The organism is Maribellus mangrovi (genome assembly GCF_037646455.1).
Taxonomy (GTDB): Bacteria; Bacteroidota; Bacteroidia; order Bacteroidales; family Prolixibacteraceae; genus Draconibacterium; species Draconibacterium mangrovi_A.
The window spans coordinates 692,059-807,401 of sequence record NZ_JBBIXN010000001.1 but is presented as its reverse complement, the minus strand read 5'-3'; the positions used below and the strand labels follow the sequence as shown (position 1 = coordinate 807,401).

The following is a 115,343-nucleotide window of genomic DNA, read 5'->3' as shown; positions in this document are numbered from 1 at the left end:
AAGGTATTTCGGATGAATGAAAACATTTGTATGGAAATTAAGGATAATGGCATTGGAATTCCACCCGAAAAACAAGAGACTATTTTCGACCGTTTCTACCAGGTTGACGGTGATACTACACGCAAAGAAGGCGGCGCCGGAATTGGATTGGCGATAACACACGAATTGGTGCAACTGTTGGATGGTACAATTGAAGTAAAAAGCAATACAGGCGTGGGCACTGTTTTTACAGTGAATTTGCCTTATATTCCGGTAAGCGGAAATTCTGCGATCCTTACCGATTTTGAGAATGAAACTGCTTTGGAAGAAAACAATTTCGAAACGGATGATTTCGATTCAAATCAATCAAAAAGAAATCAACGACTGCTGATTATTGAAGATAATCCCGATGTGGTTGGCTACATGAAAGCCTGTTATCAGAATCATTTCTCCATTCATGTGGCAAAAGACGGAAAAGAAGGTTTTAAATTGGCAACAGAAGAAATCCCGGATATCGTTATCAGCGATGTGATGATGCCCGAAATGGATGGTTTTGAATTGTGCATAAGACTAAAAGAAGACATTCGAACCAGTCATATTCCAATCATTTTGCTTACTGCAAAAGCAGATATCCCGTCAAGAATTGAAGGTTTGGAAAAGGGTGCCGACGCATATATTGTAAAACCATTTAACCAGCGCGAGTTGTTGGTGCGAATGCAAAAACTGCTGGAACTGCGCAGAAAGCTCTTCCGCAGGTACAGCAACGGAAACAGCCTGGAGTTTTCCAGTGATCCGGTACTCCAAAAAGAAGACGTGTTTATTCAAAAGTTGAATGCGGTTATCCTAAAATATCTTGGAGATGATTTCTTTAATATACAGGTTCTCTGCAACGAAATGGCCATGAGCAGAGCGCAACTTTACCGTAAATTCAGTGCGCTTACCAATATTTCTGCCGCAAAATACATTCGTACGCTACGCATGAAAAAAGCCAAGGAGCTTTTGCAAACCACATCGTTGAACATCACCGAAGTGGGTTACGAAGTGGGCATGAAAAGTGTATCCGTTTTCAGCAAAGTATTTAAAGAAGAGTTTGGCTACAGTCCTACCGATTTTGTGCATCAAAGTTTAAAAACCAATGAGGTAATTGAGAACTAAATAAAGTTCATTCTCACCCATATTTATTTTCCAGGTAGCTTGTCAACCATACAAATGAACAACGTCATTCCGAATTTATTTCGGAATCTTATTTTATCTGAGATGCTGAAATGAATTCAGCATGACGTATAAATATGGTTTGACACGCTGCTTTTCCATTTGGGATGAATAGACAAAACTCAGGGAAAATCCGACAATTCCAAATCGTGCGTTCGTCCTAATTTTGACAGTAATAATCAATGTTTAACCTTAAAAATTAAAATCATGAAACGTGTATTTTTTTTATTGATCGGAATCCTGATTATGTGTGTAGCTTGTCAGGATGATTTTGTTGAACCAGAAAACGCACCAATTAACAAAAGTGCAAAGTATGAAAAAACCAAAACCCACCACGTTAAAGGCTGGACCCAGGTAATTCCCGATGAAGCAGCAGGAAGGTTTCAATGCGAAACATTTGGCCCTCCGTTTGACATGTGTGCTGCCGGTTGGATGGCCGGACATTTGAACATTATTGGAAAGATCATTCAGGAAGAAAGCACCTATCAAAAACTGTATTGCGAACTGCAACTGATAGCAGGAGAACCTGTAGTTTACAATGAAGTAAGTACTGAATTGCAGTTGGCAACCGGCGAGAAAGTAAATGTGTTGGGATTTGTATCGATCAACACGGTAACAGGAGCGGTAAGCGGACATGCTGATTTTGTTGGCGGCACCGGCCGTTTTGACGGTATTACCGGCACATTGCAGGTTGTAAATGGCGTGGTATTACCCGAAGGAGGATTGTACTGGGATACGGAAGGCGAAATTACGCTGATGATCAAAGATTGAATGCGTAACTAATAAAGTGTTCCGGGAAATCATGTCAAGTATTGGGAAAATTCCACAACTTTCCGGGAATTTCAAATAAGCCAAACGGCCGGCATTGGATTAACTTCGTAAGCAGTTAACCAATAAAATCAATAGCAATGAAAACCAAAATTTTACTGGCAGTGCTGGCGTCGGTAATTTTCTTCGCAGCCTGTGAAAAAGATTATCTGGCTGATGATAATGATCCGGTTCCCAACCCAAAAGCAGCCGTAATAGGCGAGGGAACGATCGTTTCAGAAATGATGCATGTGAATGCGCTGGAAGGAAACTTGTTGGGCGATCCGGCCGACCGGATGATCCGTATTTATTTGCCAAAAAGTTACTATGCTTGCCCGGAGAAACATTTCCCGGTGATTTATTTTTTGCACGGTACTCCTGCATGGGGAGGTATGTTAATGGACCCGGAGCCATTCGAATATTTTTACCAGATGGCACAGTTACAGGCTCGTGTTGATTTTCCCTCGGATGGATTTCTCGATTGGGTAAACGACCTGATCGACAACAAGGGGATGAAAGAGGTAATCATCGTTATGCCCGATGCCAAAACGAAGTATGGCCCGAGTCTCTATTTAAATTCTCCGGTTCAGGGGAATTATGAAGATTACATCTCCGATGAACTGGTTGCTTACATCGATGGAAACTACCGCACCATTCCTCATTTTAACTGGCGCGCCATCAGTGGTCATTGTGCAGGAGCCTATGGAGCGTTGAATGCGGCGATGAAACATCCCAAGACCTTCCGTTATGTCGGTGTTTTGTCTCCGTCTCATTTTCCGGCTCCTTTGGTTTCGATGATTGCCGGATTCATGCCGGTAGAAGATCAGATGTGGGGAATGGAGGGACCGGTCGACTATTATCCTTGGGCTCCGTTTAAATTTGCCAATAATTCAGCTTATGCATTGGCACAGGCGTGGTTGCCGAATCCAGATCAGCCATTTTTTTGCGACCTCCCTTTTGAATACTTGGATGGTCAGCCTGTGATCATTCCCGAACTAATGGAAAAATGGGATGCCCAAAACCTGATGGCCTTGGTTCAGCAAAACCGAATTGGATTGAAACAGCTAAAAACCGTGTATTTTGATTGTGGCACAAACGATGACCTGGGAATGTATCAATCGAATGTAATGCTGAATGAGCAACTTGATGCCATGCATGTCAGGCATCAGTTCGAGAATTATTCCAATCCGGGAACCCACATCAGCAATTTGTATGAGCGACTTGGAAAAGTGTGGATAATGCTTTCGAATGATTTTCCCGAATACGACGATTAGTTCCCGAATTTGTTGATCGTGAAACACGCATCAATTTTAAGAACAGGAAGGCCGGCGGCTTTCCTGTTTTTTCTGCATATATAGCGAGAATTTTTAAGCAGGATATCAATTTATTCTCAGTACTCACCCTGATTGTGCCTTCGACACAATCGTCCCTCTCGTTGAAAAGAGAGGGAATGAGGGAGAGTTATTGCCTTGGTTGAGTGCTTTTGTAGTTAGTCGAAAACACTAATGTTTTAACTTAATCTGCCATATTCTGCAATTCCTGTTTTCTTCGAAATTCATTTGGAGTACATCCGTTCATTTCCTTGAACTTCCGGTTAAAATTCGAAAGGTTGCCAAAGCCTACCCGGTAGCATATTTCCGAAATACTAACATCCTCCTGTTGCAGCAATTTGCAGGCCTGCCCGATTCGGTATTCTGTAAGGAAATTCACATAGGTTTTTCGCGTGCGGGTTTTAAAGTAGCGGCAAAAAGAGTTCACCGTCATGTTCGAAACATCGGCAACTTCTTCCAGACTTATCGGCCGGTGAAATTCATTCAAAGTAAAACGGAACACGGCATCCAGTCGTTTTTCATCGGTCTCATTCATCTTATTGTAGGTTCCCTCGGTAGCCAGAATGTTTTCGTTTTCCGATTTCGAAAGCCGGGAAAGAAGTTCCAAAACTAAAATCATCCGTGTTACTTCTTTTTCTGATGAAATGGCCTCAATAAGTTTTGCTTCTTCCGGATGAAATGCCGCCTGATAATAGATAGCACGCCCCGCTTTGCGTATATATTCTTTCAGCGATCTGGTTTCCGGCAGGTTCCAAAATGATTCACCAAATACTTCAGTTTCAAAATAAATGGAGATGGCATGTGCAATCAGATCACTGTTGTTCCGGTAGTACTCGGGGTCGTTTCGAAGCGCGTGCGGAAGACCTGATCCAAAAACAAATATATCGCCGGGTTGAAAGCTGATGATTTGATTTCCCGCGACAACATTCCCTGTGCTTTTTTTTATCAAAGTGATTTGAAATTCCACATGCTGGTGCAAAATATCGTAGAGATGAGCAAGTAATTCATTCTGCACCCAAACCGACTGATCAACAGGTTTGGCAATTTTAAATGGAAGAATTTTCATAGTTGCAAGGGATTCATATCATAAATACATAATAGGTAATATTCCTTTAAAATGTTCTGAATTCAATAACATGGATAAGATAGTATTAGTTCAGGGTAAGATTAAGATATTTATGTCTTTTATTGTGTTTTAGTTTTGTAGTAAAGATTTAAAAGTCTTTTACTTCGAACAATTTGAATTAATAATTATAAAAAATAAAGATCATGAATTTTGAATGGAAAGGGATTTTTCCGGCAGTAACGACCAAGTTTACTGCAAACGATGAGTTGGATTTTGAGGCCTTTGATGTCAATCTGGAAGCACAGATCGAAGCCGGAGTAGATGGAATTATTTTGGGCGGTTCGCTTGGTGAAGCAAGTACGCTGGTTCAGGATGAAAAGGATGCACTGCTAAAGCACGTGAAAGGCGCCGCGAACGGACGTGTTCCTGTACTGATGAACGTTGCCGAGGCATCGACAAAACTGGGCGTTGAAGCTGCTTTACGTGCCCGCGATAACGGCGCCGATGGTTTGATGTTGTTGCCGCCGATGCGTTATACTTCTGATGACCGCGAAACGGTTACTTTTTTGCGTGAAGTTGCCACAGCCACTGAATTGCCTATTATTTTATATAATAACCCGGCCGATTACAAGATCTGGATCTCACCGGATATGTTCCGTCAGTTGGAGGACCTTCCAACCATTCAGGCGGTAAAAGAGTCGACTCGCGACATTTCAAATGTTACCCGAATGAAAAATGAATTTGGCGATCGCTTTGCCGTACTCACCGGAGTGGATACACTGGGAATGGAAAGCTTACTGATGGGTGCTGATGGTTGGGTGGCCGGACTGGTTTGTGCCTTCCCAAAAGAGACTGTAGCCATTTACCGACTGATTAAAGCCGGAAGAATTGCTGAAGCACTCGAAATTTATCGCTGGTTCCTGCCGGTGTTGGAACTCGATGTTTCAACAAAACTGGTTCAGAATATTAAACTGGCAGAAAGCATGACCGGAATTGGTAACGAGATTGTACGTGCTCCCCGCTTGCCTCTGGTTGGAGAAGAACGAGAGCGTGTGTTGTCAATTTTGAATAAAGCCCTTGAAGTTCGTCCGGAACTACCGGATTATTTGAACCTGGAAAAAGTGTTGATATGATCCACGGGAAAAACAATATAGGTAAGAGTTTATCAGCAAAAGGAGAGTTAAGTTTTCAGACATTTAGTCCGCTGACGTTGGAGCAGTTGCCCGAAAAATTTGTTCAGGCAACAAGCGAAGAATTAGAAGACGCTGTGCAAAAAGCAGTGAGTGCTTATGCCGTTTACAAAAGGAAACCGGGGAAAGAACGTGCCGTATTTTTACGTGCCGTTGCCGATGAAATCGAGGCAGTTGGTCCCGAATTGATTGAGCGTGCCTGTGCAGAAAGTGGTTTGCCTGAAGGTAGAATTACAGGTGAACGCGGTCGTACAACAAACCAGTTGCGCATGTTTGCCAAAGTTTTGGAAGATGGCGATTGGGTAGAGGCTTCCATCGATCCGGCTATGCCCGACAGAAAACCGTTGCCTCGAGCCGATATCCGTAAAATGTTGCAGCCGGTTGGTCCTGTTGTGGTGTTTACGGCCAGCAACTTTCCGCTGGCATTTTCAACGGCAGGAGGTGATACCGCCTCGGCGTTGGCAGCCGGAAATCCGGTGATCGTAAAATCGCACCCTTACCACGCCGGAACCAACGAACTGGTTTCGGGAGCTATTGTGAAAGCGGCACAAAAAACAGGAATGCCCGACGGTGTGTTTTCATCGCTCAATGCAACCGATTTTTCAATTGGTCAGGGGCTGGTGATGCACCCAAAGGTTAAATCAGTTGCTTTTACCGGTTCATTTAACGGCGGAAAAAGTTTGTATGATCTGGCTCAAAAACGCGATGAACCAATTCCTGTTTTTGCTGAAATGGGAAGCGTAAATCCGGTGTTGTTACTACCCGGGAAAATCAAACAAAACACGGCCGGACTTGGAGCGACTATCGCTTCTTCAATCAACCTTGGAGCTGGACAGTTTTGTACAAATCCGGGTGTGCTGGTAGCTGTAAAAGGAGGAGAAACAGAAGCGTTTAAAAGCGAACTGGCAGCAAATGTAGCAAAACTGATGCCTGAAAAAATGCTGCATAAAAACATCATCAGCAACTTCGAGCAGAAAACAAAGAGCTTTTTCGAAAACGGGATCGTTACTAAACTCGCCGAATCGGAAAATGAACCGGCCCAATTAACCGGAAAACCGATTGTTGCGGTGGTAAAGGGAAGCGATTTTGTAAAAAATCCTGATTTGGCTGAAGAAATATTCGGGCCGTTTTCATTGCTCATTGAGTGCGATGGTAAAGCAGAACTCGAATCAGTTATGGGGGCTTTCGAAGGCCAGCTTACTGCTTCTGTTTTTTGTACTGCTGACGATGTGGAAACGTATTCGCCGGCCATCGAAATCCTTCAGGAAGTTGTGGGGCGATTGATTTTTAATGGTGTTCCAACCGGCGTTGAAGTGGGCTATTCCATGCAGCACGGTGGACCGTTCCCGGCTTCCACCGACGGACGTTTTACCTCGGTGGGTGTTGATGCCATCAAGCGTTTTGTGCGCCCTGTAGCATTTCAGGATGCGCCGGATGCTTATTTGCCCGACGAATTAAAAGACGCCAATCCACTTGAAATCTGGCGTCGTGTGGATGGAAAATTAACAAAAGATGTGATTAATTAATATTAAAAAATGGCTGCCAAAACCTTTTTTTGTGTTGATGCGCACACTTGCGGAAATCCCGTGAGAGTGGTGGCCGGCGGTGGTCCCGTTTTAAAAGGGAAAGATATGTTCGAACGCCGCCTGCATTTTTTGAAGGAGTATGACTGGATCAGGAAAGGATTGATGTTTGAGCCTCGCGGGCACGATATGATGTCGGGAAGCATCATTTTTCCTCCGGTCGATCCGGCAAATGACATGGGAATTTTGTTTATCGAAACCAGTGGCTGTTTGCCCATGTGTGGTCACGGTACTATCGGAACTGTAACGGTTGCTATTGAACAGGGGCTGGTAACACCCAAAACTCCGGGAGAGTTGATGGTGGAAGTTCCGGCGGGCCTGATTAAAGTGGAGTACCAAATGACCGGTAAAAAAGTGAGTTCGGTGAAACTAACGAATGTGGCTTCCTACCTGGCTGGCGAAAACCTTGAAATAGAATCGCCGCATCTTGGCAAACTCACTTTCGATGTGGCCTATGGCGGAAACTTTTATGCCATCATCGATCCGCAGGAAACTTTTAAAGGCATGGAACATTATTCTGCGGATGAACTGATTGCGATAAGTCGTCCACTGCGAAAGCTGATCAACGAGAAATATACCTTTCACCATCCTGAGAATAACGAGATTCAGGGCGTAACACACATCGAATGGACAGGTGCAACTATTTCGCCTGAAGCTGATGGAAGAAATGCGGTTTTCTACGGCGATAAAGCGATTGACCGCTCACCTTGCGGAACCGGAACATCGGCGCGAATGGCACAGCTGGCAGCACACGGAAAGTTACATCAGGGCGATAAGTTTTTGCACGAAAGCATTATCGGCAGCAAGTTTCTTGGGCGTGTTGAAGGCACAACAAAAGTGGGGGAGCACAAAGCCATTATTCCAAGTATCGAAGGTTGGGCAAAGATCATTTCATTCAATAATATTTTTATCGATGATGAGGATGATCCCTACGCCCACGGTTTCCAGGTATTATAACCTTTATTGATTTCAATACTATGAGCAAAGTAGTTCTTGTTGGAGGTGGAGTAGTAGGTCTGTTTTCTGCCTGGTATTTGCAGAAAAAAGGCTTCCAGGTAACCGTGATTGACCGGGACGATTTTACCGATGGATGCTCGCATTTTAATGCAGGACTGATTGTTCCAAGTCACGTAGTTCCGCTGGCTTCACCGGGTATGTTGCGAAAAGGCATTAAAAACCTGTTCAAATCAAAATCAGCTGTTGGCTTTCGTCTTGCACCCGAAAAAGATCTGTTACGCTGGTACCTGAAATTTACTTCTGTTGCAAACGCACGTCACGTAAATCAGTCAATCAATGTATTGCGTGATTTGAGTTTACTGAGCAAAGACCTTTTTACTGATCTTAAGGTGAGCGGGGAACTTGATTTCCCTCTCTGGCAAAACGGTTTGCTAATGTTGTATCAGGCTGAAAAAGCAGGTGAAGACTTGCGTGAAGAAGCCGAAATTGCTAAAGATGCCGGTTTGGATGTTAAGGAATTGTCGCAGGCTGATGTCCGGAAACTGGAACCTAATACTCAGGCTAACTTGGCCGGTGGATTTCACTATCACTGTGATAATCATTTAAATCCTTCGGTTTTGATGAAAGCACTTTATGCTTCGCTTGAAAAAAAAGGCGTTCAGTTTGTGAAAAATTGTACGGTAACCGCTATTCAAACGTCGAAGAAAAAAGCAACTGCACTGGAAACCAATAAAGGTAATTTCGAATTTGATGAATTGGTGATCACTGCCGGAATGTGGAGTTCGCAATTGCTGAAAAAACTGAAGGTTAAAATTGATGTGCAGCCCGGCAAAGGCTACAGTTTTATGACGAATGAATCCGGCATAAATTATCCGGCCCTTTTAGCCGATGCGAATGTTGCTGTTACACCTCTCGGAAGCGGATTGACGCAATTTGCAGGGGGGATGGAAATCGCTTATTCTGGATACAAGATTACACCTTCGCGTGTTCAGAATATCATTAACGGCGTCAATTCTGTTTATTATCTGAAGAATGAAATTTATGTGGAGGAAAGCGAAATCTGGCAGGGACACCGCCCCTGTTCGTTTGATGGATTGCCTTATATCGGCAGGATTCCGGAGTTTCAAAATATCCATGTTGGAACCGGACATTCGATGATGGGGGTGACACTTGGACCGGTAACCGGTTTACTGCTTAGTGAATCCATTGCCGGAGAAAAAACAAGTCTGGATTTAAATCCTTTCAGGGTTGGACGATAAAGGAAAGTTCTTCGTGTTTCTCGGTTTTGCTTTCTATTTTTGAGGAACAACAAAAACGATCATGATGAAATTTTCTTTTTTACTGCTTATTCCCGCGCTTCTGCTTGGATGTCAAAATAATCCTATTTCTGTACAAGCCGAATTTATCGGGCTGGAAACCAACTCGGAGGCCAGTCTTCGTGGTTTGTTTGTAGTTGATGAGAATGTGATATGGGCAAGCGGGTCGGGAGGTACTGTTTTGCTCTCCACCGATTCAGGAGAGAGTTGGAAGGAGATGAAAGTTCCGGGCGCCGGGAAAAATGATTTCAGAAGCATAAATGCACAGGATGAAGATCATGCCATCGTTTTTGGAATTGCCGGACCTGATTTTGGCTATTCTACCACTAACGGAGGCAAAAGCTGGGAAGTGGTTTATCGCGACACAACTGCAGGATTGTTCTTCAATTCATTAAAATTTGCTGATGATGTCCACGGTCTTGCAGTTAGCGATCCGATCGACGGGAAGTTTTTTGTGATAAGAACAGAAGATGGCGGCGACAGTTGGCAAAGAGTTGAATCGCTGCCTCCGGTTGAAGAAGGTGAAGCGAATTTTGCTGCTTCAAATACCTGCATCGAATTTTTACCTTCGGGGAAAGCGTGGATTGGCAGTGGCGGAAAAGCTGCCCGGGTTTTTTATTCCGAAGATTTTGGTAAAACATGGAATGTCGCCAAAACACCTATGATCCGCGGAACAGCCTCGTCAGGAATATTTTCGGTGGCTTTTCAGAATGATAAAGCCGGAGCTGTTGTGGGTGGCAATTATGATCAACCCGAAGTAAATACAAACATTGCAGCATATACCGTTGACGGAGGTAAGAATTGGTTATCGGCTGAGACTATGCCAGCAGAATACCGATCATGTGTTCAACCTGTAAAATCGGGCAGGTATTCGTTTTTGTTTGCTATTGGTAAAACCGGGTGCGATGTTTCAGTGGATGGTGGACAAAATTGGAAATTTATTTCCGAAGTCGGTTACTATACTTTCCGGGCAGTTCCGGGGCAGTTAACAGGTTTTGCTGCCGGAAGCGACGGTCGTATTGCAAGAGTGGAATTTCAATAAAAAAAAAACGGGCTACAATCCTGTACCCCGTTTCTGTTCTATCTTATTTTTAATTTATTCTTCCCACGGAACAAGTGCCGACTTGTAATAATCGATTCCCAAAGCTTCGAAACGTTTGCCGTGTTTCGCCAAACGAGTTTTGTATTCGTCCCAGTTTCTTTCGGCAGGTGCAGTCCAGCCAATTTCAGCATAACCGGGCAGGCGCGGGAAAACCAGGTACTCTGCTTCGTCGATATTTGAAACGGTTTCTGACCAAAGCGGAGCTTCAATTCCAATAATATTATCTTTTGTAACTCCTTCAACCAAAGTTGCCGGATCCCAGTTGTAACCATGATCCACTTCAATGTAACCGGCCCAGTGTAAGCCAAACTGCGAGGTTGAATCGTACTGCATATCGAGGTAAGCTCGGGCTGCAGGCGACATAAGTACTTTGGCACCTTCTTCAATGCCCATTGTAGTGTTTTCAACATCTGACCAAAACTGGACTGTGACATCATCAATCAGTTCTGCATTGGCAATCTCGTCCCAACCGATTACTTTCTTTCCGTATTTCTCCACAATTTTTTGTACACGGTTTACAAAATACACGTAATCGTCGTGTTTGGTTACATGCGATTCGTCGCCACCAATATGAATGTACGGACCGGGAGTGATTGCAGACAGTTCCCTGATTACATCATCCACAAACTGGTAAGTAACTTCTTTATCGGTACAAAGTGTACTGAAGCCAACTTCAATTCCGGTATACAGTTCGCGGGCCTTCCCGTCGCAGTTAAGTTCGGCATACGATGCGAGTGCTGCATTAGTGTGTCCCGGCATATCAATTTCAGGAATGATAATGATCTGACGATCAGCAGCATATTGAACCAGTTCCTTGTATTGTTCCTGGGTGTAAAATCCACCTTCTCCACCGCCAACTTCGGTTTGTGCACCTATCTCAGTAAGCTTTGGCCAAGATTTAATTTCAATCCGCCAACCCTGATCGTCCGACAAATGCAGGTGAAGTGCGTTCATTTTGTACATGGCCAGAAAATCGATGTATTGTTTCACTTCTTCTACACTAAAAAAATGACGGGCAACATCGAGCATGGCACCACGGTAGGCATATTCAGGAGCATCCTTAATTATTCCAGTGGGGAAATATAAAGGTTGGCTTTTATCTGCATTTACGGGTGCTGTTTGCATCAACGTTTGAATGCCATAAAAACATCCGGCAGCATCGGCTCCTGTTATAGTTATAAGCTTTTTATCAATTTTTAATTCGTATCCTTCCTCGCCAATGTTTTTTGTTTTGTCAATGGTTAAATAGATTCCTTTTGAAGGAATTTTATCCGTAAGTTCGGATGTTAGCGAATGTCCTCTTACACTTTGAATGCTGGAAATAAGCTGTAAGGCAATGTCCTGTAATTCATTATTATTCTCGTTGATATAGATTTTTTCCAGCCCCTTTAACGTAAAGGCATCATCACCGGCTGCAATACTCACAGGTTTTGGGATAAATGCGGTTTTTGTAAGGTTGGTTTCAATTTTTTCAGAGCATGCCTGAAGAAGCATCAGTAAACCAATTACAATGGTTAGAACGACTATTTTTTTCATGAATTAGCTTTTAATAATATTTAATGGATGCGTAAATATAGAGAATAAATAAACTATTAAGGAGGTAGACATTTTAATTCGTTTCGCTTACTCTGAAGGCAGAAAAATTGCTGATTTGCGGTTGTCCATCCGACTCTTCTATTACCAGTCTTAATTTATTGCAACTTACGGGATCAAAATGTTGTATCCGTTTGTGCCCGATTGCAGTTCCGCCACAAATTGTTTCCCATTTACCTTGAGTTTTCACCTCAATTCGGTATTTCCGTACACGTTCACCCAATTCAATATTTTCTTGAATAATTACATGGTTCACTTCCTGTTCAGCATCTAAATCCAACTCCAGTTTATTTTCTGCTCCCGAAGTTTTTGCAAGTGGTTTAGCGAATCTTCTTTCGATTTCATCGCCCCATTCTTTCAGGCGCTGAACATCAGGCTCAGGAAGCAAACCGTCAGGATCGGGAGTAAGTCCCATAATAAGTGTTGAATTACGCCCGACCGAACCGTAATACATGTTCATCAGATTTTTCAATGGAAAAATGTGTTCTTCGTCGCCGGGTTCCCAAAACCACTCGTGGCGACCGTTGTAGCCTCTTAAAGGCGCATCGCTCATCGCAGGCACCCAGTATTCTCCTTCAGGATCACCGGTTTTTAGCAGTTGAAAATTGTTAACACTTATCGCTTGATGAGCTGATTCTCCTGAACCTGTTGTTGGATATGGAAAAGTAGACCAGCATGGATAACTTACCGTTCCCGATTCAGAGCCTCCCCAGCGTGCTTCGGCGAGTTGTTTGTTGTGGTAAAAAAGACAGTTGGGCTGGTATTGCTGAACAATGGGTAGTACATCAGGTGCACCGTTTGCCGGATGATCGGCGCCGCCGTCAAACCAGATTTCGAACAATTCGCCATAGTTGGTACAAAGTTCTTTTACCATACCTTCTACCATGTGGTTGTAATATTTCTGGCGCTGATCGCGGAAATCACCAGTACCATTCACTTTAAAGTCGTGAACACCAAAAAATGAGTTCCAGCGAATGCCTAAATAAATGCCGGGTTTGATACCATATTTCCTGCACGAATTTACAAAGTCGCGTACAATGTCAGCTTTACCATCCTGAAATTTCAGGGCTTTCATACAGTACGGATTAACCTCAGACTGGTAAAGTGCGAAACCCGTTTCGTGAGTTGCAGTAAGAATAGCAAATTTAAAGCCGGCATCAGCAATGCTTTTTATCCACTGGTCGGTATCGAGTTTTTTGGGATTGAAGATCTGGTAATCCATAACTGGATCAATCCGGTTGTTTCCCTGCCCGTATTTCTCGCCATCAAAAACGTGAAGATCGTAATGAAACACTGCACCTAGTTCGGCCTCCTGCCAGGCCAATTGTCTTTTGTTTGGAAGCGGACGTTCTTTTTCTTCTACAGGAATAAAAACAATGTAAGCGTCATCACCCTGTTTAACCGCCAGCGAAAGCACTTGTGGTTCGTCATCCTCAACATAAACAAAAGGACGTTCCAGACGGTCGGGTTTCATTTTACCTTCCGGCGTTTGCAAGGTTTTGTCCATGAGGACAAATTCCGTTGCCTTTTCCCAGTTCGTTCCATCCCCCGAACTCACCATACCGATAAACGAATTGGCATGAAACACACCATAATAGTAATCACGTTTAGCATCGTACCAAAGCGACATATCTTCAGTGTCGAGGTAATCGATTACCGGTTTTTCCATCATTTTAAAAGGTCCGGTGGGGGAATCTGAAATAGCAATCGCCTGGTTTCGGATAAAACGTGTTTCGTTCGGTTTATCGCCTTTAACAATCAGGTAGTATTTTCCGTCTTTTCCTTGAGTAATGGCCGGATTCACGGTAAGCGTTGTGATTGGCCCGGATGGCTCGATAAGCGGATGATCCAATCGTTCCCATGGACCATTGAGCGAAGCCGCAATAGCCACACCGGTTCGTTGATTGGGTCGCAGGTATTTTTTCCAGCTGGGATGAATATAACCAACCTTTGCGATTTCAATCAATTCTTCCTCCGTATAATCCTGATCGCCCAGGTTTGTGGAAACATAGTAGAGGTAATATTTGTCGCCAAACTTTTTGATTTTGGGATTGTGAAAAGTTATTGCATCCCAGTGTCCTTTGCCGTGGCTTTGTATTACTGTTTCCTTGTATGTCCACGGACCGCCTGGTGAATCGGCAGTGGCATGGGCGACTTCAGAATGCGTCAGCCAACTCAGAAATCCGTATTTTTTAGGCCAGCGCGAATAGAACAGATGATATTTGCCGTCGTCTCCTTTGATGATTGATGAACACCAATTATAATAATCTGCCGATTTGAAAACATTGTCCTCGGAAAGCGTTTCTGTCAGTCGATCCTTGAAAAACAACTGATCGTATTTGGACTGAGCTATAACGATTCCTGCACAAAGCATCAGCAATAGAAAAAGGAATTTCTTCATTTTGAGTGAAAATTATTTGATGCCAATGATAGTGAATACTGCCTTAACAGAGCATGAAAACAATCATGGCCGGCAACTATTTGTACCCAAACTACCTGATCAGCTTATAGGCTTTTACCTGATTTTTAAAGAAAGTTGGTACATAAAGAATCTGGTCTTTAGTGCTGTAGGCAGCATCAGCTGTATTTTCTCCCTGTTCCTGAGTGTCGAGCAAGGTAGTAACTTCACCATCGTTATCAACATAAAAAATAGTCCCCGACCAGGCGGTCGTGATGTAACTTCCATCGCCAAGACCACAAATGGCATCACCGTCACCCATATTTCCCGAAATTACTTTAGGTTCCATGGTGTTCCACGGAATGGCCATGAATTCCGAGCTTGCACTTGTTATGAGCATCATCCGGTCTTTTTCCCAGAACAATCCGTTAAAGCGTTCGTCTCCTTTACCCTCGTACACGATCGATAAAATCCCCTTTTCGAGTTTATAGATTTTGCTGGTTCCAGAGGCCGAAACATAAACGTTTCCGTCATCACCAACAGCAACATCATTCAGTTGTGCATCATCCGTGGCCGGATATCGGGCACTTATCATTCCCGACTCCACATCGATTTCAACTAATTCGTCAATGTTGGCAGCAAAAAGCTTGTTCCCAAGTAGTCCCATTCCTTTCGGGGCACTCATATCTTCCACCCATTTTAACTCCAGAATATTTCCCTCTTTGTCCATTTTCGAGATAAAACCATTGCCGTCTTTTTCCCAGGGATTCATATTTACGTTCGACACATAAAGTATATCATTATTGGGATCGATCAGAACCGATTCCGGAGTTCTCAGCAGCGTGTCCGATTCCCAAAGTAATTCCAATTTTGGAGATGTGGAAGCCGTTGCAGCTTTCTCTTTAGCTTGTTTTGGTTTGCTGTTGCAGGAAGCTAAAATCAGGATCGCGAGAATATAAAATGCACCTTTCATTTCAGTATAATTTTGTTTTGAGTAATAAATGTACTACACCTGAGATGAAAAATCAAGTAGCAAGAGAGTGTTTAAGTAGAGAATGCTTTCGGTTTAAAGTGAACTTTCCTGATTTTCCCACTCCACCGGCTCGGGATGAATAGTAGTAGTGTAACCAAATTCCCGATCGATCACCTCCTCTATTTTCGTGCAAATTTCGTGGGCTTTTTCAAGCGATGTGCTTGGCGGAAGTTTAATATGACAAATCATTTCGGTATGGTGCCCATAATTATGCAGGTGAATCTGATGAATATGAAGCGGTTGATCAAAATTCTTTTGTGCTGTTTCGCGAATCGAAAGCAAAAGTTCATCCGACGGACTTTCACCCAACAGCGATTTGATTTCCTTTGAAAGGATCTCGTAACTAGCATAAGCAATCATTATGGCCACGATAATTCCCAGAACAGCATCGGTAAACCAAAAGTACCTGCCCAGCGCGATACCCACCAAAATAACAACCGATGAAAGGGCATCGGTTCGGTGATGCCAGCCATCGGCTTTAAGAATCGAAGAGTTGGTGCGTCGGTAAGCCCAGAATGCATATTGAGCCAGTGCTTCCTTTACTACAATTGAAACAATAACCGCTATCCATGCGAGGGTGCCAAATACAGTTTGCTCGCGGCTGGAAAACTTATCGATCGAACTCAGAATAAAATCGAAGGCTACAATGGCCAGCAATACCCCAATAATTATCGCGGCAATATGTTCGGCACGACCGTGACCAAAGGGGTGATCGGCATCGGCAGGTTTACGCGAGATTTTGCCTCCAATCAGAACAATCACAGACGAAACGGAGTCGGTAAGTGTGTGCCAGGCATCTGCTATCAGTGCAATGGATCCGGTGACTACACCAGCCCAGTATTTCAGGGCAAATAATGCCAGGTTGGCAATAATCGATATCCAGCCTTCTCGGCGAATGTATATACTTTTACGATCCATGAATAAAGGAGTAAAAATCAAAAATACCAAAAAAGCTGAAACCGTGAAACGATTAAAGTTTCCCCATTAAATCGTTCAGTTGCATTTTGTAATTCCTCCCCACAGAAAGTTTCTTTTTATTGATTTCAACAAAGCCTGGACCGACCGATTCAATCTTTTGTATGGAAACAATGAAGCTGCGGTGAATTTGAATAAAATGATCGGTAGGAAGCACTTCGGCCAGGTGACTGATCCGTTCTTTGGAAACGATTTTTTGGTCGGCAGTGTAAGTAATTACATAATCGCCAAGACTTTCGATGTAGAGAATATCGGCTAGGTTTACCTTGTAGTGTTTTTTGTCGGCCTTCAAGAAAATAAAATCCCGCTCCTGATTGGAGGTAGAATTCTCCTGATTGGGCGGTGTTGGTTTATCCTGTATCAGAAAATGCTGAATGGCTTTAGCAAAGCGTTCGAAAGAAATGGGCTTTAATAAGTAATCCACCACATGCAACTCGAAAGCATCAACGGCATAATCGCGGTAGGCGGTGGTAAAAATTACCTTCGGCGGGTGGGTAAGTGTTCGAACAAAATCAACGCCGGTGAGCTGGGGCATCTGGATATCGCAAAACATAAGATCGATTTTTTCTTTCGATAGCACCGTTATGGCTTCCAGGGCATTATTGCACTCGGCCACCACCTCAAAATCCTTAAATGAGGCCAGGTGATTCCGGATCACCCGGATGGCAATCGGTTCATCATCGATGATCAGACAGCGGTACATCTTATTCCTCCAGTTTAAGCATTAAATTTACAGAAAAAGTTTCATCCTTTTCTTCCACTTCCAGCATGTATTTGCCGGGATACAGCAAATCGAGACGGCGTTGCACATTGGCCATCCCAATACCTCCCGATTTGTCTTCGCCTTTTTTTACCATTGGATTCCGAGAATTTTCAATCTGAAAGGACAAGTTCTTTCCGGAAAGAGAAAGCTTGATTTGTACAAAGGCAATTCCGGGAAAATGACTGACCCCGTGCTTAAAAGCGTTTTCAATATAAGGCAGCAAAATCAGCGGGGCTATTTTGAGCTTTCCGGTGTCTTCCGGAAATTCAGCATTTAATTCCAGTTTTTGGGAATAACGTATTTTCTCTATTTCGATGTAATTCTTCAGGTTATTTAAATCTTCTGAAAGAGGAACCTGAGGAGCATCGCACCGGTAAAGTATATAATCGAGAATTTCTGACAACTGCAGCACCAGTTTGGGTGCTTCGTCCGATTTCTCGAGGGTGAGTCCGTAAAGGTTGTTTAAGGTATTGAACAGAAAATGCGGATGAACCTGGGCTTTCAACAGTTTAAGTTCAGCTTCTTTTAGTTTAAGTTTTGTGGTCAGCTGTGCTTTTTCCAGTTCATTTTTTTCCTGTTGCATATAAAAAGCGCGTTTCACCTGCTTGATGGCGATGGCAAGAAATACGATAAAGTTCAGCGAGATCACTTGCAATTCAGGATGAAGAACGGCCGGTTCGAGCGAGGCTTCTGTGTTCAGAATATTTATTAAAGCATAAAAAACAATAAGAAAAGAAAGCCAGGTGGAACCCAGTATGGTGAACAGGCTAAAATAGGTAAACCTGAAATATTTCTGATTTGAGAGGTACTTCGGGATTAGCAAGTAGTTGAAAAGGTACGTTTCGAAGATGGCAACGGGCAGCAGTCCAAGCGTAAAAATGAGCGAAACCTTTGGAAATTCGCTGTTCAATCGGAACACGAAATAATAAAAGTAACCAACGATCAGCCAAAAAAACACGTGCAAAGTGATTCTTGATTTTTGAGATTTGCTGAGCATCAATATAATATGTTGAAGTTTTTCCGACATTTACAATAAAAACTGAAAATTAAGGATGAATTTTATGAAACGGAAATTCAATCGTTAAAAGGTTAAAAATTGTGGCTGAACAACCAAAAGTTGGCGTAAACGGTAATTCGCTTCTGAAATGTAACCGAACCGTGGTTTTGTGTTGTTCAACGATTAAAGTACGATGGAATGGGATATCGGGCGTAGCTTGCAGTAAGAACTTTAAAAACAAAAGAAATGATTGAATTGGATGAAGCACAAACAGGATTTGGATACATGATGGCAGCCTACAGATACGGCGGACCATTTATGCATCTGATAACAATTTTAGGACTTCTGGCACTTGGAATCACCGTTTGGAAGGTCGTTGAAATTGTTGGGAAAAAAGACATGAACACACGCTTGCTCGACCTGATAAAAATGTCGGGATCATTGGCACTGGCCATTGGTTTTTTATCGCAAGTTGTTGGAATTGTTCAGGCGCTTGAGGCCATAAGAGCTGCCGCCGATGTATCGCCGCAAATTGTAATGCGGGGAGCCATCGTAAGTTTTTACGCTCCCATCTGGGGATTGATCATATTCGTTTTCTCCATGCTTTTTTATTACGTACTGAAGGTCGTAATCAAAGCCAAAAAGCCGGAAAATAATTAAACAGTGTAAAAAAATCCCGGATCCAGGTTGGATTCCGGGATTTGCATTTGGGAAATAATTTTTTTGCTGAAATAGTATTCAAGCTATAGCATAACACCAATAAGTTGCATAAATGTATTCCAGTCCCAATAGTCTTTGTTCCATATAATTTTTCCGTCTTCAATTTCCATAACTGAAGCTCCCAGCATCTCGAAATATTTATCGGTAGGCGGAATTCCCATGTACGGCCAACCCACTGTATTTGTTGCTTTCCAAATCCACACTACTGCAGCATATTGTTCGTTGGCTACAACTGAAACAATATCAAACTGGGAGTCGGGTACTCCGCTGACTGTTCCATTAATATACATTGCAAGGTCGACTTTATTGGTAAAAGTGCGGCCCGATGTTACTTCGGTGTACACAAAATCATCTGCAAACAACGAATTGAGCATGTCGGCATCATGGGCATTAAATGCATCTATAAAGGCTTCGGCAATTGCTTCATTCTGAGTTGCCAGTTCAGATTCATTACCATGGCTGCAACCCACATTTGAAATCATACCATCCATGTGCATGTACATCGAAGTAATGTTCATAGGATCGTCGGCATAGCCTGTAAATTCGGCAGTTCCACCGGCTTGACTAAATCTGCCGGTACCACCATTAAAATCAATGTGGCCGCTTATTTCATTATCAAGAATACTAAAAGATCCTGACAGGATATATTTCAGCAGATCTCCGTTAGCCGCACAAACGGCACCAAACATTTCCCACGAAATGGTCCAGGTTTGTTCATCCATTTCAACCGATATGGTGTACCAGGTACTTTCATCAATATCCAGTTTTCCCAAATGAGAAATCGTGCCGGATAAAGTTCCAAATACAGGAATACCATTTAACGATTCGGTGACATGAGATTGAGCATCGCCTTTAATTGGAACCATTTTTAGTTGGGCAGATTTAAGTTCGTTGTCGATTTCCGATTTGGGGAGTAGTGAGTTGTTTACGTCGCAACCTGTAAATACCAGACTAAGAATAAACATGAATAGAAATATGAGATTTTTCATAACATAAAATTTAAAGGGTTATAAATAAGTTGTTTCCAACTAATTTATGTTAAAGGTGGGAGCACAGCATTGGTATTTTTCTCAAATGTTTTGGAATTTGTATCAGGGGAGATTTTCAGGTTTTATTTTTATTGACTTCGCTCGGAGAACAACCAAATTCTTCGTGGAATACAGCACTAAAATGAGAAAGGTTTTTAAATCCGGTGGCGAATGCCGCTTCGGTAACGTTTATTCCTTCTGATGCCAATAGTTGTTTTGCTTTCTGAAGTCGATACGAACGGACATATTTTCCAACAGAAGTGTTGGTAAGGGCTTTAAATTTCCGGTACAACTGTGGGCGGCTCATGTTAAATGCCAAACAAATATCGGGTACGCCAAAATCTTCGTTTTCAATATTTTTTTCGAGCAGAGCGTTCAGTTTCCCCATAAACTTTAATTCCTGTCGGTATTCCTGTTTTCCGTCCGGGACAACCTGAGCGACTCCGAGCTTTAACTGCATTTTCCGGCGGATTTCAAGCAGGTTATGCAGTTTTAAAACTAATTCCTGTTTGTTAAAAGGTTTTACAAGGTAATGATCGGCACCAATTTCCAGACCCGATATTTTTGAGTCAAAATCGCCGCGTGCAGTCAGAACAATTACAGGAATATGATCAGTACGAATATCACTTTTTAAATGATCTATCATCTCAAAACCATCCATTTCAGGCATCATTACATCGGTTAAAATAAGGTCCGGGATATGTGAAATTGCCTTCTCCAGTCCTTGTTTTCCATTCAGAGCCAGTTCGAGTTGGTAGTTGCTTTCCAAAACCGAAACCAAATATTCCAACACATCTTCATTGTCCTCCACAATTAAGAGTAAAGGTTTATCAGGTTGATAATTTTGAAGTTTTTCAACTGCACTTTCTTTGTGAATAAAAGTGACAAGTTGCTCATCGACACTTTTAATGTTCGAAAATCCATCATCCTCGGCGATGGATGCTGTCTTTTTTATGGGAAGACTTACTGTAAAAATCGAGCCTTTGCCGGGATCACTGCTAACCGTAATTTTTCCTTTCATTAATTCAACTAACTCGTGTGTAACTGCCAGCCCAAGACCGGTTCCCGGAGTTTGGGAATCATTTTCCCTTACCCGATAAAATCGATCGAAAATATGAGGTAGTTCTTTTTCTGGAATTCCACATCCGGTATCGGTTACCAGGATCAGAACGCAAGGCCCGTCGTCGGTTCTTTTTTCTGAAACAGAAACGGAAATACTTCCTCCCGGTTTAGTGAATTTAATGGCATTTGAAAGCAGATTGGCTAAGACTTCCATCAATTTCTCAGGATCGTAATCAGTGAAAATATTTTCATCGATCGATTGAATTTTTAATTCAACTCTATTTGTTTCGGCAAGACTCTCGAACTGTGAGGTTATGTATTGAATGTATTTTCCAATGTTACCGTGAATTTCATTCAATTGAATACCTTTCGCCTGAATCTTTGAGATATCAAGCATTTGTTTTATAAGCCGAAGCAGAATGTTACTTTGGATTTTAATTTTTTGTGCTTCGTTTTTGTTTTGATTGCCGGGCCTTTCAGTCATTTGTTCCGCTATTCCGTTAATAATGGTCAGAGGTGTTCTGAATTCGTGTGAAACATTGGTGTAAAGAAGTGTTTTTGCTTCATCCAGTTTTTTAAGTTTTTCCGCTTCGGCTTTTTCATAGCGGCTTTTATCTTTCATGAACAGCACGACTAAAAAAAGAATGCATGCATTGATCCAGACAGCGAGAAAAACAAATGCCCGTGTGTTAACTTCGGCTGTAATATAATCCGGAGTATGGAGGTACGGTTCAGCAATACCTAAAGCAATAATGGTGGAACAGTACAACACGAACATGGCTATTGTCCAGCGAAGATTGCCTGCCAAAACTGAACCCATGGCACAGTTAATACCAACGAATACTAACCCAAGAGAATTGCTTAAACCTCCCGTTTGCAGCATGGCTAAGAATACTATAATTGTGAAAAAGGAGAATGTGATATTAATGACAAGGTCGAAACGACGAACACGAGTGTAAAGGATAAGTGCTACTATATAACCAACAAGAAAACCCAAGCCAGACCAGGTGATAGGCCAAAGATTAAGAAAGAAAAGAAAGTAGACGATAGAGGCAATAACTCCTAAAAGTGTCGATAATATCCAAATCCAGGCCCAGCGTTTCCTAAGTTGTTCTTCAGGGCTTAGTCTGGCATCGGCAAGGTGTCGATCGATTTTTTCAAGCAGTATTGCGGTATTGAGTTTCAATTTCAGTCCTCCCGGAATTTGTATTCAGGTTTTATGAAACTTTAGTACTTACAATTTACTAAAAAATGACACAAGGTACTGTAACCCAGACAGGTTTTATAACAGGTTAAGTCATTCGAAATAGAGTTTTACGGTTGATTTTAAACGACGTCCTTATTTTATTTTATCCGAAACTTTTCCGATAAGTTTATTCAGAACCGGAATTTTATTGAGCCGGGTAAAAAGGCTGCCTTTGCCAAAATGCAGCAGAATGTTTCGCAAATAGATAAAAAGTCCGAGGCTGTGTGCAGCGAATAATACAGGATCGAGGCGTGTGATGGAATAGGTAAAAATCATCAGTGAACCGGCGGTGCTTATGATCCAGAATCCAAGAGGGAGTATCGATTCTTTTTCCTTTTCGGAATAAATCCACTGGTAAAAAAAACGGGAAATGAAAACGATTTGTGCCACGGTTCCCCACACCATCCAGAATAAAGTTACATCCTCGTTTTTTACAATCGAGTTCAGTCCGCCATAAAAAATTAGCCAGGCAAGGTAAGCCAGTGGAACAATGACAGCGAGACTTTTTGATACCCAGTGCATTTTTTGCCAGGCCTTCTTTAACTGAAGGTTTCTGATGTAAATGCTGTAAACTAAAAACTGGCCTACTACAATGGCAAAGTCGCCACGAAGTATCCCATAGGTAAGCATAAGTACAGAGCCTACCAAACTGATCTGCCAATAGATTACCGGGGAAATCACTTCGCCTTCCTGCTCCGATTTGAACCATTGGGCAATGGTACGAAAGAAAAACAGGCCCTGCGCCAGGAATCCAATACCTATGATCAGAATATTATCCATGTGACTTTTTTATGTGGGCGCAAAATTAAAAAGATTAAGGTAGCAAGAGTATATGATCCCTATAATTTGTCGATCTTTTCGAGTGTGACGCGTGCAGCGTTCTGGTGGGCTTCTTTTTTCGAACTCCCCGTACCGGTTCCCACCTTTTCGTTGTCGATTTTTACTACAGCGGTAAACTTCGGCTGTTTCATGTTGTCGTCGGTTTCTTCGGTGGTTTCAAATTCCAGCTCGCGTTTGGTTTTTTGACTCCATTCGATCAACTGGCTTTTAAAGTTCGAGTCTTCCTGTTCAATTTCGTTGAGATCAACAAATTGCGGGAGAATTTTTTTTGTCACAAAGAATTTGGCTGCCTGGTAGTCGCGATCAAGGTAAATGGCGCCGATAAGGGCTTCCAGAGCATCGCCGAAAATGTGGCTTTTATCAATTTTTTTAGTGGTATTCGATTCGATAAAAACATGCAGCCCCATGTCGTGAGTAAGTTGGGTAAGAATAGCCCGGTTGACCAGTTTTGATCGGGTTTTGGTAAGAAAACCCTCGTCTTCATGTGGAAATCGGTTGTACAGGAAATCGGCAATAATGGCACCTAAAATGGCATCGCCAAGGTACTCGAGGCGTTCGTTGTTTACCAGGTTGCCTTGCGAATCGACAACCGATGCCGATTTGTGAATAAAAGCGAGGTCGTACAACCGAAGGTTTTGGGGATAAAAACCCAGCAGGTCTTTTAAAAACAAATAAAACTCTTTCCGTTCAGACGAAAAGAGTTTTACTCGTTGTACTATTTTTCTAACCACGGTTTCCTATAGTTTTTTGAAAACCACAGTAGCGTTGTGTCCACCAAACCCAAATGTATTGCTGATTGCAATATTTAAATCCTTCTCTTTAGCAGTGTTGAATGTGAAATCCATTCTGCTGTCAATTTCAGGATCGTCGGTGAAGTGGTTAATAGTCGGTGGTACGATATTGTTTCTCAATGCCAAAATGCTGGCCAGTCCTTCCACTGCTCCGGCCGCACCAAGGAGGTGACCGGTCATTGATTTGGTTGCACTGATGCTAACATTGTAAGCATGATCGCCAAATGCCTTAATAATGGCTTTGGGTTCGGCAATATCGCCAAGAGGTGTCGATGTTCCATGAACATTAATGTAATCCACATCTTCAGGTTTGATTCCGGCATCTTCCAATGCCCACTTCATAACCAGGTAAGCTCCACGACCGTCTGGATCGGGTGCTGTCATGTGGAACGCATCAGCCGACATTCCTCCACCGGCTAACTCGGCATAAATGGTGGCGCCTCGTTTAACTGCCAACTCGTATTCTTCGAGTACAAATGCAGCGGATCCTTCGCCCATAACAAAACCATCGCGGTCTTTATCGAATGGGCGTGAGGCAGTAAGCGGATCATCGTTACGAGTCGAAATGGCCCGCATCGAATTGAACCCTGCAATACCGGCTTCGTTAACACCTGCTTCAGAACCACCTGTAACCATAATATCAGCTTTACCCATACGAATCATGTTAAAAGCATCTATCATGGCGTGCGATGCCGAAGCGCAGGCACTAACCGTGGTATAGTTTGGTCCTCTGAATCCGTATTTGATAGAGATTAAACCACCAGCTATGTTCGCAATCATTTTTGGAATGAAAAACGGAGAGAAGCGCGGGCGGTCCTCGCTGAAGGCTCTTACTTCCCGGTGGAAAGTTTCAAGGCCTCCAATTCCAGCCCCCCAAATAACGCCAACCCTGTCACCGTCAACTTTTTCCAAATCTAGTCCACTGTCTTTTACAGCCTGGGCCGAACTTGCAAAAGCATACAATGTGTACGGATCGTGTTTACGAACCTCCTTTTTTTCAACGTATTCAAGTGGGTCGAAATTTTTTACTTCACAAGCAAACCTGGTGGTAAAATTGGAAGCATCGAAGTGAGTAATAGGCGCAGCGCCACTCAATCCATTTTTTAAATTCGCCCAGAATTCCTGAACGGAGTTTCCCAAAGGATTAACGGTTCCAACACCCGTTATTACTACCCGTTTTAATTCCATAAAATGAAAAATATGAGAAGTTTACTTTACTGCAGATTCAATGTGTGCGACGGCTTCGCCTACTGTAGAGATTTTTTCAGCCTCGTCATCAGGGATGGCCAGGTCGAACTCTTTTTCGAATTCCATGATTAATTCTACAGTGTCAAGTGAATCGGCACCTAAATCGTTAGTGAAAGATGCTTCTGGAGTAACTTCACTTTCGTCAACGCCAAGTTTATCAACGATTATCGCTTTTACTTTTGCTGCAACGTCAGACATAATTCTTAATTTTAATTAATACTAAATTTTGTTTTAAATAATTCGCTGCAAAGTAATACATTTACGGTTTAAACTTCCAAGAAAATTCTTAAAAAAGATATAAACGGTTGAACTAGCTAATATTCTAAATAGCTAAATTTGAATTGTTTGTTTAAAAGTTCGAAAAAGGAAAATGAAGCAGAAAATGAAGGAAAAGAGAATAGCAATATTTGCATCGGGTTCGGGAACAAATGCCGAAAATATATTTACTTATTTTTCGGATAATGAGCAGGTTGCTATCGATTCGCTGTGGTCGAACAAAGCTGGTGCATATGCACTCGAGCGGGCACGTAAATTTGGGGTGGAAAGCTTTGTGTTTAACCGGAGTGAATTTTATAATACCGACCAAATTGTTGAAACTTTAAGAAAACGTAAAGTCGATTTAATTGTACTGGCGGGTTTTCTTTGGCTGATTCCGGAAAACCTCATACGAAACTTCACAATAGTTAATATTCACCCGGCTTTATTGCCCAAATACGGTGGTAAAGGTATGTATGGAATGAATGTGCATAAAGCAGTGGTGGAAAATGGCGATAAGGAATCGGGCATTTCTATTCATTATGTAAATGAAAACTACGATGAAGGAAAAATGATTTTCCAGGCCACCTGCCCGGTTTTGCCCGGCGATACTCCCGAAGAAGTGGCTCGAAAAGTGCACGCACTGGAATACGAACATTTCCCCAAAGTGATTGAGAAGGTGCTTTCTGAAGCATAGTTTGGCATTTCGTTTGCACGCTGCAGGTTAATAAGTTTTACATTTGCACATATCCTGTTAAATAATGTTAAGCTGGTTTCACACGGCATAGCATTAAAATTATCTTTGAAGCATGAGTCGTAAGATGTTGATATCATTAATCGTATTGATGGCCATTGTACTGTCGGGGTTGATACTGGTACAAACATCAATGATTAAATCAGCTTCCGATATTCGTGAGGAACAGTTTGACCAATTGGTTCGTAACGTGCTCGTTTTTGTTGCCGACCAACTTGAGCAGGAAGAGGAACGACTGGCGAGAATAAGTGCTCAGCGAGGAGAATTACCAGGTTTTGATAATCCAATAGAAGGTTTTGGGAATGTCTTCCCGCGTGGCAGTTATGATGGAACACCGGGGATGATGAGTTTAAGTTTTAGTTATTCGCAGCAAGGACCCACCGGGATTTACAAAGAAGAATTAAAAATTTCTGCGCTGGATACTTCTCAGACAAAATCTTTGATTGGCGGTCTGAAGGGGTTTATGGAACAAAGCATGGAGCAACAGGAGCGTAGAAAACAATGGCTTAGGAATACGGATTGGAAAAGCTACAAAATACTATTGGAGGACCGTCCCATTGAAAGGCGAATCGATTCCACACGTTTGGTTCAGTTTCTTGAAACAGGTTTAAAGGCTACCGAAATTAATTTGCCCTATAAATTTTCGATTACCAATTCGAATTTGGGTAGACAGTCTGTTATTATGGGCGATAAGGATTTCGATTTACGGAATTCCGACATATCATCTCAAACTCTGTTTCAAAACGATTACGACGGACCAAAACCCAATTACCTGAATATCTATTTTCCACACCGAAAAAGGTATTTGCTGAAACAAACGGGACTGACAATCATACCGACTATAATATTAACCGGTTTACTGATTGCCATTTTTGCTTACGCCATCATGGTGATTTTCCGTCAGAAGAAGTTGTCGATGGTTAAGAACGACTTTATTAATAATATGACCCACGAGTTGAAAACGCCGATTTCAACCATTTCACTTGCAAGCCAAATGTTGCAGGATGGAAGTATATCGAATACACCTACTACGATCGAGCATGTTTCGAAAGTGATTAATCAGGAAAGTAAACGCTTGAGTTTTCAGGTGGAAAAAGTGCTTCAGATGGCTGTTTTTAATGAGGGACGCCTGAAGCTAAAAATGAAGGACTTCGATATTAATAAGATGGTTGGAACCGTGGCTGCCAACTTCGAATTAAGGGTAAAAAATAAAAACGGCACCTTAACAACAGAGATTAAGGCAGAAAATGCAATTGTTAAGGGGGATGAGGTACATATTACAAATGTTATTTTTAACTTGCTTGATAATGCCATGAAGTACAGCAAAGATGTACCACATATAAAAGTAACTACTGAAAGCCGCAAAGATCAGGTGATGATTTCGGTGGAGGATAACGGAATTGGAATTGCAAAAGAACATCACAATCAGATTTTTGACCGTTTTTTCAGGGTACCAACCGGCAATGTTCACGATGTAAAAGGATTTGGATTAGGATTGAGTTATGTGAAAAAGATTGTGGACTTGCACAATGGATTGATAAAAGTTGAAAGTGCTATAAATAAAGGGACCAAGTTTAAACTTTATTTCCCGCAAATAAATTATTAACCATGGAACAAAAAACAAAACTATTACTGGCCGAAGATGATGAAAACCTTGGACTATTGTTAAAAGAATATTTAGTTGCCAAAGGTTTTGACGCCGATCTTTATCCTGACGGTGAAGCTGCCTACAAAGGATTTATGAAAGAGCATTACGATATTTGCATTCTGGATGTAATGATGCCCAAAAAAGACGGTTTTACACTGGCCAAAGATATCCGCATTGTTAATGCTGATATTCCTGTACTTTTTCTGACGGCCAAAAACATGAAAGATGACGTGTTGGAAGGGTTTAAACTGGGTGCCGATGATTATATCACCAAGCCGTTTAGCATGGAAGAGCTGATCATGCGTATTGAAGCCATTCTGCGGCGAACTTCGCAGGAAGGCCAGTCAAGCTCGCAGCAGGTTTTTACGCTGGGCAAATATACCTTCGATACACGAAAGCAAACACTGTCGGAAGGCGATGATTCGGTGAAGCTAACCACAAAAGAGTCGGAGTTGTTGAAACTGTTATGTCAGAATGCTAACAAGGTTTTGGAACGAAATTATGCTTTGAAATCGATCTGGATCGACGATAATTATTTTAATGCACGCAGTATGGATGTTTACATTACAAAATTGCGTAAACACTTAAAAGATGAAGAATCGGTTGAGATTATTAATGTACACGGTAAAGGCTACAAATTAATTGTTTAATAATTATTCAAATAAATGAAAAATGCCCGGCTACTGCCGGGCATTTTTGTTATGGTATTTTTTTGTTTAATCCAGTTTCAGAACAGCTAAGAACGCCTTTTGCGGCACTTCAACATTTCCCACCTGTTTCATTCTTTTTTTACCTTTCTTTTGCTTCTCGAGCAGTTTACGCTTACGCGTAATATCGCCGCCATAACACTTGGCTGTTACATCCTTTCGTACGGCTTTTACGGTTTCGCGTGCAATAATTTTGGCTCCGATTGCCGCCTGAATAGCAATATCGAATTGCTGTCTTGGAATCAGTTCCTTCAACTTCTCACACATTCTTCGTCCAAAAGGATAAGCATTATCAAAGTGAATAAGCGTTGAAAGGGCATCAACCATCTCGCCGTTTAGTAAGGTATCCAGACGTACCAACTTGGCCGGTTTGTAACCATTCATGTGGTAATCGAACGATGCATAACCTTTCGAGATACTCTTTAGTTTATCGTAAAAATCAAAAACAATTTCACCTAGAGGAATATTGAAAACAAGCTCGGCGCGTTCTGATGTGAGATAATTCTGGCTGACCAATTCGCCACGTTTGTCGAGGCAAAGATTCATTACCGGCCCAATAAATTCAGAGGCAGTAATAATATTAGCCCGAATATACGGTTCAAAAATCTCGTCGATTGTTGTTGAAGATGGCATCCCCGACGGATTGTAAACGGTTGTAGTGGTGCCATCGGTTAATTGAACCTGGTACGAAACGTTAGGAACGGTAGTAATCACGTTCATATCAAATTCCCGCTCTAGTCGTTCCTGTATAATTTCCATGTGCAATAAGCCCAGGAATCCACAGCGAAATCCAAAACCCAAGGCAGCTGACGATTCGGGCTCAAAAGTTAGCGAGGCATCATTCAGCTGAAGTTTATCCATTGCGGCTCTAAGGTCTTCGTAATCTTCGGCATCAATCGGGTAAACACCGGCAAAAACCATGGGTTTTACTTCCTCGAAACCTTCGATGGCAGCACCCGCCTTCTCGACGTGTGTAATAGTATCTCCGACTTTTACTTCTTTTGCGGTCTTAATTCCGGAGATGATATAACCTACATCACCCGGCCCCAGCACATTGCGTGGCTGCAATCCAAGTTTCAGAACGCCAATCTCATCGGCATCGTATTTCCTTCCGGTCGCCACAAATTTTACGAGGTCTTTTTTCCGGATCTGGCCATTCAAAATTTTAAAGTAGGCAATAATCCCACGAAAGGAATTAAATACCGAATCGAATATAAGTGCCTGTAAAGGTGCCTCAGGATTTCCTGTCGGATGAGGTATTTTATGAATAATATGATCAAGAATCTCCTCCACACCTTCGCCGGTTTTTCCACTGGCGCGAATAATGTCTTCCTTTTTGCACCCGATCAGATCAATGATCTGATCTTCCACCACCTCAGGCATGGCGTTGGGCAGGTCCATTTTATTTAATACCGGAATAATTTCCAGGTCGTGTTCAATAGCCAGGTAAAGGTTAGAAATGGTTTGTGCCTGAATTCCCTGGGTGGAATCGATAATCAACAAGGCTCCCTCGCAGGCTGCAATCGATCTTGAAACTTCGTAAGAAAAGTCAACGTGTCCGGGAGTATCAATAAGGTTCAGTTTATATTCTTTTCCATTGTGCACATAATCCATTTGGATGGCGTGACTTTTAATGGTAATACCACGTTCCTGTTCAAGTTCCATACTATCCAGAACCTGGTCGTGCATTTCGCGTTCACCTACCGTTTTTGTGTGCTCAAGCAGGCGATCGGCTAATGTACTTTTACCATGATCGATGTGCGCAATTATGCAAAAATTTCTAATGTTTTCCATTTACCAATCCTTAACAACCATTCAACAAAATGGTTCCTTTAATTTTTCGCAAAGATATTTAAATTTTTAATCTGTGATAGCTTAAAAAAATAAAGCATAAAGGCTTTCATATGTTTCAGAAATGAAGGCCGAAAATGGATGTTTTCTGCTTGTTTATGAGTTTATTGAATTGTTGTTGCTGATCGCATCAATCAGATCAGAAATAATCTGATATGCTGCAGTTGCACTACCCGGTACTTCGCTTTCTCGTGGACCAGCAATATTTAATATTTTTATCTTATTCAGATACATCCAAATCAGAATATTTTTGACAGGTGTTTCAGCAGTTATTTTACGCAGTGGCTTTTTCAAACGGCATGCAATATCGGCAGTAAGTTCTGTACCTGCCGAATGGGCGGATTCGAACATTATAATGGTGCCATCAGCATCTTCAACATTTCTGCGCGTACGGACTGAATATTCCTTTTCTTTTGTTTCTGTAAGCGGATACTTTGTAAGTATAACGCCGTCTTCGGCACGTCGGCCTTTCGGGCACCAACCGCCACAAGGGAATTTTTTATCCAGACATGCATCCAAAATTCCACGATCGACACCAGTTTGTCCTCCGGAAATGATTTTTTGGCACAGTATTTGTAAATTATTTTTTACCATGAAAACAATTGAACGTTTGGAAACAGAAAACGGTTTTTTATGTTTAAATAGTAGAGACAAGAAAATACTTCACAGCAATTTGCTGTTTTTTCATAAGTTTGGTTTAGTTAGGTTTAGTTTTGATCCCGGGGTGTTGACCCCGGGATTTTCTTTTTATACTTCTTTATTTTTAAAATATTCTACTTTCCCGGTTAATGCAATGTCTTTTACCTTATCAACCAGGGCTTCTCTTTCCGATTCAGTGAGTTTCGAAAATGATCGTGCGAGGGCAATTTTTTCGCGCATGAAGGTGGCATTTTCGTTTCCCGAAATTAGCACACTCACGGGAAGCGACCAAACAAAATGCATGGCTTCCTTAATGCTCAGGTAGTTCGGAATTATTGGATCTTCCGATGTCCAGTTGGCTTCTTTCTTGCTCGCAAAGAATCGGCCATCGGCCAACGACTTAATCGACAAAACACCCATATTTCTTTCCAACGCCAGCGGAAATACATTCTTTGTAAAGCTAAAATACACCTGATCCAATACATTCACCGGCATTAAAACCGTATCAAAAATATCACTCTCTTTTGTACGTTCAAGCATCCTGGTATGAGTGAAGGGATTTTGGTGACCGGTAAATCCCAGGTACTTTATTTTTCCGTCTTGTTGGGCTTTCAGCAAAACATCGAGTACTCCATTGGCAATTCGGTCATCAACATCTTTGGGCGTTCGAATTGAATGCACCTGGTATAGATCGAGCTGATCTGTTTTCAACCTTTTTAATGTTCCTTCCAGGTGATTACGCACAGTTTGTGCATCTCCTCCTGTAGATTTGCTCATAATAAAAACCAAATCGCGGTATTTTGGTGTCAGGTATTTGCCGTAACGTTCTTCGCTGCGTCCATTCGAGTAACTTTCAGCAGTATCGAAAAAACGTACACCCCCTTCCAAAGCTGCTTCAATAACTTCCTGGGCATCGCGCTCGGTGGTCCATCCAATGTGGTAACCTCCCGTTCCGAGCATGGTAACCTGTTCTCCTGTTCTGCCCAGTTTACGCATGGGAAGTACTTCTCCAAGGCGGTCGGATGTTGAGTTCTGTGCGAAGCCTGTTGAGGCTAAACTTATTCCGGCAGTGGCGCCGGCAAGCGATTTTAAAAATGTTCGTCTGTTGGCCATTTGGTCTGATTTTTACTGAAATTATTTCAGGTTATGTTAGTTACATATAAAGTTACAAAAAGGAAACGAAATTCAACAATCGAAATAATTAGGTGCTTCAATTCTCCAACCTTTTCAAATTGTGTATCTTCGGATGTTTTATCAAACTCAGTAAAATCAAACCATAATTAATATGAAAAAGCTAATCTTATTCGGACTGGTGCTTTTCCTGGCACACACCCAATTCTATGCACAAACAAAGTCGGCACAAAGATCATCGCAGTTGGAAGAGGCTTCCTGCCAAAGTGTTGGATTATCTCCGGAACGTGTAGCTCGAATCGATAAAATGTGTAAAGAGGAAGTTCAGAAAGGTAATCTTCCCGGCGCTGTTTCGCTGCTTTCGCGGAATGGTAAAATAGTGCATTGGAAAGCATATGGAAGTGCTACGGCCGACGGTCGTGAGATGAAGCGCGACGACATATTCAGAATTGCTTCACAAAGCAAGGCCATTACATCCACCGCAGTTATGATACTGTGGGAAGAAGGAAAATTTCAACTGGATGATCCCATTTCGAAATACATACCTGAATTCAAAGGGCAGCAGGTACTTAAGACTTTTCAGTACAGCGACACTTCCTGGACCGGCGAACCGGTGAAAAACGAAATTACGATAAGGAATTTGTTAACACATACTTCGGGAATCGGTTACGGGGTGATCGATTCGGATGAACGTTTTAAGATGCTTTATCAGAAGGCGGGAGTTACCGATTTATTTACTACTGAAGATATTACCATTGAGGAGAGTGTGAAAAAGTTGGCCAAACTTCCTTTACATCACCAACCGGGAGAAAAGTTTACCTACAGCGAGGGACTTGATGTGCTGGGGTATTTTATTGAAGTAGTTTCAGGAATGCCGTTCGACGAATTCCTGAAGACCCATATTTTCGATCCTCTTGGAATGGATGATACACGTTTTTACCAGCCCGAATCAAAGGCGGAACGGCTGGTTGATGTTCAGCATAAAGTCAATGGTACATGGAAAAAATATCCGGTTACCTTTTACGATACGGACTATCCGATTAAGGGAGCCAAATCATTCTTCTCGGGTGGTGCCGGTCTTTCGAGCACAGCCAAAGATTATGCTGTTTTCCTGCAAATGTATTTGAACGGTGGCGAATACAATGGTATTCGATTACTTAGCCGCAAAACTGTAAATGTTATTCTGAGCAATCAGATCGGCGATATTTGGGGCGAGAATTCTGACAACAAATTTGGCCTTGCTTTTGAACTGGTTACCGAGACGGGCCAAAACAAAGGAGGAAACGGAAGTATGGGAACATTTAGCTGGGGAGGCTATTTCAATACCCAGTATTTTGCCGATCCCGAAGAAAATATCATCGGCATTATCATGAAGCAAACACAAGGAACGGTGCACGATGCTACCGGATGGAAATTCAAGCAGCTCGTATTTCAAACACTCGACGATTAAAAACAATTTTGAATTAAAAGTATTTCATGACTTATGAAAATTGAACTCAGAAAAGCGACAGATAAAGATATCCCAGCCATTTTTGGCTTGATCCGCGAACTCGCAATTTATGAAGACGGACTGGATAGGGTGACTAACTCCGAAGAACAAATGCAGGCCGAAAAAGATTTTTATAACTGCTATCTGGCTGAACATGACGGTAAAATTATTGGAATGGCACTGTACTATTTTGCCTATTATACTTGGGTGGGTAAATCACTTTACCTCGACGACCTTTTTGTGAAGGAAGAATACCGGGGTAAAAAAATCGGTTCGCAACTGATGCAAAAGATGATGGATGTGGCTCGTGAAGAAAAGTGTTCGCGACTGCGCTTACAGGTATTGAACTGGAATTCTTCAGCCATCGAATTTTACAAAAAGAGCGGCTTTATGATCGATCAGGAATGGTACAATTGCGACTATATCGATTTCTAACTATAAGGATTTTTTTGCAAGGCATCGGTTAATCTGTTAGCAACATTTGTTTTACGTTTTCGGTGTTGTCATCATTTGCGGCCGGTTTCAGTTTCAAAATTTCAGCAAACAGGTTGTAAAGGTTCACATTCTCAAAAGTGGTGCTCAAAGTCTTTTTTGAAGGCCAGGCCACTGGCGTACAAAATGGCATGCAACAGCATTAAAATGATTGACTTCTTCACTACTATTTTCCTAAAGCTTCTTTTATTGCTTCTACTGTTTTTGGCGAGTTTCCAACATACAATTGTCCATCGATTTCAAAAACCGGTCGTTTCAAAAATGTGTAATCCATTATTAGCACTTTTTTGAAATCTGTATCTGAATTAACCGGGTGTTTTTCCAACACAGCTTTTTATTTACGGGCGCGCGTTTGTTGATCAGTGCTTCGTAACTCTCTGTGAACGTGTGAGAATGTTCGGCCTGTTCAGCGCTTATCGGCTCAGATTTAATGCCCTGCAGTTCAAACTATCGTCCACCTCAACTTCTTTCATAATACGTCGGCAGGTGTCGCAGGTGGATAGAAAATATACTTTGCGCATTGTTATCTATTAAAATGCGAAGATATTGAAAGTGCATTAAAATTCAATGTCGTAAAGTCCTTCGCCGTCCAATTCAAAATTTTTAACACTGATGTCAGTCATCGGGTGCTTGATCAGTTGCATCAGCAAATCGGGACTTATTGTGGCAGAATGGGCACGCTTCATACTTACACGATAAATCTGGTCGACCGTTTTGAAGCTGGCTGCCAGCACTTTAGTGTCGAGTTTATATTCGATAATATTTTGGGCAATATCGCTCACCACATCAATTCCGTGCGATGAGATATTGTCGAGGCGGCTGACGTAAGGTGCCACAAAATCGGCACCGGCTTTGGCAGCCACAAGTGCCTGTTGCTGGGTGAAAATTGCAGTTGCTGTTACATTAATTCCGGCGTCTTTAAGTATCGACATGGCTTTGTAACCTTGCGGAGTTATCGGGATTTTGGTGTAATAATTGTCCCCCAGGTCAAAGTAGGTTTTGTATTTTTTGGCTTCGCGAACAATATCATCGGCATTCGCACTCATTACCTGAATGTGAATCATGCCATCGCCAATAATTTTCTTTATTTCATCGATGGCTTTCGACAATGTAAGTCCCGATTGTTTTAAAATAGTTGGATTGGTTGTTATTCCTTCAAGTGGAAAGAAATCGTATAATTCCTTTAAGGCTGTTAAGTCAGCCGAATCTGCCATGTAAATCATTTTCTTGTCTTTTGTGTTTCTGATTGTTCTCCGGTTCAGCGAAATTGAACAGTGCAAAGGTCAGCATTCTTTGCCGAACGAGGGGTAAAAACCGAATCTAACGGTAAAAATTTACCTTTTCTTCAGATGCGCAGAGTACATTATTCTTTTACGACTTCTGTTCCATCGGAAAAGTGGGCAAAGCGTTTTTTTGTTTTTTCGAACACCTGGTCGGGACGCGGCCACGGCCAGCCACCAAACTCGGTTTGTCGATATTCCTGAAAAGCCTGCTGAATTTCCGCTTCGGAATTCATCACGAATGGTCCGTATTGAACGACTCTTTCCTGAATGGGTTTTCCCTGAAGGATTAGACAACGACATTGTTTTGCCCCATTTATAATTTCAATGGTTTCCGAAGCTTCAAGTTCTATCGCATTTCCGGGGAGAAAGGTTTCATTTTCAACCTGGATAGAATCTCCTTCAAAAAAGTAAAGCATTCGGTTCACACCCTGGCTGGCAGCAGGAATTTGCCAGCTTGCATTTTCTTCCATACGCACTTGCCAAATGGCAACTTCATTTTCCGGATTAGCTGCCCAGCTATCGGGCGTACATTCCTGTGCGTGCACATCGCCAATCGATCCGGCAACAACATCAACGGTAGTTTTTCGCTGATTCTGATCGGTAAAAACCGGTGCCGGAATATTTTCATCCCAAAGCATTTTATACGAAGGATCGACCATTTTCTTGTTGGCCGGCAAATTCAGCCAAATCTGAAAAAGCTCTGTAGTATTTGGTTTTTCATCGTCGAGCAGGGGGAACATTTCAGAATGCTGCAAGCCACTTCCGGCAGTCATCCACTGAACATCACGGTTGCCATATCTTCCGGCTCCTCCTGCCGAATCTGCATGATCTACCATTCCCTGCATCACAAAGGTCACGGTTTCGAAACCTCGGTGCGGGTGCGCCGGAAATCCCGGAACTTTGTCGCCATGGTACATTCGCCAACCGTCTTTTATAACAAAGTCGTTGCCAATGTTGCGGCCTTGCAGCGAGGCGTCAGGTCCCATCTTTCCATTGGCATTTGGGAAATGATCGAGGTGATGAACACAAAATAAAAAGGGATCGAGCGTGATCCACGGAAAACCGAGTTTATGTTGCTTTATAATTTTATCTGACATGATTTTGAATTTCTTTGAGATTGTATTTACTCAATTGTAGCCTGTGTGAGTTGAACGCGAATCTGACTATATTGTTTGTTTGGTAATTAAACTTTTAAAATTATGTTTTTGCAATTCGTGGCGTAATTATAATGTTAGTTCATCACGGTTCCACTAAGTTCTGATTGTTCTAAAGGCTTGTGGGGAGGGGTGAAATGATTTTTTCTGTAAGTTCGATTTGTTGACTACTCCTTAAAACAAACCCAAAATTCAGCATAAAATCTTTTCTTAAACTAGTTTATGGTAATTGAGATACAAGAGTCTTAATTTTGTGCCTGAAGAAAAAAGTAAAGGTGTTGAAGTCTGATATTCAGAACATCATACAACAATATTTTGTAATATAAGTAGAAACAAATTAAAACAAAGAACATGAAAATTGCAGTAACAGGAGCAACAGGACAATTAGGACGTCTTGTTGTTGAACAGCTTAAAAGTAGAGTATCAACAGAGAATATTATCGCATTGGTACGTAGTCCCGAAAAGGCTACGGATTTGGGTGTCGAGGCGCGCAAGTTTGATTACAGTGAGGCAGGAGAACTGGAAGGTGCCCTTGCCGGAATTGATTCTTTAGTATTAATCTCGGGAAGTGAAGTAGGACTGCGTGCCACTCAACATTCCAATGTTATCGATGCGGCAAAAGCGGCAGGCGTTAAGTGGATTGTTTATACCAGTTTGTTGCACGCCAATTCGTCGACACTGAGTTTGGCAGGTGAGCACATAGCCACCGAGCAAAAACTAAAAGAGTCGGGTATTGAACATACGATTTTGCGCAACGGTTGGTACACTGAAAATTATACGGGATCAATTGAAGGAGCCTTAGCGGGTGGAGCATTTATCGGAAGTGCCGGAGAAGGAAAAATTTCATCGGCAGCCAGAGCCGATTATGCGGAAGCAGCAGCGGTTGCAGTTAGCGACGAAAGTCACAAAAGAAAGACCTATGAACTGGCCGGCGATGAGTTTTACACCCTGACCGGTCTTGCAGCTGAGATTTCTAAGCAGTCAGGTAAAGATATTCCGTACAAAAATTTACTGGAAGAAGATTATGCCAGTGCACTAAAAAGTTTTGGAATTCCGGATGCATTTGCAGGAGCCATAGCAAGTTGGGACGTTAGCGCGTCGAAAGGAGATTTGTTTGACGATTCAAAAGAGTTATCAAAACTTATTGGCCGGGCAACTACACCAATGGCAGAAACAGTAAAAGCAGCCTTGAAATAATATTTAGTAAAGAGATGTAAATGAAAAAGGAGCCCGCAGGCTCCTTTTTTTATTTCTTGTCTTTAATATCCAGTTTCAGGTTAAGCTCATTTAGTTGCTTTTCGGAAATGGTGGATGGTGAATCGATCATCACATCGCGGCCTGCATTGTTTTTCGGAAATGCAATCACATCCCGGATGGTATCCAGTCCGGCAAACATTGAAACCAGGCGGTCGAAACCAAAGGCAATTCCGGCATGTGGTGGTGCACCATATTTAAAGGCATTCATCAGGAATCCAAATTGTGCTTTGGCTTCTTCAGGAGTAAAACCGAGCTTGTCGAACATTTTTGCCTGAAGATCGGCATCATAAATACGCACCGAACCTCCACCAATTTCAACACCGTTTATTACCAAGTCGTAGGCATTGGCACGCACTTTACCCGGATCGTTATCAAGCAGTGCAATATCCTCAGGTTTTGGCGCAGTGAAAGGGTGGTGCATAGCATAAAAACGCTTTGTATCTTCGTCCCATTCCAGCAGCGGAAAATCAACTACCCAAAGTGGTTTATATACATTTTTATCGCGTAGGTCAAGCTGATTGGCCATTTCCAAACGGAGTTCACCCAGTGCATCGAGCATGTGGTTTTTATCGCCCGACATCACCAGGATCAGGTCGCCGGCTTTAGCGCCAACTTTTTCGGCCCAAAGTTTAAGATCTTCCTGTCTGTAAAATTTATCAACCGAAGATTTAAATGAACCATCGGCATTACATTTTACATACACCAGACCTTTTGCACCAATCTGTGGACGCTTAACCCAGTTGGTCAGTCCGTCGAGTTGTTTGCGCGAATATTCAGCACAACCTTTAGCACAAATGGCACCAATGTACTCCGCCGAATCAAACACCACAAAATCATTTCCTTTTACGGTTTCAGTAATGTTGCTGATCAGCATTTCGAAACGGGTATCGGGTTTATCGGAACCATATTTTTCCATGGCCTCGGAATAAGGCATCCACGGAAATTCGTCCACCTCAACATCGAGCACTTCCTTAAACATGTAGCGGGTAAGTCCTTCGAACATCTCCAGCACATCTTTTTGTTCCACAAACGACATTTCGCAGTCGATCTGAGTAAACTCCGGCTGACGGTCGGCACGCAGGTCTTCGTCGCGGAAACACTTCACAATCTGGTAGTATCGGTCGAAACCGGCGACCATCAGTAACTGTTTAAAAGTTTGTGGCGACTGTGGAAGCGCGTAAAATTCGCCTTCATTCATGCGCGAAGGAACCACAAAATCGCGTGCACCTTCGGGAGTCGATTTGATCAGCACCGGTGTTTCGGTTTCAATAAAATCTTTTGAATTCAGGTAACTGCGAACAGCATGGGCCATCTTTGCACGCAAGATCAAATTCTCGCGCACCGGGTTACGACGCAAATCGAGGTAACGGTATTTCATCCGCAAATCGTCGCCGCCATCGGTATCATCTTGGATAGTGAACGGCGGAAGTTCAGCCGAACTCAGTACTTTAATCTCAGTTAAGGCAATTTCGATTTCACCTGTAGAAATATTCTTATTCTTACTTGAGCGCTCGCGAACTACTCCTTTAACCTGCAGAACAAATTCACGTCCCAGTTTATCCAACTGATCAGCTATTGCTTTGTCTGTATTTTCGTCTACAACCAACTGTGTAATCCCGTATCGATCACGAAGATCGATGAAAGACATGGCGCCTAAATCGCGGATGCGTTGCACCCATCCCGATAAAGTTACCTCGGTATTTACATGTTCAATTCGAAGCTCGCCGCAAGTATGAGTTCTGTACATAATCTGTTTCTTTGATTTCAGTTGCGAAAATAAGAAGATTTTACCAATTTTGGCCGTGATATTTCAAAGCTTTTCAGGGATTTAAATTGCTGATTACCGAAAATTGTACGGGCCATAACATTTGGGGTGAGGATTGGAAATGGAAACCATTCTAAAATTTTAAGACTATTTCTATTCAATTGGATTTGTGGAATGAAATTTGAATCCGGATGGACTAAACAACAAAATGAAATTAATCGTGACTATTGGGATTCTTATTTTATTCACCTCGTGTGCGTCCATAAGGTTTGAATCCGCTGGTGTAGAAACTTCTCAATTTGGAAATTCAAATTGGAAGAGTTTGGTTTTGGATGAAAAAGGAAATGTAATTGTCAGGTCTGGTTCAAATCGTGATTATCGCAAGGGTTACTATTTTGATTCGAAAGAAGGCGTTTGCAAAGAAGTATGGTATTCAACTGGTTCCGGATGTGTACCACCACCCTTTAAAACAGTAGAAGAGTGTAAATCATGTCGAGGAGTGATAATTTCTTCTCAAAAATGAAAAACAAACTTGCTTTTAGAATTGCAAAATAATGTAAAGATTTATTTATTTCGTGGTAATTATTCCGTGTCATGATCGAACCATTTAACGATGAATATTTTATGAAAAAAGCTTTTTCGGAAGCTTTGCAGGCATACGAAGAAGGAGAAATTCCTGTGGGAGCTGTTGTTGTTTCAAATGGTCAAATCATTGCACGCGCGCACAATCTTACCGAAACTTTGAATGATGTTACAGCGCATGCCGAAATGCAGGCGATAACTGCAGCCGCCAATCTGCTGGGTGGAAAGTATCTGAATGACTGTACGCTGTATGTTACGCTCGAACCCTGTGTAATGTGCGCCGGGGCGCTGGGTTGGTCACAAATTGCGAAGATCGTTTTTGGTGCCTACGACGAAAAACGTGGTTACAACAAATTTGCGAATAAGGCTCTACATCCAAAAACAAAAGTAGTGGGAGGAGTACTTGAAACCGAATGTCGCGAATTGATGCAGGAATTTTTCCGCAAGAAAAGATAAACAACAAAATAAGATATCAACTAAACTGATTCAATAATGGGTGAATTTAAACGACTGATCTCTCTTGATGCTTTCAGGGGCTTTACTATTGCCGCTATGATTATGGTGAATAATCCGGCAACCTGGAGCCACATTTATCCGCCATTGCGCCATGCAGAATGGAACGGACTTACACCAACCGACCTGATCTTTCCATTCTTTATTTTTATTGTTGGTGTTTCAGTCGCTCTAGCCTATACCAAGCGTCTTGAGGCCGGAATTCCAAAAGGCCCCATGTACAGAAAGATCGTAATAAGAACGATAAAGATATTTGCTGTTGGAATCTTACTTTGGCTTTTCCCAAAATTCGATTTTGAAAATGTGCGGATTGCCGGTGTTTTACAGCGAATTGCCATTGTATTTCTGGTCAGTGCCCTGTTATTTTTAAATACACGATGGAAAACACAGGCGATCGTTGCTGCAATTTTATTAGTGGGTTACTGGCTGGTTATGGTTTTGATACCTACACCCGGTTACGATAAAGTAATGCTGGAGCCGGGAGCAAATATTGCCGCCTGGATCGACAGCAAGTTTTTACCCGGCTATTTGTGGCAGAAAACCTGGGATCCGGAAGGGATATTAAGTACACTTCCGGCCATCGCTACTGGAATTAGCGGGATGTTAGCGGGCCACCTCATTTTAAGTAATAAGTCGCAGGAACGTAAGGTGATTTACCTGTTTACTTTATCATTTTTTGCTTTTGTAGTGGGATTTTTCTGGTCGTATATTTTTCCGGTAAATAAAAGTATCTGGACCAGTTCTTTTGTTTTGGTTACTTCGGGACTTGCGGGAATGACACTGGCCGCCAGCATTTTTGTGGTAGATATACTCGGACGTACCCGTTTTACAAAACCCGGAATCATATTTGGTTCGAATGCGATTGCAGTTTATGTGTTATCAGATGTGTGGCGGTTACCGTTTTATACCTGGAAGTTTGGTGGAGAAAGTCTGAATGTACACTGGATGAACATGTTTGAAAGCCTTGACTGGAGTTTAAATCTTGGAAGCTTTACCTACGCAGTGATATTTATCGCGTTCAACTTCATTCCGGCGTGGATACTCTATAAGAAGAGAATATTTATCAAATTGTAGCAGCTCCCGAAACAAGTTAGGATTGAAGCTTTATTCTGTAATGCTGAAACCTACTTTTTTCAGGTCTTCCCAGAAATTGGGGTAAGATTTGGTTATCACCATCGGATCATCGATTCGCATGGGCAACTCGGCCAGCGCCATTGGTGCAAATGCCAGTGCCATACGGTGGTCGTGATAGGTGTTTATTAGTGGCAGATCGTCTTTCATTTCCATATCCAGTTTTCCGTCCCATGCCAATTCACCATCAGCCGGCTCGCTGAGTTGCGCACCAAACTTTGCCAGTTCGTTTTGTAAGGCTGCAATACGATCTGTTTCTTTAATTTTCAATGTCTTCAATCCCGAAAAATGAAACGGGATTCCTTTGGCAACGCACAAGCATGCCATGGTTTGCGCTAAATCAGGGTTTTCAATAAAATTGAGCAGGAGTTTTTGCGGGTGATAGTTTTTGGTCTTTTTTAGCAGAACACCATTTTCCTTTTGAACCGATTCCACGCCAAAGGGAACAAACCATTCTGCAATGTTGGCATCGCCTTGCAAACTTTTTAGTTCGAGGTTTTCAAGTAGAATTTCGCCTTCATCGGCCAGTGCCATGATCTGGTACCAGTATGATGCCCCCGACCAGTCGGCTTCGATAGTAAAATCCTGTGGAAAATAATGCTGCTCGGGCACAACAATTGTGTTGCCGTTCCACTGATACTGAATGCCAAATTTAGCCATCAATTCGAGCGTGAGTTTGATGTACGAACGCGAGGTGATATCGCCTTTTAACTCAAGTGTTAAACCTCCTTCAATGGTTGGTGCAATCAATAACAGGGCCGTAATATACTGGCTCGAAATACTTCCGTCGAGTTCCAGTTTTTGTCCTTTTAAATGCGAACCAAAAATTTTCAGCGGCGGGTAACCGTCGTCTTTTAGATATTCAATTTTTGCTCCAAGTTGAATGAGCGCATCAACCAATATTTTTATGGGGCGCTGCTGCATGCGTTCCGAACCTGTGATTTCCCATTCGCCGACAATTTTAGCCAGGAAAGCCGTTAAAAAACGCATTGCAGTACCGGCATGACCAATATCGAATTTGTTGCTGTTCGAAAAAAGTGCAGCTTCCAGTACCTTTGTATCATCACTGTCGGAAAGATTGCGAATGGGGTAGGGACTGTAGCAAAGTGCGCTGATAATCAGCGCCCGGTTACTAATACTTTTCGAGGCTGGAAGACAAATGCTTCCGTTTATGTTTTTATGCGTTGCCGAAACTTTGTAAATCATAAGTTATGGATATGGAAAGGATTTGTTACAGGTTCCTGTAGTAATCCAAGGTTTCAAAAATCAGTTCTTTGCTGCGATTTTGATTGATCTCAATTTTCCCGATTTCAGGTAACAAAGTAAAGTTGATACGACCCGAATCGTTTTTCTTGTCGTGGGTCATCAGCTTATACAACGTTTCGAAATCCGATGTTGAAATTTCAAGTTTACTGTAAATCTTAAGCAGCCAGTCCACCAGTTCTTTCAGTTCTTTTTCAGGAAAATTACAGGTTTTGGCCGAAAGGTAAAGTTCGGCAATCATACCGTAAGCAACAGCATAACCGTGCAAAACCGGGCGACCCTGTTTCATGGCCATGCTTTCAAAGGCGTGACCAACGGTATGTCCGAAATTCAGGGCTTTTCTGATGTTGTTTTCAGTAAGGTCGTTAGCAACAAAATGCGTTTTTACTACCACCGAGTGACGAATGATCTCCTGAAGTTCATCGTAATCGATGTTCTCAAAATCAAACGTTTTCAGTTCCTCTAAATGCTCCGGGCTTTGGATCAGTCCGTGTTTTATCATTTCAGCAAAGCCGGAAACAAAATTGGACTGATCAATGGTTTTCAAAAAATCGGTATTAATAATCACCGCTATCGGCTCCTTAAATGTACCTACCTCGTTTTTCAAACCACTGAAATTGATTCCTGTTTTTCCTCCTACTGAAGCATCAACTTGCGATAGCAGGGTAGTAGGCACATTCAGAAAATCGATACCGCGTTTGAAAGTAGTGGCGGCAAAACCTGCCAGATCGGTTAGCATTCCTCCGCCAATATTGATCAGCAATGATTTCCGATCGCCTCCGTTTTTAGAAAGAAACTCCCAGATTTTGCCAACTGACTCAATTTTTTTGTTCTGTTCACCGGCCGGGATCTTTACTTTCTTCACTCCCAGTTCGTTAAAAAAGTCATCGAATTTCGAAATCCACAACTCATCAACCGTATTTTCGGTGGCCAAAAACACTTTGCCGTTAGGATAGTCTTTTATGATCGGGCGGAGTGTATTTTCTAGTGCCCGGCTGTAAAATATTTTGGAATAAATCTTTGAATTTCCCATATGTAGCTGCTAAATTGCGTAAAGTTACAATAAAAATGGTATTCGGATTTTTTTAACCGAATTTACCTTTTACAGTTTGATATTTAATAACGAATGCAAATCTCGAATAAAAACAGGGCGATAAAATTTAAACGCCTTTTCTTTTTGGTAAGTATTGCCATTGCAATTAGCACACTGTTGCTCTTTTTGACTGATCTTACACTTTATGGAATTGCCGGTGTTGGCGTATTTTCGCTATGGTATTTGTATTTCCATGTTGCGGATTATCAGTTTATTGAATATTCAGATGATAACGAAAGGATTGTTTTACGCTTTTATAAAGCGGTGAGTCTTGGTTCGAAGTCCTATCATTCAATTGAATTTCCGCAGAATATTTTGCAAAATGCCCATTTCGAAAATTCGGTTTTCGGAAAATTGTCGGACATCACTTTTATTGTACGTACTAAACGTGGAATCGCTGAATATCCTTCGGTAAGTTTATCTGCCCTAATTTATGAAGATCGGAAAAGAATGCAGGAAAGCTTATTTAAAATCTTGCAGCGATAACTTACACTTGTTAACCCTTCAGAATGAGTGAAAATCTAAAGTATAAAATTGCCTTGTCGATGTTGCCCGGAATTGGAGGAGTTCTGGCCCGTAACCTTGTGGCTTACGTCGGAAATGTTGAAGATGTGTTTAAGACCTCGCTGCATTCATTGCAGAAAATTCCGGGAATTGGCGAATACAATGCCCGTCGTATAAAGAATGCGAATGTTTTGGATCGAGCTGAAAAGGAAATCGAATTCCTGGAGAAAAATAATATTAAGGCCCGTTTTTATACCGATGCCGATTTCCCGAGACGACTAAAAACTTGTATTGATGCTCCGACGATAATTTATACAAAGGGGAATATGAAACTCGACGAGCAGCGTGTGATCAGTATTGTAGGTACGCGGAATGCTACAGATTACGGGAAAACCGTGGTAGATGATCTTTTAAAATCGTTTTCCGGACGCAATTATGAAATCCTTGTAGTTAGCGGGTTGGCTTATGGAATAGATATTTGCGCACACCGAATCGCGTTGAAATACAACATTCCAACGGTAGGAGTTGTGGCTCACGGTTTGGATAAACTGTATCCCGCATTGCACCGAAAAACAGCGGAAAGTATGATGGAACTGGGTGGTTTACTCAGCGATTTCCCAAGCGAAACCAAGATCGATCCGCAGAATTTTATCAAACGTAATCGCATTATTGCTGGACTGGCCGATGCCACGATTGTTGTTGAATCGGCGCTTAAAGGGGGTGCGCTGATAACCGCCGATATTGCTTCATCTTATAACCGTGATGTGTTTGCATTTCCGGGGCGTGCAGGCGATACCTATTCAAAAGGTTGTAATCAGCTTATCCGAAACAGCGGCGCCAACCTGATCGAGGAAATCGATGATCTGGAGTATTTCATGGGCTGGGAAAAGCAAGAAAAACAACAATCTGTTCAGTCAAGTCTTTTTGTGGAATTATCGCCTGATGAGCAACAAATTGTTGACTTATTAAAAGAAAACGGGGAATTGTTTATCGATCAGATTGCTTCGGAAGTTCAATTGCCGGTGAGCCGGATCTCTACAGTATTGATCAACCTTGAGTTTAAAAATGTAGTGAACGCACTTCCCGGGAAAATGTATAAGCTCCGTTAATGTACTAAATTGCTTCAAATCAGTTATCTTTTCTATTTTTGCAGCATGAATAAAACGTTTGAGCAGCTTAAAGTAGCAAAATCGATATTAAAATCGCTGGATGAGATTGGGTTCAATGAACCGACTCCTATTCAACAGAAGGCCATTCCCAGGATCAGTTCCGGGGTGAACCTTGTTGGAGTTGCGCAAACCGGAACAGGGAAAACAGCGGCTTATCTTATGCCACTGTTAACGCGTTTACAAAAGCCCAAAGGGAATGATCCTCGTGTAGTGATTTTGGTGCCCACGCGGGAGCTAGCAATTCAGGTGGGCGAAGACATCGCAGAGTTAACTACTTACTCCGATCTTAGGCATGCAGCTGTTTTTGGCGGTATAGGATGGACTAAACATGCCGAATTGGTGGAACCTGGAATTGATATTTTGGTGGCTACTCCGGGGCGACTTTGGGATTTGTACCAGGCAGGTGTTTTGCGCTTGAAAAAAGTAAAGCATCTGGTAATCGACGAAGCCGACCGAATGCTCGACATGGGATTTATGCCTCAGCTCAGGCAGTTACAGGAAATTATTCCTCCACGCCGACAAAATCTGTTATTCTCGGCAACCTTTTCGGAGGCGATTGAAAAGCTGGCCGAAGAATTTATCGATTACTACGAAAAATTGGAAGTGGCACCGTCGGCAACCCCCGTAAATCTGGTAACTCAGAAAGCATATAAAGTTCCTAACTATCGGACCAAACTGAACCTGATAAAATACTTGTTGGATGACGAGGAGAAATTTACCCGGGTGGTGATCTTTGTAAAAACCAAGGAACATGCCGAAGGCGTTTTTAAAGTGATCCAGCGAAAAGCGGAAGGGGAGAAGCGAATTCTTCATTCTAATAAAGCGCAGAACTCACGAATTAATTCGATCCAGGCTTTTAAAAAAGGTGAAGTTCGAATCTTGATTACTACCGATGTTTCTGCACGTGGAATGGATGTTAGCCAGGTGAGTCATGTTATAAACTTTGACCTGCCACGTGATTACGACGATTATGTGCATCGTATTGGGCGAACCGCACGCGCCGGAAACAAAGGAGATGCTATAACACTGATCGATCCCTCCGATGAATGGCACTGGAAAAAAATTCAAAAGCTGATCAGAAAGGATATAAAGCTATTGTCGTTGCCGACGGAGGTTGAGGTAGTGGAAACAGAATTTGCAGAAAATCAGGATCAGTTGCGCGAGATCGACCGACAGCGAAAAATTGATGATCCAACGTATCAGGGCGCTTTTCATCAAAAGAAAAGGAAAGGATCGGCGAAACGTTCGTTCAACGATAAGTTTTCGCGAACAAAGGAACGGCAAAAACGAAAAAAGAGAAGGAGATTATAGACTACTGGAAAATAAAAAAGGGAAGCATTGCTTCCCTTTTTTATTGATTATCGTTGATAGAATCTATCGTTCAACTTTTTGTCTTGATGAATAATTGATGTTCAACGCGGCCGACTTACGCAATTCCTGCTTTACGTCCTGCACGATTCCCATCTTAGTGTTTTCATCAATTTTTAGCGACGTTACCATAAAAGGCTGTTCTTCTTCGGCTCTTGCTTCACGTTCAGCAATAACGAAGTCTTGTACAGCTCCTACCGGTTCAAATTGATCGTTCAACTGAATACGCGGTGCTTTACCAAATGTTTTTTGATACATTGGTAACGGTTCACCAATATAGATGTAACTTACCAGCGATTTTTTCTCCAACTTACTCAGCTCAGTTGCTTGAGGAAGTTGCATTTTCACTTTGTAAGTTACCTCGCGCATTGTTGTACTTACCATGAAAAAGAATAAAAGCATGAACACGATATCCGGCAGCGATGCTGTAGATATAGGAGGTAATTCTTTACCATCGTCTTTTCTAAATTTGCTCATAATTTATTCCTTTATATTTTACCTTTTGGTTCGGCTTCCGAGATTTTCTGAGGATAGATCGTTCGGATGGCTTTTTGTTGCTCATCGTCTAAATCGTCATAAGCTTTTCCCCACTTCTCTTTTGCCAGTTCGTCTCTTAACTCATTAATGGCAGCAACCAGTTCGTTTTGAACAGCGAGATACGTTCCGTATTTTGTATCGAGGTCGTTTCGCAGCGAAATTACACCTTTGGTGACCATTACTTCGCCGAAGTATGGTATTTCCATTGGTTCTTTTTCAGGAAGGTCTTCATCGTTGTATGGGTTTTCCATAAACTCTTTAGTCCTTTCGCGCAGGTTCTCAATACGTTCGTAGTCTCCTTCTACTAACAGGTCGTTGTTTTTATTTACCAGAACAACGAAGACGTTTCGCTCGTTAATTTGCTGATCGTCTTCAAGCTCTTCCGGATCGACCCATTGCGGTAATTTTCTTCGTAAACCGCTGTCAACGTCCATCGTGGTTGTTACCAGGAAAAAGATCAGCAACATAAATGCAATGTCTGCTAACGATGCCGAAGGTATTTCGGGTATTTTCTTAGCCATAATTTTCCTGTTTTATTTTACCACGATTATTATTATCTAAACAAACGGAATACTGAAGATGATGCAATCGACAAAATTGCCAGTGCCAGCAATATGTATGTTGCATACAATCCAGTGTCTACCATTTTTGCTACACTCTCATTCAGGGTTCCGTCGGCGATGAACTTATCCACTCCAACAAATTGTGGAATTTCAGGCGATGCCAGAAGATAAGCAATCAAGGCCACGGCTCCGAGAAACAATATGGAAATAATTCCATTCTTTGCAGCATTTTTATCGGTGAACATATGCAGCAATCCAGAAATAATTGCTACACCGGCACCAATAGCTACAAGTATATAGCCCCATACGAGGTTGGTATTAATCCAACTTCCCATTGAAGGATCGGTATCTACTTCACTTATGTTTACAAATAATGAAACAAGAAGAATGGCAGAAACGATGATTAGGGCCCATAGTATTATAGTAACTATTTTTCCTGTTTTACCCATTTTTCAAGCTCCTATTTTTTTAGGTTATGTTTTACCAACAAGTCTAATAACGAGATAGATGCATCTTCCATGTTGTTGATGATACTATCGATTTTAGCTACACAATAGTTATAGAAAATCTGAAGGATAATAGCAACAACAAGACCTGTTACGGTTGTAATCAAAGCCACTTTAATACCACCTGCAACGAGTGAGGGAGAAATGTCTCCTGCAATCTCAATGGCATCGAAAGCACCAATCATACCAATTACTGTACCCATGAAACCAAGCATCGGTGCCAGAGCAATAAAAAGTGCGATCCAGCTTAAACCTTTTTCCAACAATCCAGCTTGAACACTACCATAAGAAATAACGGTTTTCTCAACTACGTCAATTCCATGGTCAAAACGGTCAAGACCCTGGAAAAAAATACTGGCAACTGGTCCACGAGTGTTACGGCAAACGTCTTTTGCTGCTTCAATACCACCACTTTCAAGAGCTTCTTCAACGTTGGAAAGCAATTTTTTAGTGTTGCTGGTTGCCAGGTTAAGGTAAAGAACTCTTTCAATGGAAAAAGCCAAACCTAAAATAAGTGCAATTAATACAAATGACATGAAAGCAGGGTTACCTTCAATAAATTTTTGTTTCAACTGGCTGTGCAGAGATTTTCCTTGTTCTTCAGTAGCTGCAGCTTCTTCCTCAGCATCAGCAGTCATGTCTACTTGTTCTTCCTGAACAGCAGGTTCTGTTGCAGCTGCCTCGTCTTCCTGAGCAAGCGCTACATTCGATGCCGTGAACAACAGCATCCCAAATACGGCTATTAACGCGAATAGTCTTTTCATAATTGATTTGAATTTTTAATTAATAATCTTTTTTTTGATTTTTATTTTCTCTTGAATCTTTGATTAACTCATTCAATGCTACAAAAAATGTGCCTTCATTCGTTCTTTTTCCACTCAACTTGAAAGAACTCCTCTAATTTCAGCGGAGAGAGGGGGATTCGAACCCCCGGTACCGTTTCGCGGTACACACGCTTTCCAGGCGTGCCAGTTAAGCCACTCCTGCACCTCTCCAGTATTATAATACTGGCTCCCCCTAAAAATGAGGGCTGCAAATTAATAAAAAATTGCGAAAAAAAAACAGCGCTATTCACTAATTTCGCCCCTCATACTTTTATTGAGATACATTTTGATTTCTTCTTGTTTTAAGTCCTGCCCGAGCAGGAACATCAACTTTGTGATGGCAGCTTCTGTGGTCATATCCTTTCCTGAAATTACTCCGGCATTCAAGAGTTCCAGGCTGGTTTGATACTGCCCCATAACAACGCGGCCTCCCTCGCACTGGGTGACATTTAGAATAATCACGCCGTTTTTTATGGCCCGTTTTATGCAATTGGTCAACCAGCGCGAAGTGGGTACATTGCCCGATCCAAAAGTTTCAAGGATTACTCCTTTTAAACCGGGAGTGTTCAATACCGATTGCATAACGTTCTGGTTGATGCCCGGAAACATCTTTAATATCACCACATTATCATCAAAGTTTGTATTGACCTTCAATATTCCGTGGTTATTTGAACTGAATATATATTCTGTATTGTACTTAATATCAGTACCAGCCACTGCAAGCTCCGGGTAATTTACAGACCGAAAGGCACTGAATAATTCAGCATCGCGTTTTAAGGTGCGATTACCTCTGTACAATTTAAAATCGAAATAAATGCAAACCTCCGGCACAATGCTGACACCATCTTTTTTTGCTGCAGCAATTTCAACGGCTGTAATCAGGTTTTCTTTGCCATCGGTGCGAATCATACCAATAGGAAGCTGCGAACCGGTAAGAATAATCGGTTTATTCAGGTTTTCGAACATGAAACTAAGTGCCGAAGCTGTGTACGACATAGTATCGGTACCGTGAAGCACAACAAAACCATCGTATTTATGGTAATTTCTCTCGATGGTCTTGGCAATTTTAATCCAGGTGATAGGATTCATATTCGATGAATCAAGTGCCGGATTAAAGGTAATTGTCTTAATTATGAAATTGTACTTTTTTAACTCGGGCACCACTTCCTGAATTTTTTCGAACCGAACGGGCACCAAAGTCTTGTTCTGAGGGTGTTGTACCATACCGATTGTTCCACCGGTATAAATAATCAGGATGGAAGTTTTTTTTTCGGTTTTAATTTTCATTGCGCTCTAGAAATACAGGCTGCAAGTTATCAAATTTCGAATATTTTGCGTGCATTGGCCGTTGTAATTTCTGCTACTTCGTCGAGTGGAAGGCCGTAAATATCTGCCACTTTTTGCGCCACGTAAGTTAGATAGGCACTTTCGTTACGTTTCCCTCTTTTGGGTTCGGGCGATAAATATGGTGAGTCGGTTTCAAGAACCAGGTTTTTGATGTCAACTTTTTTCAGTACATCCGAAAGGTTGCTGTTTTTGAATGTAAGTACACCGCCAACTCCGAGGAACATACCCAGTTCGACCACTTTTTTTGCTTCTTTTTTACTGCCGGTAAAACAATGAAAGATACCTCTTAGCGAGCCATCTTGTTCTTCTTTTACAACTTTGTAAGTTTCGTCGAACGAATTTCGAACATGAATTACTACTGGCAGGTTTTTGCTTTTTGCCAGTTTTAATTGATGACGGAAAGCATTGATCTGCTCGTTTTTGAATTTTCTCTCCCAATACAGATCTATCCCAATTTCGCCTATCCCGTAAAATTTTCGCTTTTCAAGCCAGTATTCAACAGCAAGAAGTTCTTCTTCGTAATCTTCATCAACCGATGTAGGATGTAGTCCCATTAAAGGGTAACAAAAATGAGGGTAGGCATCTGATAAATCCAGCATGTGGCGGATTGAACCCGAATCGATATTCGGCAACACAATTTTTTTGACACCACTGTCGTATGCCCGCTGCAGAGCTTCGTCGCGGTCTTGTGTAAAATCTTCCGAATATATATGCGAGTGCGTATCTATCAACATCTTCAATAATTTTGGACAAATGTAGAAAAGTGTAAATATCAAGTGCTGCTTTTTATATTATTAGATATTTAAATTTGACATTTGGGTAATAAAGTTTAAAAAAAGAGCATAAAAAAATCCGCAGTTTAGACTACGGATTTTCATTGTCTTTAAAGCATTTTATTTTAAACAACTCCCTGAGCAAGCATAGCTTCCGCCACTTTCACAAAGCCACCAACATTAGCACCTTTCACGTAGTTTACTTTGCTGCCGTTTTTACCGTAGGCAACGCATGTTTCGTGAATGTTATTCATAATTCCTTTTAAACGGTGATCGACCTCTTCGCGTGGCCAGTTAATGCGCATACTGTTTTGCGACATTTCTAGACCAGAGACTGCGACACCACCTGCGTTTACAGCCTTACCCGGAGCATAGTCGAGGTTCGCCTGCAGGTAGTCTACTGCTTCGGCAGTACAGCCCATGTTTGATGCTTCTGCCAGAAGCAGACAGCCATTTTTCACCAGTGCTTTGGCGTCATCAAGATGAACTTCGTTCTCGGTAGCGCAAGGAATGGCCAGATTTACCGGCACTTCCCATGGCCGTTTATTGGCGTAAAATTCCGCGTTGAACTCATCGGCATAAGGCTCAACCACATCATTGTTGGTAGCACGAAGTTCGAGCAGGTAATCCAGTTTCTCTCCGCTGATTCCATCTTTGTCGTGGATAAATCCGTCGGGGCCAGAAATGGTTACAACTTTTCCGCCCAGTTCATTAATTTTCGAAATGGCTCCCCAAGCCACGTTCCCAAAACCCGAAACGGCCACCGATTGACCTTCAATGTCTTTACCAATGCGTTTTAACATGTGCTGGGCAAAATATACCGCTCCAAATCCGGTTGCTTCGGGGCGGATAAGACTTCCACCCCAGGTAAGCCCTTTCCCGGTAAGAACGCCGGTGAATTCATTCTTCAGACGCTTATACTGTCCAAATAAATAGCCAATTTCGCGTCCGCCTACACCAATATCACCTGCCGGAACATCGGTATTCGGGCCAATATGGCGATAGAGTTCTGTCATAAACGATTGACAAAAGCGCATGATCTCGCCATCGGTTTTTCCTTTTGGGCTGAAATCGGATCCTCCTTTTCCTCCCCCCATCGGCAGGGTAGTCAGACTGTTTTTAAAGGTTTGTTCAAAACCCAGAAATTTTAGAATGCTCAGCGTAACGCTGGCATGAAAGCGCAATCCTCCTTTGTAGGGGCCAAGTGCCGAGTTAAATTCAACACGGTACCCGCGGTTGATTTGTACGTCGCCACGATCGTCGACCCAGGGAACGCGGAACATGATCACCCGTTCAGGTTCACACATTCTTTCGAGTATTTTGGCTTTTTGATAACGCGGATTTTTTTTATAGAAATCCCAAACAGAGGTAATCACCTCTTCAACTGCCTGGTGAAATTCATTTTCGCCCGGAGTTTTTTTCTCCAAATTCACTATGAATTCATTGATATCTGCATTCATCAGCTTTTTAAATTTAAATTGATCAGTATGACAATTTGAACCGAATTCGGCTTTTGAAGTATCAATACTGATCAAATAGATTAACGGGGTAAAGGTAGCCAACTAAGAAATGAAAAAACAAATTTTGATTTAAGTTTGGAGGATGTGTAAGTATCATAAAATCAGTAATATGAAAACGAAAATAAGATGTTAAAGAACACTGTGTGACGATTGTCAGGATTTTGGGCACAAAAAAAGCTCTTGCGACAAACGAAAGAGCTTTGTATAATAGGATAGGAAATTTTTACATCATTCCGCCCATTCCACCCATTCCGGGAGCGCCTCCACCCATTGGAGGTGCAGGATTTTCTTCTTCCTCTTCAACAATAACTGTTTCAGTAGTTAAGAACATTCCTGAAATAGAAGCTGCATTTTCAAGAGCAACGCGCGTTACTTTTGCAGGATCGATAACTCCCACTTCCAGCAGGTTCTGGAATTCGTTGGTACGAGCGTTGTATCCAAAGTCTTTCTCTCCGTCTTTTACTTTCTGCACCACAACAGCGCCTTCTTTACCTGCGTTGTTAACAATTTGGCGAAGCGGCTCTTCAATGGCACGTTTGATGATTTCGATTCCGGTAGTTTCGTCGTCATTGTCACCTTTAATGTTCTCCAGAGCTGCAATTGCACGGATGTAAGCTACACCGCCACCAGGAACAATTCCTTCTTCAACAGCAGCACGGGTTGCATGCAATGCATCGTCAACACGGTCTTTTTTCTCTTTCATTTCAACTTCAGAAGCAGCTCCAACGTAGATTACTGCTACACCACCGGCCAGTTTAGCCAGGCGTTCCTGTAGTTTTTCCTTGTCGTAATCTGAGGTGGTAGTATCCATCTGGGTTTTGATTTGAGCAACACGGGCAGCAATGGCTTCCTGGTCACCTGAACCATTAACGATGGTTGTATTTTCTTTATCAACTGAAATTTTCTCGGCCTGACCAAGCATGTCGATAGTAGCTTGTTCCAGTTTCATCCCTTTTTCTTCGGTAATTACCGTACCTCCGGTAAGGATGGCAATGTCTTCTAGCATTTCTTTTCTGCGATCGCCAAAACCCGGAGCTTTAACGGCGCATACTTTTAACGAACCACGCAAGCGGTTAACTACCAAAGTAGCCAATGCTTCGCCGTCAACATCTTCAGCGATGATCATCAACGGACGACCTGATTGTGCTGTGGCTTCCAGTACCGGAAGGAGATCTTTCATGGTACTGATTTTTTTATCGTGGATCAGGATATACGGATTATCGAGATCCGCTTCCATTTTTTCGGCGTTGGTTACAAAGTAGGGTGAAATGTATCCACGGTCGAATTGCATACCTTCAACAACGTCAACGTATGTGTCGGTACCTTTCGATTCTTCGATGGTGATCACACCTTCTTTCTGAACTTTTTTCATGGCTTCAGCAATCAGCGAACCAATAACTGAATCGTTGTTGGCCGAGATTTTGGCTACTGATTCGATTTTAGCATAGTCGTCACCTATGGTTTCTGCCTGATCGGCAATGCTTTTTACGACAGCTTCAACAGCTTTGTCGATACCGCGTTTCAAATCCATTGGATTTGCACCGGCGGTTACGTTTTTCAAACCAACGTTCACGATTGACTGTGCCAATACAGTTGCAGTTGTTGTTCCGTCTCCGGCATCATCTCCGGTTTTCGAAGCAACTTCTTTTACCATTTGTGCACCCAGGTTTTCGTAAGCATTGCTCAATTCAATTTCTTTAGCAACAGTAACACCGTCTTTTGTAATTTGTGGTGCTCCAAATTTTTTCTCGATAACAACGTTTCTTCCTTTTGGCCCCAGTGTTACTTTCACTGCATCAGCCAATTGGTCGACACCACTTTTCAGCAGGTCGCGCGCTTCAATATCAAATTTAATTTCTTTAGCCATCTTTTATAATTTTTTAGTTCTGTTTAAACAATGTACAAAACGTCGCTTTGCGACATTAATAAATAATCGGTACCATCAATGTTCAATTCAGTTCCGGAGTATTTTCCGTAGAAAACAACATCACCTGCTTTCAGTTCCATTGGTTCATCCTTTTTTGCTGATCCAACCAATACAACTTTACCAACCTGTGGTTTTTCTTTTGCTGAATCAGGAATGATGATTCCACTAGAAGTTTTTGTTTCAGCTTCCTGTGGCTCTACCAAAATTTTGCCTGCCAGGATTTTACCTTTTAATTCTGCCATTGTAGTTACAATTTATTTATTAAACATTATTTTATTTCGACATCGTGGGTTTATCACATTTTGTGCCAAGCGAAATTTGCGCAGTTTTGGAATATTCTCAGGGACAAAATTACATTCATAAAATACTGATTTATTTGTCTGATAGAGGTAAGTATCAGTAAATGAGATTTTTATGGGCGTCGGCGTTTTCCCTGACAAGCTGGCATGCTGTTGTGCAATGTTTACAAATATTTACTATATTGGTGTCACCATAACTGGTGCTCACCCAATTAGTGTTACAGTAATCACTGCTGTAACGATAAATCTTTCCCGGTTAAGTTTGAGAGTAAAGCCATGGCATAACCACTTAATGCTAATTATATGTCGGAATTCAAGGGAGAGAAAACAAACCAACGGGAACATGTTTTAAACAGAATCATTACGAAACAGGTAAATGGTTCGCCGCAGTCGTTCAGTTTTACGGCGCAAGGAGTTACATACTGGTTCGATAAGCAGGGGAAAAAGGCATTTTGCCTGGTTGAAATACCCGATGTTGAAAACATTAAATTGCTTCACGAGAAAGTTTTCGGATCAGTTCCGCTAAAGATCGTGGAATCCGACAGTGATATTGCTGCGCAATTAATCGAACAGCTTCGGAAGCCCGATTACCTGGATGATGGAGTGTTTGAAGAGAATGACTATTATTTTATTCTTTCGCGCAAATTAAGTCCCGAGAAAATTAAAGTGGAAGACCGAAAACTGGTAAAGGAACTTATTCAGGACTTTCACGTGAAAACTACAAAAACCGTGATTCAACATGAGGGCAAGATCATTCGTTTTTTCGAAGATTATTTAATGGTATCTTTTGCACAGCCAAAGGATGCAATAGATTGTGCACTTCAGCTCAAGCATGAATTTAATGCCTGCCAAAAGAAAATTCCGTATTGTAAGGTTTCAATGAAAATGGGCATTTGCACGAGTACCAGTGCTAACTGGCAGATTGATGCACTTGATAATGCCCTGAAACAAGCCCGAAGGATGTCGTATATTGCCGATAACCAGATTTTGGTGACGATGTTGCTTAAAACGCAGTTCGATTACGAATCATACGAAAAGTTAAGTGAAGATGAAATAAGAGTATTGTCGAATCAGGATCAGGAATTTATTAGCAGTTTGATGGATTGTCTGGAAGTAAAATGGAAGGATGAGAATTTGCATGTTAATGATTTGGCGAAATCGCTGAACTACAGCAAATCGAAGATTTACCGAAAAATGATGGAACTCACCGGCAAATCACCCAACAGGTTTATAAAGGATTACCGCCTCGATCGTTCCATCGATCTTATCCGTGTTCGCCACGGAAACATTTCGGAAGTGGCTTTTGAATCGGGCTTTGGCAGCCCCTCGTATTTCACCAAGTGTTTTCAAAAACGTTTCGGCCTGAATCCAACGGAATACATTCAAACCATCGAACTATAAGCTTCAGATTTATTGTGTTATTCTTCAGCATTTAGCGCGAATAAAGATAAAAAGAAAAAAAGATCCAAAAATGCAATAAATTGAATCAAAATTGCTATACATGCCCTTCATTCTTGCCGTACATTTGAAACTAAAGAACAGCGTTCTAAGGCGAAAATTCTTCATACCGCCGTTAAAATGATGAAAAAGATGTTATCGAAGTGTAGCGTCAGTACAAAATACAACTTGAATGGTCCGTTGGTAATCCATTAAAATAGTATAGTTTTTTTATTGTCTTAAAAAATGCCAACCTTGGTTCAGTTAGAAACTTAGGATATAACACTTGAATAAGACAGTCCCTCAAAGTCCATTGCATGAAAACATTACTCATCTTGTCCCGTCTTTAACCATTAATGATTACCGATAGGGCCATTCAAGCTTAAAATTTTCGAATAATCCGGCCCTGGAATATTGACTTTTTAGTCTTTTTTTTGTAATTTAAGGTTAGTCGACGCTACCCAATTCTGATCAAAATGCGACTTTACGGTCAGCGCATTTCAATGAGAAAAATTCGAGCCCGAAAACACGGGTGTTGTCAATAACAGAAAACATTATATGTCATGAAACTTAGAAAACTTTTTTGGATGGGTATCTTGCTGATACCTTTATTGGCCTGCGAAGATGTGAATGAAAGCACTGAAACCAGCGCCGAATTAGATGTTCCTATTCCTCTTGAAGCCGTTATGATTGAAAGTGCGGCAAGTCCAATGGATCTTTATTCTTTTGACGGAAGCGCAGCATTTTGCCTGGGCAATAAAGATAATGTAAAAGATTGTCCGGGAATGATTATGGGCGTTGTTCCGGGCTCCGGTGCCAAACTTCATTTCGATGGTATTGGTGAATTTGAAGAAATTCATTCGCTTGCACTGGAGTGGGGATATGGTAAGTTTGGCTCCACAGAGTTTGAGATGCAGCCTTCGGTTGATCTGTTAAAAGACGGAGAAGTATTAACTTCTTCGAACATTACCATAGACATTGACGAGGTGCTCGTTCCTGTGATTCAAGAAATGGATAGTAATCCGAGAATATTTGTTTTTATTCGGCTGTCAGGCTGGTCAAACTTCGATGTATCGTTTGATGCACGAATGAAGGTTCCTATTGTTGTTGAGTCAGAGGAATTATCGCCGCGTTTTACCTTGTAAAAGGAGTAACAGTTGCTTTAAAAAATGTTGGATACAAATGTTATTGTTATCCGAAAGACAAATAAAAAAAGAGCCATGTGTTTTAAACACATGGCTCTTTCTGTAAGAAATCTTTTTCTTAGTTCTCTCCGTCTTCATCGTTATTGTTAGCCGGAGTTGCATTGTTGTTTGTTGCCGGAGTTGCATCGTTTGTTGCAGGCGGTGCAGTGGGGAATGTTGGAACCTGAGTTGGATCAACTGCAGTTTCAATCTGATCCTGTACACGCGACTGATTGGCATCAATTTCATCGCGAGGAATAAAACCGGCGCCAACAACCGATAAGAATAGTAATGCACCAGCAAGTACCCACGTACCTTTTTCAAGGAAATCGGTGGTTTTACGCACACCCATTACCTGACCTGATGACTGAAAGTTGCTTGCTAAACCTCCGCCTTTTGAATTTTGTACCAATACAATCAATACCAAAAGGATGCAAACAATAAAAAGTAATACGGTAATTAAAATATACATCTTGCTAAGTATTATTCTTTATAACTTCAATTTCTTTAATTCGGCTTGCAAAGTAAATACTTTTTTCCGGATATTTCAAACTTAATTTTTCATAGGCGACCAAAGCTTTTTCGTAATTTTTTTGCTCAAAGTAAATGTTGGCCAGAGTCTCTGTAATTAAGTCATCACTTTCTTCTACGCTTTTTTTAATAATGTGGTTATTTCTTGTGTCTTCCGTAGCATTTTCAGGACCTTTCTTTTGTCGAATACCGGGGCCTGAACTTAAAAAACGATCGATTAAAGAGTCACCCGCAGATACGTTTTGTCCATCGAGGTGATAGTCGTGATGATTGGTGTCGCCTAAACCTGACGTTTCGGAAAGCTTAATTTCGTTGTTTAGAAATTTATAAAGTTGCCTGCGATCGGGCACTAAAATGGCTACTTTCTTCAGAACCGATTCAAAATCAGGCGAATTCAATATTTTCAGGTTTTTTAAATACAGCATCCAACCTGCCTGAAACCATGGTAAATCGGTTATTAATCTATGTAACTGATCCAGCGATTCTTCTGTAAAGGGCAATTCATGGCGTAAGTATTTCTTAAGCTGTTCTTTATCCATAATTACCAGTTTGCAATGGTAGCATTAAAAATATCTTCGGTCAATTTTTCGATAATGGCAGTCGTAAGTTCATCTTCAACTGAGCTGATGGGTAAACTGCTGTCAAAATCTTCGTAAGCTGTAAAGTTGGTCTCAAAATCGTCTTCAGGAACTTTGTGATTGGTATATTTCACTTTTATGGTGATCGTTAATCGCGTTTGCGATGACAGGTCGTCTTTTTGAACAGCCATTGGCCTGAACTCGTAACCCGTAATTTGTCCTTCAAATTCAATGTCCCCGTTTTCCGACATTTCATTCAGCGATGTTTGCCTTTGCAGTTTTTCGCGCAGTTGTTCGGTAAAACTCTGGCTTAATGTTGGATTTACCAGTCGTGCGCGGTTCGGAAAATAATAAACGGCAAAAGTTTTAACCTCGGGTGAAAGATTGGCACCCGTAAAGGAATAACTTATTTTACACGATTGCGAGATGCTTCCAATGATCATGGCCAACATGCTAACCAATAAAATTTTTCTCCACATAAAACTATCCCTTAATGTCGTATTCTTTAATTTTCCGGTAAAGCGTTCTTTCGGAGATTCCGAGTTCCTGGGCGGCATATTTTCGTTTTCCACGGTGCTTTTCCAGAGCTTTTTTAATCAGTTCTATCTCCTTGTCGGCCAAAGAAAGCGATTCTTCAACAAATTCTTCTGTATCCTGAATATTTTCTTTATCGACATGCGAAATATGAATCGGATTGTGCGCAGGTTCCTTTGGTAAATGACTGTCTTCGTCGTGGTACAAATTACGGATGATCTTCGCCTGATCGCCTGAAATTGGTGCCTCGCGATTTTCCATTAAATCGAGTACCAGCTTTTTCAGGTCGTTCATATCGTTTTTCATATCGAAAAGCACTTTGTAAAGGATCTCGCGCTCGTTGGCAAACGATTGGTTACTTTCGGTACGTGCAAATATAGCTGGCAGGTTGGCACCTCCTTCATTAGGCAAATAATGACGCAAAACATCGCCCGGAATTTCGCGATCCTGTTCAATAATTGAAATCTGCTCGGTGACATTCTTTAGCTGTCGAATGTTTCCCGGCCAGCGGTAATTGTTGAGCAGAGTTCGGGCATCGTCGGTAAGTCGAACCGGCGGCATGCGGTATTTTTCGGCAAAATCGCGTGCAAATTTCCTGAATAGCAAATTTATATCGTCCGAACGTTCGCGAAGCGGCAAAACGTTTATGGGCACCGTATTTAAACGGTAATAAAGATCTTCCCGAAACTGTCCTTCTTCAATAGCTTTCGGAATGTTTACGTTGGTTGCAGCAATAACACGAACATTGGTTTTAATTACTTTTGAAGAACCAACCCGGATAAATTCACCCGATTCAAGTACCCTTAAAAGTCGTACCTGGGTTGAAAGCGGCAACTCTCCAATTTCATCTAAAAAAATAGTTCCGCTATCTGCCTCCTGAAAATAACCCTTACGATCGGAAAGTGCTCCGGTAAAGGCTCCTTTTTCGTGTCCAAAGAGTTCGGAATCGATGGTTCCTTCCGGAATGGCACCACAGTTAACCGCGATGTATTTACCGTGTTTGCGGCTTGAGAACTGGTGAATGATCTGCGGAAAAATTTCTTTACCCACACCGCTCTCTCCTGTAATCAGAACCGAAAGATCAGTGGGTGCAACCTGCACTGCCACTTCAATGGCCCGGTTTAATCCCGCAGAATTACCTATAATTTCGAAACGTTGCTTTATCGTTTGTAAATCCATGTCGTAAAAAATAATCGTCTTTCTGTTTCATTTTGCAGAAACAAAATGCTTTAGCTATGAATTCTCCGTGGGTTGAAATTTCCGCGGGAATTACAAAGCGCAAATTTACAATTTTTCGGCGGCTTTATAATTTGGATCCAATCAATTAAGCTTTTTTAGTTTTTCGCATTCTTTTTTAAGGCACGATTAACGCGTGCAATTCTCAGGCATCACTATCTTTGCTTCTCAGCAAAACGTTGAATTAAATATGTCATTTATGAAATTTGCAGGCATTATCCCGGCTCGTTATCAGTCGACACGTTTCCCCGGAAAACCTTTGGCGATGATCAAGGACAAACCAATGATTCAGTGGGTGTATGAGAATGCATCAAAAGCATTGGATTTGGTTTGGGTGGCTACCGACGACGACCGGATTATTGAGGCCATTGAGGCCTTTGGCGGAAAGGTGGTGAAAACGCTGCCAACGCATCAAAGTGGTACCGATCGCTGTGCCGAAGCTGCCCGTATTGTTGGCGAAAATGCCGAATTCGATGTCGTGATCAACATTCAGGGCGACGAGCCTTTTATTAAACCCGAACAAATCGAAGTGCTGAAAAACTGTTTTCAAGATGGTGATGTTGAGCTGGCTACCTTGGTGAAAAAAATTGAATCGGAGGAAGAACTTTTGAATCCCAATCGGCCAAAGGTTGTCGTGGACAATAAACAGAATGCACTGTATTTTAGCCGTTCGCCAATACCTTATTTTAGAGGAGAGAATAACGCTGAATGGCACTTAAAGCATTCGTTTTGGGCACACATTGGGTTGTATGCTTTTCGTGTCCAAACACTTCAGGAACTTACTCAGCTAAAACAAACTCCGCTTGAACTGGCCGAATCGCTCGAGCAATTGCGCTGGCTCGAAAACGGGTATAAAATTAAAACGGCTGAAACTACTTTCCGAACCATTGGTATAGATACACCCGAAGATCTTGACGCTGCATTGCAACTATTTTAATGTTTTGCTGTCGGTATTAATAAAGGCATGTTATTTGCATTACATGTTTTAAGTCATTAAAATTAGAATTCATGAAACAGTTAATACTTGCATTATTCATATTTATAGTTCCATTTCAGTTGCTGGCCAACACAGGGTGGGAGGATAGCTTTTCTTCCAATGAAGAACTTAAGTCTGATCTCAAAGTTTATCCAAATCCTGTGAAGAACAACCAGGTAACCATCGATTTTCAAACAAAAAGAATGGTTGAAGTTCGGCTGGTGAATATTACCGGGGAAGAGGTTTTGAGAAAGCAATTTGATTTTCCGGAACAAAAGAAAACTATAAAACTTAATTCCATCCCCAACGGAATCTACATTCTTCAAATTAAAACATCGGAAGAAAAGTTGATCTCGAAAAAGCTGATGATCTCGAGAAATTAAAGGTATTTTAAATTAAAACACTTGAAAATTTATACTTTCGGGTCTTTAATTTAAAAATCCATGAGACGATCTTTATTATTTCTTTTATTATCAGCGTTAACGCTTTTTGCCAGTGCACAAACTAAAATTGGCGATGCAAGAAATCAAAGTGTTGGAAGTGTTGTAACGGTTTCAGGAATTATTACCAACGGTGATGAATTGGGAGCGATTCGATACATGCAGGATGAAACCGGAGGAATCGGTGTTTATGATTATCAACTTTCAGATGTAAATCCCGGTGATTCAATAACCGTTACAGGTGCTCTGGATGACTACAGAAATTTACTGGAAATAAATCCTGTTTCTTCGTTCTCTGTTCATAAAAGTGGTCTCGATTTACCAGACCCAATAGAACTTACGATTGATCAAATTGGAGAAGACTATGAAGGACAATTAATTACTGTACATCATATTTCGATGGTGGATGTTGGCGGTACATTTGCCGGCAATAGGAATTATGGATTTACTGATGGTGGCCTAACGGGAGAACTTCGTGTAAATTCTGCCAGTCCGATTGTTGGCCAACCAATTCCAACCGAGGAATTTTCCTTAGTGGCAATTTGTTCTCAGTTTTCAACTGTATCAAATGATACCAGAAGCGGATATCAATTGTTGCCGCGAACCATGGATGACTTTATTACGGAGAGCCCCATTAATTTTCTGACGCCGGTTAAGGTGATCAGTTTATCACAAAATTCGGTTCTTCTGGGTTGGGAGACCGATTCGGGTGGTACACCTTTTGTTCGATACGGAAGTTCCGTTAATACCCTAACAAATATTAAGCAAGGCGATTCAACCACATCTGACGAGCATAATTATCATATTGCTGAAATTACCGGATTAAACCCGTCGGAAATTGTTTATGCGCAGCCGTTTATGGTGTTGGGGAACGACACTGTTTCCGGTACTGTTGGAATTTACATCACCGAGTCGAATTCAACAGGTAAAGTACATGTTTATTTTAATACAGATGTTGATGAAACACTGGCTGCCGAAACAATGGCAAATTACATTGGAAGTTACATGGAAGATACGCTGGCGGCCTATATCAATCGTGCTGAACAAGCTATCGATTTAAGCATCTACAATTTCGATAATAATACTGTAAAAAATGCCTTAAATGCGGCTAAACAACGTGGAGTGCAAATCAGAGTAATTACCTGCGAATCGACAACGCATGCCAGTATTTACGATTTGTCGGATGAAATTCCGGTACTGGAACGACCTGAAATCCAAGGAGAACAAAGCGGAATTATGCATAACAAATTTGCCGTCATCGATGCGAATCATGCCAATGCCGGTAAAGCGTGGGTGTGGTCGGGGTCTACAAATTTGACTCCGGGGCAACTATACTCCGATGCTAATAATATGATCTTCATCCAGGATCAGTCCTTGGCTAAAACCTACAAAATGGAGTTTGAAGAAATGTGGGGAAGCAATACCAATCAACCCAATGCTTTAAAAGCTTTGTTTGGCGAAGATAAATCAGATAATACACCTCACGAGCTTGTGATTGGCGGCAATCGGGTGGAATGTTATTTTAGTCCTTCCGATCATACCAACCAAAAAATAATCGATGCCATTGGTACCGCAGACTTCAATCTCTATGTGGAAACCATGTTGATCACCCGCTCCGATTTGGCCGGTTCTATTACAGATGCATATCAGCGCGGTGTAAAAGTGCATGTGTTAAACGATGAGGAAAATTCGAACGTTGATTACGTGAACGATGCCCTGACTAACACACTTCCGGCAGGAAAATTTGTTTTTGATGATACTGCCCCGGGATTACTGCACCACAAGTTGGCCATTATCGATGCGAACAATCCGTCTTCCGATGCTCAGGTAATTACCGGAAGCCACAACTGGAGTAATTCGGCCGATGAACGCAACGACGAAAATACACTGATAATTCATGATCCGGATGTTGCCAACCAGTACCTTCAGCAATTTGCTTATCGGTTCGAACAAAACAGTGGCGATTTTCTGGTATCAACACCTGTATTTGAAAATCCGGAATTAGAAGTTTATCCCAATCCGAGCGCAGGAAAAATCACTGTAAGTTCTGATCGCGTCATAAAAAATGTTCAGCTTTTCGATCTGAATGGCTCCTTAATTCAACAATGGCAGGGAAATGCAGGAAAACGCTTAACTATCTCACTTCCTTCTAAACTGCACGGAGTATTTTTATTCAAAGTTGAGCAGGACAACGGATCGCTTGGGATTCATAAAATAGTGAAATATTAATTCAGCAGTCGAGCTAGTTGCAGATCTGAAAATAAGGTTGAATAAATTATTAAGAATAATAACAATTCACGTAAAGATTGTTATAGAAGCAAAACGGTCCTTCTTCTATTTATTGTTTATTCCGAATCAAATTCATTTAAAACGGGCAGGGCTTTATTGTTGAAATCGAAAAGGGCCAGGTTTTCCCAGGGCGATGCGTCGGTGCCTTCGGGACCTTTCCAGGCAATTTGCTCGCCACCCCAATACGAAAATCCCAATCCATGTTCCACATTTTCCCACGAAATGGTTCGTATTGCGCGAATAAATTCCTGTTGTCCTATTGAAGTTGCCGGATAATCGGGTAATATCAACTGATCTTCAGTGCCAATGATGTTGTTGGTCCAGTCGTTCCATTCGAACGTAAACGGATAAGAAGTTTCTGCAACAATTATATCCTTGTCGTAGCTTGTACTTAACTGCTTCATAGTCGATTCCAGTTTCGAAATATCTTTTCCGTGCCACCAAGGGTAGTAGGAGAGTCCGATAATATCAAAATCAAGGTCTTTGAGTTTGTTGTAAAAAAGGCTGGCACCGTTAAATCCGGCATAATGCAACATTATTTTTGTTGTTGAATTTGTGTTGCGCACTGCTTCAATTCCGGCATCGAGTAGGGCTTTAAACTGATCGAAGTTGTTGCTGTTTCCTATAGGATGCATAAACCCCGAGTTGATCTCGTTACCGATCTGGATAAAATCGGGCGACATTTCTTCCACTACTTTTGTGGTATAAGCGCTCATGCTGTCCATTAAATTCGGATAATCCAGGTTTTGCCAGCGTGCCGGCGTTTCCTGCTTTCCCGGATCGGCCCAGGTATCGGAGTAATGCACGGTGAGCCAGGTTTTAAATCCTTTGCTGTGCAGTGTTTGCGAAAATTGTTTTACTTCCGCAAAACCTGCATGTCCATCAGCCGGATCGATCCACAATTTCAAGCGGATCGTATTTACCCCGCTTTCTTTCAGGATGGTCAACATGTCCTTCTCCCGGTTATTTTGATCGTAAAAAACAGGATCGCTCAACATGATTTCGGGGTACCGTGAAATATCAACCGAAGAAATAAAAGTCTTTTCATTTTCCGGTGGTTCGGGATCGGGAGTTTCATCTTTACTACAGCCCCCGGCCAACATAAAAAGCAGTATGCCGGCAATCAGTAGATTATTAATGTTTGAATTCATAATCGTTTTCTAAATTGGGAGTTGCTTGTCAAAATTTATGCCTTAATCAAGGTATCGAGTTTTGCATACAATTCTTTTTTCAACTCCATAATCTTGTGGTATTCTTTTTTGTTGAATATCCACAGGTTGAGCAAGTTTCCTCTGCCCCAGGTTTTGCGAAGCAATATAAACCAGTTGAAGGCAATTTTTCCTGCAAATGGCAGCGAAACCAGGAACAATAATTTCAACCAGGTTCCGGGTATTAAACCCGAAACAGCCCAAATTTCGAGCAGATAAATAATCGGGAAAAGTATTATTCCCAACAACAGCGAAAAAGTACTCCAGAATGCCACATCTTTGATTTTTGCACGTACAATTTTGTCGATGGCAAAAAATGGAATGGCGTTAAAAGTGAAGCCAAATAAAAAGAACGGTAGACCGATTATGAGAACCAGTTTATTGACAACAATTTTCAATGCATTATTTTCGGGCTTATCAAGCAGCCAGTTTCTAAGGTGTCGCTTTCTTAATGTTTTCTGGTACTTGCGGGCAGAATGGGCCAGGTCTTTTATTTTTTCCGGCGCTTCATTTTCCAGAATATCCAGTTGCCGGCTCAGTTTTTGGTCGGAATAAAACAGGTTGACCGGGGTATTTTTAATGCCCTGACGCTTCAGGAATTCTTTTCCATAATACTCTCTGATAAGTTCGATATCGTGGTAATGATCCTTACTTCTTATGTTGATCGTTAGTTTATCAATTTCCTCGTAGAGCTTTTCGCGCAAAGCCATGGTGGCCGCATTCGAATTGTTCTGGTATTCTTCCAGGTAATTGTTCACCAGTACCGGATCCCCAAAATTAACAAGAACGCTGCGGTTAAATTTCCAGTAACTACTATAGTAAATCCCGGTAGGTATAATGTGAATATCGATGTTTTCATCCGATTTTTCTTCGGCCATAAAAACGATTCGCGGCACAGCTTTCTTATGTGCCAGCATTTGACGTTTTCCCGAGTGTGCTGCTTCAGGAAAAAGTGCGAGGGCACCGTTGCTTTTCAAAACTTTTATGGAGTTGTTGAAGGTGGTATCGTTATTAGCCATCTGATCTTTCCCGTCGCGGATGCGATACACCGGCATAATTTTCATGAAACGCAAAATAGCAGCGGCGATCTTGTTTTTGAAAATATCGGCACGGGCCAGCCACACCGGCTGGTACGGGGTATATAACAAAACGGCCATCGGATCGCTAAGAGCATTCTGATGATTTGGCGCAAACAGGATCGGTTTGTCCCTCGGAATCTTTTCCTTCCCGTTTATTGTAATTCTTTTATGAATGATCAGGTCGGCAAAGCGTACAATATTTTTTAATACCCAATAACCCGGCGACCACTTTTCGTATTTCATTTGTTGCTGAATTTATACTTTAAACGACTTGCTGAGGTGATAACGCGACATGAGGTACGCGACACCAAAACCACTTAATATGTGCCAAACTCCCCACCAGGCTGCAATAATTGTCATGCCGCCAAGTTCAAGTTCGGGAGGAAATATTTTGGGATTGAACATTAATACCAGAGCCAATCCTGAATTCTGAATGCCGGTTTCAATCGTAATCGTTCTTCGGTCGATACGTGGCAGACGCGCCAGTGAACTTATTGAATATCCCGAAAGCAATGCCAGTGCATTATGAATAAGAACAATCAGGAAAACCAGGTGAATAAATCTTCGGAAATGATCGAAATTAGCGCTTAATAGAATAATTACAAAAGCTATAAAAATAAGTATGGAAAGTTGCCTGATTGGCTTTCTTATTTTTGCTGTTAGTTTGGGTAAATATTGCGAAAACAGCAGTCCGACAACTACTGGTATTCCTAATAATATCACTACGGTTTGCACCATTTGCACAAATTCAATTTTTATAGGGACGAGTAGATCTGTAGCCCCGCTGCTGTTGTAAAAATTGATGTAAAATTTTCCCCAGAGCGCAAAATTTATGGGTGTCATGAATGTGGCTGCCAGCGTTGCTATGGCTGTTAAACTAACCGAAAGTGCCAGGTTACCTTTCGCCATGGCACTCATGAAGTTGGATATATTACCACCCGGACAAGCGGATATCAAAATCATTCCCAGGGCAACCGTTGGTGTTGGATTTAAAACCAGAATAAACAGAAACGTAACGGCCGGTAACAGGAAAAACTGTGAAATTACTCCAACCAGAACAGCTTTGGGGCGCATGGCCAGTTCTTTAAAATGCTCGAACTTAATGTCAAGCGCTACACCAAACATGATAAACGCGATGGTAACATTAAGTGCAAATAGTCCGGTAGGAGAGAAATTTAATCTGATATGATCTAATACCTCAAGCGCTTCTTTCATCGATTTGATTTGGTAGAAATTCGGTGGCAAGATAAAAAACTATGGTTAATTTTCATAAAAAAGACCGGAACCAAGCGTAACTCAGATTCCGGTCGTCTTTAATCTACTTTATTTCTTTATTGCCCCAAAAGCAACGATTTCATTTTTTTATATAAATCGGTATTATCCATAATACCTGTAAACTCTTCTGCACCCGGACCATATGCAAATACCGGAACCATAACACCGGTATGTCCTTTCGAAGTAAATTCTCCTTTCACCATTCCGGAGTTCATATCGCCACCGGCAATGGCCAGCCCTCCTGTTTCGTGGTCGGCAGTCACAACAATTAATGTTTCACCGTCGTTGGCAGCAAAGTCTAAAGCTTTACCAATGGTTTTATCAAAATCGAGCATGTCTTCCACAATATAAATGCTGCTGTTGGCATGGCCGCCCCAGTCAACCTGCGAGCCTTCTACCATTAAAAAGAATCCTTTATCGTTGTTATCCAGAATATTCAGTGCAGTATTTGTAGCAACGGGAAGCATATCACCGCGTTCAGCCACACGGCCGTTATGGATACCGGCAGTTAAACCTACCAGCTTACCTGATTTTACCATGGCAATTTTATCCATGTCATGTTCCACCTGATAATCTTTTGCTTCAAGTTCACTTAGCAGATTTCTTTTGTCTTGACGCTTTGTAAAATGGTCGTTACCACCACCAATAAACACATCGATATCGGTGTTCAGGAAATCGGCAGCAATGGCCTCGTACATTCCCCGGCTGGGTTCGTGTGCAATAAACGAAGCCGGTGTGGCGTGCGTAATTGCCGAGGTTGAAACCAGACCGGTTGACAGGCCTACTTCTTCTGCTTCTTCCAAAATAGTTTTAACAGCTACTGTGTCGGTATTCACGCCAATGGCTCCGTTGTATGTTTTTACACCGCATGAAATGGCAGTACCTCCGGCAGCTGAGTCGGTTATGTAATCGTCGGCAGATTGCGTTTTCGAAAAACCAATGTGTTTAAAATTGCTCAGGAAAAGGTTTCCGTGGTTGGCAGTAAGTCCGGCAAATACCTGCGATACTCCCATCCCGTCACCAATCATCAGGATGATGTTTTTGGGTTTCTCCGCTTTAAAATTCTGCTTGTAAGTTTTTACTTTGTAAGCCTCGCCGCCCAAATACGTTTTTTCTTTTGCTTCTGCACTGGCATCCATGTAGGCATCCTGCGCCCGTGAATTGCATCCCGCTGAAACGAGAACAAATAGTATTAAAAGATATCTTGTCATTTTTTTAAATTAATTGAACAGTCAAAAGTATTTAATTCTTTGTGTTTGTCTCACATATTAACAATAAAATTCTGCTAAGATTTTATTAATATCCTGTCAAGAAAATTTGTCCAGTTCGTTTCGGTCAAAATCCTCATTCAAACTAAAAAGAGTCCCTTCTTCGCCGGTGTGAATCCGAATAATATCAATGACCACAAAATTACTGAGTATCTCGGTGGCTTTTTTTCTTGTGATTTCAGCCAGTCGCATAAATTTTGAAAATGAAACGTAAGGATAATTCTGCAGGTAATTGATCAGAAAACGCTCGTCGTCGGAGTAAGTAAAACAAATTCCCTTGCTGCTTTTTTGTTTTTTCCAGGCTTCGATCTGGATGCGGTGAGTCAGGAAATTTTCGTCGGCTACCCGTATATACGCGAGCCACTTTCCGTTTTCATCTCTGGCAAAATAGGGTTTTTCTTCGCCCGGTTCAATGCCTATTTCAAGTACTGTTTTCCCTTCCACCTTCCACTGGCGTGTTGTAAAATCGATGGCAGGCTTGCTGTAAATTTTAGCCGCCGATTCGATCATGTAATATTCTTCGTCGCTGCTGATCCCGGCAATTTTACCATTGTCTTTTACGCCAATCAGTAACCTGCCACCATCAGTATTTGCGAAAGCAACAAGCGATTTTGCGATTTTTTTCGAATCGTTGATGCAATACTTAAAATCTTGCTGCTGATGCTCGCCGCGGGCAATTAATTTATGTAGATACGTGCTCAATATTTCTATACTTCAATACCAAAAACAATACGTGCCAGGTAACCAAGTCCAAACGAAATTAATCCTACTACTGTACTCAGTGTAACCATTTCAACAAATCGTTTGCGGAATGGTTGTTCGTTGGCCACCGAAATGTAAAATGTAAACAGAAATACCACAAAAATGGAATCGATTACCGCGACGGCCAAACTGGTAAAAGGCGATCCGAAAATAAAATAAGGAACAACCAGGAAGACTACGGCAAAAACATAGGCGAGTCCTGTGAAAATGGCTGATTTTACGGCGCCCTCAACCTTCCCTTCTGATTTGTTGGAAAGGTATTCCGAAGAGGACATTGAAAGTGCTCCGGCAATTCCGGTAATAATGCCTGCCAGTGCAACCAATTTGTTGTTTTGAAGTGCAAAAGTTAGTCCGGCCAACGTTCCGAGGATCTCAACCAAAGCATCGTTCAGCCCCAAAACAATCGAGCCAATGTATTTCAACTGGTCTTCATCAATCATGGCGATCAATTCCTGTTCATGCTTATTTTCGTCGTGGCTGATGGTTAATGCTTCGGGGATTTCTTTTCCAATTTCATTGTAATTGATCTGGGCACGTTCTTCTCCACGTTCCATAATCTTCAATCCAAATGTCAATCCAAAAATGCGCGAAATCCAGTAGTATTTTTTGATGTCCCATTTGCTGGGAGCTACTTCTCGTTTGCTGTAGTCTTTCCAAATGTTGTAGTGCCACAGCTCATCGTCGGCAATTTTGTCGAGAATGATTTTATTGGTCTCTTTTTTTGTTCGTTTTGCGAGACGCTTGTAAATGTGATACTCGGTTATTTCGGCCCTTTGCGCTTTAATGATCTGGTCGCGCACCAGAGGAGTCAGCGATTTCATAAGTAGTGAATTTCAATGTTTTTTACGATTTTGACGGCAAAATTTCCTGATTTTCCGAATTAAATTGCTGCCCTGTCGATCCTCGTTATTTAATTATTTCAACCACTCAAACGTAATATAGTGGTCCTGGTTCATCCCGAGGTTTTCGTAGGTTTTGTGGGCAGCCAGGTTCGATTTGTCGGCGTACAGGCGAATTCCCATTAAATTGTCGGAACTGAGTACCAAACTTTTAATGTGTGAATACATGTTACGGTAAACGCCACGTCGGCGGTACTGTGGCATTACATAAACCGACTGAATCCAAAGTACAGTACCATTTCTCCAGTCGCTCCATTCGTAAGTTGTAAGCAGCGAACTAACCACTTTCTTATTGACTTCGGCAACATAGTAGATCCCTTTTGAAGGATCTTCAAGTACTGCCTTTACACCTTTTTCCAGCGGATCGATACGCAATTCAATTCCTTCGGTTTCACGGGCCATTGCCTGCTGAAAATTTACAATCGATTCATAATCTTTTATGGTAGCTTTCCGTACTTTCATGTTCTAGTGATTTATACTGACGAAAATAGTAAATCCGTTTCATAAACAAAGTGATAAATGTTTGCCCGTTTTCAGAGGCAATCAATAATTTCTTTTGATTGAAAAATGCCTATTTTCAGAAAAAATAAAAGTGTATGAAAGTATGTGTGGCTTCGGCAAATCCGGTAAAAATAAATGCAACAAAAAGTGGATTTGAAACCTATTTTAGTGATGTCGATGTTCAGGGAATGACTGTGGATTCAGGTGTTTCAGATCAGCCCATGAGCGACACCGAGACTTTGGAAGGTGCGCGTAACCGGGCAGCAAAAATCAGAAAATTGTTTCCGGCGGCCGATTACTGGGTTGGCATCGAAGGGGGAGTTGAACGAGACTATAAAAATTTGTCGGCTTTTGCATGGATAGTGGTGTTGAGTCGCAATGGGAAAGGTGAATCGCGGACAACGACGTTTTATTTACCGCCGCAAGTGAGCGAATTAATTGACAGTGGCTACGAATTGGGCACAGCCAACGATTGGATATTTAAAAAGCACAATTCGAAACAAAAGTCGGGGGCAGTTGGGCTTTTAACACAGGATAAATTAACGCGAACAGAATTGTATACGCAAGCCGTTCAACTGGCACTGATCCCGATCATCAACCGGGAAATGTATCGTCCTACTGCTCGCTGATACGATCCATGATCTCTTCGATCTTTATTCGCTCTTCGTGCAGCAACACCAGTTGTAGTTTTTCTTTTTCAAGTTTTTTGCTCACCATTGGGCCCACCTCGCCCGTTATAATTGTTGTTACACCTTGTTTCTGAAGGAATTCTACCAGCTTTATTCCACTGTGTTCCTGCTCCACAAAAGTGTTTTCCTGGATGGAAAAAACATTTTTAACCGGATCGAAAAGAACAATGTTGGCACATTTGCCAAAACGCAAATCAAGAAAGGATTTTTCGGTTTTACCCGATGAAGTTATCGCAAAAAGTTTATTCATTTTTTACTGTTTAATCGACTATTGATAACAAATAAATCTGGAAAAAGATCACTGAAAATTACGAATTGCATAATTCTTCCCAGTATTCCACCGCTCTTCGTGTGTGTGGAATAACAATGGTTCCGCCTACTAAATTGGCAACACCAAACAACTCAAATATTTCTTCGGTTGTGACACCTTGTTCGTAACATTTTTCAAGGTGGTATTTTACACAGTCGTCGCAGCGTAAAACCATCGAGGTAGCAAGGCCCAGCATTTCTTTTACCCTGGTGCTTAAGGCGCCTTCCTGATAGGTCAGCGTGTCGAGGCTGTAAATACGTTTCATTACTTTGTTGTCCGAAGCCAGGATCCTATCATTCATTTTGGCCCGGTAAGCATTAAACTCTTCAACAAGTTTTCCCATGATGTTGCTTTAAAATATTAACTTTCAAACTTCGTTAGTTTAAGTATAGCGGCACCAAAGTTATTACTTATTACCGATGTAAAAAATGAATTCAACTTATGCTTTAAATTTGCTATTTTACCCAAAGATTAACGCTAGGTACTTGTTACCGCTAGTATGCTTGTTTTATATGTTTTTGATATATATTTGCACCTTCAAGAGATGAACTAATGAAGATTCTTTTTCTCTTTTTTATTGGATGTTTTGCTGTTCAGTTAGCAGTGGCTCAGGAGTTTGGCGGGGAGGATGTACAGCAGGATTCATTGCAGGTTTCTATGCTGAACGACTTGCAGGTAGAACGCGACGCGCGCCTTGATAAAATGGTGAGGTGGCACATCGAGAAAAATGAAGAGCGAGAAGGAATGGAAGGCTACCGGGTGGAGATCTTTTTTAGCTCCAATCAAAATGCTTTAGATAAGGCCACGGAAACCAAGGTTGATTTCTTGTCGGAATTCCCAGATTACCCTGTTTATATTAGATTTGTGGCTCCAAATTTCAGGGTCCGGGTTGGTGATTTCAGAACAAAGAACGAAGCCTGGAAACTCTACAAAAAAATTGAAAAAGATTATCCGACTGCTTTTGTTGTGCCGGATATAATTAATTTTCCTCAGCTGAAAGCAAAGCAATATGAGTGATCAGATTAAACACGAGTGTGGAATAGCATTTATCAGGTTGTTAAAACCATTGTCGTATTACCAAGAAAAATACGGGACCTGGAAATACGGTATCAACAAACTGTATTTGCTGATGGAGAAACAGCACAACCGTGGTCAGGACGGTGCGGGAGTGGCTTGTTTGAAGACGAACCTGGGGCCCGGAAATCCATACATTAGCCGCATCCGGTCGGTGGATCCAAATCCAATTCAAAATGTTTTTGATAAGTTGAATAAACCGCTGAAGAAAGCGAAACGACATGATGCAGATATTAACGATCCGGAATGGGCAGAAAATAATTTCCCGTTTGCCGGATCGCTTTATTTAGGGCATTTGCGTTACGGTACTTTTGGCAAGAACAGTATCGAATTTACGCATCCTGTAATGCGTCAGAACAACTGGAAATCGAGAAACTTGGTTTTGGCCGGTAATTTCAACCTTACCAATACCGATGAACTGTTCGATGTACTGCTCGATTTGGGCCAGCACCCAAAGGCCTATACAGACACTGTTACAGCTCTTGAAAAAGTCGGGCACTTTCTGGATGAAGAGAATCAGTTGCTTTTCAGAAAATATAAAAACGAAGGATACAGCAATTCTGAAATATCACCATTGATCGAAGAGAACCTGGATATTCAGAATATCCTGGAACGCGCCTCAAAAGATTGGGATGGAGGTTATGCCATGGCAGGATTGATTGGTCATGGCGATGCTTTTGTTGTCCGCGATCCTTGGGGAATTCGTCCTGCTCATTATTATTACGATGATGAAATTGTGGTAATCGCTTCCGAACGGCCGGTTATTCAGACCGTAATGAATGTGCATCACTCGAAAGTGAACGAAGTAGCGCCCGGTGAAGCATTGATTGTAAAGAAAGATGGTACAATCAGTCGCGAAATGGTGCGTGTGCCACATAAACGCAAATCGTGTTCTTTCGAGCGTATCTATTTTTCGCGAGGTAGCGACAAGGCAATTTACGAAGAACGAAAAGAACTGGGTAGATTGATCACTCCAATCGTGCTTAAAGCGGTTGATTACGATTTCGAAAATACTGTTTTTTCCTACATTCCTAACACCGCAGAAACAGCTTTTTACGGAATGGTCGAGGGGATCAGACATCACCTGGTTGACTGGAAGATCGAGCAGATACAATCGAAAAACGGATCGCTTGACAATAAAGAGATCAAGCGCATTCTGTCGTTCGAGCCTCGGGTGGAAAAAATTGCCATTAAGGATGTTAAGCTGCGAACGTTTATTGCCGACGACGCCAGCCGTGATGACCTGGTGGCTCACGTTTATGATGTGACCTACGGAATCATTAAAAACGATAAGGATACGCTTGTTATCATCGACGATTCTATTGTACGCGGCACTACACTTAAAAACAGTATCCTTAAAATTCTGGATCGTCTGAATCCGAAAAAGATAATTGTGGTTTCTTCGGCACCACAAATTCGTTATCCTGATTGTTACGGAATTGACATGGCGCGGCTCGATAAATTCATTGCTTTTAATGCGGCGATTGAGTTGTTAAAAGACCATGGAAAAGAAGGGTTAATTAAGGATGTTTACAACAAGTGCAAGGAACAGGAGAACCTGCCCAAAGAAGAGATTGTAAATTACGTTCGCGAAATTTACAAACCGTTTACTGCTGAAGAGATCTCCGCTAAAATTGCTGAATTACTCAAGCCCGAGGATTGTAAAGCCGAGGTGGAGATTGTTTATCAGTCGATTGAGAACCTGCACAAAGCCTGTCCGAATGATTTGGGCGACTGGTATTTTACCGGAAACTTCCCGACTCCGGGTGGAAACAGGGTAGTGAATTCATCCTTCATCAACTATGTGGAAGGGAAAGACGAAAGAGCGTACTAGTTTCAAGTTCAGAGTTTAGAGTTCAAAGTTGAATCCCCTTTGCAGCAATTCCTCGTATTTTTCGGTGTTGAATTTGTAATAGAAAGCCCCCTTTTTTGAGGTTTCTTTTTCTTTCTCCTCGAGTTTATCGAGCAGACCCATGGCCAGCACCTTGCGGCGGAAATTACGTTTGTCGAAAGGTTTTTGGTAAATGGCCTCGTACAGGCGCTGCAATTGCGGGATGGTAAATTTCTCGGGTAACAATTCAAATCCGATAGGCTGTGTTCGTGCCCTGATCCTTAATTTGCGCAAAGCTTTTGTTACCATTTCACTGTGGTCAAAGATCAGTTCAGGTATTTCGGACAATGGTATCCAGTAAGCGCCGTGTTTCTTCACAAGTTCCCGGTCGTACTCGTTGATTTTTATCAGCGACACATACGAAACAGAAATAATCCGTCCGCCGGGATCGCGGTCTGGTTCTCCAAATGAGTAGAGTTGCTCCATGTAAACATCTTCAAGCCCGGTAAGGGTTTCAACAATACGTTGGGCCGCACTGTCAAGGCTTTCGTTAGGATTTACAAAGCCACCCATTAGCGACCAGCGGCCACGGGCAGGTTCAAATTTTCTTTTTAAGAGAAGAACTTTTAATTCGTAGTCGTTTTCGTTAAATCCAAATATTATGGAATCAACGGCAACAAGAATCCTCGGGTGTTTTGAGTAGTACTCTACCATTATTCAGGTGTCGGAAAATCGTTGTCTTCCTTGTCTTTTATGTAAGTTTCAATATGTCGGTCGACTTTTACTTCGTAAATATCGCTAATGGTAACGATGATTCCTGTTTCCAGGACATTACCAAATTTCTCATTCCTGATGGTGCCAAAGGTTTTCATCGATGGCGACAGGTTCATGTATGCATTGACGAGTGGTGGCACATTTTCGCCAAACTCGCGTACACTTTGAATCAAGATCTTATAGTCTTCAGAATAATTTTTCCCGTTGAAGAGATTGCTCATCGCTTCCATGTCGATGTCGAACTCAACAGGATTTTTCGGATAAACCAGGTTTTCCTTATCGCGGAAATATTTTTTAAAGAAATACTGAATCAGATTCCGGGCTTCGCTGTGAAAGTGCTCGTACATCGTGATCTTACCAAAGAAATATTTTATCTCGGGATGATCAACTGTTAATGCACCAAGTCCGTCCCACAAATTGTCGAGGGCAAAAAGTGCTTTAGCACCTGCTTTGCTCGATTGGTAGGACGGCTGTACGAATGAGCGGCCCAATTCTAGTGTATAGGGCAAATAATCTCTTTTGAATTCTTCCGAAAAATGAAAAACTCTTGATGTTGCCATTAGCACATCATTGTTTTCGTCGGTCGGTGCTTCCATGCAAAGCATGTATCGGTAGCCTCCAAGAATCTCTTTGGCGTCAGGGTCCCATACAATTAACTGTTTGTACGGTTTTTCCTGTGTATCGTAATTGTCAATGTCGCTTCCTTTTCCAGTTCCGCCACCCGCATCTCGAAAAGTTATTTCGCGCAATCGACCAAGCTCGTGCATTAAGGCCGGCGAATCGTGGGCGGTTACAATGTAAATTTCATTCCCTCCCTTATTCGTCTTTCTTAGAAGTTTTTCCGGAGTTAGCTCTCTATATAATTCTTCCCTCGGCAGAGGTTTTACAATATCTTTCATGTGCATTCTTTGTTTTATTTACAAAAACACTCAGATCTCAACAAACTGTTTCTGGCCGTTTCGAAATTCCCTCTTTTTGAAAAATGGAATACAAAATTAAAAAAATCCGTGTAAGCAAGACACTTTAAGTGTTTTAATTCGTTCAATATTTGTTGTTAACGCTAATACGCGACCGCCTTTTTAAGCAGGTAGTTCACAAGAAAAAAAATATTTTTCGCTGGAATAAGACTTCTCGTCTTTGTTTCATCTCTTCATTTTTACGGGTAATTCATAAACTTGTTCCTTTACCCACGCTGCCCATGCACTGTGGTTTTTGCCTGCATCGAAGGTTTTGTACGAAATGGGCTTGCCAAAATAAAGGTGAACATCGGTATTCCGGTGCCGGTAAGTTTCATCGGGCAGTAGAAACATTTCCAGGTTCCACTTTATGCGCAGAAACTTTCTGATTTTAGCAAATCGATAAAAGCGATTGGTGTTACTTCCGCTTATAAAAACGGGAATAACATCGCGCTTGTGCTGAATGGATTTTGTGATAAAATGTTTCTTCCATTCCAGATCGGTCACTTTCCCATTTACTTTTCGCGATGCCAGTCCATATGGAAAGATAAGCACCTGGGCTTCGGAATTGTATACTTCCGACAGCTTCCGTGCAGCCTCGCGGGCATGTGCTCCGTGTTTATTAACCGGTACAAAAACAGGGCTGAGCTGCGGAATATTTAGTAAAATATCGTTAGCCAGGAATTTGAATTCACCCAATTGATTTTCCACCGTTTTCATCAGTAACATACCATCGAAACCGCCAAGTGGATGATTGCTGGCAAATATGAACTTGCCTTCCCGGGGAATGTTTTCCAGTCCGTGCAAATGTTCCGTTACATTGAACATTTCAACTACGCTGTCCACGAATGCTGTTCCCTGCAGGTGACCATATTTTTCAATTATCTCGTTAATAAAATCGAGGTGAAGAATACGGTGCAGAAACCGGTAAATAAAACCCGGAATAAATCGGGCCAGCCCGGGACTCTTTTCGGCAAATACTTCCCTAATGTTTATGGGCTTAACCTTATTCTTTGTATTGTCTTTTTCCATTCCCGATTTCTTGATAAAGCAATTAAGTAAAAATCAGTCAGTCTGTAAAATTTTGATGGCACTTATCTGTAAATCGTTGGAGCTTCTACCTCTGATTAGGACGTAAGTGGCACACCATTCACAGGCCGGAATATTTTATTGAGCCCTGAATATGGAGTTATTAACGGTTGTTTGTAAAAATAACTACTCTTTTCTTGTTGTTGAAATTCAAATAATTAGGTGGATCATTGAAAGTAAATTAACCTGTTGTTAACAAGAAGTGAAAAGGTTATCAACAAAAAAGTGCAAAATTGAAGTGGAATGAATTGGAATAGAGTGGCATAAAATGGAATAAAATTGTATTTTTACGCTTAACTAAAAAGTGGAATCTCATAAATGGCAACTTTTGCAGGACAATACAATGCTACAATCGACGACAAAGGGCGTGTAGTTCTTCCGTCGGCTTTTAAGAAAGCCGTAGGCGAAATGCAGCTCGATTTTGTGGTTGTGGAGCGTAACCGCAGAAGTAAATGTCTGGATCTCCACACGGTTGACACCTGGAAAAAAGAGGTGGAAAGGTTCAGGGAGAAACTTAATCCCGAAACCAACCCAATGCACGACAAACTGCTCCAGCTCTATTTTCAGAATTTTGTACAAGTTGGTGTTGCTGCCAATGGAAGGATAAATATTCCGAACGAGTTTCTGGAATATGCCAACCTGAAAGACAAAGTGACTTTCATCGGGATGCAAACTTCAATCCGGCTTAGTGCAGCTGTTACTGCCTCTGATATGGAAGTATCTGATGCGGATTACCTGGAGCTTTTGAAACTTATTGATAAGAAGGAGGAATAGTTACTGCCCATGACCGAGGTATATCACATACCTGTTTTGGCCAGAGAGAGCATTGAGGCGCTCAGGTTAAACGACAACTACGATGTAATTGACGCAACGTACGGAGGTGGTGGGCACTCCCGGCTGATTCTGGATCAAATGAACGGAGGTAGACTTTTTGCCTTTGATCAGGATGAAGACGCTGCCGGGAATGCCATTGAGGATGACCGGCTTTTTTTTATCAGACATAATTTTCGTTACGCAAAAAATTTCTTGAAGCATTTTGGTGTCGACCAGGTGGATGCTGTTTTTGCAGATCTCGGTGTTTCGTCGCATGATTTTGATGTGGCTGAACGCGGCTTTTCGTTTCGTTTCGATGGTGATCTGGATATGCGGATGAATCGTGATGCTCAAAATGATGCCACGAAGGTGGTGAATGAATATGCGCAGGATGACTTGCAGCACATTTTTGGCATGTATGGCGAAATTAAAAATGCACGCCGGTTGGCAATTGAAATTGTAAAGGCAAGAAAAGATCAGGCGATAAAAACCACAACTCGGTTGAAAGAAATTGCTTCGACTTGCGCACCCAGGGCCACTGAGAATAAATACCTGGCGCAGGTTTTTCAGGCTTTGCGCATTGAGGTGAATGAAGAAATGGAGGCGCTGAAAGAGTTTCTCGAAGCCACACTCGATTTATTAAGGCCCGGCGGAATACTGGCGATAATCACTTACCACAGTCTGGAGGACCGGTTATGCAAAAACTTTATGAAAGCCGGGAATTTTGAAGGTAAAGTTGAAAAAGATTTTTACGGAAATGTGCAATCGCCTTTTAAAGTGATCACGCGAAAAGTGATTGTTCCGGGAAAAGAAGAACTGGAATCGAATCCACGTTCGCGAAGTGCGAAATTACGTGTGGCAGAAAAAATTTAAAAATGGCAGAGAAGAAAACAAATAACAGGAAAAGATCGGGGATGAAATCCCTTATCGGAGGAACGATCCTTACTGATGAGCGCATTTCGAAGCAATTCCCGTTTGTAGTAATGCTGGCGATGTTTGGACTGGCACTGATCATGAATCGCAATTGGTCGGAAAAAACCATTCGCCAGATCGGTGAAGAGCAAAAAGAACTGGAAGCACTGCGTGCCGAACATGCCTCCATTTCAGCGAAACTGATGGATGAAAGCCGTCCGTCAGAAGTGGCAAAAAGAGTTGAGGAAGCCGGAATCGGTTTGTCGGAATCGGTTAGGCCGCCTAAAAAATTAATTGTTGAAACTGAAGATTAGATCGTGGGAATTCGGAAAACCATATTGACCCGTTTTGCATTGGTGTATTTCATCCTCTTTCTTTTTGTGATGGTGGTGATCGTTAAATTGGTGTCTGTTCAGCAGATCAATAACGAACGCTGGCAGCAAATTGAAAAGAACCTGAATGAGAACACTGTAATTATTCCGCCAACACGCGGAAATATTTGTGCCGATGACGGAAGCATTCTGGCTTCGTCGGTACCGGGATTTTTTGTGCGCATGGATCTTGCTGCTCCGGGCGTTAAGAAAGTTTTCAAAAACGAAAGCGATTCGCTGGCCTGGCACCTATCCAATTTCTTTAAAGATGCCTCAAAATATGAATATCGTCGCCGTTTGAATTCTGCCTACAATGCGGGTAATCGCGGTTTCCTGATCACACCCCGGAAAGTGGACTACATGGAACTTCAGGAAATGAAGAAATTTCCCATTCTGCGTCGTGGGCGTTTTGGCGGTGGAATGATTGTTGAACAGGAAAACAAACGGATTAATCCTCTGGGACCGCTGGCATTACGAACAATCGGCAGTCTGAATAAAGGCGAATACGAAGAAATTAACGGACCGATCGGTTATACCGGTTTGGAGCGTGCTTACGAACCTTACCTGAAAGGACAAAACGGCATTAGCTACAAGCAAAACCTCTCCGGTCGCTGGGTGATCCGTACCGAGATCGAGCCGCGAGACGGTATGGATGTAATTACTACTATTAATGTGAAACTCCAGGATATTGTTGAAAGTTCGCTGTACAAACAATTGACCGAAGTAGGAGGCGACTGGGGAACGGCCATTTTAATGGAGGTTAAAACCGGTCAGATAAAAGCCATTGCCAATTTAGGTAAATCAGACGATGATTATTACGAAAAAGACAATTATGCCCTCGGGCATCGTGGCTGTTTTGAGCCGGGTTCGTCTTTTAAACTTATTTCATTGATGGCCGCCCTCGAGGATGGAGTAGTGGATACCAGTGATGTGGTTGATACCGGGAACGGTACCTGGCGAAATAATGGTCGTACTATCAGCGACAGTCATCACGGTGGTTATGGAGTGTTGACCGTTAAAGAGGTGTTTGAGAAATCGTCGAACATCGGTACTGCGAAGATCATCACCGGGCACTATGCCGACAATCCAAAAAAATACGTTGATCGCGTGTACAGTTTTGGCGTGAACAAGCCCCTTGGAATTGAGATTGAAGGTGAAGGGCGTCCTTATTTTAAATATCCAGGCGATGCCGACTGGTGGGGAACAACTTTAGGCAGTATGGCCTATGGTTACGATACCAAAATGACGCCATTGCAAATCCTTACTTTCTATAATGCAGTAGCCAATAACGGAAGAATGGTGAAGCCGCATTTGGTAAAAGAAATTCGCGATAAAGGGGCGCTGGTAAAACGCTTCGAACCTGAAGTGCTGAATCCGATGATCGCTTCGAAAGAAACAATTGGTAAAGCACAGGCCATGCTCGAAGGCGTTTGTGAGCGTGGAACAGGAACTCAAATTCAGGGCGAGTTCTTTAAACTGGCAGGGAAAACAGGAACAGCACGTATTGCCACCGGAAATACAGGATACACTGACGGAATGTACCTGGCTTCATTTACCGGTTACTTCCCGGCTGACGATCCGCAGTACTCGCTGATCGTAACCATGAACAATCCACGAAAAACATACTACGGTGCTTCGGCTGCAGGACCTGCCTACAAAGAAATTTCGGAGAGAGTATTTGCCAGTCAGATTTATGCCGACCTGGATGAAGAGAACCCGGAAACGCCGGAAACACCTCAGGAGATCAGGGGGCAAACAAAAGATATCCTTGAAGTGGCAGAAGTACTTGAATTCAAAAATATTCAGGGTAAACCTGAAACAACCATTGCACATGTTGAGGCCAGCGAAGATCAGCTGGTTTTGGCCGAAGAAGAAATACCGGTTGGCAAAGTGCCCAACGTGATTGGAATGGGAGCCAGCAATGCGGTTTTTGTTTTGGAAAACGCGGGTTTAAAAGTAGTGATAAACGGAGTAGGAAAAGTAAAGAAACAATCGTTGCGGGCGGGCGATAACTGCCGGCCCGGGCAAACGATTTACATAGCACTGGGATAATATGAATCTGAACCAGCTTATTGAAAATGTTGAAGTATTGGAGGTTCTGGGAGATGTATCTGCCGGAATTGATGGAATTGCATTCGATTCGCGAAAAGTAAAGCCCGGGACTGTCTTTGTTGCTCAGCGAGGCGTTCATGTCGATGGACATCGCTTTATTGAAAAAGCGGTTGAAAATGGAGCCTCCGCGATTTTCTGCGTGGAACTTCCGGAAAACGTTTCAGAAAATGTTTCATATGTAAAGGTGGCAGATACCAATCGTGTTTTGGGCGAGTTGGCTGCAGCCTTTTACGGCTATCCTGCCCAAAAAATGAAAGTGGTTGGCGTAACCGGAACCAACGGAAAAACGAGTATTGCTACTTTGTTACACCGGCTTTTTATGATGCAGGGCTACAGTGTAGGACTTATCTCAACGATTTCATTTAAAATAAATGAACACGAGGAAACAGCTTCGCATACTACACCCGACGCGCTGAAAATTCAGCAGCTGTTGGCCGAAATGGTGAACGAGGGATGCGAGTTCTGTTTTATGGAAGTGAGTTCGCATGCCATTCATCAGCAACGTATAGCTGGAATTGATTTTTCAGGGGGGATTTTTACCAACATCACACACGATCACCTAGACTACCACAAAACTTTTGCAGAATACATTAAGGCTAAAAAGGCATTTTTCGATGGGCTTTCAGATGAGGCTTTTGCTATTACCAATATCGACGATAAGAACGGGCTGGTAATGATACAAAATACAAAAGCCAGCAAGTTTACCTATTCGAACAGGGCAATGGCGGATTATCGTTGCAAGGTGCTTGAAAGTCATTTCGATGGCATGCTGCTGAACCTCGACGGACAGGAAGTTTGGACACGTTTTGTGGGGATGTTCAATGCCTCGAATTTATTGGCGGTTTATGCAACAGCCATTCAGTTGGGTCAGGATAAACAGGAAGTACTTGCCCATATTAGCGACCTGCAGTCAGTGCAGGGACGTTTCGAAACCATTCGGAGCCTCGATGGAAAATACGCCATCGTCGATTATGCACACACGCCCGATGCACTAAAAAATGTACTAACGGCAATCTCAGAAATAAGAACCCGAAACGAGCAGTTAATTACTGTGGTGGGTGCCGGTGGCGATCGCGATAAAACCAAACGCCCGGAAATGGCAAAGGAAGCTTTGCTGGCCAGCGATAAAGTGATCCTGACTTCGGATAATCCGCGAACTGAAGATCCGGCAGCGATCATCAAAGACATGGAAGACGGAGTAGAACCTCAATATAAAAGCAAAGTGGTCTCAATAGAAAATCGCCGTGAAGCGATAAAAACGGCCGCTTTGCTTGCTCAACCTGGCGATATAATTCTTATCGCGGGGAAAGGGCATGAGAATTATCAGGATGTCAACGGAGTAAAGCACCACTTTGACGATAAGGAAGAGATTAAAAAATGTTTTGGACTGGAAGACTAAACACTAAGATATGTTTTATTGGTTGTACACATTACTAGCAGATTACGATATCCCGGGATTGGGGATGCTACCCGGTATTACGTTTCGCTCGGCTGCGGCAATTATCCTTTCGCTGATCATTACTACCGTATTTGGAAAGAAAATGATTCGTCTTCTTCAGCAAAAACAGATTGATGAAGATATCCGCGATCTGGGGCTTGAAGGGCAGATGCAGAAAAAAGGCACGCCAACCATGGGCGGGATCATTATTTTGATGGGAATCATTATTCCAACTTTGTTGTTTGCCCGCCTCGATAATGTTTATATCCTGTTGATGCTGATCACCACTGCTTTTCTTGGCATGATCGGGTTTATCGACGATTACATTAAAGTTTTTAAAAAGAACAAACAGGGGCTGGCCGGTAAATTTAAAATTCTGGGACAGGTTTCATTGGGATTGTTGGTGGTAGCCACCCTCTTTTTTAGCGATGATGTAAAAGTACGCGAGCATGTTCGCGATGATAACGGCGAATTTGCAACCATGCAAACCATAGATCCTGAAACGGGAGAGGCCATTGAAGTTTTTGTTACAGAAGATGTAAAGTCGACCAAAACAACGATTCCATTTATTAAAAAGAATGAATTTGACTATGGCTGGTTGGTGCCTTTTGCAGGCGAAGCGGCACGCTGGTTAAAATGGGTGGTGTATGCTTTGGCCATCATTCTGATCATTACTGCGGTTTCCAATGCAGCCAACCTAACTGATGGAATCGACGGACTGGCAACAGGAACATCAGCCATTAGTGGGGCAACTTTAGGTATTCTCGCTTATGTAAGTGGTAACATTATTTATGCCGACTACCTGAACATCATGTACATCCCCAATATTGGTGAACTCACCATTTTTATTGCAGCATTTATTGGCGCCACCGTTGGATTTCTGTGGTACAATTCGTACCCGGCTCAGGTTTTTATGGGCGACACCGGAAGTCTGGCACTTGGAGGAATTCTGGCTGTATTCTCCATTATCATCCGCAAAGAAATTCTAATACCTCTGTTGTGTGGAATATTCCTTATCGAGAATCTTTCAGTGATCATTCAGGTGTCGTGGTTCAAGTTCACCAAACGCAAGTATGGCGAAGGACGCAGGGTGTTTTTAATGAGCCCGATCCACCACCATTTTCAGAAAAAAGGTTTCCCCGAGCCCAAAATTGTAACTCGGTTTTGGATTGTGGGAATTGTATTGGCGGTGGTAACGCTGGCAACTTTAAAAGTGCGCTAGTTTGATTGGGAAAGTAGCCATATTGGGAGCAGGTGAAAGCGGAGTGGGCGCGGCCATTCTGGCACAGAAAAAAGGATTTGAAGTTTTTGTTTCCGACACGGGAACAATAAAAGAAAAATACAAAGAAGTTCTTGGAAATTTTGAAATCGATTTTGAAGAAGGTCAACACACCGAAAACCGGATACTTGACGCAAAGCTGGTGGTAAAAAGCCCGGGAATTCCCGAAACGGCGCCCGTGGTGAATAAGCTGCACGGAAAAGGAATCCCGGTGATCTCGGAAATTGAATTTGCGGGAAGATTTACTTCAGCAAAAACAATTTGTATAACCGGAAGCAACGGCAAAACAACCACAACGCTGCTTACTTATCACATCCTGAAAAGCGCAGGATTGAACGTAGGAATGGCGGGAAACGTGGGGAAAAGCTTTGCCTGGCAGGTGGCCGAAGAAAATTTTGATGTGTACGTGATCGAGCTAAGTAGTTTTCAGCTCGACGGCATGTACGATTTCAGGGCCGATGTGGCAGTACTGATGAACATCACACCTGATCACTTGGACAGATACGGTTACGACATGCAAAACTATGTCGATTCCAAATTCAGGATTCTTCAAAATCAAACAAGCAACGATTACTTCATCTATTGCGACGACGATGAGGTGATCGTTAAAGAATTAGAAAAAAGAGAAGTTACTGCTGTTAAAATTCCTTTTGGGTTGGGAACGCCGGCAAATCCTGGGGCAGGAGTACAAGAGAATCGGATGATTATAAATATTAACGAAAACCAATTCAGCATGTCTATTCTGGATTTATCATTACAGGGAAAACACAACACCTACAACAGCCTGGCGGCAGGAATTGCCAGCATGGTGTTTCAAATTCGTAACGAACAGTTACGAGAAAGCATGACCGATTTTAAGGGCGTGGAACATCGTCTTGAACGCTTTTTAAAAGTACACGGTATCGAGTTTATCAACGACTCGAAAGCCACCAACGTAAATTCTACGTGGTACGCACTCGAAAGTGTTCATAAACCTATTGTCTGGATCGCCGGTGGCGTCGACAAAGGCAACGATTATTCCATGCTGCAGGGATTGGCCACAGAAAAAGTTAAGGCGATTGTTTGCCTCGGAAAAAACAATGCAAAAATTAAGGACGCTTTTGCTGACTGCGTGAGCGATATTGTTGAAACATCGAGTATGGAAGAGGCTGTAAAAGCAGCCTACTACCTGGCCCGAAATGGCGACACCGTTTTGCTTTCGCCCGCATGTGCCAGTTTCGACTTATTCAATAATTACGAAGATCGCGGTAATCAATTTAAAGAAGAAGTAAGAAATTTATAATGGAAGGTTCCGTTTCGAAAATATTTAGAGGCGACCGTGTTATTTGGGCGGTGTTGATCCTGTTATCGATGCTCTCGCTGTTGATCGTGTACAGTGCCACAGGTGCGCTGGCTTATCGTGTGGCGGGTGGCAAAACATGGATCTACCTTGTTCGGCATATGGTTTTTTTGGTGCTGGGTTTTGGTGTGATGTTGGTGATGGTAAACGTGTTGCCTGTTAAAATATATTCCATGTTTGCTACATTGGCACTCTACCTTAGTATTGCCTTGCTGATACTGGCGGTGGGATTAAAATTTGCAGGCATCATACACGGAAGCGGACGTACGTTACCATTGGGTCCCTTATCTTTCCAGCCGGCCGAAGTAGCCAAAATTTCACTGATTCTATACAGTGCGAAAGTGCTCGGCAAAAAGCAAAAAACAAAACGCGATCTCTACATCGCATTCCGAAGTATTATTATACCCACAGCTATGGTGTGTTTCCTAATTTCATTATCCGATTTCTCCACTTCGGCATTGCTTTTTGCAACCATCATGACCATGATGTTTATCGGTCGCATTCCTTTAAAATATATGTTCCTGATTCTGGCGGCCGGAATTGCCTTTGTGGCGCTCATGTATTTTGGAGCCAGCATGTTCGATGAGCCGCCGGCACGTGTGGCCACAATCAAAGGTCGTATCGATCGTTTTATTCATGGCGATCCGAATTCAGAAACAGGGATTACCCAGGCCGATTACGCCAAACTAGCCATTTATTCGGGCGGAATAATTGGTAAAGGACCCGGGCATTCCGATGTAAGTAATTATATGGCAGCGGCCTACAACGACTTTATATTCGCTATCATAGTTGAAGAATATGGGCTGGTTATAGGAATAACTGTGATCTTTTTATACCTGATCTTCTTTTTCAGGGGAATTACAATCGTGCGGCGGGCCACACGAACATTCCCGGCTTTTATGGTAGTGGGACTCACGATGATTTTGGTGTACCAGGCCATGATAAATATTGGAGTTTCGAGTGGCGCTTTGCCGGTTACCGGGCAACCGTTACCTTGGGTGAGTTATGGAGGTACTGCTATGCTGTTTACCGCCATTTCTTTCGGATGCATTTTAAGTGTGAGTTACCAGAACCAGGTGAATAAGGAAACTGTAGATCAGCCCGTGATGATTAAAGCGCCTGACGAAGATTATGAAATAGAAAACGATGACAAAAATAAATAAAGTCATATTAAGCGGAGGAGGTACCGGGGGGCATATTTTTCCGGCCCTGTCGATTGCCAACGAAATTAAGCGGCGCAATCCTGATGCCGACATTTTGTTTGTTGGCGCTTTGGGGCGCATGGAAATGGAAAAGGTGCCTGCTGCAGGTTATAAAATTATTGGCCTGCCGGTAATGGGATTTCCGCGGAAACCCAGCATGAAAATGTTTGCCTTCTTTAAAAAGCTACTGAAGAGTTCGTCGATGGCACGCAATATTGTTAAGGATTTTCAACCTGAAATTGCGATTGGAGTTGGCGGATATGCCAGCGGACCATTGCTGCGTGCTGCCGCAAAATTTAAGGTGCCCACGCTGATTCAGGAACAGAATTCATACGCCGGAATTACCAATAAGCTACTGAGCAAAAAGGTCGATTCAATTTGCGTAGCATACGATAAAATGGATCGCTTTTTCCCGAAAGAAAAGATTGTGTTCACAGGAAATCCGGTTCGTCAAAATCTGATGGAATCTGTCGATAAAAAGGCGGCCCTGGAATACTTCAAATTAAAAGAAAACGACAAGGTAATTCTCGTCGTCGGTGGCAGTTTGGGAGCGCGCTCGGTCAATCAAACAGTTCTAAAGAATATAAAAGAAATAGCCGAATCAGGTGTCAGAGTGATCTGGCAAACCGGGGCGATTTATTACGACAGAATTCAGGATGAGTTAAAAGAATCGAAGCCTGAAAACCTGCAGATCCACAAATTTATAAGCGAAATGGACAAAGCTTACGCAGTTGCCGATCTGGTGATCTCGCGTGCCGGAGCAGGAACCATTTCGGAGTTATGCCTGGTTGGAAAAGCTTCGATTTTGGTGCCTTCGCCAAATGTTGCTGAGGATCATCAGACGAAAAATGCCATGGCGCTCGTTGAAAAAGAAGCAGCTTTGATGGTGCGCGACGATGAGATCAACGAAAAACTTTTTCCACTGGCTTTCGAAGCTGTGGAGGATAAAAATAGATGTAGCGCTTTGTCCGAAAAAATTAAAGAGCTGGCAAAACCGGAAGCCACTAAAACAATTGTTGACGAAGTAGAGAAATTATTAAGATGAAGAGCATCGGGAAAATAAAGAATGTGTATTTCCTGGGGATCGGAGGAATTGGGATGAGTGCACTTGCCCGGTATTTTAAATACTCGGGTAAGAATGTGGCAGGTTACGATAAAACGCCGAGCGAGCTCACCGAAAAATTACAAAAAGAAGGGATTGAAATTCATTTTGAAGACGATATTCGCAAGATTCCGTCGAAGTGGAATCCGGCAGAAACGATAGCCGTTTATACTCCGGCTATTCCTGATGAGCACTCAGAACTGAACTGGTTTAAAAGTCAGCCCATTGGATTGTTTAAAAGGGCAAAAGTACTGGGAATGATCTCGAACGAAAAAAGCGGGATTGCCGTTGCCGGTACGCATGGAAAAACAACCACCAGCACCATGGTGGCTAATATGCTGAATAAAACCAAAGTGGGTTGCGGCGCTTTTTTGGGGGGGATTTCAAAGAATTTTGGAAGCAACCTGTTATTGCCCAAAGATGATTCGCCCTGGATTGTAGCCGAAGCCGATGAATTCGATCGGTCGTTTTTGCATCTTCAGCCTGAATTGGCATTAGTGACTTCGGTTGATGCCGATCACCTGGATATTTATGGCGATAAAAGCCACATTGTAGAATCGTTTGAGAAATTCATATCACAGATCAGAAAAAACGGGAAGCTGGTAATTAAAAAAGGAGTGGAACTGGACACTTCGAAAACACCCGCAAAAATTTATAGTTATTCGGTGAAAGAAAATACCGATTTCAGAGCAGTAAATCTAAAGCTGGATGAAGCGTCAGGATTTTATCGTTTCGATTTTAAAACACCCGAGGGAGTGATTGCCAACTGTGCGATGAATTATCCGGGGTTGGTGAATGTTGAAAATACGATTGGTGCTGCTGCTTTGGCCTGGTTGGCCGGTGTAAGTGCCAACGAGATAAAAGCCGGCATTGCCGACTATCAGGGTGTGGCCCGGCGTTTCGATTTCCGTTACAAATCGGAGGGCAAAATTTACATCGATGATTATGCACATCATCCCGAGGAGTTAAAAGCATTTATTCAGTCGGTAAAAGCACTTTATCCGGAGAGGAAAATTACAGGTATTTTTCAGCCCCATTTATATTCGCGAACTAAGGATTTTGCCGATGAATTTGCAGCCAGTCTCGATCTTTTGGATAAGGCAATATTACTTGCGTTGTATCCGGCACGTGAAGAACCTATCCCGGGCGTTTCGTCGGAAATTATATTCGATAAAATGAAACTCGAAGATAAAATGCTGCTCGAAAAAGAGGAATGTCTGGAACAAATTAAAACTGACGAGAACGAATTGTTGCTTACGATGGGGGCGGGCGATATCGACAGAATGGTAAAACCAATAGTTGAAACATTAAATACAAAATACGGTGTTTAAAAAATTGTCCAAAATAGCAGGGGTGTTGGCTTTGATTGCCTTTTTAGTGATCACACTGGCCTTTACGTCGATAAAGTATCACGATGCCACCTGTTCGAGCATCGAGATTGAATATGCCCCTGACGATATAATCGCACTGGATAAAGCCGTTATCAGAAAGATTATAACCGACGCGGACAAAGATATTTTTGGTAAAAAGTTCGACAGTATCAACACGGCAGCATTGGAGCAGGAATTGGAAAAACATGCAGCGGTTTTCAAAGCCGAGGTATTTGAAATGGTAGCTAAAGACAGCACAACTTACAAAGGAGTTTTGACCGTGCGGGTGAAACATCGCGAACCGTTCTTGCGCGTTATCAAAAGGACGGATTCGTATTACCTCGACGAGTTTGGCTTCAAGTTTCCGGTTTCAGGAAACTACCCGGCACACGTTTTAGTGGCAACGGGCAATATCGATGAGCAATTTGCAAAAGAAGAACTCTTGCCCTGTGTACGTTTTATTGAAAACGATGAGTTTTGGCGGGCGCAAATCGAACAGGTTTATGTGGAATCGGAGGATAATGTGATACTGACGCCCTTATTTGGAGATCAGCTCATTGAAATGGGCTCGCTGGAAAATTACCAGGAGAAACTTCGGAACTTGAAAACCTTCTACAAAAAAGTACTGGCTAAAAATAACTGGAATAAATATAAATCGATAAGTCTGAAATATAAGGATCAGATCGTTGCTAAAAGAAATTAATCATGGCTTCAAAACAAGAACTTTCAGTTGTAATCGACCTGGGTACATCAAAGATGGTGGCTCTTGCCGGAAAGCTGACGGAGCTGGGTAAAATTGACGTTAAAGGTCTCGTTCAACTTCCTTCGAAAGGAATAAAACGCGGTGTGGTTTTTAATATCGATGAAACCGCACAAGTGATAACTGAGCTTATTTCAAAATTGGAAGAGCAAGTTGAAGAAGAGGTGCAAACGGTAAATGTGACTATGGCCGGCTCGAAAATGCAGGCGATCGACTATCAGTGTTCAGCGATTACGTCGGGCGAAGGTTTTGTTACCGCACAGGATGTTCAGCGACTAATGGATGAAGCTCAGAATGTGGTGCTAAAGCAGGACTACAAAGTGGTGAAAGTGATTCCCACTTCTTACATTATCGATGATGAAAACGAAGTAGAAAATCCGGTGGGAAGCACGGGCCGGAAGATTGAAGCCAGTTTTAAACTGCTAGTTGTTCCACAGGAATACCTGAATACTATGAAACTGGTACTTGACAAAGCAGGAGTCGAACTTGGAGAACTGATCCATGCATCACTGGCTGTTTCTGAAGCCTCAGCCAATTCAGAAGAAAAGGAAGTAGGAGTTATTGTTGTCGATTTTGGAGCCGGTACAACAAACATGGCCGTGTACCAGGAGAATGTGCTGAAACATGCGGCAGTCATTCCTTTTGGCGGGCAGGTAATTACCAACGATATAAAAGAAGGCTGTTCGATATTTCTGAAAAAGGCAGAACTGCTGAAAGTAAAATACGGTCAGGCAATGGGCGATTTTGCCGACGACCAAAAAGTAGTGACCATTGCCGGAGAGAACGGCTGGGAGCCACGCGATATTTCATTTAAAAGCCTGGCATATATTATCCAGGCACGAATGGAAGAGATCATCGATATTGTAAACGACCAGATTAACAAATCAGGGATTGAGGAAAATCTTGGGTCCGGGATTGTGATTACAGGTGGAACCAGTCAACTGGATAATATTATTTCGTTGGTGAAGTTTAAAACCGGGATGGATGCCCGAAAAGCACATACTATTATTTATCCGGCAACACGAAAAGAGGAATTTCAAAATCCTGATTATCTGACTGCACTTGGGGGCTTAAAAATGATATTGAGCTCATCAGGTACTTCGGCAGGAAGTACACACGTTCGTAAATCAAAGAAAAAAGACAGGGGATTTGCCCCGCTGATTAAAGATGTGGTGCAGGGTGCACTCAATTTATTTGATACCGATCAATCAGATGTAGAATTAAATTAAAACAACACGATATGGCCGAAGAATTCGTAAACTTTCAATTTCCAAAAGCAACATCTTCCATTATCAAGGTAATTGGAACGGGAGGTGCCGGCTGCAACGCGGTCAATCACATGTTCGAAGAAGGAATTAAGGGGGTTGACTACATTATTTGTAATACCGATGCGCAGGCACTCGAAAACAGTAAGGTTCCTGTAAAACTGCAGCTTGGTGTAACATTAACCGAAGGCCGTGGTGCAGGGAATAAGCCCGAAATGGGCGAGCAGGCTGCCCGCGAAAATTACGAGGATTTAAAAAAGGTGTTGCAGGACAATACCAAAATGCTGTTTATTGCGGCAGGAATGGGGGGCGGTACCGGAACAGGTGCGGCGCCGGTTATTGCGGCACTGGCTCGCGAACTCGATATCCTTACCATTGCGGTAGTTACGATCCCGTCGAAAGCCGAGGGTAAAAAACGTTACGATCAGGCGCAGGAAGGGATTAATAAACTAAAAGAATCTGTCGACAGTATGCTGGTCATCAGCAACGATCGGCTTCATAACATTTATGGCGATCTTCCGGCAAGTCAGGCGTTTAAAATGGCCGATAATATTATTTCCACGGCGGTGAAAGGCGTGGCCGAAATCATCACTGTTCATGGAAATGTAAACATTGACTACACCGACGTTCATACCGTTATGCACAAAAGCGAAGTGTTTATTATGGGAACTGGTTTTGCCACCGGCGAAGGTCGTGCCATGGATGCTGTTCATGCTGCTCTGGAATCACCACTGCTCGACAGCAATGACATTTACGGAACAAAAAATATATTGCTGAATATCATTTCAGGCAGCGAAGAAATACGCATTGGAGAAATCGGTGAAATCATCGAGGAACTTCAGGAAAAAGCCGGACAGGAAGCTGATATTATTTGGGGTAATGGTTACGACGACCGCCTTGGGGACAAGATCAGTGTAACGATTCTGGCTACCGGCTTCGATACCAATCCGAACAGTATCCTTCAGCCCAAACCCGAAACCCAAAAATTTGAGTTGGAAGAAGAGCAGGAACCCGAAGTGGAAGAAGAGGTGATTTCCAGCTTCGAAGAAACAATAGAAGAAGAGGAAGTGAGTGTTGAAGTGGAGGAAGAAGAAACAATCATTATTTCGCCTCCACCGGTTGAGCATTCGCGACCTAAAATGGAGAAAAAGAAAAAACGTAAAAAAGAGAAGCGCAGAAAAGATGAGCCGGTTACCGAATCAAATGTCGACAACTGGTTCTTTAAGAACTTTGGTTTAGGGAAACTTTTTGATGAAGACGACCAAAGTATGGATTAAAACAATGAAACCCTGAAAATGGAAGAAAATGGACAATTTGGAGAATTTTGATTTTAATGATTCGTCTGGAGCACAGATAAAGATAGTAGGCGTTGGCGGAGGTGGAGGAAATGCGCTCAACCATATGTACATTCAGGGGATTCGCGATGTGGATTACCTGATTTGCAACACCGATGCACAAGCCATGCAGAACAGCCCGATTCGCAAGCACATTCAGCTTGGTGCAAAACTTACTGAGGGACGTGGCGCGGGGAATAAACCGGAAGTTGGCCGGCAGGCTGCGGAAGAAAATATCGAGGATGTTAAAAGTGCGCTGACTGAAAATACAAAAATGGTTTTTGTTACGGCCGGAATGGGCGGTGGAACAGGAACCGGAGGTGCACCGGTTATTGCAAAAGCTTGTCACGAGGAAGGCTATCTGACCGTGGCGATCGTAACCATTCCGTTTAGAAACGAAGGCCGTAGACGTGTGAAACAAGCGATAGAAGGGATTAAAGAATTGGAAAAATACGTCGATTCTTTGCTTGTAATCAACAACGAGAGGATTCGTGAAATGTATGGCGACTTTGGTATTTCTGAGGCTTTTTCGCGTGCCGATAATATTCTGGCAACAGCTGCCCGCGGAATTGCTGAAATTATTACCGTACCCGGTTATATAAATGTTGATTTTGCGGATGTGGAAACCGTGATGCGCAAAAGCGGTATGGCGATTATGGGAACAGGAGTTGCCACAGGCGAGAACCGTGCAGAAGAAGCCGTTGAACTCGCTCTGAATTCGCCGTTGTTGAATAACAATGACATCCGCGGAGCCAGAAATGTACTGGTTCACATTACTTCGGGCGATAAAGAAGTTACCATGGATGAAGTGGGCCGAATTACCGATTTTGTACAAAATAAAGCCGGTTTTGATGCCGACATGATCTGGGGAAACGGAATCGACGAGAACCTCGACGAAGAACTGTCTGTAACGGTTATTGCAACAGGCTTTCCGAGTAGCATTCTTTCCGGTTTTGGTGAAGGAAAACAGGAAAAGGAAAAGGTGGTTCTCGATATTACTTCGGGGCGAAGTGACGAGAATTCCTCGTCTGGAAATGGCAATATGGGACCCGGTCAAAAGACCATTGAATTTGATATCAGAAAGGAACGTGAGAAAGAGGACATGGAATTTGAAAGCCTTTATCCCAATACATCAAAACAGCGGACTGAAAGAGAGGACCACTATAACATGAACGACTTCTCGTCGATGAGCGATGAGGACATCGACGATCTGGATAAAGTTCCGGCTTACCGGCGCCGCAATATCAGAATGAACGACCCCAAATACCATAGAAAGAACTCGAAATATTCGGTCAACAAGAACAACCAAATCTCGGACAGAAACAGTTATTTACACGATAAAGTAGATTAAAACATCAAAACATTATGGCACTATTCGAACAGATCAACAACGATATTAAAGCGGCAATGAAAGCCCGCGAAAAGGAGAAACTGGAAGCATTACGCGGCATTAAAAAAGTTATGCTTGAAGCCAAAACCGCGAAAGGTGCCGGTGCCGAACTCACCGATGATGAGGCGCTGAAAATCATTTCCAAACTGGCAAAACAAGGAAACGATTCGGCTAACATTTATAAAGATCAGGGCCGCGAAGACTTGTACGAACAGGAAATGGTTCAGGTGAAAATATATGAATCGTACCTGCCCGAAAAAATGTCGGATGAAGCACTGGAAGCGGCAGTAAAAGCAATTATTGCCGAAACGGGAGCCAGTGGAATGAAAGACATGGGGAAGGTGATGGGAATTGCTTCGAAAAAGCTGGCCGGTCAGGCTGATGGAAGCGATATTGCTGCCAAAGTGAAATCGATGCTCACTTGAGAGAGTACAATGAATACAGGATTACAAAAGAAAAAGGCTTGCAAACGCAAGCCTTTTTTATGGATTGATTAATCGTCGTCTTCGTCGGTGAGTTTTTCAGCAATGTGATCTAAATCGGAATACTTGTCTTCGTACTCTTGTTTCACATCATCTTTCAGGAATCCCTCATCATCGTAATCATCGTCCTCGTCAACCAGTGCTACTGCTTCATTTTCTGTCATTCGCAGCATGTAATATTTGTCTTCGGTTTCAAAAGGAAGTACCGTAATTTTTATTCCGTTCCTATCAAAAAAATGGATCAGGTTTTCAGCGAAACCATCTGCATATATCAACTTAATCTGTTGTTGTAAATCCTTATCCAGTTTGTTGTAATCTTTAATTACCCTGGGTTTGCTGTTTGTCATCGTTTGTCAGTTAAATATTTGTATTCAGTTTTTGCATCGAGTAGTTGAATTTCAGCACAACAAAAAAACATTCTCGAATACGTGAAAATTCCTTCAACAAATAAATGTTATCAAATTGACATTTGCAATAGGGTCAATGTTATTTTTTTTGATGATGTTGGCGCGAGTATCTGGCAGCCTTTCTGGTAGCGCTTTTTATAGGATTTGCACCAGTTAATTATTGGTTTTTACGTAGAAATATTGATTTGTAAATGGCAGCGTTTTGAACAAAAAAAAGGATTTGCACTGCAAATCCTTTCCCTCTGGTTATCGCTAATTTTATTCTTCCGAAATAACAATTTTTTCAATCTCATCACCTTGTCGAATATCGTCGATCACATCGAGTCCTTCGTAAACTTTACCAAAGCAGGTATGATGCCCGTCGAGGTGCTGCGTGTTTTCGCGGTTATGACAGATAAAAAACTGAGAACCACCGGTATTTCTTCCTGCGTGAGCCATCGAAAGCACACCTTTATCGTGGTACTGGTTGTTTCCATCCAGCTCGCAATCGATGGTGTATCCCGGACCACCAGCTCCAGTTCCGTCGGGGCAACCGCCCTGGATCACAAAATCAGGAATTACACGATGAAACGTAAGTCCGTTATAAAACCCTTCATTCGAAAGCTTCACGAAATTTGCCACGGTTCCCGGTGCATCTTCTTCGTAAAACTTAACTTTCATAACCCCTTTATTAGTATGGATTTCTGCTGTTTTCATATTTATATACTTAAAATTCGGGACAAAAGTAGAAAAACTGTATAGATTTCATAATCCGGTATTCTGCTGCATTTTTTGATTTAACTTCTTTTAAGGAAACTTGATTGCTATTTAATTCCTTGTGGAGTTGGAAGAAATTGAAAAATGGCCTTCTAGCGAGAACAATCCGTTCAGGGAATTGCGAATTTGTTGAGCTGTGTGAAATTATTGGATCACATGAAATTTCAGGAGGAAAAGACTTTAAATTAAAAACACTTTTTACAAAGTGAGTATAGTTTTTGCCTTATTAGGCGGATTATACTCTTTGGCTTAGCCCAAAGAGTAGACAGAAAACCCAAGTTTGCGCCCGCTTCACTAAGAAAAGCTACGCGATGTCGACTAAAATTTCTGAAACTCGTCGTACCTCCTCAAACAGCAGTAATTTTTTAACATCATCACCGCTTGTTTTCTGGCTCACCGGCCGAGGCCAAAGCTCCGAAGTAGCTTTCAGTTTTCAAATACTCTGCTGAAGTGGTTCGGCCTCTTTTGGTCATTACCCGGAGTTGAAATAAAACCCTAGTAAGAGCGGGAAGCTCTCTAGAGGACTTGGGAAGGAGATCACCCGTCCTAACTTAGGTTTTATGAAAACGTAGGGAAAGGAGCAAAAGCAGCCTTGAACTTTGTGCTTACTATTTGGTTCAAGCCAAATAGTATGTCCACCGGAAGGCATCTAATTCAAGTAGTTTTAATGTTGTTATAAAATTGTAATCTAAGGGTTTTCAACCTGATCAAAATTAATCTATCTAAAACAGATTATTAGGTGAGTTAAGTGAAAGGTCTTGATAATGAAAGGGTATAAACGAAAAGAAGGAGACTCATCAGTCTCCTTCCTAAATGTTAACCCCCAAACACACAATATGGGATGAATCCCAAATGCACTGCAAATATAATTAAATATTAATACGTGTGAAAATGACTTTTATCAGTTTAACGATTTTAAATGTTTATTTGCATCTATTTACATGGTTGAATAATTGTGCAGGTTGATTTCGTTGATATATATTGTTAGAGATGAAACATTCTTTGGCTGATTTATTTTAACTTTATATCTTTAATTTGATCGCGATGAAACATAAACCGATAACATTATTAATCGTTCTATTTCTGTTTGTGGGGCAAGCTTTTGCCCAGTATCCCGATGTTGAAACAAAGCTCGACAAGAAAATTAAAAGTTTTCTGGAAGAGAACGTTAACAGCTGGCGGGACATGAATGTTCCTTTATCAGACGGTAAGTTTCTTTACGATATTATATTGGAACACGGCTATACACGTGCAGTTGAAATAGGAACTTCAACAGGACATTCGGCCATATGGATTGCATGGGCACTAAGCAAAACAGGTGGGAAATTGATTACCATTGAAATTGATAAGAACCGTTACCTGCAAGCCAAAGCTAATTTTAAAAAGGCCGGTGTTAGCAAATATATCGATGTACGATTGGCCGATGCACATGAACTCGTACCCGAACTCGAAGGTAAATATGATTTTGTGTTTTCCGATGCCGATAAATACTGGTATAAAAATTATTTCCTGGCCATGGAACCAAAACTCGAAGTTGGTGGTTGTTTTGTAGCTCACAATACAGGAATGAGGGTGAATGGAATTCGCGATTTTCTGGATTATGTAGAGGCGAACGAAAATTTCAAAACCACTTTCGAAAATAATAGCAGGGCAGGCATGTCAGTGAGTTATAAGCAGAAAGAAAAATAAACCAAGTTTGATGGATTCGCATCATAAACTTGAACGACAACTCAGTCTTTTCCCGGTTACCAATATCGTTATAGCAAATATTATTGGTGCTGGTATTTTTACCACCACCGGATACCTTATGGGCTTTCTTGGCAATCCCGTGTTAATGCTTTCGTTATGGGTTGTTGGTGGCATTATTGCCTTGTTGGGGTCCATTGCATTTGGCGAGTTGGGGGCTGCTTTCCCCGAAGCAGGAGGAGAATACCTTTTTATTTCAAAACTGTTCAATCCTATGCTGGGGTTTTTAAGCGGCTGGCTCTCGCTCATTGTCGGTTTTTCGGCACCCATTGCTGCGTCGGCAATCGGATTCAGCGCCTACTTTACCTGGGCTTTCCCCCATTTTCAAAACTGGTTAATGCTGAATTCGGTGATCACTGAGCAAAACTTTAACAGAGTGCTGGCCATTGCCATAATTTTAATATTTAGCCTGATTCACTCGCGGGGTGTGGTGCTGGGAGCCAGGATTCAGAACATCCTCACCATTCTTAAAGTGATGTTGGTAGCCGGATTGATCATCGCCGGTTTTACCCTGGGAGACGGAAGCTTTAATCATTTACAAACGGAGGCACCTTTACAATTTGAATTCGAAAACTGGAAGGCCATTGGCTTGTCGCTGATGTTTATAATGTTTGCATACAGCGGCTGGAATTCGGCAACTTACATTGGCTCCGAAATTAAAAATCCGGGAAAAGTGATTCCGCGGTCTTTGCTTATTTCAACTCTGATCGTAACCGTTTTATACCTGCTCCTGAATTTGTTTTTTGTGTATGCTGTCCCGATCGGACAAATGAAAAATGAGCCGGAGATAGGTGGACTGGCTGCCGGTTTTGCCTTTGGAGCAACCGCAGAGGTTGTTATTTCACTTCTGATCTCGTTTGCATTGTTTTCATCCCTTAGTGCTTTTATTTTGTTGGGGCCGCGTGTATATTATCAAATGGCCCGCGACGGGTACTTTTTTAAAAGTTTTGCAGCCATACATCTAAAACGCAAAGTGCCATCCAATGCCATTTACCTGCAGGCTGGCATCGCTATCGTTCTTGTTTTATCGGGCACTTTCGAACAGATATTAACATATATGGGATTTTCGTTGGGAATTTTTCCAATACTGGCTGTGGCCGGGGTGTTCAAGTTAAGGATACAGGGAAAAAGCCCATTGAAACTTCCCGGCTACCCCTTTATTCATATCGTATTTATAGTTACCAACGTGGCCATCCTGGTACTGGCTTACTTTCAGCGTCCGCTCGAATCAACCATCGCTGTAATAACAGCATTATCGGGAATCCCGGTTTTTTATTGGTTTCGGTTTCGCCAGAACATTCAAAAATCCTGAAGCGCTTCCAGCATAAGGTCGATTTTTTCTTTTACCTGTTCCTGTAAAACCTGGTAATTATCCGATGAAATGGGTTCGCCAAAATCAACGTTGGCCCGTGTTACCGGCTTTCCAAGTTGACGGAAAAAATGGCCAACAAAAGTATCGTCCTCTACCCAGGCGTCGTTCTTGTCTTTGAATTCAATGGCCATTGGAATAACCGGAATTTTTGTGTCAGCGGCAATTTTAAAGCTGCCATTTTTAAAATGCTTCGTTAGTGGTCCTTTAAAAGTTGTCCCCTCAGGAAAAAGTGTCACCGGAATGCCTTGCGAAACCGAATTTTTTATTTTAGCCATGGTTTGCAAAAGGCTACTTGTATTGTTACGATCTACCAGAATGGAATTCGATGCTTTTACAGCCATGCCAACAAAAGGCCATTTGCCAATCTCAGTTTTTCCCACCATTGCCGAAGGTGTTAATGCCGTTACGATAAAAATATCGATGTAGCTCCGGTGGTTGGGCATTAAAATAAAGTTCGATGATTTGGGAAGTTGGTACTTGTTCAGCGTAATGCCGCAGATGAACATGGCTGCTTTTCCCCAATTCCCCTGCATCCAGCGCTGCAGTTTTCTGCTAAATCCAAACAGCTTATACCACAGTGCTCCGGTAATAACAATATACGATGTTAGCAACAAGAGTAAAACCAGACGTATAAAAGCCAGGGGGGCAAATACAACGGTTCGGATCAGCTTCATATTTACAAATATGGTAAAAGAATTTTTTTGGTGATGAAAGTAATCGAGAATAATAGTTGCATCAGCAGAAATCAAAAAAGGCAGTCAATTTGACTGCCTCTTAGTAGAAGTTCCTGAGGTTCCTGGCGGAGTCGAACCGCCGTACACGGTTTTGCAGACCGCTGCCTAGCCACTCGGCCAAGGAACCATTTGTACGTTTCGGTCTGCAAAAATATAAATTTTTACAGTTCCTGCAACAGGAAAAACAACTGTATTATTTTCTCAGATTTTGCCAGTGAGCATTCACATGTGCTTCACCTGGTCCGGAGATACGCGGTTCGTTGTTGATTTTTGGATTTTTCCCCTCTTGTAATTCCCGTTTCCGACTGCCAAAACATTTATCGCGACAGCCACCTTCATTCAAATCATTCGTATTAAAAAACATCGTTTAATAGTTGTTATGGTTTTGTTTTCAAAAATACGAACAAAAAGTTTGAAAAATTTGATTAATGTCAGGATTGTACTGCTAATTAAATATTTAGTAACATGTTTTAAGGAATGAAGGACTCATGGATTGGAAAAAAATGCAATAATGTGCAAATGCCGGAATGCCTCAATGTTAAACTGTTGAATTATTATATAGAATTATTGTGAAATGGTAAAAAAAACCAAAGAATCTGCTCACTGAGACTGAATACTGAACACTGATTACCGTTCCAACGTCACACTGACTTTCTCTATTTCTCCGCCCATAGGAGGATTCATTTTCGAGATTTTCACGCGGGCGTGTTCAATTGCCGGGAATTTATCGTGCAACGCATCAAGAATTCGTTGAGCCACATTTTCGAGTAATGCTGATGGAATTTTCATTTCTTCTTTTATGCATTCATAAAGGGCCTGGTAGTTCAGTGCATCATCAAGATTATCACTGTTGGCTGCGTGGCTGCAGTCGGTTTCAATTTTTACATATACCTCAAAATTATTTCCAACCACTTTTTCGGCTTCAAAATGCCCGTGGTAGGCATAAAATTTCATTCCTTCAACTTCTATAACTCCCATGCGATGATTAAATATTGTCAACAAATGTAATAAATTGAAGTGGTGCTGGTCGTTCTCACAAATCATTTTTTAATTTTGTAGCTTCAACTAAAAGGGGTAAATTCTATACAATAATGACGGAGAAAAAAACAAATACTGCTGCTGAACCGCAAAAGAAATCAAACTTTATTCACATGCAGATCGAAGCCGACCTGGCTGCCGGTAAGAATGACGGAAGGGTACAAACCCGCTTTCCCCCGGAACCAAATGGTTACCTGCACATCGGACACGCAAAATCGATTTGTTTGAACTTTGGCCTGGCGCAAAAGTATGGTGGAAAAACCAATCTTCGTTTCGACGATACCAACCCTTCGAAAGAGGAAACGGAATATGTTGATTCGATTATGGAGGATGTTCACTGGTTAGGCTTTGATTGGGAAGACCGTTTGTATTATGCCTCCGATTTTTTCCCAAAACTGCATGCTTTTGCCATTCAGTTGATTAAGGAAGGCAAGGCGTATGTTGATGATCAGAATGCAGAAACCATCAGCAGCCAGAAAGGAACGCCCCAAAAACCCGGATTGGAAAGTCCGTTCAGAAACCGCACAGTAGAGGAGAACCTCGAGCTGTTTGAGCGAATGTCGGCCGGAGAATTTAAGGACGGAGAAAAAGTGCTGCGGGCCAAAATAAACATGGCCTCACCAAATATGCACATGCGCGATCCGATTATCTATCGCATCATGAAAGCGCATCACCACCGCACTGGTGATAAGTGGTGTGTTTACCCGATGTACGATTTTGCACACGGGCAGTGCGATTACTGGGAAGGAATTACGCATTCAATCTGTACCCTGGAGTTTGAAGTGCATCGTCCGCTTTACGATTGGTTCATCGACCAGTTGAAAGATTCGGATTACCGTCCTCGCCAGATTGAATTTGCGCGTTTGAACCTGACGTATACTGTGATGAGCAAACGGAAGTTGCTCGAATTGGTGAAAGATGGTCATGTAAAAGGTTGGGACGATCCAAGAATGCCCACCATTTCAGGACTTCGCCGCAGAGGTTATACCCCGGAATCCATTCGTAATTTCTCGGATAAAATTGGGGTAACCAAAGTTGATGGAATGATCGATGTGTCGCTGCTTGAATTCAGTGTTCGCGAACATCTTAACAAAACGGCACAACGTGTGATGGGGGTGCTTAATCCGCTTAAAGTAGTGATCACCAATTATCCTGAAGGTCAAAGTGAAGAACTGGATGCCGTAAATAACCCGGAAGACGAATCGATGGGTAAACGTAAAGTGCCGTTCTCAAAAGTATTGTATATCCAGCGCGATGACTTTATGGAAGATCCGCCACGTAAATTCTTCCGTTTAGGGCCCGGCCGCGAAGTGCGTTTGCGCTATGCCTACTTTATTACCTGTACCGATGTAATTAAAGATGCCGACGGGAATATTACCGAGTTACTTTGTACATACGATCCGGCTTCGAAAGGCGGCAATTCGCCCGATGGCAGAAAAGTTAAAGCAACACTGCACTGGGTTTCGGCCGAACATGCAGTAAAATCTGAAGTTCGTTTGTACGACCGTCTGTTCAATGACGAAGATCCTTCGGGACATAAAGATGTTGACTTTAAAGAGTTTATGAATCCGGATTCGTTAAAGGTACTTTCCGAATGTTATCTCGAACCGTTTATAAAGGATTCAAAACCATTCGATCATTTTCAGTTCGAGCGAATCGGTTACTTTAATATGGATCCGGATTCCACATGGGAAAAACCGGTGTTTAACCGGACGGTTGCCTTACGCGATTCATGGGCAAAAGCTCAAAACAAGAAATAAAATAGAAGCGGGAATACCTCCCGCTTTTTTTATTTTAAGTCATTTACCAGTGAAAATTCACGAGAAACATAGTCGCATTCACCGATTCATAACCTGAATTAACCGAATGTTAACTCCATATTTTTTCAAGCCTTACTACTTTTGAAGAAGTAATTCAAGAAGTGGGACAATGGAAAATAGAACTGCACAACAAAACAATTCAAGAAAAACCTTAGCGATCATTCTTATAGTGCTCGGTATTTTACTGATATTAAAAAAAAGTGGCGCATTTCTTCAATTTCCATTTTTTCATTTCAATAATATAGTCTTCCCCCTGCAGAATGCCTTTCACAGTGTTGGGCATTTCGTTTTTTCATGGCCCGTAATATTGCTGATCGTGGGGGCAGTTTTATTGGCAGGTCGTCGCTCAGGAGGTTGGGTGTTGATAGTAATTGGCGGTTTGTTTTTGCTGCCAAAACTTCTCATTTTATCGGGTGCTGCACTTGTAGTTCTGCTGCCACTAATACTGATTGGTGCGGGAATTGCCATTGTGGCACGATTGCTTTAAATGGTGCTTAACCGATAATTGAAGGAATCTTACCGAATAGAGATGCAACAAATAGTGGTTCAACGATAGATTTGAAACTTAAATTTGAAAAAAATGGATAAACCGGAAACATCAAATAAAAGAGTCTACTTCGGACTATTCCTGATCGTAGTTGGATCCTTATGGATCCTTGAACGTTTGAATCTGATTCCGGCGTTTTGGAACGATATTTTGATTTCGTGGCAAATGTTGCTTGTCGGAATAGGTGTTTTTTCAATTATAGGTGGAAATAAAACAACAGGTATAATTTTAATTGTTATCGGAAGTTTCTTTCTAATACCTGAACTTACTGATATACCCTACCAGTTGCGTCGGATTGGCTGGCCTGTATTAATTGTAGCAGTTGGTGTTATTTTACTTGTTACCCAGGGAAGCAGACACCACCGGCCTGAAATGCCGCCTAATTATTCTGCCGGAGATAAACAACAACCGACCGGTAGCGATTATTTCGATGATTTTGTGATTTTTGGCGGACGCGAAGTTTATGTCGATTCGCAAAACTTCCTTGGTGGAAAGACCACTTCGGTTTTTGGAGGTACCGAATTCGACTTGCGGCAAGCAAAACTTTCGGAGAATGGTGCAGTCATCGATTGCCTGGCTTTGTTTGGTGGTTGCGGATTTAAATTACCCCCCGACTGGACGGTTAAAAATGAAGTGACTGCCATTTTTGGAGGCTACACCGATAAACGCGGATCTTCGCTCAATCACATCGTTTCCGATCCTTCAAAGACACTTATCATTAAAGGTTTTGCAGCCTTTGGCGGAGTAGAAATCAAGTACATGTAAGCTGATGGATTTTCGTCATCCATTTATATCTAACTCAAAGCTTTTAATCGGATACGGAGCTTTTTGGCTGCTGGCATCGGCAACTCTCATTGGTATTGCAACGATCGTGAATGAGGTTCCCTTCAGTCTGGCATTTGTCGAGATTTTCACTTTTATTATTCTTTACGCACTCATTGGAGCAGCCATCTGGTATGTTATCAAATTCAGCACACTCGAGGAAAACAGCATCATTCGAATTATTTCGGCACATTTAATTGCAGCAACTATTATCGTGTTGTTGTGGATGTACCTGGGAGCTGTATTCACTAAAATATTTCACCCGTTGGCCGAACAGTGGCTCGAAAGAGCAGTTATAACCCGCGCTGTGGCCGGCTACATGTTGTACATCGGATTTGTAATTTTCTTTTATGCCGTGAACTATTATTACGCGTTCAAGGAAAAATCGAAAAACGAAACCCGCTTAAAAGCTTTGGTGAAAGAAGCGGAATTGCACGCACTGAAATCGCAGATAAATCCTCATTTCTTATTTAATAGTTTAAACAGTATTTCTTCGTTAACCATGACCGACCCGCAGCGCGCCCAGGAGATGGTGATTAATTTGTCGCAACTCATGCGCTATTCGCTAAAACACGATCAGGATGAGAAGGTTTCCTTTAAACAGGAACTTGAGAATAACAAGCTGTACCTAAGTATCGAAAAAGTACGTTTCGGAACAAAACTCAATCCGGTTTTTGCTATCGAGAAAGAATGTTTGGATGCCAAAATCCCTAACATGATTTTGCAACCTATTTACGAGAACGCAATAAAATACGGGGTTTACGAAGCTACTGAAACAGTGGATGTGATCACCCATTGTGGAAAACAGGGAGATGCGCTGGTTGTGACAGTCAGCAATGCTTATGATAAAAATGTGATCAGCAAAAAAGGAGAGGGGATCGGTCTACGGAATATACGCGACCGTTTGCAGGTTATTTATGGCAATCCGCATTTGCTGAAAGTTGTTGATAAAAACGATGAATTTACCGTAACTTTAACCATACCTCAAAATCTATAACAATGACTGAAAAACTACGAACGATTATCGTCGAGGATGAAGAACTGGCCCGGAATCTTATGAAATCATTTCTCTCAAAAATTGATGAAATAGAGTTGATTGCTGAATGCGAGAATGGTTTTGAAGGCGTAAAAATGATCAATGACTTAAAACCTGATCTGGTTTTTCTCGATATCCAAATGCCAAAAATTACCGGTTTCGAAATGCTGGAACTACTCGAACATAAACCACAGATTATTTTTGCAACGGCTTACGATCAGTATGCGTTGAAAGCCTTTGATTACAATGCAGCCGATTACCTGTTGAAACCTTATTCGCAGGATCGCTTGAAAGAGGCTGTTGAGAAAGTGTTGGAGCGCATACAGGCCGAAGGAAAAGAATCGGATGTGGCTGAAAAGATCAGCGATTTTCCGCGCGAAGAATACCTCGACAGGGTAGTGGTGAAAGATCGTCATAAAATTCATATTGCGCCCGTTGATGCCATTCGTTATATCGAATCGATGGATGACTACGTGATGATTTACACCACCGAAGGACGTTGGATGAAACAAAAAACTATGAAGTATTTCGAAAGTGCTTTAAATCCGCGGAATTTTGTGCGTATTCATCGTTCATACATCGTTAAAGTGGATGAGATTGCTGAAATTCAGCAGTACGAAAAAGAGTCGTATGTGGTTATTCTTCACGATAAAACTAAACTAAAAGTGAGTAAAACTGGTTATAAGAATTTAAAGGGGATATTGAACTTTTAAATAAATTGTAACAACATGGGTATATTCATTGCATTAACCATTATTTTTTTGTGGGGTGCACATTTGGTATATATTCTAGTTTTTTCCAACTTGGATTTTTCTTCCCCGTTTACCTACTTTCATGTTTTGCTGCAGACCTATCTTTTTACGGGTTTATTCATAACAGCGCACGATTCGATGCATGGAACCGTAGCTAAAAATCGACGTGTTAACAACACCATCGGGAGATTGTCGACATTGGCATACGCCTTTTTATCGTACAAAACCCTAACCAAGAAACATTACCTGCATCATCGTTTCCCGGCTACTGATCAGGATCCTGATTTTTCAAGCCGCAGCACTAACTTTTTTGTGTGGTGGTTCGACTTTATGAGAAGTTATGTGACCTGGTATCAACTTTTAGCCATGGCCATTACTTTTAATGTTCTTCTTATTTGGTTCACAGAGCTAAAATTGCTCTTGTATTGGGTATTACCGGCCATATTATCTACGCTTCAGTTGTTTTATTTTGGAACCTTTCTTCCTCACCGTCGACCATTTCACGATGAAATGCAACCTCATTATGCCAGAACCCAGAAGCGGAACCATTTGTGGGCGATGTTGTCGTGTTACTTTTTTGGTTATCACTGGGAACATCACGAATCGCCAACCACCCCATGGTGGAAACTTTATCAGATTAAACAGAAACCTGATCAGACCGTATAATTCCCTGACATATATCTTGTTTGTTTTTTGACAGTTTTCCTATTTTTAAACCATAATCTAAACCAGGTTTATCAAATGACGGTTTTCTGTAGTTTCTTTGATACATCATCTGACGTGCGAACACCCAATTGTGACATGGTTTGGGCTATCTCCGGAAAAATTAAATACTTAAAACATAATTTATGAAGAAATTCACATTATTTGTGGCTGTCGTTTTTTTAGCAACAACGGTAGTCTTTGCAAAAAAGAAAGAAGATGAGAAAAAGGACGAGCCGAAACCATTTATAAACTCAGGTTTAGTAAGTGGATTGAAATGGCGCAGCATTGGTCCCGCGTGGGCCAGCGGACGTATTGCCGATTTTGCGGTGAACCCGAAAAACCCAAAAGAATATTATGTGGGTGTTGCCAGTGGTAACCTTTGGAAGACTGAAAACAACGGTACCACCTGGAAACCGATTTTTGATAACTACGGTTCGTATTCCATTGGAGTGGTTGAACTCGATCCGAATAATTCGAATGTTGTTTGGGTAGGTACCGGCGAGAATAATCACCAACGTGCTCTTGGATACGGCGATGGTGTTTGTAAATCGCTCGACGGTGGCAAATCCTTTAAAAATATGGGATTGAAAGAAAGCCGGCAGATCGGTGGAATCGTTATCGATCCGCGAAACTCCGATGTGGTTTTTGTAGCGGCCGAAGGTTCAGCCTGGGGACCGGGTGGTGATCGCGGTTTATACAAATCGACTGATGGCGGCGAAACCTGGAGCAAGGTGCTCGAGATCAGCGACAACACAGGAGTAAATAATGTGGTGATGGATCCTTCAAATTCTGATATTATGTATGCCACATCGGAGCAACGTCGTCGTACCTCGTTTACAAAAATTGGTGGCGGCCCCGAATCAGCAGTGTACAAATCAACCGATGGGGGAGAAAACTGGCGTAAGATAAAAAAAGGACTTCCGGGAGTAGACCTTGGCGGAATGGGAATTGCTGTTTCACCAGTTGATCCGAATGTAGTTTACCTGATTGTGGAAGCTGCCGATGATAAAGGTGGATTCTTCCGTTCGACCGATAAAGGTGAGAGCTGGGAGAAAATGAGCGACTACCACAGCAGCGGCCAGTATTACAACGAAATTGTTTGCGATCCGAAAGACGTGGATAAAGTTTATTCTACTGAAACTAGATCAAAAGTAACCCTTGATGGAGGTAAAACCTGGAACAATATCAGTACCAACGGCCGTCATGTTGATGATCATGCCATCTGGATCGATCCGGCCGATACTGACCATTATATTATTGGTGGCGATGGTGGAATTTATGAAACCTGGGATGAAGGCTTAACTTTCGATTTTAAAGAAAACCTGCCGGTAACTCAATTTTACCGGGTTCATGTTGATGATGCCGAACCTTTTTACAATGTATACGGCGGAACACAGGACAATAATTCAATGACCGGGCCTTCGCGCACCACTGGCCGCAGCGGAGTGATTAACGACGAGTGGTTCCCGACTCTAGGCGGCGACGGATTCTGGGCGGCTTCCGAACCCGGAAATCCTGATATTGTTTATTCCGAATCGCAGTATGGGAACGTGGCGCGAGTCGATAAAAAAAGTGGTGAGCGCATCAGCATAAAACCACGCGAACGAAAAGGAGAACTTACCTATAAATGGAACTGGAATACGCCAATGTTTGTGAGTTCACACAAACCTACCCGTTTGTACATGGCGGCCAACAAGGTTTTCCGCAGCGACGACCGCGGCAACACCTGGGAAGTGATAAGCGATGATCTGACCGCACAGATCGACAGAAACTCTTTCCCGGTAATGGGTAAATACTGGCCTGCCGAAGCCGTATCAAAAGATGTTTCCACCTCGCAGTGGGGAACCATTGTTTCACTCGACGAATCTAAAATTAAAGAAGGATTGTTGTATGCAGGAACCGACGATGGAGTGATTTCGGTAACCGAGAACGGTGGCGACGACTGGACTCAGGTAAAATCCTTTCCCGGTGTGCCTGAATATACTTACGTTAGCGACATAATGGCCGACCGTTTTGATGAAAATGTGGTGTACGCCACTTTCGATAACCTGAAACGCGACGATTTTAAACCCTATGTTTATAAAAGTTCGGATAAAGGAAAAACATGGGTAAACATTTCGGGTAATCTTCCTGAAAATGGTACTGTTCATACCATCGCTCAGGATTTTGAACGTCCTGAATTACTATTTGCCGGAACCGAATTTGCCATTTATTTTACCATCGATAATGGCGAGAACTGGGTGGAACTAAAATCGGGATTACCAACAATTCCAGTTCGTGACATTGCAATTCAGGAACGCGAAAGTGATTTGGTGATCGCTACCTTTGGGCGTGGATTTTACATTCTCGACGATTACAGTCCTTTGCGCGAAGTAAAACCTGAACTCGAAAATGAAGAAGCTGCCATCTTCCCCATAAAAGATGCTTTGATGTTTATTCAAACCCGGGGCAAGAGCAATCAGGGCAATACTTATTATACCGCAGACAACCCTGAATACGGAGCTACTTTTACTTACTTCCTGAAGGAGGTTCCAAAAACCAAAGAGCAGTTGCGCAAAGAGGAAGAAAAGGAATTGTTTAAGGAAGGAAAACCCATTCCGCAACCAAGCTGGAGGGAGCTGCAACTGGAAGAAAAACAGGAAAAAACACATTTGATCTTTACCATTTACGATCAGAATGATAATGTGATCGATAAGTTCAGCAAAGCTCCGTCGAAAGGGATAAAGCGAGTGAATTGGAACATGACTTATGCAGCCACTGCCAATTCAAGGTCTCGTGGCACATTTAACCCAATTTCAACTACTGGACGCGGAATTATGGTTATGCCCGGAACTTATAAAGTTGGTTTGAAAATGTGGCACGAAGGTGAACTGACCACACTGGTTGAGCCTGTTGATTTTGTTTGCAAAAAACTGAATAACACAACGCTTCCGGCAGAAAATTACAACGAAAATGTGGAGTTCGCTGAGAAAGTGAACAAACTGGCACTGGCAGTAACCGGTGCCGGTCGTGTGATTTCAGAAAGTATTGATAAGGTTGAGCAGATAAAACAAGCCATTTATGCCACACCGGGTGCCAGTCAGGAATTGATGGACAAAGCTCGTGCGTTGGGTGTTGAACTCGATAAGCTGAACTTTACCATGAACGGACTTCCTGCAAAAGCCAGTGGAGAGGAAGTTCCTCCGGCACAGGTTCCGCTGAACGACCGCCTAAGTAATATTACGTATACCCACATGGGATCGACCAGTGGAATTACAACCACCGAAAAGCAGGCGTATCAAATCTTAAAAGAAGAATTTCCACCGGTGCTGAATTTATTAAAGAAAATTGTTGAAAGCGATATCCCGGCACTGGAAGCTGAGCTGAACAAGATCAATGCACCATGGACACCGGGCCGTTTAATAGACTGGAAAGAATAAGTTAGCTGTAAGGTTTCAGCTTGAAGTTGTAAATAAAGATCACCCGATTTCGATCATTTGACAGAAATTGGGTGATCTTTATTTAATTGATTCTTAATAGTTTTTCCAAACTCTTTTTATAGTTTTACCCAAAACTCAAGCACATGAACATTAAAGAACAAATTCAGGAAATCAAGCAGGACCCCGTCGTTAAAACCTTGTGTATTATAGCCGCCATTATTGGAACAATGATTTTGTTAATGAGTCTTGACGAACAATTCAATTTGTTCGGGCAGGGAATTGGCAGTCCCATTTATAAGTTGTTCCACTAGAAAAAAATTATTCCAGATTGATATCTATATTCCGGTGTTTAGCTTCACCTTTTATTTAATCATGTTTCAGATAGGTTACTACATCATGTTCTGGCCTTTCAAAATTGAATGTTCTCTTCACACCTTCGTTAAAATGGCAGATGTTTTCAAACGTCACAAAATTCCTGGTTTCGCAAAATACTGTGTTGGTTTTACATTAATCATGAATTCACTACATTTGTTAAAACACTTTGCCTAACGAACAGCGCCAATAATGAATATTAAATATGCAAAGTTAATCACTATTCTTGTCTTGATGCTCCCGTTCGTGTTGCAGGGACAGGACATTCTTACAACTGAGAATGATGAAATAGCCCGGAATGATTCCACAGTAGTAGAAAAGCAGCAATATTATAAAACTGCTGAAATTATATACGAAATTGAAACGGTTAACCGCTACGTAAAAGATAGACGTAAGCAGATTGAGTCATTTCAAAATGTTAGTGAAATAGATTCATCGTTTAGTAACCTGAGTGTACGAATCAATAAGGAATTTGATGATTTCAACAGTTTTTATAAGCCGGATTTGTCAAAATTTTTTCTGCAAAATACAAAACGTGTTTGGCTGAGTTACAGATTTCAGCTTGTCAAATGGCAAGCTGATCTCTCAAAGCGCATTCAGAATTTGATGCAGATCTCTAATCAAATCAAGGAAAAGGAAACAAAATGGAGCACAATTTCAAATCAAATCGGCGAGCAAAATATACCCCAGCAAATAAATAACAGAATTTTAGATGCAGTAGATAAATTACATGCACTTGAGAAACAATTATTTGAAGTAGTCGGAACCCTTTCTGAACTAGACTCGCGAATAATTGACCAGCTTATTGAGGTCGATAAATATATCGAGAGTATTGAAGAACTGCATAAAAGTTATCGGGAGAATTTGTTCAAATCCACGCATCCTGTAATTTGGGAAATTCATTTAACTGACACTTTTGAAGGAACAGTTGGCTCACGTTTGAAAAAGGTTTGGTATGAAAACACAAAATCCCTAAGACACAGTATTTTATCTTATCTAGGCTATTTTAATGAATTAATTCTATGGAGTTTCTTCATAATTGTTGTAGTGCTGGGATTGCGGTTCCTATATTTCAGACAACATCCTTCTAAACGCTTGTCTCAGGAAAATGATATTACTGAACTGATTATCCGTCATCCAGCAGTTGTTATAATTTATCTGATTCTTTTTGTCTTTTCACTTCAATTCAAGAATCTACCGCTGGCTTTAACTGGTCTTAGGTCGCTTATCATATTGATCTGTACCTATTTTCTGCTTCGTTCTTATATTTCGACACTTGGCCGAAGACTAATCATCACTTTTATTGTTTTACTGATAATCAACAAAAGTGAAATTGTATTTTGGTATTTCGGCGACTATGCCCGTCTGTATCTTATTTTGGAAGCGGTAACAGGAATTGTACTAATATCGCAATTTATCAACTGGCGGTTTAAATGGAATATATTCACAGGTTCAAGGTACAAGCTTGTTGTAGATCTGCTCAAATACCCGGTTTTTTCCTTATATGCGATTGGTCTTATCAGTAATATTTTGGGGTATCAGAATCTAACTGTTCTATTCTTGAATATTGGCACTCAGGCATCTTATACCATCATCATAATAATAGGTGCCTGGGAAATAAGTAGAAGCGGTGTCTATACTTTATTCGAGGTATTAACCCGTTTGGGAAAACAGAAACCGTACCAATATCTGCCTTTGCTAAAAAAAAGGCTGTCCCAGTTTTTTTTCCTCTTTTTTGTATTGATCGGATTCTATACATTTTTGGTAATTGTAGAGCTGGATGTACCTTTTTACGAAAGGTTAGGGCTATTTTTAAGTACCGATCGGCATGTGGGGAGCTTCACATTCACTTATGGTTCCATTTCTCAGTTTATAATTATAATGTTAATTACCTGGGGAATAACAAGCATTATTAAAATTGCATTCGACGAAGGGAATTTTAAGCGCACGCAAAGATTGAGGGGGATTCCGGCAGCTATCTCGATAACTTTACGCTTGACTGTTGCCATGGCTGGCTTTTTACTTGCACTCTCAGGTGCCGGTATCGATCTTACAAAGATCAGTATTATGCTCGGCGCCTTTAGTGTGGGTATTGGATTTGGCCTGCAGAACATTGTGAACAACTTTATTTCAGGATTGATCCTGATATACGAACGCCCCATACAGGTGGGAGACACCATTGAAATGAATACCTTAATGGGGGAAGTCAGAAGTATTGGCATTCGCAGCAGCAATGTAAGAACATTTGATGGAGCAGAAGTGGTTGTTCCCAATTCTATACTGGTTTCCGACCAGTTGATTAACTGGACACTGTCAGACGAGAAACGCAGGATAGAGATTGTTGTCGGGGTAAAATACGGTACCGATCCCGTACAAGTAATTGCGATTCTGAAACAGGTGGCCGATGAACATCCATTAGTTAGGCAAGATCCCGAACCCCGAGTGTTGTTTAATGAATTTGCCGACAGTTCGCTTAATTTCCGCTTATTGTGCTGGGTATTGTTTGAAAATGGCATTCAAACCAAAAGCGACCTTGCCGTGGCCATCGATAAAGCGTTTAAAGAGAATAACATCGAAATTCCTTTTCCACAGCTTGATTTACATGTTAAAGATACTCCTGACAAGTAAAGATCTGTCTGTAGACAGCTTTAATATTCTGCATCCTGTATAGACGAGCCGTACGTAAGGTGTAAGTTAGTGTAATGTTATACCGTTGAGGTGCTGGTTAAAATTTATGTAATGTTTTTTTCGACTCATTTATTAAGTGGACTAGGTTTAAATAGGTGCGTTTCGTAAATGCTTAACTATGTGTTATAGTTTATAAACTATAAAAAATAGTTGCATAACTAAAAAATATAGTTATATTTGTTTCGAATAGTTCGAAGTTTTGCTATTTGTGTCCATAAATCTCAAAATCTGGAGAAATGAAAAAACTAACGCAAAAAGAAGAAGAAATACTAAGTCTGTTTTGGGAGAAAGGCCCGATGTTTGTGAAAGAAGTCAAAGAATTTTATACCGATAAAAAACTGCATTACAATACATTGTCGACCATGGTTCGGACACTCGAAGAAAAGGGTTTTGTAAGCCATGAGCAGTTTGGAAATACGCATCGCTATTTTGCGACCGTTACAAAAGAAGAATACAGCAAGGGCACTCTTGGAAATGTGGTAAAAAAGTATTTTAACAATTCGTACAAAAGTGTGGTGTCGCTGCTGGTTGAAGAGGAAAATCTTTCGGTGGAAGAGTTAAAAAATCTGATAGCAGACATTGAAAAACAGAAAAACGACTCAAAATGAATCCCTTTTTCGTTTGGCTCATAAAATCTTCAGTAAGTCTGGCCTTATTGTTTGCACTGTTTAAAATTACGGTTAGCAACGACAAAATGCACAAGTCGAACCGTTTTGTTTTGCTAGGAATAATGGCACTATCAGTCCTTCTTCCCTTGTTGAATTTTCAACTCTTTTACGAAGACATACAGGTAAAACCGGTGGCCATATTTCGCGAAATAGTTTCTACTCCGGTGTTTACAGATTCAGTTGGTGTTGAGGCAGTTCAACAGCAGATTGAGCCGGTTCATGTCCTGGTCAATCCCTGGCATGTAGTATACGGTTTGGCGATTTTGGCGCTGCTTATCCGCTTAATAGCCAGCATTGTTCAGGCAGCAAAAATGGTAAGGCGTGCCGAAAAACAACGCTTGCAAAAAATAGTCCTGGCCGTTGTAAAAGATCTCATTCAACCTTTTACATTTCTGAATAAAATTGTCTTGTCGGAAAAAGATTATGTTGAAAACAAAGAAATAGTGGTAGCTCACGAATATGCACACATCAAGCAATTGCACGGCATTGATTTACTGATTTGCGAGTTGTTTACCGTGTTGCACTTTTTTAATCCCTTTATGTGGTTACTGCGTCGAGATCTGAAATTAATTCACGAATACCAGGCCGATGAGGCCGTATTAAATAAAGGCATCGATGCACAAGAATACCAGTTACTGGTATTGGAGAAAGCAGTTGGCGAAAGACGTTTTGCCATGGCAAATTATTTTACTCAACATCCCATTAAAAAACGATTAAAAATGATGACGAAATCAAAACATCGACGTTGGGCCGGAGTGAAGCTGATTCTCTTTGTGCCCTTAATAGCAATG

108 protein-coding genes and 2 tRNA genes (2 of these 110 only partly in view) are annotated in these 115,343 nt (G+C 41.9%); 56 read left to right on the top strand and 54 right to left on the bottom strand.

Annotation, left to right across the window (positions count from 1 at the left end; all coding sequences use genetic code 11):
* The 3 genes from WFY05_RS03110 to WFY05_RS03100 all read left to right on the top strand — a co-directional run.
* Positions 1 to 1,134: the 3' portion of an ATP-binding response regulator gene (locus WFY05_RS03110; protein ID WP_340111262.1), read on the top strand. Its footprint begins 939 nt before the window's first position; 1,134 of the gene's 2,073 nt are visible here — the last part of the coding sequence; the start codon falls outside the window, past its left edge; its stop codon occupies positions 1,132 to 1,134.
* 264 nt (positions 1,135 to 1,398) lie between these two features.
* A complete protein-coding gene (locus tag WFY05_RS03105; protein WP_340111261.1) occupies positions 1,399 to 1,962 on the top strand; it encodes a hypothetical protein in 564 nt (187 codons plus the stop codon).
* 137 nt (positions 1,963 to 2,099) lie between these two features.
* Positions 2,100 to 3,272, top strand: a complete 1,173-nt coding sequence (locus tag WFY05_RS03100; RefSeq protein ID WP_340111260.1) for an alpha/beta hydrolase — start codon at positions 2,100 to 2,102, stop codon at positions 3,270 to 3,272.
* Positions 3,273 to 3,513: 241 nt separating this feature from the next.
* Here the strand turns inward: WFY05_RS03100 and WFY05_RS03095 are convergent, their stop codons facing one another.
* Positions 3,514 to 4,395 (bottom strand): helix-turn-helix domain-containing protein, encoded by an 882-nt coding sequence (locus tag WFY05_RS03095; RefSeq protein ID WP_340111259.1) that lies wholly within the window; start codon positions 4,393 to 4,395, stop codon positions 3,514 to 3,516.
* Positions 4,396 to 4,598: 203 nt separating this feature from the next.
* On the opposite strand from WFY05_RS03095, the gene WFY05_RS03090 reads away from it, so the two are divergent.
* The 5 genes from WFY05_RS03090 to WFY05_RS03070 all read left to right on the top strand — a co-directional run bounded on the left by WFY05_RS03090 (position 4,599) and on the right by WFY05_RS03070 (position 10,483).
* The gene (locus WFY05_RS03090) at positions 4,599 to 5,528 is read left to right on the top strand and encodes a dihydrodipicolinate synthase family protein (protein WP_340111258.1); all 930 of its coding nucleotides are present in this window, start codon (positions 4,599 to 4,601) and stop codon (positions 5,526 to 5,528) included.
* On the top strand, positions 5,525 to 7,111 hold the full coding sequence (locus tag WFY05_RS03085) for an aldehyde dehydrogenase (NADP(+)) (RefSeq protein WP_340111257.1): 1,587 nt from the start codon (positions 5,525 to 5,527) through the stop codon (positions 7,109 to 7,111). Before WFY05_RS03090 ends, WFY05_RS03085 begins: the two co-directional genes overlap by 4 nt.
* Positions 7,112 to 7,120: 9 nt before the next feature.
* Positions 7,121 to 8,125 carry a 4-hydroxyproline epimerase gene (locus tag WFY05_RS03080; protein ID WP_340111256.1) on the top strand — a complete coding sequence of 335 codons (1,005 nt, stop codon included), beginning with the start codon at positions 7,121 to 7,123 and terminating at the stop codon, positions 8,123 to 8,125.
* Between the two features lie 20 nt (positions 8,126 to 8,145).
* Complete coding sequence (locus tag WFY05_RS03075) at positions 8,146 to 9,384, top strand: NAD(P)/FAD-dependent oxidoreductase (protein ID WP_340111255.1); 1,239 nt, start codon at positions 8,146 to 8,148, stop codon at positions 9,382 to 9,384.
* A gap of 61 nt (positions 9,385 to 9,445) precedes the next feature.
* Positions 9,446 to 10,483 (top strand): WD40/YVTN/BNR-like repeat-containing protein, encoded by a 1,038-nt coding sequence (locus WFY05_RS03070; protein WP_340111254.1) that lies wholly within the window; start codon positions 9,446 to 9,448, stop codon positions 10,481 to 10,483.
* A gap of 54 nt (positions 10,484 to 10,537) precedes the next feature.
* Here WFY05_RS03070 and WFY05_RS03065 read toward each other — a convergent pair whose 3' ends face one another.
* From WFY05_RS03065 to WFY05_RS03040, 6 genes are all read right to left on the bottom strand, one after another.
* Positions 10,538 to 12,079, bottom strand: a complete 1,542-nt coding sequence (locus tag WFY05_RS03065) for a beta-N-acetylhexosaminidase (protein WP_340111253.1) — start codon at positions 12,077 to 12,079, stop codon at positions 10,538 to 10,540.
* A 73-nt stretch (positions 12,080 to 12,152) separates the two neighbouring features.
* The gene (locus WFY05_RS03060) at positions 12,153 to 14,537 is read right to left on the bottom strand and encodes an alpha-L-fucosidase (RefSeq protein WP_340111252.1); all 2,385 of its coding nucleotides are present in this window, start codon (positions 14,535 to 14,537) and stop codon (positions 12,153 to 12,155) included.
* A gap of 91 nt (positions 14,538 to 14,628) precedes the next feature.
* Entirely contained in the window at positions 14,629 to 15,507 is an 879-nt protein-coding gene (locus WFY05_RS03055) for an SMP-30/gluconolactonase/LRE family protein (RefSeq protein WP_340111251.1), read from the bottom strand.
* A 93-nt stretch (positions 15,508 to 15,600) separates the two neighbouring features.
* The gene (locus tag WFY05_RS03050) at positions 15,601 to 16,485 is read right to left on the bottom strand and encodes a cation diffusion facilitator family transporter (protein WP_340111250.1); all 885 of its coding nucleotides are present in this window, start codon (positions 16,483 to 16,485) and stop codon (positions 15,601 to 15,603) included.
* A gap of 52 nt (positions 16,486 to 16,537) precedes the next feature.
* On the bottom strand, positions 16,538 to 17,245 hold the full coding sequence (locus WFY05_RS03045) for a LytR/AlgR family response regulator transcription factor (protein ID WP_340111249.1): 708 nt from the start codon (positions 17,243 to 17,245) through the stop codon (positions 16,538 to 16,540).
* A 1-nt stretch (position 17,246) separates the two neighbouring features.
* Complete coding sequence (locus tag WFY05_RS03040) at positions 17,247 to 18,302, bottom strand: sensor histidine kinase (protein WP_340111248.1); 1,056 nt, start codon at positions 18,300 to 18,302, stop codon at positions 17,247 to 17,249.
* A gap of 246 nt (positions 18,303 to 18,548) precedes the next feature.
* On the opposite strand from WFY05_RS03040, the gene WFY05_RS03035 reads away from it, so the two are divergent.
* A complete protein-coding gene (locus WFY05_RS03035; protein WP_340111247.1) occupies positions 18,549 to 18,962 on the top strand; it encodes a MotA/TolQ/ExbB proton channel family protein in 414 nt (137 codons plus the stop codon).
* Positions 18,963 to 19,045: 83 nt separating this feature from the next.
* On the opposite strand, the gene WFY05_RS03030 is transcribed toward WFY05_RS03035, so the two are convergent.
* The 6 genes from WFY05_RS03030 to WFY05_RS03005 all read right to left on the bottom strand — a co-directional run bounded on the left by WFY05_RS03030 (position 19,046) and on the right by WFY05_RS03005 (position 25,435).
* Positions 19,046 to 20,011, bottom strand: coding sequence for an ester cyclase (locus tag WFY05_RS03030; RefSeq protein WP_340111246.1), 966 nt, complete (start codon positions 20,009 to 20,011; stop codon positions 19,046 to 19,048).
* A gap of 115 nt (positions 20,012 to 20,126) precedes the next feature.
* Positions 20,127 to 22,298: a hybrid sensor histidine kinase/response regulator transcription factor gene (locus WFY05_RS03025; RefSeq protein WP_340111245.1), complete on the bottom strand. Its 2,172-nt coding sequence runs from the start codon at positions 22,296 to 22,298 to the stop codon at positions 20,127 to 20,129.
* 153 nt (positions 22,299 to 22,451) lie between these two features.
* A complete protein-coding gene (locus WFY05_RS03020) occupies positions 22,452 to 23,138 on the bottom strand; it encodes a lipid-A-disaccharide synthase N-terminal domain-containing protein (RefSeq protein WP_340111244.1) in 687 nt (228 codons plus the stop codon).
* A 59-nt stretch (positions 23,139 to 23,197) separates the two neighbouring features.
* The gene (gene rnc, locus WFY05_RS03015; RefSeq protein ID WP_340111243.1) at positions 23,198 to 23,929 is read right to left on the bottom strand and encodes a ribonuclease III; all 732 of its coding nucleotides are present in this window, start codon (positions 23,927 to 23,929) and stop codon (positions 23,198 to 23,200) included.
* A 6-nt stretch (positions 23,930 to 23,935) separates the two neighbouring features.
* Entirely contained in the window at positions 23,936 to 25,177 is a 1,242-nt protein-coding gene (gene fabF, locus WFY05_RS03010; protein WP_340111242.1) for a beta-ketoacyl-ACP synthase II, read from the bottom strand.
* Positions 25,178 to 25,198: 21 nt separating this feature from the next.
* Complete coding sequence (locus WFY05_RS03005) at positions 25,199 to 25,435, bottom strand: acyl carrier protein (protein ID WP_340111241.1); 237 nt, start codon at positions 25,433 to 25,435, stop codon at positions 25,199 to 25,201.
* A gap of 184 nt (positions 25,436 to 25,619) precedes the next feature.
* Here WFY05_RS03005 and purN point away from each other — a divergent pair, with 184 nt between their 5' ends.
* The 3 genes from purN (at position 25,620) to rprY (ending at position 28,544) form a co-directional block, all read left to right on the top strand.
* On the top strand, positions 25,620 to 26,189 hold the full coding sequence (purN, locus tag WFY05_RS03000) for a phosphoribosylglycinamide formyltransferase (protein WP_340111240.1): 570 nt from the start codon (positions 25,620 to 25,622) through the stop codon (positions 26,187 to 26,189).
* Positions 26,190 to 26,301: 112 nt separating this feature from the next.
* Complete coding sequence (locus WFY05_RS02995) at positions 26,302 to 27,852, top strand: sensor histidine kinase (RefSeq protein WP_340111239.1); 1,551 nt, start codon at positions 26,302 to 26,304, stop codon at positions 27,850 to 27,852.
* A gap of 2 nt (positions 27,853 to 27,854) precedes the next feature.
* Positions 27,855 to 28,544 (top strand): response regulator transcription factor RprY, encoded by a 690-nt coding sequence (gene rprY / locus WFY05_RS02990; protein WP_340111238.1) that lies wholly within the window; start codon positions 27,855 to 27,857, stop codon positions 28,542 to 28,544.
* Between the two features lie 66 nt (positions 28,545 to 28,610).
* Here rprY and lepA read toward each other — a convergent pair whose 3' ends face one another.
* The 3 genes from lepA to WFY05_RS02975 form a co-directional block, all read right to left on the bottom strand.
* A complete protein-coding gene (gene lepA / locus WFY05_RS02985) occupies positions 28,611 to 30,395 on the bottom strand; it encodes a translation elongation factor 4 (RefSeq protein WP_340111237.1) in 1,785 nt (594 codons plus the stop codon).
* Positions 30,396 to 30,548: 153 nt separating this feature from the next.
* Positions 30,549 to 31,046: a putative molybdenum carrier protein gene (locus tag WFY05_RS02980; RefSeq protein WP_340111236.1), complete on the bottom strand. Its 498-nt coding sequence runs from the start codon at positions 31,044 to 31,046 to the stop codon at positions 30,549 to 30,551.
* 153 nt (positions 31,047 to 31,199) lie between these two features.
* A complete protein-coding gene (locus tag WFY05_RS02975; protein WP_340111235.1) occupies positions 31,200 to 32,204 on the bottom strand; it encodes an aldo/keto reductase in 1,005 nt (334 codons plus the stop codon).
* Positions 32,205 to 32,376: 172 nt separating this feature from the next.
* On the opposite strand from WFY05_RS02975, the gene WFY05_RS02970 reads away from it, so the two are divergent.
* Positions 32,377 to 33,672, top strand: a complete 1,296-nt coding sequence (locus tag WFY05_RS02970) for a serine hydrolase domain-containing protein (RefSeq protein ID WP_340111234.1) — start codon at positions 32,377 to 32,379, stop codon at positions 33,670 to 33,672.
* A 33-nt stretch (positions 33,673 to 33,705) separates the two neighbouring features.
* Positions 33,706 to 34,146 (top strand): GNAT family N-acetyltransferase, encoded by a 441-nt coding sequence (locus WFY05_RS02965; protein WP_340111233.1) that lies wholly within the window; start codon positions 33,706 to 33,708, stop codon positions 34,144 to 34,146.
* Positions 34,147 to 34,174: 28 nt separating this feature from the next.
* On the opposite strand, the gene WFY05_RS02960 is transcribed toward WFY05_RS02965, so the two are convergent.
* The 3 genes from WFY05_RS02960 to WFY05_RS02950 all read right to left on the bottom strand — a co-directional run bounded on the left by WFY05_RS02960 (position 34,175) and on the right by WFY05_RS02950 (position 36,583).
* Positions 34,175 to 34,336, bottom strand: coding sequence for a hypothetical protein (locus tag WFY05_RS02960; RefSeq protein WP_340111232.1), 162 nt, complete (start codon positions 34,334 to 34,336; stop codon positions 34,175 to 34,177).
* 424 nt (positions 34,337 to 34,760) lie between these two features.
* A complete protein-coding gene (locus tag WFY05_RS02955; protein ID WP_340111231.1) occupies positions 34,761 to 35,426 on the bottom strand; it encodes a transaldolase family protein in 666 nt (221 codons plus the stop codon).
* Positions 35,427 to 35,566: 140 nt separating this feature from the next.
* Positions 35,567 to 36,583, bottom strand: coding sequence for a pirin family protein (locus WFY05_RS02950; RefSeq protein WP_340111230.1), 1,017 nt, complete (start codon positions 36,581 to 36,583; stop codon positions 35,567 to 35,569).
* 408 nt (positions 36,584 to 36,991) lie between these two features.
* On the opposite strand from WFY05_RS02950, the gene WFY05_RS02945 reads away from it, so the two are divergent.
* Positions 36,992 to 37,837, top strand: coding sequence for an SDR family oxidoreductase (locus WFY05_RS02945; protein WP_340111229.1), 846 nt, complete (start codon positions 36,992 to 36,994; stop codon positions 37,835 to 37,837).
* 49 nt (positions 37,838 to 37,886) lie between these two features.
* Here the strand turns inward: WFY05_RS02945 and aspS are convergent, their stop codons facing one another.
* Positions 37,887 to 39,644, bottom strand: coding sequence for an aspartate--tRNA ligase (gene aspS / locus WFY05_RS02940; protein WP_340111228.1), 1,758 nt, complete (start codon positions 39,642 to 39,644; stop codon positions 37,887 to 37,889).
* Positions 39,645 to 40,256: 612 nt separating this feature from the next.
* On the opposite strand from aspS, the gene WFY05_RS02935 reads away from it, so the two are divergent.
* Positions 40,257 to 40,700: a nucleoside deaminase gene (locus WFY05_RS02935; RefSeq protein ID WP_340111227.1), complete on the top strand. Its 444-nt coding sequence runs from the start codon at positions 40,257 to 40,259 to the stop codon at positions 40,698 to 40,700.
* A 36-nt stretch (positions 40,701 to 40,736) separates the two neighbouring features.
* On the top strand, positions 40,737 to 41,831 hold the full coding sequence (locus WFY05_RS02930; protein ID WP_340111226.1) for an acyltransferase family protein: 1,095 nt from the start codon (positions 40,737 to 40,739) through the stop codon (positions 41,829 to 41,831).
* 30 nt (positions 41,832 to 41,861) lie between these two features.
* On the opposite strand, the gene WFY05_RS02925 is transcribed toward WFY05_RS02930, so the two are convergent.
* Both WFY05_RS02925 and aroB read right to left on the bottom strand, forming a co-directional pair.
* A complete protein-coding gene (locus WFY05_RS02925) occupies positions 41,862 to 43,094 on the bottom strand; it encodes a 3-phosphoshikimate 1-carboxyvinyltransferase (protein WP_340111225.1) in 1,233 nt (410 codons plus the stop codon).
* Positions 43,095 to 43,119: 25 nt separating this feature from the next.
* Positions 43,120 to 44,184: a 3-dehydroquinate synthase gene (aroB, locus tag WFY05_RS02920; RefSeq protein WP_340111224.1), complete on the bottom strand. Its 1,065-nt coding sequence runs from the start codon at positions 44,182 to 44,184 to the stop codon at positions 43,120 to 43,122.
* A gap of 93 nt (positions 44,185 to 44,277) precedes the next feature.
* On the opposite strand from aroB, the gene WFY05_RS02915 reads away from it, so the two are divergent.
* The 3 genes from WFY05_RS02915 to WFY05_RS02905 are packed head-to-tail and all read left to right on the top strand — an operon-like array spanning position 44,278 to position 47,228.
* Positions 44,278 to 44,730: a hypothetical protein gene (locus WFY05_RS02915; RefSeq protein ID WP_340111223.1), complete on the top strand. Its 453-nt coding sequence runs from the start codon at positions 44,278 to 44,280 to the stop codon at positions 44,728 to 44,730.
* 23 nt (positions 44,731 to 44,753) lie between these two features.
* Positions 44,754 to 45,857: a DNA-processing protein DprA gene (gene dprA / locus WFY05_RS02910; protein WP_340111222.1), complete on the top strand. Its 1,104-nt coding sequence runs from the start codon at positions 44,754 to 44,756 to the stop codon at positions 45,855 to 45,857.
* A 45-nt stretch (positions 45,858 to 45,902) separates the two neighbouring features.
* Positions 45,903 to 47,228: a DEAD/DEAH box helicase gene (locus WFY05_RS02905; protein WP_340111221.1), complete on the top strand. Its 1,326-nt coding sequence runs from the start codon at positions 45,903 to 45,905 to the stop codon at positions 47,226 to 47,228.
* A 63-nt stretch (positions 47,229 to 47,291) separates the two neighbouring features.
* Here the strand turns inward: WFY05_RS02905 and WFY05_RS02900 are convergent, their stop codons facing one another.
* From WFY05_RS02900 to WFY05_RS02855, 10 genes are all read right to left on the bottom strand, one after another.
* Entirely contained in the window at positions 47,292 to 47,762 is a 471-nt protein-coding gene (locus WFY05_RS02900; protein ID WP_340111220.1) for an ExbD/TolR family protein, read from the bottom strand.
* An 11-nt stretch (positions 47,763 to 47,773) separates the two neighbouring features.
* Positions 47,774 to 48,343 carry an ExbD/TolR family protein gene (locus WFY05_RS02895; protein WP_340111219.1) on the bottom strand — a complete coding sequence of 190 codons (570 nt, stop codon included), beginning with the start codon at positions 48,341 to 48,343 and terminating at the stop codon, positions 47,774 to 47,776.
* A 32-nt stretch (positions 48,344 to 48,375) separates the two neighbouring features.
* Positions 48,376 to 48,834: a hypothetical protein gene (locus WFY05_RS02890; protein ID WP_340111218.1), complete on the bottom strand. Its 459-nt coding sequence runs from the start codon at positions 48,832 to 48,834 to the stop codon at positions 48,376 to 48,378.
* Positions 48,835 to 48,845: 11 nt separating this feature from the next.
* Positions 48,846 to 49,655: a MotA/TolQ/ExbB proton channel family protein gene (locus WFY05_RS02885; protein WP_340111217.1), complete on the bottom strand. Its 810-nt coding sequence runs from the start codon at positions 49,653 to 49,655 to the stop codon at positions 48,846 to 48,848.
* A 143-nt stretch (positions 49,656 to 49,798) separates the two neighbouring features.
* A tRNA-Ser gene (locus WFY05_RS02880) sits at positions 49,799 to 49,886 on the bottom strand.
* A 72-nt stretch (positions 49,887 to 49,958) separates the two neighbouring features.
* Positions 49,959 to 51,002: an asparaginase gene (locus tag WFY05_RS02875; RefSeq protein WP_340111216.1), complete on the bottom strand. Its 1,044-nt coding sequence runs from the start codon at positions 51,000 to 51,002 to the stop codon at positions 49,959 to 49,961.
* A gap of 29 nt (positions 51,003 to 51,031) precedes the next feature.
* Positions 51,032 to 51,796 (bottom strand): TatD family hydrolase, encoded by a 765-nt coding sequence (locus tag WFY05_RS02870; protein WP_340111215.1) that lies wholly within the window; start codon positions 51,794 to 51,796, stop codon positions 51,032 to 51,034.
* 164 nt (positions 51,797 to 51,960) lie between these two features.
* Positions 51,961 to 53,295 (bottom strand): NADP-specific glutamate dehydrogenase, encoded by a 1,335-nt coding sequence (gene gdhA, locus WFY05_RS02865; protein WP_340111214.1) that lies wholly within the window; start codon positions 53,293 to 53,295, stop codon positions 51,961 to 51,963.
* Between the two features lie 283 nt (positions 53,296 to 53,578).
* Positions 53,579 to 55,222, bottom strand: a complete 1,644-nt coding sequence (gene groL / locus WFY05_RS02860; protein ID WP_340111213.1) for a chaperonin GroEL — start codon at positions 55,220 to 55,222, stop codon at positions 53,579 to 53,581.
* Between the two features lie 23 nt (positions 55,223 to 55,245).
* On the bottom strand, positions 55,246 to 55,524 hold the full coding sequence (locus WFY05_RS02855; protein ID WP_340111212.1) for a co-chaperone GroES: 279 nt from the start codon (positions 55,522 to 55,524) through the stop codon (positions 55,246 to 55,248).
* A 360-nt stretch (positions 55,525 to 55,884) separates the two neighbouring features.
* Here WFY05_RS02855 and WFY05_RS02850 point away from each other — a divergent pair, with 360 nt between their 5' ends.
* Together WFY05_RS02850 and WFY05_RS02845 are read left to right on the top strand one after the other, a co-directional pair.
* The gene (locus WFY05_RS02850) at positions 55,885 to 56,982 is read left to right on the top strand and encodes a helix-turn-helix domain-containing protein (protein ID WP_340111211.1); all 1,098 of its coding nucleotides are present in this window, start codon (positions 55,885 to 55,887) and stop codon (positions 56,980 to 56,982) included.
* A gap of 599 nt (positions 56,983 to 57,581) precedes the next feature.
* Positions 57,582 to 58,163 (top strand): hypothetical protein, encoded by a 582-nt coding sequence (locus WFY05_RS02845; protein WP_340111210.1) that lies wholly within the window; start codon positions 57,582 to 57,584, stop codon positions 58,161 to 58,163.
* Between the two features lie 118 nt (positions 58,164 to 58,281).
* Here WFY05_RS02845 and secG read toward each other — a convergent pair whose 3' ends face one another.
* Genes secG through WFY05_RS02825 form a run of 4 tightly spaced genes read right to left on the bottom strand, consistent with a single transcriptional unit; the run spans position 58,282 to position 61,024 of the window.
* Positions 58,282 to 58,674: a preprotein translocase subunit SecG gene (gene secG / locus WFY05_RS02840; RefSeq protein ID WP_340111209.1), complete on the bottom strand. Its 393-nt coding sequence runs from the start codon at positions 58,672 to 58,674 to the stop codon at positions 58,282 to 58,284.
* 4 nt (positions 58,675 to 58,678) lie between these two features.
* A complete protein-coding gene (locus tag WFY05_RS02835; RefSeq protein WP_340111208.1) occupies positions 58,679 to 59,272 on the bottom strand; it encodes a tetratricopeptide repeat protein in 594 nt (197 codons plus the stop codon).
* Between the two features lie 2 nt (positions 59,273 to 59,274).
* On the bottom strand, positions 59,275 to 59,790 hold the full coding sequence (locus WFY05_RS02830) for an LptE family protein (RefSeq protein ID WP_340111207.1): 516 nt from the start codon (positions 59,788 to 59,790) through the stop codon (positions 59,275 to 59,277).
* Positions 59,791 to 59,794: 4 nt separating this feature from the next.
* Complete coding sequence (locus WFY05_RS02825; RefSeq protein WP_340111206.1) at positions 59,795 to 61,024, bottom strand: sigma-54 interaction domain-containing protein; 1,230 nt, start codon at positions 61,022 to 61,024, stop codon at positions 59,795 to 59,797.
* 256 nt (positions 61,025 to 61,280) lie between these two features.
* Here WFY05_RS02825 and kdsB point away from each other — a divergent pair, with 256 nt between their 5' ends.
* From kdsB to WFY05_RS02810, 3 genes are all read left to right on the top strand, one after another.
* Positions 61,281 to 62,018, top strand: a complete 738-nt coding sequence (gene kdsB / locus WFY05_RS02820; protein WP_340111205.1) for a 3-deoxy-manno-octulosonate cytidylyltransferase — start codon at positions 61,281 to 61,283, stop codon at positions 62,016 to 62,018.
* A gap of 71 nt (positions 62,019 to 62,089) precedes the next feature.
* Positions 62,090 to 62,440, top strand: a complete 351-nt coding sequence (locus WFY05_RS02815) for a T9SS type A sorting domain-containing protein (RefSeq protein ID WP_340111204.1) — start codon at positions 62,090 to 62,092, stop codon at positions 62,438 to 62,440.
* A 60-nt stretch (positions 62,441 to 62,500) separates the two neighbouring features.
* Positions 62,501 to 64,726: a phospholipase D-like domain-containing protein gene (locus WFY05_RS02810; protein ID WP_340111203.1), complete on the top strand. Its 2,226-nt coding sequence runs from the start codon at positions 62,501 to 62,503 to the stop codon at positions 64,724 to 64,726.
* 116 nt (positions 64,727 to 64,842) lie between these two features.
* On the opposite strand, the gene WFY05_RS02805 is transcribed toward WFY05_RS02810, so the two are convergent.
* From WFY05_RS02805 to WFY05_RS02775, 7 genes are all read right to left on the bottom strand, one after another.
* Complete coding sequence (locus WFY05_RS02805) at positions 64,843 to 65,937, bottom strand: glycoside hydrolase family 53 protein (protein WP_340111202.1); 1,095 nt, start codon at positions 65,935 to 65,937, stop codon at positions 64,843 to 64,845.
* Between the two features lie 35 nt (positions 65,938 to 65,972).
* Positions 65,973 to 67,316 carry a 1-acyl-sn-glycerol-3-phosphate acyltransferase gene (locus tag WFY05_RS02800; protein WP_340111201.1) on the bottom strand — a complete coding sequence of 448 codons (1,344 nt, stop codon included), beginning with the start codon at positions 67,314 to 67,316 and terminating at the stop codon, positions 65,973 to 65,975.
* 12 nt (positions 67,317 to 67,328) lie between these two features.
* Entirely contained in the window at positions 67,329 to 68,288 is a 960-nt protein-coding gene (locus WFY05_RS02795) for a bile acid:sodium symporter family protein (RefSeq protein WP_340111200.1), read from the bottom strand.
* A 116-nt stretch (positions 68,289 to 68,404) separates the two neighbouring features.
* On the bottom strand, positions 68,405 to 69,559 hold the full coding sequence (locus WFY05_RS02790) for an alkaline phosphatase (protein WP_340111199.1): 1,155 nt from the start codon (positions 69,557 to 69,559) through the stop codon (positions 68,405 to 68,407).
* Positions 69,560 to 69,655: 96 nt separating this feature from the next.
* Positions 69,656 to 70,318 carry an AlbA family DNA-binding domain-containing protein gene (locus WFY05_RS02785; RefSeq protein ID WP_340111198.1) on the bottom strand — a complete coding sequence of 221 codons (663 nt, stop codon included), beginning with the start codon at positions 70,316 to 70,318 and terminating at the stop codon, positions 69,656 to 69,658.
* 5 nt (positions 70,319 to 70,323) lie between these two features.
* Positions 70,324 to 71,199: a VIT1/CCC1 transporter family protein gene (locus WFY05_RS02780; RefSeq protein ID WP_340111197.1), complete on the bottom strand. Its 876-nt coding sequence runs from the start codon at positions 71,197 to 71,199 to the stop codon at positions 70,324 to 70,326.
* Positions 71,200 to 71,292: 93 nt separating this feature from the next.
* The gene (locus WFY05_RS02775; RefSeq protein WP_340111196.1) at positions 71,293 to 71,739 is read right to left on the bottom strand and encodes a GNAT family N-acetyltransferase; all 447 of its coding nucleotides are present in this window, start codon (positions 71,737 to 71,739) and stop codon (positions 71,293 to 71,295) included.
* A 134-nt stretch (positions 71,740 to 71,873) separates the two neighbouring features.
* On the opposite strand from WFY05_RS02775, the gene yjjX reads away from it, so the two are divergent.
* Positions 71,874 to 72,407: an inosine/xanthosine triphosphatase gene (gene yjjX, locus WFY05_RS02770; protein WP_340111195.1), complete on the top strand. Its 534-nt coding sequence runs from the start codon at positions 71,874 to 71,876 to the stop codon at positions 72,405 to 72,407.
* Here the strand turns inward: yjjX and WFY05_RS02765 are convergent.
* Both WFY05_RS02765 and WFY05_RS02760 read right to left on the bottom strand, forming a co-directional pair.
* Positions 72,394 to 72,717 carry a NifB/NifX family molybdenum-iron cluster-binding protein gene (locus tag WFY05_RS02765; RefSeq protein ID WP_340111194.1) on the bottom strand — a complete coding sequence of 108 codons (324 nt, stop codon included), beginning with the start codon at positions 72,715 to 72,717 and terminating at the stop codon, positions 72,394 to 72,396. The two genes, yjjX and WFY05_RS02765, sit on opposite strands and share 14 nt — an antisense overlap.
* A 58-nt stretch (positions 72,718 to 72,775) precedes the next feature.
* Positions 72,776 to 73,120, bottom strand: coding sequence for a carboxymuconolactone decarboxylase family protein (locus WFY05_RS02760; RefSeq protein WP_340111193.1), 345 nt, complete (start codon positions 73,118 to 73,120; stop codon positions 72,776 to 72,778).
* A 209-nt stretch (positions 73,121 to 73,329) separates the two neighbouring features.
* Between WFY05_RS02760 and WFY05_RS02755 the strand changes: the two genes are divergently transcribed.
* Both WFY05_RS02755 and WFY05_RS02750 read left to right on the top strand, forming a co-directional pair.
* Positions 73,330 to 73,794: an SPOR domain-containing protein gene (locus WFY05_RS02755; RefSeq protein ID WP_340111192.1), complete on the top strand. Its 465-nt coding sequence runs from the start codon at positions 73,330 to 73,332 to the stop codon at positions 73,792 to 73,794.
* Positions 73,787 to 75,685 carry an amidophosphoribosyltransferase gene (locus tag WFY05_RS02750; protein ID WP_340111191.1) on the top strand — a complete coding sequence of 633 codons (1,899 nt, stop codon included), beginning with the start codon at positions 73,787 to 73,789 and terminating at the stop codon, positions 75,683 to 75,685. The genes WFY05_RS02755 and WFY05_RS02750 overlap by 8 nt, the downstream gene beginning before the upstream one ends.
* 15 nt (positions 75,686 to 75,700) lie before the next feature.
* On the opposite strand, the gene WFY05_RS02745 is transcribed toward WFY05_RS02750, so the two are convergent.
* The 3 genes from WFY05_RS02745 to glsA all read right to left on the bottom strand — a co-directional run bounded on the left by WFY05_RS02745 (position 75,701) and on the right by glsA (position 78,444).
* The gene (locus tag WFY05_RS02745) at positions 75,701 to 76,396 is read right to left on the bottom strand and encodes an NUDIX hydrolase (protein WP_340111190.1); all 696 of its coding nucleotides are present in this window, start codon (positions 76,394 to 76,396) and stop codon (positions 75,701 to 75,703) included.
* The gene (gene glsB, locus WFY05_RS02740) at positions 76,396 to 77,355 is read right to left on the bottom strand and encodes a glycine N(alpha)-acyltransferase GlsB (protein WP_340111189.1); all 960 of its coding nucleotides are present in this window, start codon (positions 77,353 to 77,355) and stop codon (positions 76,396 to 76,398) included. The genes WFY05_RS02745 and glsB overlap by 1 nt, the downstream gene beginning before the upstream one ends.
* 243 nt (positions 77,356 to 77,598) lie before the next feature.
* Complete coding sequence (glsA, locus tag WFY05_RS02735; RefSeq protein WP_340111188.1) at positions 77,599 to 78,444, bottom strand: lyso-glycine lipid O-acyltransferase GlsA; 846 nt, start codon at positions 78,442 to 78,444, stop codon at positions 77,599 to 77,601.
* Positions 78,445 to 78,819: 375 nt separating this feature from the next.
* Here glsA and WFY05_RS02730 point away from each other — a divergent pair, with 375 nt between their 5' ends.
* From WFY05_RS02730 to WFY05_RS02660, 15 genes are read left to right on the top strand one after another with little or no spacing between them, the layout of a single operon-like run.
* Entirely contained in the window at positions 78,820 to 79,275 is a 456-nt protein-coding gene (locus WFY05_RS02730; RefSeq protein WP_340111187.1) for a division/cell wall cluster transcriptional repressor MraZ, read from the top strand.
* A 9-nt stretch (positions 79,276 to 79,284) separates the two neighbouring features.
* Positions 79,285 to 80,187, top strand: a complete 903-nt coding sequence (gene rsmH / locus WFY05_RS02725; protein ID WP_340111186.1) for a 16S rRNA (cytosine(1402)-N(4))-methyltransferase RsmH — start codon at positions 79,285 to 79,287, stop codon at positions 80,185 to 80,187.
* 2 nt (positions 80,188 to 80,189) lie between these two features.
* Positions 80,190 to 80,540 carry an FtsL-like putative cell division protein gene (locus tag WFY05_RS02720; protein WP_340111185.1) on the top strand — a complete coding sequence of 117 codons (351 nt, stop codon included), beginning with the start codon at positions 80,190 to 80,192 and terminating at the stop codon, positions 80,538 to 80,540.
* A 3-nt stretch (positions 80,541 to 80,543) separates the two neighbouring features.
* Positions 80,544 to 82,649: a penicillin-binding protein gene (locus WFY05_RS02715; RefSeq protein WP_340111184.1), complete on the top strand. Its 2,106-nt coding sequence runs from the start codon at positions 80,544 to 80,546 to the stop codon at positions 82,647 to 82,649.
* A gap of 1 nt (position 82,650) precedes the next feature.
* Positions 82,651 to 84,108 carry a UDP-N-acetylmuramoyl-L-alanyl-D-glutamate--2,6-diaminopimelate ligase gene (locus WFY05_RS02710; RefSeq protein WP_340111183.1) on the top strand — a complete coding sequence of 486 codons (1,458 nt, stop codon included), beginning with the start codon at positions 82,651 to 82,653 and terminating at the stop codon, positions 84,106 to 84,108.
* A 10-nt stretch (positions 84,109 to 84,118) separates the two neighbouring features.
* Positions 84,119 to 85,369 carry a phospho-N-acetylmuramoyl-pentapeptide-transferase gene (gene mraY, locus WFY05_RS02705; RefSeq protein ID WP_340111182.1) on the top strand — a complete coding sequence of 417 codons (1,251 nt, stop codon included), beginning with the start codon at positions 84,119 to 84,121 and terminating at the stop codon, positions 85,367 to 85,369.
* 1 nt (position 85,370) lies between these two features.
* The gene (gene murD / locus WFY05_RS02700) at positions 85,371 to 86,708 is read left to right on the top strand and encodes a UDP-N-acetylmuramoyl-L-alanine--D-glutamate ligase (protein WP_340111181.1); all 1,338 of its coding nucleotides are present in this window, start codon (positions 85,371 to 85,373) and stop codon (positions 86,706 to 86,708) included.
* Positions 86,708 to 87,928 (top strand): FtsW/RodA/SpoVE family cell cycle protein, encoded by a 1,221-nt coding sequence (locus WFY05_RS02695; protein ID WP_340111180.1) that lies wholly within the window; start codon positions 86,708 to 86,710, stop codon positions 87,926 to 87,928. Before murD ends, WFY05_RS02695 begins: the two co-directional genes overlap by 1 nt.
* On the top strand, positions 87,912 to 89,012 hold the full coding sequence (gene murG, locus WFY05_RS02690) for an undecaprenyldiphospho-muramoylpentapeptide beta-N-acetylglucosaminyltransferase (RefSeq protein WP_340111179.1): 1,101 nt from the start codon (positions 87,912 to 87,914) through the stop codon (positions 89,010 to 89,012). Before WFY05_RS02695 ends, murG begins: the two co-directional genes overlap by 17 nt.
* Entirely contained in the window at positions 89,009 to 90,400 is a 1,392-nt protein-coding gene (murC, locus tag WFY05_RS02685) for a UDP-N-acetylmuramate--L-alanine ligase (protein ID WP_340111178.1), read from the top strand. The genes murG and murC overlap by 4 nt, the downstream gene beginning before the upstream one ends.
* Positions 90,401 to 90,404: 4 nt before the next feature.
* Positions 90,405 to 91,142: a cell division protein FtsQ/DivIB gene (locus tag WFY05_RS02680; RefSeq protein ID WP_340111177.1), complete on the top strand. Its 738-nt coding sequence runs from the start codon at positions 90,405 to 90,407 to the stop codon at positions 91,140 to 91,142.
* Positions 91,143 to 91,144: 2 nt separating this feature from the next.
* A complete protein-coding gene (ftsA, locus tag WFY05_RS02675) occupies positions 91,145 to 92,428 on the top strand; it encodes a cell division protein FtsA (RefSeq protein WP_340111176.1) in 1,284 nt (427 codons plus the stop codon).
* Between the two features lie 11 nt (positions 92,429 to 92,439).
* Positions 92,440 to 93,741, top strand: a complete 1,302-nt coding sequence (gene ftsZ / locus WFY05_RS02670) for a cell division protein FtsZ (protein ID WP_340111175.1) — start codon at positions 92,440 to 92,442, stop codon at positions 93,739 to 93,741.
* Between the two features lie 28 nt (positions 93,742 to 93,769).
* Positions 93,770 to 95,149, top strand: coding sequence for a cell division protein FtsZ (gene ftsZ, locus WFY05_RS02665; protein WP_340111174.1), 1,380 nt, complete (start codon positions 93,770 to 93,772; stop codon positions 95,147 to 95,149).
* A gap of 14 nt (positions 95,150 to 95,163) precedes the next feature.
* Positions 95,164 to 95,613, top strand: a complete 450-nt coding sequence (locus tag WFY05_RS02660; protein ID WP_340111173.1) for a GatB/YqeY domain-containing protein — start codon at positions 95,164 to 95,166, stop codon at positions 95,611 to 95,613.
* A gap of 68 nt (positions 95,614 to 95,681) precedes the next feature.
* On the opposite strand, the gene WFY05_RS02655 is transcribed toward WFY05_RS02660, so the two are convergent.
* Both WFY05_RS02655 and WFY05_RS02650 read right to left on the bottom strand, forming a co-directional pair.
* Positions 95,682 to 96,017, bottom strand: a complete 336-nt coding sequence (locus WFY05_RS02655) for a hypothetical protein (RefSeq protein ID WP_340111172.1) — start codon at positions 96,015 to 96,017, stop codon at positions 95,682 to 95,684.
* Positions 96,018 to 96,335: 318 nt separating this feature from the next.
* A complete protein-coding gene (locus WFY05_RS02650; RefSeq protein WP_340111171.1) occupies positions 96,336 to 96,773 on the bottom strand; it encodes a peptidylprolyl isomerase in 438 nt (145 codons plus the stop codon).
* Positions 96,774 to 97,877: 1,104 nt separating this feature from the next.
* Between WFY05_RS02650 and WFY05_RS02645 the strand changes: the two genes are divergently transcribed.
* Positions 97,878 to 98,522, top strand: coding sequence for an O-methyltransferase (locus WFY05_RS02645; RefSeq protein ID WP_340111170.1), 645 nt, complete (start codon positions 97,878 to 97,880; stop codon positions 98,520 to 98,522).
* Positions 98,523 to 98,532: 10 nt separating this feature from the next.
* A complete protein-coding gene (locus tag WFY05_RS02640) occupies positions 98,533 to 99,891 on the top strand; it encodes an APC family permease (RefSeq protein ID WP_340111169.1) in 1,359 nt (452 codons plus the stop codon).
* On the opposite strand, the gene WFY05_RS02635 is transcribed toward WFY05_RS02640, so the two are convergent.
* The 4 genes from WFY05_RS02635 to folB all read right to left on the bottom strand — a co-directional run bounded on the left by WFY05_RS02635 (position 99,879) and on the right by folB (position 101,663).
* Positions 99,879 to 100,625 carry a lysophospholipid acyltransferase family protein gene (locus WFY05_RS02635; protein ID WP_340111168.1) on the bottom strand — a complete coding sequence of 249 codons (747 nt, stop codon included), beginning with the start codon at positions 100,623 to 100,625 and terminating at the stop codon, positions 99,879 to 99,881. The two genes, WFY05_RS02640 and WFY05_RS02635, sit on opposite strands and share 13 nt — an antisense overlap.
* A gap of 116 nt (positions 100,626 to 100,741) precedes the next feature.
* Positions 100,742 to 100,812: transfer RNA gene (locus WFY05_RS02630), tRNA-Cys, on the bottom strand.
* 66 nt (positions 100,813 to 100,878) lie between these two features.
* Complete coding sequence (locus WFY05_RS02625) at positions 100,879 to 101,049, bottom strand: hypothetical protein (RefSeq protein ID WP_340111167.1); 171 nt, start codon at positions 101,047 to 101,049, stop codon at positions 100,879 to 100,881.
* 263 nt (positions 101,050 to 101,312) lie between these two features.
* Positions 101,313 to 101,663 (bottom strand): dihydroneopterin aldolase, encoded by a 351-nt coding sequence (folB, locus tag WFY05_RS02620; protein WP_340111166.1) that lies wholly within the window; start codon positions 101,661 to 101,663, stop codon positions 101,313 to 101,315.
* A gap of 113 nt (positions 101,664 to 101,776) precedes the next feature.
* Here folB and WFY05_RS02615 point away from each other — a divergent pair, with 113 nt between their 5' ends.
* From WFY05_RS02615 to WFY05_RS02565, 11 genes are all read left to right on the top strand, one after another.
* Positions 101,777 to 103,483: a glutamine--tRNA ligase/YqeY domain fusion protein gene (locus WFY05_RS02615; protein WP_340111165.1), complete on the top strand. Its 1,707-nt coding sequence runs from the start codon at positions 101,777 to 101,779 to the stop codon at positions 103,481 to 103,483.
* A 169-nt stretch (positions 103,484 to 103,652) separates the two neighbouring features.
* A complete protein-coding gene (locus WFY05_RS02610; RefSeq protein WP_340111164.1) occupies positions 103,653 to 104,030 on the top strand; it encodes a LiaF transmembrane domain-containing protein in 378 nt (125 codons plus the stop codon).
* Positions 104,031 to 104,123: 93 nt separating this feature from the next.
* A complete protein-coding gene (locus WFY05_RS02605; RefSeq protein ID WP_340111163.1) occupies positions 104,124 to 104,855 on the top strand; it encodes a LiaF transmembrane domain-containing protein in 732 nt (243 codons plus the stop codon).
* 4 nt (positions 104,856 to 104,859) lie between these two features.
* Positions 104,860 to 105,909 carry a sensor histidine kinase gene (locus WFY05_RS02600; RefSeq protein ID WP_340111162.1) on the top strand — a complete coding sequence of 350 codons (1,050 nt, stop codon included), beginning with the start codon at positions 104,860 to 104,862 and terminating at the stop codon, positions 105,907 to 105,909.
* Between the two features lie 2 nt (positions 105,910 to 105,911).
* Positions 105,912 to 106,661, top strand: coding sequence for a LytR/AlgR family response regulator transcription factor (locus WFY05_RS02595; RefSeq protein ID WP_340111161.1), 750 nt, complete (start codon positions 105,912 to 105,914; stop codon positions 106,659 to 106,661).
* A gap of 15 nt (positions 106,662 to 106,676) precedes the next feature.
* Positions 106,677 to 107,366: a fatty acid desaturase gene (locus WFY05_RS02590; RefSeq protein WP_340111160.1), complete on the top strand. Its 690-nt coding sequence runs from the start codon at positions 106,677 to 106,679 to the stop codon at positions 107,364 to 107,366.
* Positions 107,367 to 107,548: 182 nt separating this feature from the next.
* The gene (locus tag WFY05_RS02585; protein WP_340111159.1) at positions 107,549 to 110,824 is read left to right on the top strand and encodes a VPS10 domain-containing protein; all 3,276 of its coding nucleotides are present in this window, start codon (positions 107,549 to 107,551) and stop codon (positions 110,822 to 110,824) included.
* Positions 110,825 to 110,967: 143 nt separating this feature from the next.
* The gene (locus tag WFY05_RS02580) at positions 110,968 to 111,135 is read left to right on the top strand and encodes a hypothetical protein (RefSeq protein ID WP_340111158.1); all 168 of its coding nucleotides are present in this window, start codon (positions 110,968 to 110,970) and stop codon (positions 111,133 to 111,135) included.
* Between the two features lie 253 nt (positions 111,136 to 111,388).
* Positions 111,389 to 113,824, top strand: a complete 2,436-nt coding sequence (locus WFY05_RS02575) for a mechanosensitive ion channel domain-containing protein (RefSeq protein WP_340111157.1) — start codon at positions 111,389 to 111,391, stop codon at positions 113,822 to 113,824.
* A 296-nt stretch (positions 113,825 to 114,120) separates the two neighbouring features.
* Positions 114,121 to 114,492 (top strand): BlaI/MecI/CopY family transcriptional regulator, encoded by a 372-nt coding sequence (locus tag WFY05_RS02570; RefSeq protein ID WP_340111156.1) that lies wholly within the window; start codon positions 114,121 to 114,123, stop codon positions 114,490 to 114,492.
* Positions 114,489 to 115,343 carry the start of a M56 family metallopeptidase gene (locus tag WFY05_RS02565; RefSeq protein ID WP_340111155.1) on the top strand. It continues 1,434 nt past the right edge of the window, so only the first 855 of its 2,289 coding nucleotides appear in the window; it begins with the start codon at positions 114,489 to 114,491; its stop codon lies off the right edge, out of view. Before WFY05_RS02570 ends, WFY05_RS02565 begins: the two co-directional genes overlap by 4 nt.

Coding starts and splice junctions, on each gene's coding strand:
- WFY05_RS03105 (WP_340111261.1), top strand. CDS start 1,399: ATGAAACGTGTATTTTTTTTATTGATCGGAATCCTGATTATGTGTGTA.
- WFY05_RS03100 (WP_340111260.1), top strand. CDS start 2,100: ATGAAAACCAAAATTTTACTGGCAGTGCTGGCGTCGGTAATTTTCTTC.
- WFY05_RS03095 (WP_340111259.1), bottom strand. CDS start 4,395: ATGAAAATTCTTCCATTTAAAATTGCCAAACCTGTTGATCAGTCGGTT.
- WFY05_RS03090 (WP_340111258.1), top strand. CDS start 4,599: ATGAATTTTGAATGGAAAGGGATTTTTCCGGCAGTAACGACCAAGTTT.
- WFY05_RS03085 (WP_340111257.1), top strand. CDS start 5,525: ATGATCCACGGGAAAAACAATATAGGTAAGAGTTTATCAGCAAAAGGA.
- WFY05_RS03080 (WP_340111256.1), top strand. CDS start 7,121: ATGGCTGCCAAAACCTTTTTTTGTGTTGATGCGCACACTTGCGGAAAT.
- WFY05_RS03075 (WP_340111255.1), top strand. CDS start 8,146: ATGAGCAAAGTAGTTCTTGTTGGAGGTGGAGTAGTAGGTCTGTTTTCT.
- WFY05_RS03070 (WP_340111254.1), top strand. CDS start 9,446: ATGATGAAATTTTCTTTTTTACTGCTTATTCCCGCGCTTCTGCTTGGA.
- WFY05_RS03065 (WP_340111253.1), bottom strand. CDS start 12,079: ATGAAAAAAATAGTCGTTCTAACCATTGTAATTGGTTTACTGATGCTT.
- WFY05_RS03060 (WP_340111252.1), bottom strand. CDS start 14,537: ATGAAGAAATTCCTTTTTCTATTGCTGATGCTTTGTGCAGGAATCGTT.
- WFY05_RS03055 (WP_340111251.1), bottom strand. CDS start 15,507: ATGAAAGGTGCATTTTATATTCTCGCGATCCTGATTTTAGCTTCCTGC.
- WFY05_RS03050 (WP_340111250.1), bottom strand. CDS start 16,485: ATGGATCGTAAAAGTATATACATTCGCCGAGAAGGCTGGATATCGATT.
- WFY05_RS03045 (WP_340111249.1), bottom strand. CDS start 17,245: ATGTACCGCTGTCTGATCATCGATGATGAACCGATTGCCATCCGGGTG.
- WFY05_RS03040 (WP_340111248.1), bottom strand. CDS start 18,302: ATGCTCAGCAAATCTCAAAAATCAAGAATCACTTTGCACGTGTTTTTT.
- WFY05_RS03035 (WP_340111247.1), top strand. CDS start 18,549: ATGATTGAATTGGATGAAGCACAAACAGGATTTGGATACATGATGGCA.
- WFY05_RS03030 (WP_340111246.1), bottom strand. CDS start 20,011: ATGAAAAATCTCATATTTCTATTCATGTTTATTCTTAGTCTGGTATTT.
- WFY05_RS03020 (WP_340111244.1), bottom strand. CDS start 23,138: ATGGATAATATTCTGATCATAGGTATTGGATTCCTGGCGCAGGGCCTG.
- fabF (WP_340111242.1), bottom strand. CDS start 25,177: ATGGAATTAAAACGGGTAGTAATAACGGGTGTTGGAACCGTTAATCCT.
- WFY05_RS03005 (WP_340111241.1), bottom strand. CDS start 25,435: ATGTCTGACGTTGCAGCAAAAGTAAAAGCGATAATCGTTGATAAACTT.
- purN (WP_340111240.1), top strand. CDS start 25,620: ATGAAGGAAAAGAGAATAGCAATATTTGCATCGGGTTCGGGAACAAAT.
- WFY05_RS02995 (WP_340111239.1), top strand. CDS start 26,302: ATGAGTCGTAAGATGTTGATATCATTAATCGTATTGATGGCCATTGTA.
- rprY (WP_340111238.1), top strand. CDS start 27,855: ATGGAACAAAAAACAAAACTATTACTGGCCGAAGATGATGAAAACCTT.
- lepA (WP_340111237.1), bottom strand. CDS start 30,395: ATGGAAAACATTAGAAATTTTTGCATAATTGCGCACATCGATCATGGT.
- WFY05_RS02980 (WP_340111236.1), bottom strand. CDS start 31,046: ATGGTAAAAAATAATTTACAAATACTGTGCCAAAAAATCATTTCCGGA.
- WFY05_RS02975 (WP_340111235.1), bottom strand. CDS start 32,204: ATGGCCAACAGACGAACATTTTTAAAATCGCTTGCCGGCGCCACTGCC.
- WFY05_RS02970 (WP_340111234.1), top strand. CDS start 32,377: ATGAAAAAGCTAATCTTATTCGGACTGGTGCTTTTCCTGGCACACACC.
- WFY05_RS02965 (WP_340111233.1), top strand. CDS start 33,706: ATGAAAATTGAACTCAGAAAAGCGACAGATAAAGATATCCCAGCCATT.
- WFY05_RS02960 (WP_340111232.1), bottom strand. CDS start 34,336: ATGCCATTTTGTACGCCAGTGGCCTGGCCTTCAAAAAAGACTTTGAGC.
- WFY05_RS02955 (WP_340111231.1), bottom strand. CDS start 35,426: ATGATTTACATGGCAGATTCGGCTGACTTAACAGCCTTAAAGGAATTA.
- WFY05_RS02950 (WP_340111230.1), bottom strand. CDS start 36,583: ATGTCAGATAAAATTATAAAGCAACATAAACTCGGTTTTCCGTGGATC.
- WFY05_RS02945 (WP_340111229.1), top strand. CDS start 36,992: ATGAAAATTGCAGTAACAGGAGCAACAGGACAATTAGGACGTCTTGTT.
- aspS (WP_340111228.1), bottom strand. CDS start 39,644: ATGTACAGAACTCATACTTGCGGCGAGCTTCGAATTGAACATGTAAAT.
- WFY05_RS02935 (WP_340111227.1), top strand. CDS start 40,257: ATGATCGAACCATTTAACGATGAATATTTTATGAAAAAAGCTTTTTCG.
- WFY05_RS02930 (WP_340111226.1), top strand. CDS start 40,737: ATGGGTGAATTTAAACGACTGATCTCTCTTGATGCTTTCAGGGGCTTT.
- WFY05_RS02925 (WP_340111225.1), bottom strand. CDS start 43,094: ATGATTTACAAAGTTTCGGCAACGCATAAAAACATAAACGGAAGCATT.
- aroB (WP_340111224.1), bottom strand. CDS start 44,184: ATGGGAAATTCAAAGATTTATTCCAAAATATTTTACAGCCGGGCACTA.
- WFY05_RS02915 (WP_340111223.1), top strand. CDS start 44,278: ATGCAAATCTCGAATAAAAACAGGGCGATAAAATTTAAACGCCTTTTC.
- dprA (WP_340111222.1), top strand. CDS start 44,754: ATGAGTGAAAATCTAAAGTATAAAATTGCCTTGTCGATGTTGCCCGGA.
- WFY05_RS02905 (WP_340111221.1), top strand. CDS start 45,903: ATGAATAAAACGTTTGAGCAGCTTAAAGTAGCAAAATCGATATTAAAA.
- WFY05_RS02900 (WP_340111220.1), bottom strand. CDS start 47,762: ATGAGCAAATTTAGAAAAGACGATGGTAAAGAATTACCTCCTATATCT.
- WFY05_RS02895 (WP_340111219.1), bottom strand. CDS start 48,343: ATGGCTAAGAAAATACCCGAAATACCTTCGGCATCGTTAGCAGACATT.
- WFY05_RS02890 (WP_340111218.1), bottom strand. CDS start 48,834: ATGGGTAAAACAGGAAAAATAGTTACTATAATACTATGGGCCCTAATC.
- WFY05_RS02885 (WP_340111217.1), bottom strand. CDS start 49,655: ATGAAAAGACTATTCGCGTTAATAGCCGTATTTGGGATGCTGTTGTTC.
- WFY05_RS02875 (WP_340111216.1), bottom strand. CDS start 51,002: ATGAAAATTAAAACCGAAAAAAAAACTTCCATCCTGATTATTTATACC.
- WFY05_RS02870 (WP_340111215.1), bottom strand. CDS start 51,796: ATGTTGATAGATACGCACTCGCATATATATTCGGAAGATTTTACACAA.
- gdhA (WP_340111214.1), bottom strand. CDS start 53,295: ATGAATGCAGATATCAATGAATTCATAGTGAATTTGGAGAAAAAAACT.
- groL (WP_340111213.1), bottom strand. CDS start 55,222: ATGGCTAAAGAAATTAAATTTGATATTGAAGCGCGCGACCTGCTGAAA.
- WFY05_RS02855 (WP_340111212.1), bottom strand. CDS start 55,524: ATGGCAGAATTAAAAGGTAAAATCCTGGCAGGCAAAATTTTGGTAGAG.
- WFY05_RS02850 (WP_340111211.1), top strand. CDS start 55,885: ATGTCGGAATTCAAGGGAGAGAAAACAAACCAACGGGAACATGTTTTA.
- WFY05_RS02845 (WP_340111210.1), top strand. CDS start 57,582: ATGAAACTTAGAAAACTTTTTTGGATGGGTATCTTGCTGATACCTTTA.
- secG (WP_340111209.1), bottom strand. CDS start 58,674: ATGTATATTTTAATTACCGTATTACTTTTTATTGTTTGCATCCTTTTG.
- WFY05_RS02835 (WP_340111208.1), bottom strand. CDS start 59,272: ATGGATAAAGAACAGCTTAAGAAATACTTACGCCATGAATTGCCCTTT.
- WFY05_RS02830 (WP_340111207.1), bottom strand. CDS start 59,790: ATGTGGAGAAAAATTTTATTGGTTAGCATGTTGGCCATGATCATTGGA.
- WFY05_RS02825 (WP_340111206.1), bottom strand. CDS start 61,024: ATGGATTTACAAACGATAAAGCAACGTTTCGAAATTATAGGTAATTCT.
- kdsB (WP_340111205.1), top strand. CDS start 61,281: ATGAAATTTGCAGGCATTATCCCGGCTCGTTATCAGTCGACACGTTTC.
- WFY05_RS02815 (WP_340111204.1), top strand. CDS start 62,090: ATGAAACAGTTAATACTTGCATTATTCATATTTATAGTTCCATTTCAG.
- WFY05_RS02810 (WP_340111203.1), top strand. CDS start 62,501: ATGAGACGATCTTTATTATTTCTTTTATTATCAGCGTTAACGCTTTTT.
- WFY05_RS02805 (WP_340111202.1), bottom strand. CDS start 65,937: ATGAATTCAAACATTAATAATCTACTGATTGCCGGCATACTGCTTTTT.
- WFY05_RS02800 (WP_340111201.1), bottom strand. CDS start 67,316: ATGAAATACGAAAAGTGGTCGCCGGGTTATTGGGTATTAAAAAATATT.
- WFY05_RS02795 (WP_340111200.1), bottom strand. CDS start 68,288: ATGAAAGAAGCGCTTGAGGTATTAGATCATATCAGATTAAATTTCTCT.
- WFY05_RS02790 (WP_340111199.1), bottom strand. CDS start 69,559: ATGACAAGATATCTTTTAATACTATTTGTTCTCGTTTCAGCGGGATGC.
- WFY05_RS02780 (WP_340111197.1), bottom strand. CDS start 71,199: ATGAAATCGCTGACTCCTCTGGTGCGCGACCAGATCATTAAAGCGCAA.
- WFY05_RS02775 (WP_340111196.1), bottom strand. CDS start 71,739: ATGAAAGTACGGAAAGCTACCATAAAAGATTATGAATCGATTGTAAAT.
- yjjX (WP_340111195.1), top strand. CDS start 71,874: ATGAAAGTATGTGTGGCTTCGGCAAATCCGGTAAAAATAAATGCAACA.
- WFY05_RS02765 (WP_340111194.1), bottom strand. CDS start 72,717: ATGAATAAACTTTTTGCGATAACTTCATCGGGTAAAACCGAAAAATCC.
- WFY05_RS02760 (WP_340111193.1), bottom strand. CDS start 73,120: ATGGGAAAACTTGTTGAAGAGTTTAATGCTTACCGGGCCAAAATGAAT.
- WFY05_RS02755 (WP_340111192.1), top strand. CDS start 73,330: ATGAAGATTCTTTTTCTCTTTTTTATTGGATGTTTTGCTGTTCAGTTA.
- WFY05_RS02750 (WP_340111191.1), top strand. CDS start 73,787: ATGAGTGATCAGATTAAACACGAGTGTGGAATAGCATTTATCAGGTTG.
- WFY05_RS02745 (WP_340111190.1), bottom strand. CDS start 76,396: ATGGTAGAGTACTACTCAAAACACCCGAGGATTCTTGTTGCCGTTGAT.
- glsB (WP_340111189.1), bottom strand. CDS start 77,355: ATGAAAGATATTGTAAAACCTCTGCCGAGGGAAGAATTATATAGAGAG.
- glsA (WP_340111188.1), bottom strand. CDS start 78,444: ATGGAAAAAGACAATACAAAGAATAAGGTTAAGCCCATAAACATTAGG.
- WFY05_RS02730 (WP_340111187.1), top strand. CDS start 78,820: ATGGCAACTTTTGCAGGACAATACAATGCTACAATCGACGACAAAGGG.
- rsmH (WP_340111186.1), top strand. CDS start 79,285: ATGACCGAGGTATATCACATACCTGTTTTGGCCAGAGAGAGCATTGAG.
- WFY05_RS02720 (WP_340111185.1), top strand. CDS start 80,190: ATGGCAGAGAAGAAAACAAATAACAGGAAAAGATCGGGGATGAAATCC.
- WFY05_RS02710 (WP_340111183.1), top strand. CDS start 82,651: ATGAATCTGAACCAGCTTATTGAAAATGTTGAAGTATTGGAGGTTCTG.
- mraY (WP_340111182.1), top strand. CDS start 84,119: ATGTTTTATTGGTTGTACACATTACTAGCAGATTACGATATCCCGGGA.
- WFY05_RS02695 (WP_340111180.1), top strand. CDS start 86,708: ATGGAAGGTTCCGTTTCGAAAATATTTAGAGGCGACCGTGTTATTTGG.
- murG (WP_340111179.1), top strand. CDS start 87,912: ATGACAAAAATAAATAAAGTCATATTAAGCGGAGGAGGTACCGGGGGG.
- murC (WP_340111178.1), top strand. CDS start 89,009: ATGAAGAGCATCGGGAAAATAAAGAATGTGTATTTCCTGGGGATCGGA.
- ftsA (WP_340111176.1), top strand. CDS start 91,145: ATGGCTTCAAAACAAGAACTTTCAGTTGTAATCGACCTGGGTACATCA.
- ftsZ (WP_340111175.1), top strand. CDS start 92,440: ATGGCCGAAGAATTCGTAAACTTTCAATTTCCAAAAGCAACATCTTCC.
- ftsZ (WP_340111174.1), top strand. CDS start 93,770: ATGGACAATTTGGAGAATTTTGATTTTAATGATTCGTCTGGAGCACAG.
- WFY05_RS02660 (WP_340111173.1), top strand. CDS start 95,164: ATGGCACTATTCGAACAGATCAACAACGATATTAAAGCGGCAATGAAA.
- WFY05_RS02655 (WP_340111172.1), bottom strand. CDS start 96,017: ATGACAAACAGCAAACCCAGGGTAATTAAAGATTACAACAAACTGGAT.
- WFY05_RS02650 (WP_340111171.1), bottom strand. CDS start 96,773: ATGAAAACAGCAGAAATCCATACTAATAAAGGGGTTATGAAAGTTAAG.
- WFY05_RS02645 (WP_340111170.1), top strand. CDS start 97,878: ATGAAACATAAACCGATAACATTATTAATCGTTCTATTTCTGTTTGTG.
- WFY05_RS02640 (WP_340111169.1), top strand. CDS start 98,533: ATGGATTCGCATCATAAACTTGAACGACAACTCAGTCTTTTCCCGGTT.
- WFY05_RS02635 (WP_340111168.1), bottom strand. CDS start 100,625: ATGAAGCTGATCCGAACCGTTGTATTTGCCCCCCTGGCTTTTATACGT.
- WFY05_RS02625 (WP_340111167.1), bottom strand. CDS start 101,049: ATGTTTTTTAATACGAATGATTTGAATGAAGGTGGCTGTCGCGATAAA.
- folB (WP_340111166.1), bottom strand. CDS start 101,663: ATGGGAGTTATAGAAGTTGAAGGAATGAAATTTTATGCCTACCACGGG.
- WFY05_RS02615 (WP_340111165.1), top strand. CDS start 101,777: ATGACGGAGAAAAAAACAAATACTGCTGCTGAACCGCAAAAGAAATCA.
- WFY05_RS02610 (WP_340111164.1), top strand. CDS start 103,653: ATGGAAAATAGAACTGCACAACAAAACAATTCAAGAAAAACCTTAGCG.
- WFY05_RS02605 (WP_340111163.1), top strand. CDS start 104,124: ATGGATAAACCGGAAACATCAAATAAAAGAGTCTACTTCGGACTATTC.
- WFY05_RS02600 (WP_340111162.1), top strand. CDS start 104,860: ATGGATTTTCGTCATCCATTTATATCTAACTCAAAGCTTTTAATCGGA.
- WFY05_RS02595 (WP_340111161.1), top strand. CDS start 105,912: ATGACTGAAAAACTACGAACGATTATCGTCGAGGATGAAGAACTGGCC.
- WFY05_RS02590 (WP_340111160.1), top strand. CDS start 106,677: ATGGGTATATTCATTGCATTAACCATTATTTTTTTGTGGGGTGCACAT.
- WFY05_RS02585 (WP_340111159.1), top strand. CDS start 107,549: ATGAAGAAATTCACATTATTTGTGGCTGTCGTTTTTTTAGCAACAACG.
- WFY05_RS02580 (WP_340111158.1), top strand. CDS start 110,968: ATGAACATTAAAGAACAAATTCAGGAAATCAAGCAGGACCCCGTCGTT.
- WFY05_RS02575 (WP_340111157.1), top strand. CDS start 111,389: ATGAATATTAAATATGCAAAGTTAATCACTATTCTTGTCTTGATGCTC.
- WFY05_RS02570 (WP_340111156.1), top strand. CDS start 114,121: ATGAAAAAACTAACGCAAAAAGAAGAAGAAATACTAAGTCTGTTTTGG.